General features: G+C 63.9%; 102 protein-coding genes (2 of these 102 cut by a window edge). 47 read left to right on the forward strand and 55 right to left on the reverse strand.

Annotated features, from left to right (window positions below; all coding sequences use genetic code 11):
- A protein-coding gene (locus tag T5B8_RS00565; protein WP_353175299.1) for a DsbA family protein crosses the window boundary here: on the forward strand, window positions 1-269 show its final stretch. It extends 445 nt beyond the left edge of the window; only the last 269 of its 714 coding nucleotides appear in the window; its start codon lies beyond the left edge, outside the window; its stop codon occupies window positions 267-269.
- Here T5B8_RS00565 and T5B8_RS00570 read toward each other — a convergent pair.
- From T5B8_RS00570 to T5B8_RS00585, 4 genes are all read right to left on the reverse strand, one after another.
- Window positions 266-1747, reverse strand: coding sequence for a DUF3482 domain-containing protein (locus T5B8_RS00570; RefSeq protein ID WP_353175301.1), 1482 nt, complete (start codon window positions 1745-1747; stop codon window positions 266-268). The two genes, T5B8_RS00565 and T5B8_RS00570, sit on opposite strands and share 4 nt — an antisense overlap.
- Before the next feature lies 1 nt (window position 1748).
- Complete coding sequence (locus T5B8_RS00575; protein WP_353175302.1) at window positions 1749-3176, reverse strand: DUF2868 domain-containing protein; 1428 nt, start codon at window positions 3174-3176, stop codon at window positions 1749-1751.
- A 188-nt stretch (window positions 3177-3364) separates the two neighbouring features.
- Entirely contained in the window at window positions 3365-4372 is a 1008-nt protein-coding gene (gene cydB / locus T5B8_RS00580) for a cytochrome d ubiquinol oxidase subunit II (RefSeq protein WP_353175304.1), read from the reverse strand.
- Window positions 4372-5763, reverse strand: a complete 1392-nt coding sequence (locus T5B8_RS00585) for a cytochrome ubiquinol oxidase subunit I (protein ID WP_353175306.1) — start codon at window positions 5761-5763, stop codon at window positions 4372-4374. Before T5B8_RS00585 ends, cydB begins: the two co-directional genes overlap by 1 nt.
- A 246-nt stretch (window positions 5764-6009) precedes the next feature.
- On the opposite strand from T5B8_RS00585, the gene moaA reads away from it, so the two are divergent.
- From moaA to T5B8_RS00620, 7 genes are all read left to right on the forward strand, one after another.
- On the forward strand, window positions 6010-7071 hold the full coding sequence (gene moaA / locus T5B8_RS00590) for a GTP 3',8-cyclase MoaA (protein ID WP_353175307.1): 1062 nt from the start codon (window positions 6010-6012) through the stop codon (window positions 7069-7071).
- Between the two features lie 134 nt (window positions 7072-7205).
- A complete protein-coding gene (locus tag T5B8_RS00595; RefSeq protein ID WP_006912670.1) occupies window positions 7206-7430 on the forward strand; it encodes an addiction module protein in 225 nt (74 codons plus the stop codon).
- The gene (locus T5B8_RS00600; protein ID WP_084623537.1) at window positions 7427-7729 is read left to right on the forward strand and encodes a type II toxin-antitoxin system RelE/ParE family toxin; all 303 of its coding nucleotides are present in this window, start codon (window positions 7427-7429) and stop codon (window positions 7727-7729) included. Before T5B8_RS00595 ends, T5B8_RS00600 begins: the two co-directional genes overlap by 4 nt.
- A 30-nt stretch (window positions 7730-7759) precedes the next feature.
- Window positions 7760-8233, forward strand: a complete 474-nt coding sequence (gene ybaK, locus T5B8_RS00605) for a Cys-tRNA(Pro) deacylase (protein ID WP_353175310.1) — start codon at window positions 7760-7762, stop codon at window positions 8231-8233.
- Between the two features lie 105 nt (window positions 8234-8338).
- Window positions 8339-10879, forward strand: a complete 2541-nt coding sequence (gene ligD, locus T5B8_RS00610; protein ID WP_353175312.1) for a DNA ligase D — start codon at window positions 8339-8341, stop codon at window positions 10877-10879.
- 301 nt (window positions 10880-11180) lie between these two features.
- Window positions 11181-11426 carry a type II toxin-antitoxin system Phd/YefM family antitoxin gene (locus T5B8_RS00615; protein ID WP_006912673.1) on the forward strand — a complete coding sequence of 82 codons (246 nt, stop codon included), beginning with the start codon at window positions 11181-11183 and terminating at the stop codon, window positions 11424-11426.
- The gene (locus T5B8_RS00620; protein WP_006912674.1) at window positions 11423-11809 is read left to right on the forward strand and encodes a type II toxin-antitoxin system VapC family toxin; all 387 of its coding nucleotides are present in this window, start codon (window positions 11423-11425) and stop codon (window positions 11807-11809) included. Before T5B8_RS00615 ends, T5B8_RS00620 begins: the two co-directional genes overlap by 4 nt.
- Window positions 11810-11884: 75 nt before the next feature.
- Here T5B8_RS00620 and T5B8_RS00625 read toward each other — a convergent pair whose 3' ends face one another.
- On the reverse strand, window positions 11885-12562 hold the full coding sequence (locus tag T5B8_RS00625) for a hypothetical protein (protein WP_152522776.1): 678 nt from the start codon (window positions 12560-12562) through the stop codon (window positions 11885-11887).
- A gap of 328 nt (window positions 12563-12890) precedes the next feature.
- On the opposite strand from T5B8_RS00625, the gene ku (T5B8_RS00630) reads away from it, so the two are divergent.
- The 4 genes from ku (T5B8_RS00630) to T5B8_RS00645 all read left to right on the forward strand — a co-directional run bounded on the left by ku (T5B8_RS00630) (window position 12891) and on the right by T5B8_RS00645 (window position 17490).
- Window positions 12891-13667 carry a non-homologous end joining protein Ku gene (ku, locus tag T5B8_RS00630; RefSeq protein ID WP_353175315.1) on the forward strand — a complete coding sequence of 259 codons (777 nt, stop codon included), beginning with the start codon at window positions 12891-12893 and terminating at the stop codon, window positions 13665-13667.
- On the forward strand, window positions 13660-14733 hold the full coding sequence (gene ku / locus T5B8_RS00635) for a non-homologous end joining protein Ku (RefSeq protein WP_353175316.1): 1074 nt from the start codon (window positions 13660-13662) through the stop codon (window positions 14731-14733). Before ku (T5B8_RS00630) ends, ku (T5B8_RS00635) begins: the two co-directional genes overlap by 8 nt.
- A gap of 240 nt (window positions 14734-14973) precedes the next feature.
- Entirely contained in the window at window positions 14974-16407 is a 1434-nt protein-coding gene (locus tag T5B8_RS00640; protein ID WP_353175317.1) for a sodium/glutamate symporter, read from the forward strand.
- Window positions 16408-16527: 120 nt separating this feature from the next.
- The gene (locus T5B8_RS00645; RefSeq protein ID WP_353175319.1) at window positions 16528-17490 is read left to right on the forward strand and encodes an alpha/beta hydrolase; all 963 of its coding nucleotides are present in this window, start codon (window positions 16528-16530) and stop codon (window positions 17488-17490) included.
- Between the two features lie 369 nt (window positions 17491-17859).
- Here the strand turns inward: T5B8_RS00645 and ligD (T5B8_RS00650) are convergent, their stop codons facing one another.
- Genes ligD (T5B8_RS00650) through T5B8_RS00660 form a run of 3 tightly spaced genes read right to left on the reverse strand, consistent with a single transcriptional unit; the run spans window position 17860 to window position 20352 of the window.
- Window positions 17860-18732 carry a non-homologous end-joining DNA ligase gene (gene ligD / locus T5B8_RS00650; protein WP_353175321.1) on the reverse strand — a complete coding sequence of 291 codons (873 nt, stop codon included), beginning with the start codon at window positions 18730-18732 and terminating at the stop codon, window positions 17860-17862.
- Entirely contained in the window at window positions 18729-19742 is a 1014-nt protein-coding gene (gene ligD, locus T5B8_RS00655; protein ID WP_353175323.1) for a non-homologous end-joining DNA ligase, read from the reverse strand. Before ligD (T5B8_RS00655) ends, ligD (T5B8_RS00650) begins: the two co-directional genes overlap by 4 nt.
- Window positions 19735-20352: a DNA polymerase ligase N-terminal domain-containing protein gene (locus tag T5B8_RS00660; protein ID WP_353175325.1), complete on the reverse strand. Its 618-nt coding sequence runs from the start codon at window positions 20350-20352 to the stop codon at window positions 19735-19737. Before T5B8_RS00660 ends, ligD (T5B8_RS00655) begins: the two co-directional genes overlap by 8 nt.
- A 190-nt stretch (window positions 20353-20542) precedes the next feature.
- Here T5B8_RS00660 and T5B8_RS00665 point away from each other — a divergent pair, with 190 nt between their 5' ends.
- Complete coding sequence (locus tag T5B8_RS00665; RefSeq protein WP_353175326.1) at window positions 20543-20986, forward strand: nucleoside deaminase; 444 nt, start codon at window positions 20543-20545, stop codon at window positions 20984-20986.
- Window positions 20987-21001: 15 nt separating this feature from the next.
- Here the strand turns inward: T5B8_RS00665 and T5B8_RS00670 are convergent, their stop codons facing one another.
- Window positions 21002-23074 (reverse strand): ATP-dependent helicase, encoded by a 2073-nt coding sequence (locus tag T5B8_RS00670; RefSeq protein ID WP_353175328.1) that lies wholly within the window; start codon window positions 23072-23074, stop codon window positions 21002-21004.
- Window positions 23075-23243: 169 nt separating this feature from the next.
- Between T5B8_RS00670 and T5B8_RS00675 the strand changes: the two genes are divergently transcribed.
- Both T5B8_RS00675 and T5B8_RS00680 read left to right on the forward strand, forming a co-directional pair.
- The gene (locus tag T5B8_RS00675) at window positions 23244-24434 is read left to right on the forward strand and encodes an amino acid aminotransferase (RefSeq protein WP_353175330.1); all 1191 of its coding nucleotides are present in this window, start codon (window positions 23244-23246) and stop codon (window positions 24432-24434) included.
- Window positions 24435-24539: 105 nt separating this feature from the next.
- Window positions 24540-25439 (forward strand): DMT family transporter, encoded by a 900-nt coding sequence (locus T5B8_RS00680; RefSeq protein ID WP_353175332.1) that lies wholly within the window; start codon window positions 24540-24542, stop codon window positions 25437-25439.
- A 108-nt stretch (window positions 25440-25547) separates the two neighbouring features.
- Here the strand turns inward: T5B8_RS00680 and T5B8_RS00685 are convergent, their stop codons facing one another.
- The 4 genes from T5B8_RS00685 to T5B8_RS00700 form a co-directional block, all read right to left on the reverse strand.
- On the reverse strand, window positions 25548-27038 hold the full coding sequence (locus tag T5B8_RS00685) for a flavin-containing monooxygenase (protein WP_353175334.1): 1491 nt from the start codon (window positions 27036-27038) through the stop codon (window positions 25548-25550).
- 61 nt (window positions 27039-27099) lie between these two features.
- Window positions 27100-28365: a uracil-xanthine permease family protein gene (locus T5B8_RS00690; RefSeq protein ID WP_353175335.1), complete on the reverse strand. Its 1266-nt coding sequence runs from the start codon at window positions 28363-28365 to the stop codon at window positions 27100-27102.
- A 61-nt stretch (window positions 28366-28426) separates the two neighbouring features.
- Window positions 28427-29059, reverse strand: a complete 633-nt coding sequence (gene upp, locus T5B8_RS00695; protein ID WP_353175337.1) for a uracil phosphoribosyltransferase — start codon at window positions 29057-29059, stop codon at window positions 28427-28429.
- A gap of 138 nt (window positions 29060-29197) precedes the next feature.
- Complete coding sequence (locus tag T5B8_RS00700) at window positions 29198-30133, reverse strand: LysR substrate-binding domain-containing protein (RefSeq protein ID WP_353175339.1); 936 nt, start codon at window positions 30131-30133, stop codon at window positions 29198-29200.
- 99 nt (window positions 30134-30232) lie between these two features.
- On the opposite strand from T5B8_RS00700, the gene T5B8_RS00705 reads away from it, so the two are divergent.
- Window positions 30233-31177: a DMT family transporter gene (locus T5B8_RS00705; RefSeq protein WP_353175341.1), complete on the forward strand. Its 945-nt coding sequence runs from the start codon at window positions 30233-30235 to the stop codon at window positions 31175-31177.
- 32 nt (window positions 31178-31209) lie between these two features.
- Here the strand turns inward: T5B8_RS00705 and T5B8_RS00710 are convergent, their stop codons facing one another.
- The 6 genes from T5B8_RS00710 to fdhD all read right to left on the reverse strand — a co-directional run bounded on the left by T5B8_RS00710 (window position 31210) and on the right by fdhD (window position 37404).
- Window positions 31210-32103 carry a metal-dependent hydrolase gene (locus tag T5B8_RS00710; RefSeq protein WP_353175342.1) on the reverse strand — a complete coding sequence of 298 codons (894 nt, stop codon included), beginning with the start codon at window positions 32101-32103 and terminating at the stop codon, window positions 31210-31212.
- 204 nt (window positions 32104-32307) lie between these two features.
- Window positions 32308-32508: a hypothetical protein gene (locus T5B8_RS00715; protein WP_293626642.1), complete on the reverse strand. Its 201-nt coding sequence runs from the start codon at window positions 32506-32508 to the stop codon at window positions 32308-32310.
- 93 nt (window positions 32509-32601) lie between these two features.
- Complete coding sequence (locus T5B8_RS00720; protein WP_353175344.1) at window positions 32602-34782, reverse strand: TRAP transporter permease; 2181 nt, start codon at window positions 34780-34782, stop codon at window positions 32602-32604.
- Window positions 34779-35300 (reverse strand): DUF1850 domain-containing protein, encoded by a 522-nt coding sequence (locus tag T5B8_RS00725; RefSeq protein ID WP_353175346.1) that lies wholly within the window; start codon window positions 35298-35300, stop codon window positions 34779-34781. Before T5B8_RS00725 ends, T5B8_RS00720 begins: the two co-directional genes overlap by 4 nt.
- Window positions 35301-35314: 14 nt before the next feature.
- The gene (locus T5B8_RS00730; protein ID WP_353175348.1) at window positions 35315-36415 is read right to left on the reverse strand and encodes a TAXI family TRAP transporter solute-binding subunit; all 1101 of its coding nucleotides are present in this window, start codon (window positions 36413-36415) and stop codon (window positions 35315-35317) included.
- A gap of 140 nt (window positions 36416-36555) precedes the next feature.
- Window positions 36556-37404, reverse strand: coding sequence for a formate dehydrogenase accessory sulfurtransferase FdhD (gene fdhD / locus T5B8_RS00735; RefSeq protein WP_353175350.1), 849 nt, complete (start codon window positions 37402-37404; stop codon window positions 36556-36558).
- Between the two features lie 161 nt (window positions 37405-37565).
- On the opposite strand from fdhD, the gene T5B8_RS00740 reads away from it, so the two are divergent.
- On the forward strand, window positions 37566-38522 hold the full coding sequence (locus T5B8_RS00740) for an AEC family transporter (RefSeq protein ID WP_353175679.1): 957 nt from the start codon (window positions 37566-37568) through the stop codon (window positions 38520-38522).
- Between the two features lie 9 nt (window positions 38523-38531).
- On the opposite strand, the gene T5B8_RS00745 is transcribed toward T5B8_RS00740, so the two are convergent.
- The 6 genes from T5B8_RS00745 to mobA form a co-directional block, all read right to left on the reverse strand.
- A complete protein-coding gene (locus tag T5B8_RS00745; RefSeq protein WP_353175352.1) occupies window positions 38532-39038 on the reverse strand; it encodes a helical membrane plugin domain-containing protein in 507 nt (168 codons plus the stop codon).
- Window positions 39039-39084: 46 nt separating this feature from the next.
- Window positions 39085-42081 carry a formate dehydrogenase subunit alpha gene (fdhF, locus tag T5B8_RS00750; protein ID WP_353175354.1) on the reverse strand — a complete coding sequence of 999 codons (2997 nt, stop codon included), beginning with the start codon at window positions 42079-42081 and terminating at the stop codon, window positions 39085-39087.
- 140 nt (window positions 42082-42221) lie between these two features.
- Entirely contained in the window at window positions 42222-42356 is a 135-nt protein-coding gene (locus tag T5B8_RS00755; protein ID WP_353175356.1) for an MFS transporter small subunit, read from the reverse strand.
- 55 nt (window positions 42357-42411) lie between these two features.
- The gene (locus T5B8_RS00760; RefSeq protein WP_353175357.1) at window positions 42412-43764 is read right to left on the reverse strand and encodes an L-lactate MFS transporter; all 1353 of its coding nucleotides are present in this window, start codon (window positions 43762-43764) and stop codon (window positions 42412-42414) included.
- A 143-nt stretch (window positions 43765-43907) separates the two neighbouring features.
- On the reverse strand, window positions 43908-45197 hold the full coding sequence (moeA, locus tag T5B8_RS00765; protein ID WP_353175359.1) for a molybdopterin molybdotransferase MoeA: 1290 nt from the start codon (window positions 45195-45197) through the stop codon (window positions 43908-43910).
- On the reverse strand, window positions 45184-45840 hold the full coding sequence (gene mobA, locus T5B8_RS00770) for a molybdenum cofactor guanylyltransferase MobA (RefSeq protein ID WP_353175361.1): 657 nt from the start codon (window positions 45838-45840) through the stop codon (window positions 45184-45186). The genes moeA and mobA overlap by 14 nt, the downstream gene beginning before the upstream one ends.
- Window positions 45841-45894: 54 nt before the next feature.
- Between mobA and T5B8_RS00775 the strand changes: the two genes are divergently transcribed.
- Entirely contained in the window at window positions 45895-46653 is a 759-nt protein-coding gene (locus T5B8_RS00775) for a DUF4197 domain-containing protein (RefSeq protein WP_353175362.1), read from the forward strand.
- Here T5B8_RS00775 and T5B8_RS00780 read toward each other — a convergent pair.
- Window positions 46650-47225, reverse strand: a complete 576-nt coding sequence (locus tag T5B8_RS00780; protein WP_353175363.1) for an HNH endonuclease — start codon at window positions 47223-47225, stop codon at window positions 46650-46652. The genes T5B8_RS00775 and T5B8_RS00780 overlap by 4 nt on opposite strands.
- A gap of 210 nt (window positions 47226-47435) precedes the next feature.
- Between T5B8_RS00780 and T5B8_RS00785 the strand changes: the two genes are divergently transcribed.
- The 4 genes from T5B8_RS00785 (at window position 47436) to T5B8_RS00800 (ending at window position 55118) form a co-directional block, all read left to right on the forward strand.
- Window positions 47436-48614 (forward strand): efflux RND transporter periplasmic adaptor subunit, encoded by a 1179-nt coding sequence (locus T5B8_RS00785; protein ID WP_353175364.1) that lies wholly within the window; start codon window positions 47436-47438, stop codon window positions 48612-48614.
- Window positions 48611-51703, forward strand: a complete 3093-nt coding sequence (locus tag T5B8_RS00790) for an efflux RND transporter permease subunit (protein ID WP_353175366.1) — start codon at window positions 48611-48613, stop codon at window positions 51701-51703. Before T5B8_RS00785 ends, T5B8_RS00790 begins: the two co-directional genes overlap by 4 nt.
- The gene (locus T5B8_RS00795) at window positions 51700-53313 is read left to right on the forward strand and encodes a TolC family protein (protein WP_353175367.1); all 1614 of its coding nucleotides are present in this window, start codon (window positions 51700-51702) and stop codon (window positions 53311-53313) included. The genes T5B8_RS00790 and T5B8_RS00795 overlap by 4 nt, the downstream gene beginning before the upstream one ends.
- Before the next feature lie 128 nt (window positions 53314-53441).
- Window positions 53442-55118 carry a methyl-accepting chemotaxis protein gene (locus tag T5B8_RS00800; RefSeq protein WP_353175369.1) on the forward strand — a complete coding sequence of 559 codons (1677 nt, stop codon included), beginning with the start codon at window positions 53442-53444 and terminating at the stop codon, window positions 55116-55118.
- 476 nt (window positions 55119-55594) lie between these two features.
- Here T5B8_RS00800 and T5B8_RS00805 read toward each other — a convergent pair whose 3' ends face one another.
- Window positions 55595-56776 (reverse strand): acetyl-CoA C-acetyltransferase, encoded by a 1182-nt coding sequence (locus tag T5B8_RS00805; protein WP_353175370.1) that lies wholly within the window; start codon window positions 56774-56776, stop codon window positions 55595-55597.
- Window positions 56777-57528: 752 nt separating this feature from the next.
- Window positions 57529-59484, reverse strand: a complete 1956-nt coding sequence (gene acs, locus T5B8_RS00810; protein ID WP_353175372.1) for an acetate--CoA ligase — start codon at window positions 59482-59484, stop codon at window positions 57529-57531.
- Between the two features lie 219 nt (window positions 59485-59703).
- Between acs and T5B8_RS00815 the strand changes: the two genes are divergently transcribed.
- The 4 genes from T5B8_RS00815 to T5B8_RS00830 are packed head-to-tail and all read left to right on the forward strand — an operon-like array spanning window position 59704 to window position 62115.
- On the forward strand, window positions 59704-60426 hold the full coding sequence (locus tag T5B8_RS00815) for a MotA/TolQ/ExbB proton channel family protein (RefSeq protein ID WP_353175373.1): 723 nt from the start codon (window positions 59704-59706) through the stop codon (window positions 60424-60426).
- A gap of 5 nt (window positions 60427-60431) precedes the next feature.
- The gene (locus T5B8_RS00820) at window positions 60432-60851 is read left to right on the forward strand and encodes an ExbD/TolR family protein (protein ID WP_353175375.1); all 420 of its coding nucleotides are present in this window, start codon (window positions 60432-60434) and stop codon (window positions 60849-60851) included.
- Window positions 60848-61249, forward strand: coding sequence for an ExbD/TolR family protein (locus T5B8_RS00825; protein WP_353175377.1), 402 nt, complete (start codon window positions 60848-60850; stop codon window positions 61247-61249). The genes T5B8_RS00820 and T5B8_RS00825 overlap by 4 nt, the downstream gene beginning before the upstream one ends.
- Window positions 61246-62115, forward strand: coding sequence for an energy transducer TonB (locus T5B8_RS00830; protein ID WP_353175378.1), 870 nt, complete (start codon window positions 61246-61248; stop codon window positions 62113-62115). The genes T5B8_RS00825 and T5B8_RS00830 overlap by 4 nt, the downstream gene beginning before the upstream one ends.
- A gap of 117 nt (window positions 62116-62232) precedes the next feature.
- Here T5B8_RS00830 and T5B8_RS00835 read toward each other — a convergent pair whose 3' ends face one another.
- The gene (locus T5B8_RS00835) at window positions 62233-62736 is read right to left on the reverse strand and encodes a CC0125/CC1285 family lipoprotein (RefSeq protein ID WP_353175380.1); all 504 of its coding nucleotides are present in this window, start codon (window positions 62734-62736) and stop codon (window positions 62233-62235) included.
- Between the two features lie 192 nt (window positions 62737-62928).
- On the opposite strand from T5B8_RS00835, the gene T5B8_RS00840 reads away from it, so the two are divergent.
- The 3 genes from T5B8_RS00840 (at window position 62929) to T5B8_RS00850 (ending at window position 67872) form a co-directional block, all read left to right on the forward strand.
- Complete coding sequence (locus tag T5B8_RS00840) at window positions 62929-65694, forward strand: penicillin acylase family protein (RefSeq protein ID WP_353175381.1); 2766 nt, start codon at window positions 62929-62931, stop codon at window positions 65692-65694.
- A gap of 191 nt (window positions 65695-65885) precedes the next feature.
- Window positions 65886-66458, forward strand: a complete 573-nt coding sequence (locus tag T5B8_RS00845) for a TRAP transporter small permease subunit (protein WP_353175382.1) — start codon at window positions 65886-65888, stop codon at window positions 66456-66458.
- Between the two features lie 37 nt (window positions 66459-66495).
- A complete protein-coding gene (locus tag T5B8_RS00850) occupies window positions 66496-67872 on the forward strand; it encodes a TRAP transporter large permease (protein WP_353175681.1) in 1377 nt (458 codons plus the stop codon).
- A 565-nt stretch (window positions 67873-68437) separates the two neighbouring features.
- Here T5B8_RS00850 and T5B8_RS00855 read toward each other — a convergent pair.
- The 5 genes from T5B8_RS00855 to wrbA all read right to left on the reverse strand — a co-directional run bounded on the left by T5B8_RS00855 (window position 68438) and on the right by wrbA (window position 73906).
- Window positions 68438-69529 (reverse strand): TRAP transporter substrate-binding protein, encoded by a 1092-nt coding sequence (locus T5B8_RS00855; RefSeq protein ID WP_353175384.1) that lies wholly within the window; start codon window positions 69527-69529, stop codon window positions 68438-68440.
- Window positions 69530-69731: 202 nt separating this feature from the next.
- Window positions 69732-70385 carry a rhomboid family intramembrane serine protease gene (locus T5B8_RS00860; RefSeq protein WP_353175386.1) on the reverse strand — a complete coding sequence of 218 codons (654 nt, stop codon included), beginning with the start codon at window positions 70383-70385 and terminating at the stop codon, window positions 69732-69734.
- Window positions 70386-70547: 162 nt separating this feature from the next.
- Entirely contained in the window at window positions 70548-72548 is a 2001-nt protein-coding gene (locus T5B8_RS00865) for a BCCT family transporter (protein WP_353175388.1), read from the reverse strand.
- Window positions 72549-72662: 114 nt separating this feature from the next.
- A complete protein-coding gene (locus T5B8_RS00870; protein WP_353175390.1) occupies window positions 72663-73259 on the reverse strand; it encodes a nitroreductase family protein in 597 nt (198 codons plus the stop codon).
- Between the two features lie 44 nt (window positions 73260-73303).
- Entirely contained in the window at window positions 73304-73906 is a 603-nt protein-coding gene (wrbA, locus tag T5B8_RS00875) for an NAD(P)H:quinone oxidoreductase (RefSeq protein WP_353175392.1), read from the reverse strand.
- 150 nt (window positions 73907-74056) lie between these two features.
- On the opposite strand from wrbA, the gene T5B8_RS00880 reads away from it, so the two are divergent.
- The gene (locus T5B8_RS00880; RefSeq protein WP_353175394.1) at window positions 74057-74962 is read left to right on the forward strand and encodes a LysR substrate-binding domain-containing protein; all 906 of its coding nucleotides are present in this window, start codon (window positions 74057-74059) and stop codon (window positions 74960-74962) included.
- Window positions 74963-75010: 48 nt separating this feature from the next.
- Here T5B8_RS00880 and djlA read toward each other — a convergent pair whose 3' ends face one another.
- Window positions 75011-75808 carry a co-chaperone DjlA gene (gene djlA / locus T5B8_RS00885; RefSeq protein WP_353175395.1) on the reverse strand — a complete coding sequence of 266 codons (798 nt, stop codon included), beginning with the start codon at window positions 75806-75808 and terminating at the stop codon, window positions 75011-75013.
- Between the two features lie 174 nt (window positions 75809-75982).
- On the opposite strand from djlA, the gene T5B8_RS00890 reads away from it, so the two are divergent.
- Window positions 75983-76669, forward strand: a complete 687-nt coding sequence (locus T5B8_RS00890) for a DUF2057 family protein (protein ID WP_353175397.1) — start codon at window positions 75983-75985, stop codon at window positions 76667-76669.
- 28 nt (window positions 76670-76697) lie between these two features.
- Here the strand turns inward: T5B8_RS00890 and pdeM are convergent, their stop codons facing one another.
- The 4 genes from pdeM to T5B8_RS00910 all read right to left on the reverse strand — a co-directional run bounded on the left by pdeM (window position 76698) and on the right by T5B8_RS00910 (window position 82829).
- The gene (gene pdeM / locus T5B8_RS00895) at window positions 76698-77381 is read right to left on the reverse strand and encodes a ligase-associated DNA damage response endonuclease PdeM (protein ID WP_353175399.1); all 684 of its coding nucleotides are present in this window, start codon (window positions 77379-77381) and stop codon (window positions 76698-76700) included.
- Between the two features lie 998 nt (window positions 77382-78379).
- Window positions 78380-80854, reverse strand: coding sequence for a ligase-associated DNA damage response DEXH box helicase (locus T5B8_RS00900; RefSeq protein ID WP_353175401.1), 2475 nt, complete (start codon window positions 80852-80854; stop codon window positions 78380-78382).
- Window positions 80855-81160 carry a YbaN family protein gene (locus tag T5B8_RS00905; RefSeq protein WP_353175402.1) on the reverse strand — a complete coding sequence of 102 codons (306 nt, stop codon included), beginning with the start codon at window positions 81158-81160 and terminating at the stop codon, window positions 80855-80857.
- Between the two features lie 37 nt (window positions 81161-81197).
- Complete coding sequence (locus T5B8_RS00910) at window positions 81198-82829, reverse strand: ATP-dependent DNA ligase (protein WP_353175403.1); 1632 nt, start codon at window positions 82827-82829, stop codon at window positions 81198-81200.
- A 234-nt stretch (window positions 82830-83063) separates the two neighbouring features.
- Between T5B8_RS00910 and T5B8_RS00915 the strand changes: the two genes are divergently transcribed.
- The 4 genes from T5B8_RS00915 to T5B8_RS00930 all read left to right on the forward strand — a co-directional run bounded on the left by T5B8_RS00915 (window position 83064) and on the right by T5B8_RS00930 (window position 87159).
- Window positions 83064-83906, forward strand: coding sequence for a glycine/sarcosine N-methyltransferase (locus T5B8_RS00915; protein ID WP_353175405.1), 843 nt, complete (start codon window positions 83064-83066; stop codon window positions 83904-83906).
- Between the two features lie 9 nt (window positions 83907-83915).
- On the forward strand, window positions 83916-84752 hold the full coding sequence (locus T5B8_RS00920) for a methyltransferase domain-containing protein (protein WP_353175406.1): 837 nt from the start codon (window positions 83916-83918) through the stop codon (window positions 84750-84752).
- A gap of 281 nt (window positions 84753-85033) precedes the next feature.
- Window positions 85034-85798, forward strand: coding sequence for a meso-2,3-butanediol dehydrogenase (gene budC, locus T5B8_RS00925; protein WP_353175408.1), 765 nt, complete (start codon window positions 85034-85036; stop codon window positions 85796-85798).
- Between the two features lie 221 nt (window positions 85799-86019).
- On the forward strand, window positions 86020-87159 hold the full coding sequence (locus T5B8_RS00930; protein WP_353175410.1) for an AI-2E family transporter: 1140 nt from the start codon (window positions 86020-86022) through the stop codon (window positions 87157-87159).
- Between the two features lie 48 nt (window positions 87160-87207).
- Here T5B8_RS00930 and lipA read toward each other — a convergent pair whose 3' ends face one another.
- Window positions 87208-88203, reverse strand: coding sequence for a lipoyl synthase (gene lipA / locus T5B8_RS00935; protein ID WP_353175412.1), 996 nt, complete (start codon window positions 88201-88203; stop codon window positions 87208-87210).
- Window positions 88204-88456: 253 nt separating this feature from the next.
- Here lipA and T5B8_RS00940 point away from each other — a divergent pair, with 253 nt between their 5' ends.
- A complete protein-coding gene (locus tag T5B8_RS00940) occupies window positions 88457-89521 on the forward strand; it encodes a DUF5924 family protein (protein ID WP_353175414.1) in 1065 nt (354 codons plus the stop codon).
- Window positions 89522-90112: 591 nt separating this feature from the next.
- Here T5B8_RS00940 and T5B8_RS00945 read toward each other — a convergent pair.
- From T5B8_RS00945 to T5B8_RS00960, 4 genes are all read right to left on the reverse strand, one after another.
- Window positions 90113-91252, reverse strand: coding sequence for a vWA domain-containing protein (locus T5B8_RS00945; RefSeq protein WP_353175416.1), 1140 nt, complete (start codon window positions 91250-91252; stop codon window positions 90113-90115).
- Complete coding sequence (locus T5B8_RS00950; RefSeq protein WP_353175418.1) at window positions 91249-92133, reverse strand: AAA family ATPase; 885 nt, start codon at window positions 92131-92133, stop codon at window positions 91249-91251. Before T5B8_RS00950 ends, T5B8_RS00945 begins: the two co-directional genes overlap by 4 nt.
- The gene (locus T5B8_RS00955; protein WP_353175420.1) at window positions 92130-94331 is read right to left on the reverse strand and encodes an acetyl-CoA hydrolase/transferase C-terminal domain-containing protein; all 2202 of its coding nucleotides are present in this window, start codon (window positions 94329-94331) and stop codon (window positions 92130-92132) included. The genes T5B8_RS00950 and T5B8_RS00955 overlap by 4 nt, the downstream gene beginning before the upstream one ends.
- A gap of 79 nt (window positions 94332-94410) precedes the next feature.
- The gene (locus tag T5B8_RS00960; protein WP_353175421.1) at window positions 94411-95322 is read right to left on the reverse strand and encodes a lipid kinase; all 912 of its coding nucleotides are present in this window, start codon (window positions 95320-95322) and stop codon (window positions 94411-94413) included.
- A 128-nt stretch (window positions 95323-95450) separates the two neighbouring features.
- Between T5B8_RS00960 and T5B8_RS00965 the strand changes: the two genes are divergently transcribed.
- Entirely contained in the window at window positions 95451-95990 is a 540-nt protein-coding gene (locus T5B8_RS00965; RefSeq protein WP_353175422.1) for a YIP1 family protein, read from the forward strand.
- Between the two features lie 14 nt (window positions 95991-96004).
- Here the strand turns inward: T5B8_RS00965 and dusB are convergent, their stop codons facing one another.
- The gene (dusB, locus tag T5B8_RS00970; protein ID WP_353175423.1) at window positions 96005-97039 is read right to left on the reverse strand and encodes a tRNA dihydrouridine synthase DusB; all 1035 of its coding nucleotides are present in this window, start codon (window positions 97037-97039) and stop codon (window positions 96005-96007) included.
- Window positions 97040-97400: 361 nt separating this feature from the next.
- Between dusB and T5B8_RS00975 the strand changes: the two genes are divergently transcribed.
- Together T5B8_RS00975 and T5B8_RS00980 are read left to right on the forward strand one after the other, a co-directional pair.
- Window positions 97401-98228, forward strand: coding sequence for a BON domain-containing protein (locus tag T5B8_RS00975; protein ID WP_353175424.1), 828 nt, complete (start codon window positions 97401-97403; stop codon window positions 98226-98228).
- A gap of 3 nt (window positions 98229-98231) precedes the next feature.
- Complete coding sequence (locus T5B8_RS00980; protein WP_353175425.1) at window positions 98232-98558, forward strand: hypothetical protein; 327 nt, start codon at window positions 98232-98234, stop codon at window positions 98556-98558.
- A gap of 4 nt (window positions 98559-98562) precedes the next feature.
- Here the strand turns inward: T5B8_RS00980 and T5B8_RS00985 are convergent, their stop codons facing one another.
- Window positions 98563-99894 carry an NADH:flavin oxidoreductase/NADH oxidase family protein gene (locus T5B8_RS00985; protein ID WP_353175426.1) on the reverse strand — a complete coding sequence of 444 codons (1332 nt, stop codon included), beginning with the start codon at window positions 99892-99894 and terminating at the stop codon, window positions 98563-98565.
- 376 nt (window positions 99895-100270) lie between these two features.
- Window positions 100271-101542, reverse strand: a complete 1272-nt coding sequence (locus T5B8_RS00990) for an AAA-type ATPase lid domain-containing protein (RefSeq protein WP_353175427.1) — start codon at window positions 101540-101542, stop codon at window positions 100271-100273.
- 108 nt (window positions 101543-101650) lie between these two features.
- Here T5B8_RS00990 and T5B8_RS00995 point away from each other — a divergent pair, with 108 nt between their 5' ends.
- On the forward strand, window positions 101651-102685 hold the full coding sequence (locus T5B8_RS00995) for a DUF3080 family protein (protein WP_353175428.1): 1035 nt from the start codon (window positions 101651-101653) through the stop codon (window positions 102683-102685).
- A gap of 98 nt (window positions 102686-102783) precedes the next feature.
- On the opposite strand, the gene T5B8_RS01000 is transcribed toward T5B8_RS00995, so the two are convergent.
- Window positions 102784-103275 (reverse strand): hypothetical protein, encoded by a 492-nt coding sequence (locus tag T5B8_RS01000; protein ID WP_353175429.1) that lies wholly within the window; start codon window positions 103273-103275, stop codon window positions 102784-102786.
- Between the two features lie 179 nt (window positions 103276-103454).
- Between T5B8_RS01000 and T5B8_RS01005 the strand changes: the two genes are divergently transcribed.
- The 6 genes from T5B8_RS01005 (at window position 103455) to sppA (ending at window position 107932) form a co-directional block, all read left to right on the forward strand.
- Window positions 103455-103871, forward strand: coding sequence for a glycine zipper 2TM domain-containing protein (locus T5B8_RS01005; protein WP_353175431.1), 417 nt, complete (start codon window positions 103455-103457; stop codon window positions 103869-103871).
- A 27-nt stretch (window positions 103872-103898) separates the two neighbouring features.
- Window positions 103899-104255 carry a PepSY domain-containing protein gene (locus tag T5B8_RS01010; protein ID WP_353175433.1) on the forward strand — a complete coding sequence of 119 codons (357 nt, stop codon included), beginning with the start codon at window positions 103899-103901 and terminating at the stop codon, window positions 104253-104255.
- Window positions 104256-104279: 24 nt separating this feature from the next.
- Complete coding sequence (locus T5B8_RS01015; RefSeq protein WP_353175435.1) at window positions 104280-104987, forward strand: response regulator transcription factor; 708 nt, start codon at window positions 104280-104282, stop codon at window positions 104985-104987.
- Window positions 104987-106330: an ATP-binding protein gene (locus tag T5B8_RS01020; protein ID WP_353175437.1), complete on the forward strand. Its 1344-nt coding sequence runs from the start codon at window positions 104987-104989 to the stop codon at window positions 106328-106330. The genes T5B8_RS01015 and T5B8_RS01020 overlap by 1 nt, the downstream gene beginning before the upstream one ends.
- Before the next feature lie 94 nt (window positions 106331-106424).
- Window positions 106425-106937, forward strand: coding sequence for a hypothetical protein (locus tag T5B8_RS01025; RefSeq protein WP_353175439.1), 513 nt, complete (start codon window positions 106425-106427; stop codon window positions 106935-106937).
- Between the two features lie 2 nt (window positions 106938-106939).
- Window positions 106940-107932, forward strand: coding sequence for a signal peptide peptidase SppA (gene sppA, locus T5B8_RS01030; protein ID WP_353175441.1), 993 nt, complete (start codon window positions 106940-106942; stop codon window positions 107930-107932).
- A 20-nt stretch (window positions 107933-107952) separates the two neighbouring features.
- Here sppA and plsB read toward each other — a convergent pair whose 3' ends face one another.
- The 5 genes from plsB to T5B8_RS01055 are packed head-to-tail and all read right to left on the reverse strand — an operon-like array spanning window position 107953 to window position 113871.
- A complete protein-coding gene (gene plsB, locus T5B8_RS01035) occupies window positions 107953-110466 on the reverse strand; it encodes a glycerol-3-phosphate 1-O-acyltransferase PlsB (RefSeq protein ID WP_353175442.1) in 2514 nt (837 codons plus the stop codon).
- Window positions 110467-111135 (reverse strand): protein kinase family protein, encoded by a 669-nt coding sequence (locus tag T5B8_RS01040; protein ID WP_353175444.1) that lies wholly within the window; start codon window positions 111133-111135, stop codon window positions 110467-110469. It abuts the gene before it with no gap.
- A gap of 39 nt (window positions 111136-111174) precedes the next feature.
- On the reverse strand, window positions 111175-111927 hold the full coding sequence (locus T5B8_RS01045; protein WP_353175446.1) for an MlaA family lipoprotein: 753 nt from the start codon (window positions 111925-111927) through the stop codon (window positions 111175-111177).
- A gap of 31 nt (window positions 111928-111958) precedes the next feature.
- Window positions 111959-113053, reverse strand: coding sequence for an NAD-dependent epimerase/dehydratase family protein (locus tag T5B8_RS01050; protein WP_353175448.1), 1095 nt, complete (start codon window positions 113051-113053; stop codon window positions 111959-111961).
- Window positions 113053-113871, reverse strand: coding sequence for a lysophospholipid acyltransferase family protein (locus T5B8_RS01055; RefSeq protein WP_353175449.1), 819 nt, complete (start codon window positions 113869-113871; stop codon window positions 113053-113055). Before T5B8_RS01055 ends, T5B8_RS01050 begins: the two co-directional genes overlap by 1 nt.
- 120 nt (window positions 113872-113991) lie before the next feature.
- Here T5B8_RS01055 and T5B8_RS01060 point away from each other — a divergent pair, with 120 nt between their 5' ends.
- Window positions 113992-114822, forward strand: a complete 831-nt coding sequence (locus T5B8_RS01060; RefSeq protein WP_353175451.1) for a ParB/RepB/Spo0J family partition protein — start codon at window positions 113992-113994, stop codon at window positions 114820-114822.
- 74 nt (window positions 114823-114896) lie between these two features.
- Here the strand turns inward: T5B8_RS01060 and T5B8_RS01065 are convergent, their stop codons facing one another.
- Together T5B8_RS01065 and T5B8_RS01070 are read right to left on the reverse strand one after the other, a co-directional pair.
- Window positions 114897-115079 carry a hypothetical protein gene (locus T5B8_RS01065; protein ID WP_353175453.1) on the reverse strand — a complete coding sequence of 61 codons (183 nt, stop codon included), beginning with the start codon at window positions 115077-115079 and terminating at the stop codon, window positions 114897-114899.
- Between the two features lie 45 nt (window positions 115080-115124).
- Window positions 115125-115343, reverse strand: partial view of a c-type cytochrome gene (locus T5B8_RS01070; protein ID WP_353175455.1) — the 3' portion only. The gene runs 144 nt beyond the window's last position; the window shows 219 of its 363 coding nt (coding positions 145-363); the start codon falls outside the window, past its right edge; its stop codon occupies window positions 115125-115127.

Below are 115343 nucleotides of genomic sequence, written 5' to 3' on the forward strand. Positions count from 1 at the left end.
TGTTCGAAACCCAGCGCGACTGGTCGCAGCGCGACGACCCGAGCTCGATGTTTCTCGACATCGCGGTCGAAACCGGCATCAATGCCCAGCGTCTGGAAGCCTGCATGACCCAGGGCGGTCCGGACGACGTGATTGCACGCAGCCAGGAAGCCGGCAAGGCGATCGGCCTACGCGCCACGCCCACGGTACTCGTGGGCGACCAGATGTTTTCCGGCGTGGTCAGCTACGACCGTATCCAGCAGGCGATTGCCGAGCAGACAGACAACTAGAGCGAGCGCTCGATCGATTCCAGCACCGCGACCAGCGCGTCGTAAGCCGCGCTGTCCTGCTCGCGCGCATCGCGCTGGCGTGTGACCGAGCGAAACCAGCGCGCGAGCGTTTTCTGCTGGGAAGCATCCAACGCGCGGGCAATGCTGCCGTCTGCGGCCTGGCCTTCGAGCATCGCGTCGCCGCGTCTTGCATGGGCCCGCGACAGAATCTGGCGGTAGCGGATCAGAATCGAATCCAGCAGCACCCAGGCGAAGTTCGGGTTACGCGGCGGGCCGACGGTGATGCGCTGCCCGCCGAGCGGGCCAACACGGGCCAGATCCAGGCGCAGCGTGGGCAGCGCATCGCCCTTGAAAAAGGCAAGCGCCCCGCCGCCCAGCCCACCGATGAGCGCACCCAGACCGAATGAATGGCCGAAGGTCGCCGCATCGACGCCAATACCGGCACTCGCGCCCACGGCCGCGCCCACAACCGTGAGTTGCTGTCGAGTGAGCCCGAGCCGGCGCCATGTTTCATCGCTGGCCAGATCCAGATCGTCGCTGAAACCCTGCATCGCCTCGGCCTGAACGGCGGTATGCCGATACACACGCAGCAGGTCGTTGGCGGTTTCACGCTCGAGGGCGGCGATGCGCTCGAAATAGCGCAGACTGGCCTGTTTCACGGCTTCGCGTTTCGCGGTTTCGGCCGCCGGCACATCGTCGGCATAGTGACCGTGCTCGCGTAGCTCGAGCGCGCTGCGTAGAAAGGCCTGAATGCGTTCGGCGGCCTCTTCGCGGCGCTGTTGCCATTCGGCATCGAGCAAAGCCGTGGTGGTTTGCAGATGCTCGCGATCGCGTTCGTCGATCTGGTTGAGCGCGGCGAGCAGATCGCGCCGGCTGGCAAAGCGCGCGCGATGCGCATCGAACACGCGCACCAGATTGAATGCCTTGCCCAGATGTTCCCGCCATTCGGCTTCGTACGTGCCGGCCTGTTCGCCGCGCTGGTTGAGCAGCGCCAGTCGCGCGCGCCCGGAAAAACGCAGGATTTCGATCTCGGCCAGAAAGCTGTCGTAGACCGCCACGCCCGGGTCGACTACATACAGAATGCCCGCCCCCTGCAACAAGGGCTCGAGCAGACGGCATTCGTCCTCGAACTCGCCGCGATCGCGATATTGGTCCACGAACGCCTGTAACGCGGCCCGCCCGGGCGTGCCATTGCCCTCGCCGTGCACCGCCCGGATCGCGCGCAGTGCCTCGATGGGCTGCTGAAAACCGGGCGTATCGATAAAGCGCAGCCGCTCCGCCCCATCGAGTACCAGCGACAGGCGCTGGCAGCGCGTGGTTTCCCCCGGTTCGGGCGAAATCCGGATGATGCGATCGTCGTCTTCTTCCAGCAGCGTTGCCAGCACCGCCGACTTGCCCATATTGACCTTGCCGACCACGGCAAAACAGGGAACATCGGCGCTGACCCACTCGGCTGGCGTTTGCGTACGTATCGTCATCTCATAGCCCGGGGTCGTAGGCCACGATTTCGGTGGCCGGATCGCGCAGGCCGTCGATGAATCGTGTCCAGCGCTGCAAGTGCGCCGCATCCGGCGCGCCCGGCCCGCGCTCGTCACGAGCGAAGATCAGCCAGGTCACCGGCGTCTGCGCGCCCACGCCCCGGCGTACCCGGGCATGCAGTGCTGCGGCCTGACGCGGCGACAGGCCCCAGTCTTCGGCGACAAGCACGACATGGTCCGGCCCCACCGCAAGCGCTTCATCGGCCGCGGCTTCGTCCGCCTCGTCGAGCACACCGATTCGCGCATGGGCGTGCGGATTCACACGCAGGGCGCGCAACAGAAAGCCCCGGATCGAAGCGACCGACAACCCACTACCGCCGACATCGAGCACCAGCGCGCTATCGGCCGCGGGCGCGGCAACCGCGCCGCGTTCGATACGGGTAAGCGCCCGCCACAGACTGCGATGGCGCGGCGACTGAAAATCCAGACGAGACAACGCACGCCGCTCGATCGCGGCGTAGGCCAGCACGAGCAGCAGGCGTGGCAACAGGCCCCACACCAGTAACGCCATGAGCAGAAAACGCCACCACGCCGCCGTGCTCGCGGGCACATCGGGCACCCGCCGGCGACCGTCGACAAAGCGCGCCCGGCTGTTTTCGATCTGCGTGGTACTCGGCACCGCCGCCGGCCACACGCCGCGCCAGGGTGCGGCCACGATCTGTGTTGCCGAGGCGACCAGGCCGCTCGTCTGCGGGGTGGCTTCCCAATAGAAGCGCACATCGAAGACCAGCAATGACCCCGCGAACGCCAGCACCAGGCCGGTATTGAAACCGACCGCGCCGATTTGCAGCGTACGCGCAAGGGCCGCGCGCAGCGCCCGCCGGGGCGCGGCCGTATCGGTGAGCCGCTCGCGCAGGGCACGAAGACGCTGGCGCTGATCTGCGCTATGCGAACGCGTGGCGATTGCCAGCACGCGGCCCGCCCAGCCGGCCAGCAGCACCGAGGAACGCCCGCCGAGCAGCCCGGCGATCAGTACGAGCATGAACATCAGCCAGGGCAACCCCAGCGTCACGCCAAGAAACAGAATCACGTGAACGCCCGGATTCGCGCTCGCACAGAGCCCGATCATCAGCGCAAAACCGGCGACGCCCATGCCGATCAACAGCGCAAGCCGGATCAGGCCCAGACCGTGACGCCAGAGCCGGCCAGTTTCCAGCGTATCGGTCTCGCGGCGATACGCCAGCCACGCACGCAAACCAGCACGCCGGCGCCCGCGCTCATCGCCCGCAGGCAATGCAGGACGAATATCGCGATTGAATATCAGCCGGTCGTGTTCGAGCGTTGCCTCGTCCACGCCGGTCAGCACGGTTTCGAAATCGATGAGATCGGCCAGCGTCCAACGCCGGCCCGCGGCATGGGCAGCATTCATGCCGGTATTAGAACATCGCACACGCGTACCGCGCGCGCTCGGCACGCACGGCTAATGTTCGAGCACGAAGAAGATGACTTCGCGAAACACGAACGCCACCGCGCCCCAGGCCAGCAGACTGGCCAGGCCCAGACCGACGAACCACAGAAGACGACGCGATGTTTCACCCATGACGGCTCCTCGCGGGCCTAGTGATAGCCCATATCGCGACCGACCTTGCCGCGAAAGATCCAGTACGACCAGCCGGTATAGAACAGGATGAACGGCAACAGAATCGCCAGACCCACGATTAAAAAGGCCTGGGTTTCGGGCGGCGACGCGGCATTCCAGATGGTCAGATGCGGCGGAATGATATGCGGCCAGAAGCTGGCCGCCAGCCCGCCATAGCCCACCGCGAACATGCCCAGCGACAGCAGAAACGGCCAGTACTCACGGCGCTCGGCCACGCTGCGGTATAGGAAATACGAAACCACGACACCCAACAGCGGAAACGGCACAAGCAACAGCGCGTGCGGGAAACCGAACCAGCGTTCGGCATAGTCGCCGTCGAGAAATGGCACGTACACGCTGACCAGCGCCATGAACACGATCACCGCCGTCAGCAACGCCCGCGACCAGCCATAGGCTCGATCCTGCAAAAGACCGGTGGTTTTCATCACCACCCAGGTCGCGCCCAGCAGTGCATAGCCGGCGATCAATGCAACGCCGGTCAGCATGGTGAAACCGGAGAACCAGTCGAACGCCCCGCCGACATACTGTGCGCCATTGGCGTCGATACCTTGCACGATCGCGCCGAGCGTCACGCCCTGGAAAAACGTCGCAATCACCGAACCGAGATTGAAGGCCAGATTCCAGCCGAGCTTGCGCCGCGCCTTGAACCGGAACTCGAAGGCCACGCCGCGAAAGATCAACGCGATGAGCATGCCGGTCAGCGGCAGATACAGCGCCGGCAGCAATACCGTATAGGCCGGCGGAAATGCGGCCAGCAGCGCTACGCCACCCAGCACCAGCCAGGTTTCATTGCCGTCCCAGATAGGCGCGACCGAGTTCATCATGATGTCGCGCTCGGCTTCGCCATAGGCCACGCCGCACAGAATGCCGATGCCCAGCACGAAACCGTCCAGCAGCACGTACATGAATACGCCGAAGGCGATGACGGCAAACCAGATCAGCGGCAGAATTTCGATGCTCTCCATCATTCTTCTCCGACCGGTTCATTCGGGTACGACAGCGGCCGTGCCGGCGTGGCGTACGGATCGGGCACGGGCTGTGTCGGGGCCTTCTCGGGCCCGGTACGAATCACGCGCATGATGTAGTACAGCCCGGACCCGAAGACGATGCCGTAGACAATCACGAAGGTGATCAGCGTGGCCGCCACGCTGGGTGCAGCAACCGGCGACAGCGAGTCGGCGGTCCGTAACAGACCGTAAACCGTATAGGGCTGGCGCCCGATTTCCGTAGTGAACCAACCGGCCAGCACCGCCAGAAAGCCCGACGGCGCCATGGCGACCAGATAGCGATGATAGCCGCGCGCATCGAACAAGCGGCCTCTGAATGCCAGCCACAAACCGGCAAGGCCCGCGATGAGCATGAGAATGCCCAAGCCGACCATGAGCCGGAACGAAAAGAAGATGGGCGCCACCGGCGGGCGTTCGTCCCTGGCGAAATCCTTCAGCCCGACCAGCTCGCCATTCCATTCGTGCATGAGAATGAGGCTGGCCATATTCGGCACGGATATCTCGTAATGGTTGGTCTCGGCCGCTTCGTCCGGCCAGGCGAACAACGCCAGCGCCGCGCCCTGTTCGGTTTCCCAGTGCGCCTCGAGCGCGGCGATCTTGGCCGGCTGATGCTCGAGCGTATTCAGGCCATGAAAATCGCCGGCGACGATCTGCAGCGGCGTGACGATCGAAACAAACGCCACACCCATCACCAGCATCACACGGGCCGCTTCGTGGGCCGTGCCTTTCAGGCGATACCACGCGCCCACGCCGAGAATCACGAACGCGGTGGTCAGGTAGGCTGCGAGCACCATGTGTACCAGTCGATACGGAAACGACGGGTTGAACACGATCGCCCACCAGTCGGTCGGATAGAACACGCCGTCGCGCAGCTCGTAGCCCGCCGGCGTATGCATCCAAGAGTTGGCCGACAGAATCCAGAACGCCGACAGCATGGTGCCGATGGCGACCATGAGCGTGGCGAAGAAATGCAGCTTCGGCCCGACCTTGTTCCAGCCGAACAGCATAATGCCGAGGAAGGTCGCCTCCAGGAAGAAGGCGGTTAGCACCTCGTAGGACAACAGCGGGCCGAGCACGGGTGCCGTGGCTTCGGCGAATACCGACCAGTTCGTGCCGAACTGGAAGCTCATTACGATGCCGGACACCACACCCATGCCGAACGACACGGCAAATATCTTCACCCAGAACTGATACAGGCGACGAAATACGTCGCGCCCGGTCAGCAAGTGCATCCCTTCGCACATGGCCAGCCAGCTCGCCAGGCCGATGGTGAAAGCCGGGAACAGGATGTGGAACGAAACCACGAACGCGAACTGAATCCGCGACAGGATTTCTGCATCGAGCGCCATGGAAAACTCCTGCAGGGGCACGTCGGGCGCGATCGCCGAGCATCGCACGCACACCATACTACGAAAGGATGAGGCCGGCGGTTGCACGCTCTAACGGTCCGGGCCGCTGGCCTTGATTACCGAATGATATTCGCATTCCCATCCCCGGCACGCGAATACACAAGTTGCACGATCAACCGGCCAGACCCGAACACTTCGTTATGGCCCGCGCTTGAGACTGGCGCGCGTAACCCTGATTATGACGTCATGGCCAGCCAGAACCACCCAACCGATCAAACCACGCCCGGCGTCACCGACCGGTATGCGCGGCCGCTGCAGGATCTGCGCATCTCGCTGACCGACCGCTGCAACTTTCGCTGCACCTACTGCATGCCGCGCGAGCTGTTCGGCAGCGAGCATCTGTTCTTGCCGCGCCGCGAGCTGCTGGATTTCGAAGAAATCGAACGCCTGGCGCGTATTGCAGCCGGCCTGGGCGTCACCAAACTGCGCCTGACCGGCGGCGAACCGCTGCTGCGCCGCGATATCGACGTGCTGATTGCACGGCTGGCGGCAATCGACGGCATCGACGATATCTGCCTGACCACCAACGGCTCGCTGCTCACCGAAAAGCGCGCGCACGAACTCGCCGCCGCCGGTGTGAACCGCGTCACCCTCAGCCTCGACGCGATCGACGACGATGTGTTCAAGGCCATCAACGATGTCGGCTACCCGGCCTCGAAAGTGCTCACCGCCGTCGACAACGCCAAGGCCGCCGGCCTGACGCCGGTGAAGGTCAACTGCGTGATCCAGCGCGGCGTCAACGAAGACCAGCTCCTGCCGATGGCCGAATACTTCCGACACTCGGACGTGGTGCTGCGCTTCATCGAATTCATGGACGTGGGCACCTCCAACGGCTGGCGCATGGAAGAAGTCGTCCCCGCCCGCGAAATCGTGGAAACGATCCGTACGCGTCACGCCATCAGCCGCCTGCCCGCGAGCGTACCCGGCGAAACCGCCAACCGCTGGCTCTACGACGACGGCGCCGGCGAGATCGGCATTATTGCCTCGGTATCGCAGCCGTTCTGCGGTGGCTGCACCCGCGCACGCCTGTCCGCCATCGGCGAACTCTATACCTGCCTGTTCGGCGTGCACGGGCGCGACCTGCGTACCCCACTGCGCTCGGGCGCAAGTGATGACGAACTGCGCGCGCTACTCTCCGGCATCTGGGCCGCCCGCGACGACCGCTATTCGGAGCAGCGCGGCGAAGAAACCGCCAACCGGCGTGGCGATGCCGATGGCAAGGTGGAGATGTCGTATATCGGGGGGTGAGCTTCGGCGCGTATGCGCGGTTTATACGACATGCTTTATCCTTGAACAGGTCGCGCGTTTGCCTCAGCGACGATCGCAAACGGCACGCAGACGAGTAGCTCACGACTCGAAACTATCGTCCCCAGGAGGCCACGATGAATTCGCTCGATGATCTCGAACGTCAGGCCAGGGCCTTAAGCACGGCCGAGCGTGCTCGCCTGGCCGAATTACTGCTGGAGTCGATCCAGCCTCCCGTTTCGACCGTGGAAGCCGATTGGAATCGGGAGATCGAAGCGCGGGTTGCGGCGTTCGACCGCGGCGAAGTATCAAGCCAGCCTGCCGCCGATGTGTTTGCCGAAGCGCGCCGCCTCGTGCGGTGAAACCCACACGGTTTATAGCTGCAGCGCGGGACGAGTTCCTCGCGGCGTTGGCCTACTATCGAGACATTGACCCGGAGCTGGCACGGCGCTTTAGCCGGGAGGTCGAAGAGGTACTGCAGCGAGCGGTCGCCTTCCCCGAGTCGGGAAGCCCGAGCGCTGCAAATACGCGTCGCATGTATTTACGAGATTTCCCCTTTGCCCTGGTGTATCGGGCGACAGACAGCGCAATCGTTGTTTTCGCTCTGGCCCATCATTCCCGACGCCCCGGCTATTGGCGCGACCGCGGAACACCACCGTAAACATCCGATGAAACCTAATTCACGGTACGCATGACACCCGCGACTCAACTTCTGGACGAACAGAACGTCCCCTACCAGCTGCATCAGTACGAGCACACCACCGCCCACAGCGATTACGGCATCGATGCCTCGCAGCAGCTCGGCGTCGCCCCCGAGCAGGTATTCAAGACGCTCGTGGCCGAGCTCGACACCCACGCGCTCGTGGTTGCGATCGTGCCCGTCTCCGGGCGGCTGCACATGAAAAGCCTCGCTGCCGCGGCACATGCCAAGAAAGCCTTCATGGCCGACCGCGCGAAGGTCGAAAAGACCACGGGTTACGTGCTCGGCGGCGTCAGCCCGCTGGGCCAGAAGAAGGCGCTGCTCAGCTTCATCGACGAATCCGCGATCGCATTCGATACGATCTTCATCAGCGGCGGCCGGCGCGGGCTGGAAATCGAGATCGAGCCGTTCGCCCTGGCCGAGACCATCGACGCGGGCTTTGTCGCCATCGCCGATACTGCGTAGTCCGCCGCATGGCAGCCGGCTGCCGGCCTGCTATGGTCGACCCCAGAATTTTCGACTGCTACGCCTGCCCATGCGTTGTCGTTTGACCTGTCCTGAGGGCCTGGCGTGAGCCGGCTAGACGACTATCGCAACAAACGCGATTTCACCCGCAGCCGCGAACCCGCGGGCGACGATCACAGTGCCGCCAGCGAGTGGCCCCGCTTTGTCGTGCACAAACACGCCGCCTCGCATCTGCATTTCGACCTGCGCCTGGAAGAAGACGGCGTGCTGCGCAGCTGGGCACTGCCCAAGGGCCCGAGCCTGAAACCGGGCGAAAAACGCCTCGCTGTGGCGGTCGAGGATCACCCGCTCGACTACGGCGATTTCGAAGGCACGATCCCGAAAAAACAGTACGGCGGCGGCACGGTCATGATCTGGGACGCCGGCCTCTGGCGCGAAACCAGTACACGCAAGAAAGACCGCATCGATTTCGAACTCGCCGGCGAAAAGCTGGCCGGGCGCTGGACGCTTGCCCAGATGGGCGGCAAGGCCGGCGACGGCGGCAAGAACTGGCTGCTCATCAAGCGCCGCGACAAGCACCAACCCATCGACGAACCCGACGCGGCCGATACGAGTGTGGCCACCGGCCGCACCATGGCCGAAATCGCCGACGGCGCGGCCGCCAAACACGAACCGCAAGCGCCTGCCCCCACGCTCGACCTCGACCCCGGCGCGCTCCACGGCGCCCGTAAACGCGCGCTCGCGCGCACGCCCAAACCGCGGCTGGCCACCTTGTCGGACAAAGCGCCCGCCGGCGACGACTGGCTGCACGAAATCAAGTTCGACGGCTATCGCATCCTCGCGCGCCTGGAAAACGGGCGGGCAACGCTGCTCACCCGCAACGGCAAGGACTGGACCGACCGCTTCGCCGCCACGCGCCGCGCCGTCGAAGCCCTGCCCATCGACAGCGCCCTGCTCGACGGCGAAATCGTCGCCCTCGATCGCGACGGCATCAGCCGTTTTGGCCCACTCCAGGATGCCATCGCCAACCGTCGTACCGACCGGCTCGTCTACCAGGTGTTCGACCTGCTCCACGCCGGCGAGCACGATCTTAAAAAGGTCGCGCTGGCCGAACGCAAACGCCTGCTCCAAAAACTCTGCGACGCGGCCGACGCCAACCGGGCACTGCGCTATACCGACCATATCCAGGGCCAGGGCCCGGCGTTTTTCGAACAGGCCAGCGCGAGCGGGCTGGAAGGCATCATCAGCAAACGCGCCGACAGCGCCTACAGCGGCGGGCGCAGCAAACAGTGGCGCAAGATCAAGACCAGCCATGATGACAGCTTCGTGGTCGGCGGCTATACCGAACCTTCGGGCTCGCGTGCCGGCTTCGGCTCGCTGCTGCTCGGCACGCACGACGAGCAGGGCCGCTTCGTCTATGCCGGGCGCGTTGGCACCGGCTTTTCGGACCGCCAGATTGAAGATCTTTCCGCACGGCTCGACCAACTCGGCGTATCCAAACGCCCCTTCGCCGAGCCCGTGCCGGATGCGGACACGGCCCACTGGGTCCGCCCCGAACTGGTGGTCGACGTCATGTTTACCGAACGCACCGCCGCCGGCGTACTCCGCCACCCCAGCTTTCGCGGCCTGCGCGAAGATCGCGATGCCGATTCAATCGGCGCCGATCAGAACGACTCGCCCGACCACAACGGCGAATCGACCGGCCCAAAGAAACTGCCCCGCAGCGAGAACGCCAACCGAAAACGCCGCACCGTCAAACTCGAAGGCATCCGCCTGACCCACCCGGATCGCGTGGTCTACCCGGAAACCGGGCTCACCAAAATCGAACTCGCCCGCTACTTCGTCGCCATCGCCGACTGGATTCTGCCGCATATCGCCGAGCGCCCGCTGTCGCTGCTTCGCTGCCCGGACGGCCAGAACGGCGAATGCTTTTTCCAGAAGCACCCGCGCACCGCCTTCCCCGACAGCCTGCCGACCGTCGCCATTGCAGATAAAAAGGCGCCCGATGACACGCAGGATTATGTTTATGTACGCGACGCGGCCGACCTGGTCGCGCTGGTGCAGGCCGGCGTGCTGGAAATCCACCCCTGGGGCGCGCGTATCGACAACGTCGAACGCCCCGACCAGCTCGTGTTCGACCTCGATCCGCATACCGACGTCGAATGGGCCGAAACCTGCCGAATCGCTCGTGAGCTGCGTGCCTATCTCGAAGAACTAGAGCTGACCGCTTTCCTGCGCACCACCGGCGGCAAGGGCCTGCACCTGGTCGTGCCCATCGAACGCCGCACGAACTGGGACGACGCCAAGGCCTTCGCCCGCGCCGTCTGCCAAACCTTCGCCGCCCGCGAACCCAAACGCCTGACCACGAACATGGCCAAACACAAACGCCGCCGCAAGATATTCCTCGACTATCTGCGCAACGGCCGCGGCGCCACCGCCATCGCCAGCTACTCGCCCCGCGCCCATCCCACACCGACCATTGCCGTACCGATTCGATGGGACGAGCTGACCGACCTAAACAGCCCGGATCACTACGATATTCAGCGCGTACTGCAGCGGCTGCAGAACCTGGAGAAAGATCCCTGGCTTCACCTCGGCGAGGCTAGCAAGCGGATCACCAAAGCGATGCAGGATGCGGTCAGTTAAAGAGGCTAACGACGGCTTCGGCGGCCAGTCCTTGCTGGAAATTATCCGCAAATGAACGCGAATTAACGCGAATTAACGCGAATTGGTTCCAGCGTTCGGAAGGGCTCCGTAGCAAGGTTCGAACTCTGAGGCTGTATCTGTATCGCGACGATCGGACGGTGCCAAACGCACCGTCGACGTCGAGACAGATAAATCGAGCCACCGAACACGGATGACCAGACCGTTACCGGACTTCCCAGCGCCTTGTCTACCGCACCACCCGGGATTAAACTAACTTAACTTAGTTCAACCGGAGCACGGCATGAACACCTTCAATATCCACGAAGCCAAAACCCATCTCTCACGCCTTATCGAAGACGCTGCAAACGGTGAGCCCTTCATTATTGCCAAGGCCGGCAAGCCGCTGGTGAAAGTCAGCGCCCTAACAGCCTTCGACGATAAAACGCCTTCGCGCATCGGCTTCATGGCCGGCGAGTTCGACGTGCCCGATGACTTCAACGAGCTGGGTAAGGAAGCTATCGAAGACACGTTCTACGACCAATCGTGATCTTCCTGCTGGATACACACCTGCTGCTCTGGGCCGCCGCCGGTTCTAACCGGCTACCGCCAAGAGCGGCCGACCTCATTCAGGATGAAGCAAACCAGCTGCTATTCAGCGCTGCCAGCATATGGGAAGTAGCGATCAAGGCCGGACTCAATCGGCCCGACTTCAAGGTTTCCGCTGGACGGCTCCGCCGCGCCCTGTTCGAGAACGGCTACGACGAACTGCCAATCAGCGGCCGCCATGCCGCCGCCATCGCTAATCTGCCCGATATTCACAAAGATCCGTTCGATCGAATCCTGGTGGCACAGGCGCAGGTCGAAGACCTGACGCTGTGTACCAGTGATAGTGTCTTGACGAGCTATCCGGGCAGTATCGAGCTGTTTTAGCCATACCTATTAGAGAATTGCTCAATTGCTCGAGGGAAGGGAGAAGTGTCTGTCCCCTTTAGGTCCCAAGAAAAGTCACAGGCTTGACGCTAAATCGCTAACGAGTTGACTAGCAAGCAAGATAAGACCTAGAGAACCGGGTATCACTGCGGCTATCCAAAAGCCGAATCGTGTGTTGGCGATCGCACGTGAATTGGTGAATCTTTCAAACCACCCGCTCTTCCGGGAGTCGACGAACTCTTCTACTGTCGAAAAACTCATTTTCGCATGCTTTCTCAATGCGAACGACAATGCAGTTGCACGCGCAGACTCCCATGTGATGAACGCCACCGCTGAGATAAGCATAGATAGTGCAGCAAGCGTGGCTAGTACATGATGAGCCGAGGTCGTCAAGTTCCAAAGACCAAAGAATGCGGCGTAGCCCGCAAGCTGAACACCGCGGAAATAGTGGTCTGCATTCTTGAACGTCTGTTCAACAAATTTCTTGTGTGCATCTAGGTTGCGCTGTTCTGTTTCGCGCTCCTTCGCTTGGTCGGCACGTTCACGCTCTATTGCTTTTATACGAGATTGCTCTTGAGCTGCGGCGACGAACAAGTTCGGTTTTGCTAGCGCGCCAGCGATGAAGTTGTAACTATCCTCGAGAATGTTCGAGAGTCGGCGTTTCTCGCTCGAGGTTAACTCGGCTCCATCGTTGAGGGCCTGGAGAAAAGGATAGATCGCGCGTTGTAGTTCTTCGCCGGAAAGCTCGCTCATGAACTGGCCCCAAAAAAGTTTGCCACCTATCGTAGGTGCAATCGACTCTCCAAGAGTCCGCAATATGGAGAAAATCCAAGTCTCGCATAGCATGCGACGCCATAGCTGACCCCGGTTACAAATAATACTAACGTGCAGATACAGCCCAACAAACGCGAGTTCCGCATCTCATGGGCGCCACCGCCCCCTCCCCCACAACGTCCCTTCAGCACCCCAACCTAGTCTCAAATAAATTCGCGTCCATCTGCGTTCATTTGCGGACTGTGTCTTCCCCGGTTTTCCGTCATAGTCAGTTGAAAGCCTTCCCGGCCAACAGCGAGACGAGCCCATGACCGCCCGAGCGATGTGGAAAGGTGCGATTCATTTCGGCGGCATGCGCGTGCCGGTGAAGTTCTATGCGGCGGTGGCCGACAAGAGCGTTCATTTTCGGCTGCTGCACGAAAAGGACCAGGTGCCGGTGAAGCAGGCGATGGTCAACCCGGAGACGGATGACGTGGTCGCCCAGTCCGAGGCGAAGTATGCGTACGTGACCGAGGATCACGACTGGGTGGTGCTCGACGAAGAGGACTTCGACGCGATCGAGCCGGAGGCCTCTCGCGAGATCGATATCCTGCATTTTCTGCCGGCGGGGGTGATCGACCATCGCTGGTATCTGCGCCCCTACTATCTCGGCCCGGACGGAGACGAGGCGAGCTACGGCGCGCTGATCAAGGCCCTCGAACAGACCGGCCGTGAAGGCGTGGCCCGCTGGGTGATGCGCAAGAAGACCTACGTAGGCGCACTGCGGCTGTACCACGGCTATCCGGTAATGGTGTCGTTGCGCCATGACGGCGAGGTCGTATCCATCGACGAGTTGAAGGCGCCGAGCGGGCGCAAGCTCGACGACAAGGAACAGGACATGGCGGCACAGCTCATCGACATGCTGGCCGAGGATTTCGACCCGGCGGACTACGAGAACAGCCACCGCGAACGCATTCTCGACCTCATCGAGACCAAACGCCGCGGCGAGAGCGTGAAGCTCACGCCGATCAAGCAGCGCGAGCCGTCGGACAACGTGGCCGAAGCCCTGGAAGCCAGCCTGAAGCGCGAGCGCAAGAGTGCCTAAAAACAAGGAAGACAAGGACGACGACAAGGACTACCACGAGGCCGAGCACCACGGCCCGCGGCCGTTCTGGTCCGGCACGATCACCTTCGGGCTGGTGAGCCTGCCGGTGAGTCTGTACGTGGCCACGCGGTCCAAGCGCGTGAAGCTGCGCATGGTCGATCACGATGGCGAGCCGCTGGCCAAGCGCTATTTCTGCCCGGCCGAAGAAGTCGCACTCGAATCCGACGAGATCGTGCGCGGCTACGAGGTCGAGAAAGACCAGTTCGTGGTGGTGGAAAACGACGAGCTCGACGCCATTGCCCCGGAGAAATCGCAGGAGATCGACCTGCGCCGTTTCGTGCCGGTGGACCAGATCGATCCGATGTTCTTTCAGCGCGCCTACTTTCTGGCGCCGAACCAGGGCGCGATCAAGCCCTATCGGCTGCTGGCCCAGAGCATGGAAGACAGCGAGCGTGCGGGCATTGCCACCTGCGTGATCCGCGGCAAGGAATATCTGCTCGCGATTTTGTCGCACCAGGGCATTCTGCGGGCAGAGATCCTGCGCTTTGCCGACGAGCTGCGCACCCCGGCCGATATCGGCCTGCCGGAATCGATCGATGCCGATAACGACCTCACAAAGAAGATGGTCAAATCGATCGAGGCGAACGGGCGCAAGACCCTGGATCGCGACGCGCTCACCGATGTGCGCTCGGAACGTATTCGCGAGCGCGTGGACGACAAGCTGGAAGCCGACGAAGACGTGATCCACGAGGCCGAAGACGACGATATCGAGGATGGCGACAGCGACGAAGAGCCGGTCGATCTCATGGCCGTGCTCAAGCGCAGCCTGGAACAGAAAAACGATGCGTCATCCGCTGGCAAGTCACCGAAAAAAAGCAGTCGCGCGGCGGGGCACAACAAGCGCTCGAAAGACAGCCCTGCCCAGGACGAACAGGCCAGCCGTGTCGATAAAAGCACCGATATGACGCGCGCCGAGCTCTACGATCGCGCGCAGGCCTTGGATATCAAGGGCCGCAGCCGCATGAGCAAGGACGAACTGGCCGCCGCGATCGAGGCTGGCTCGTAAATAGCGCCGACGCTTGCTTTTATAATCATAAACTTGCGCTTGATCTATCGGCACAGCACAAGCGTTTGTGCAGAGTCATGCCGTGACGGCACGAAAACTGCGTTTCCCTGCCCGAGGGAATCCGACTAGTGTAGGAACCGGGGGTATGGCGACGACAGGTCGCCATGGCAACGGCAAGCGATGTGCCGTCGGGAACCGCGCACTTCGCAAGAATCAGAATACAACCGCCAGGGGGCTGTCATGTCTGCCGACCAGATTGGCTTTTCGCTACTTATACTCGCCGTGCTGCTCTATGCCGGCAAATGGGTTCGCATGCACTGGGCGCCGGCCCAGAAACTGTTTTTGCCTGCCTCGATTCTGGCCGGCGGTATCGGGCTGTTGCTCGGCCCCGGCGTGCTCGGCGCGATCGTGCGCGCGGTCGGCGGCGAAGAAGCGCCGCTCGCCCAGGGCGCGATTCCCGAATCGATGCTGTCCATCTGGAGCGATCTGCCCGGCTTGTTGATCAACGTGGTCTTCGCCACTCTGCTGCTAGGCGTGCCGTTGCCCAACTTCAAGCGCGTGTGGGGTCTGGCTGGCCCACAGCTGGCGTTCGGGGTGACGCTCGGCGCCGGTCAGTATGTGATCGGCATCCTCATCGCCGTGCTCATTCTGGCGCCGTTTTTTGGCGTACCGGTGATGGCCGGCGCGCTGATCGAAATCGGCTTCGAGGGCGGCCACGGCACGGCCGCCGGCCTGCAGGGCACCTTCGGCGAACTCGGCTTTGCCGATGGCGCGGACCTGGCCGTGGGCATGGCCACCGTGGGCGTGATCTCGGGCATCGTGTTCGGCATCATCCTGATCAACTGGGGCGTGCGTAGCGGCAAGAGCGCGGTACTGGATAAGAGCGTCGACAACATCCCGCATCATCAGCGCCGCGGCCTGGTAGCCCACGACGAACGCCCCGTGCCGGCCGGCAACATGACCGTGCGCTCGGAGTCGATCGAACCGCTGACCCTGCATTTCAGCTTCATCGCCATGGCCATTCTGGTGGGCCTGGGTATTCTCGAGGCCATGAGCTGGGTCGAACGCATGACCTGGGGCAGCGGCGAAAACGGCATCGAACTGCTTAGCGCGGTGCCGTTGTTTCCGCTGGCAATGATCGGCGGGCTGGTCGTGCAACAGGTGCTCTCCCGTTTCGACAAGCACAACCTGCTCGATCGCGACTTGATGGTCCGTATCCAGGGCTTTGCGCTGGATCTGCTCATCGCTGCGGCGATCGCCAGCCTGTCGCTGACCGTGATCGCCGATCACTGGGCCGCTTTCGTGCTGCTTGGCCTGGCCGGCATCGCTTGGAACGTCGGCATGTTCCTGTGGCTGGCGCCGCGCATCATTCCCAAATACTGGTTCGAACGCGGCATCGGCGATATCGGCCAGTCCATGGGCGTGACCGCCACCGGCCTGATCCTCATGAAGATCGCCGACCCGGATAACCGCACCCCGGCCTATGAAGCCTTCGGCTACAAGCAGATGGTATTCGAGCCGTTCTTTGGGGGCGGCCTGGTCACCGGCCTGGCCCTGCCCATCATCTACAACTTCGGCCCCTGGCCGCTGTTCGGCGTCATGCTCGCCCTGGTGGTGCTCGGTATCGGCTCCGGCCTGCTCTACTTCGGGCGCTTGAAGCAGGAACAAACCTAGCGCCCCACCCCACCTGCCAAGACCACGCCACTGCGCTGCGACGCGTAGTGGCGTAGTCGCCTGTGCTCGGCTAATCCGGACTGGACGTCCGACGCATTTTTGGAAAATAATGATTTTCCATTGGCGCAGGTCGCGCCGATGTCGAGACAAAAGGCGACGAGGGAGGCCGGCATGGTTTCGCAAGGCAGGCAGAACGTGTCGTTCGAAAGCCAAGGCACCACCTGTGCCGCCACGCTGCACTTGCCCGAAGAAAGCGATCACCAACCCGCCCCCACGATCGTGATGGTGCACGGCTGGGGCGGCACCCAGCTGCTTCTCGTCACGCATTTCATCGAGGCATTCAACGCGGCCGGGTTCGCGGTGCTGACCTTCGACTACCCCGGCTGGGGCGACAGCGAAGGCACGCCCCGCCACACCATCAATCCCTGGAAACGCGAGCAGGTGGTCGAGCACGCGATCGCGCACGCCCGCACCCTCGACCAGGTCGATGAAAACCGAATCGTGCTCTGGGGCACCTCATTCGGCGGCGGGCATGTGGTCAAGATCGCGTCGAAGCATCCGGAGCTCTGCGGCGCCATCGCACAGGTGCCCATGCTAGATGGCATACGCGCCGTGACCGCCGTGCCGTTCACACGCATGCTGCGCTTCGGATGGGATATGGCCCGCGACCTGGCCAGGCCTGGACGCACCCATTACATCCCGGCGATCGCCCCGAAGGGCGAGTATGCCTCGATGGATCGCGATGGGGCCTGGCGGATCGATGCATGGGTCGCCTCACATCTCGACGAGGAATACGACAATCGCGTTTCCGCCGCCTCGCTGGCGACAATGGGCTTCTACCGCCCGTTCAAGTACCTGAAATCCATCCGTATCCCCACGCTGATCATCGGCGCGACAAGAGACACGGTCGCCCCCTTCGACCGCCGCAAGGTCGAATCCCAGGCATCCGATCAGGTGAGCGTGAAAACGATCGACGCCAACCACTTCGATCCCTACCTTCAGCCGTGGTACGACACCAATATCGGCCTGCAACTCGAGTTCCTGCGGGCGCTGGTTTCGACAAACGACACCGCAACCACATGAGAACTATCGCGTTGCGCGGGTGGATTAGCGAAGCGTAATCCAACAAAGAACCCAGCATGCAGGGCTGATCCGGCCGACGCACCAAGCCGTCAGGAGAGGTCGTTCCATGTTGGCTTACGGCCTTCGGCCTAAGCCAACCTACGCGGCTGTCTTTCGCCTTATGCGCGTGTCTTCGCGTTTATTTGCAGACAACCTGCCTGCTTGAGCGCGGCCAACTGAGTTTCATGCGTACTCACGTACAACGTGGGCCTACGGCTTACGCCCGGCATGCACCTGCACGAATGCGAGCGCGTCGAGGTGTAACCCATGTCCTGGCACGGCCCTCTTTCTCATTTCTGCGACCCGGGGCCGAGCCGTTCGCTGTTGGCCTCAATCGTCGAGCTGGTCAATCGCCTTGGTCAGGCTTTGGGCGTGGCGGTCGATATCGGCCCAGGGGCAGTCCCGCTGCGCGAGCCGGCGAAAGATATTGCCCAGATGAAAGCGCTGCGGGCCGATCTTGGCGTCGCCGAGCTCGCTCCAGTCCAGCGGCGTGGCGATCGGCGCGCCGGGTTTCGCGCGCAGGGAGTACGGGGCGATACCGGTCTGGGCATAGGCATTGCGCCGAATATCCAGATACAGCCGCCCCTGGCGTTTGTCCTTGCGGTGGGCGGTGGTGAAATCATCCGGGTGCTCGTCGGCAAGCCGTTCGGCCACGCGTTCGGCGAAATCGCGGACCGTGTCGAAGTCCGCGCTGCGATCCAGCGGCACGACCACATGCAGCCCCGAAGACCCCGTCGTCATCACGAATGAGGCCAGGCCGAGCGCGTCCAGACGCTCGCGCACACAGCGCGCGGCCTTGATCACCTGGTCAAAATCGTCGCCCGGCGGGTCGAGATCGAAGATCAGCCGGTCGGGATGATGGGGTTTGTCGGCCTGCGATAGCCAGACATGAAAAGCGATCGTGCCCTGGTCGACCGGCCAGGCCAGCGTATCGGCATCAGGGGCCAGGGCATGGGTAATCTGGCCGTCTTCCTTGTCGACGGTGACACGCTCGATCCAGTCCGGGTAATGATCCTGGACGTTTTTCTGAATGAAGTTCACACCGTCGATACCGTCGGGGAAACGATGCAGCGTCAACGGCCGGTTTTCGATAAGCGGCAGCATCTGGGCGGCGATGCGCTGGTAGTAGTCGACGAGATCGGCCTTCGTATAGCCGGCATCCGGGTAGAACACTTTGTCGGCGTTGTCGATTTCGATACTCATGGCGCGCTTTCGGGTTGCTCGCGGACGACTTCGCTTGCGTCCTTGTCGTCCCGTTCGCCGAGATAGCTCGGGTGGCGCAGGCGGCCGTCGTCGGTCCATTCCGTGAAGGCGAATTCGGCCACGCGTTCGGGCGTGACCCAGTGCACGCCGCCCGTATCGGCGGGCGGATCGACAAACGGCGCGGTCTTGCGCTCGATGGCATCGAGCGCGCCGCGCAGGCGCTCGAGCTCGCGCTCGTCGAAGCCGGTACCGACTCGCCCGGCATAGTGCAGTTCGTCGTTATCGTAATAACCGACCAGCAGCGCGCCGAGACCGCTGCGGCTGCCCTGCGGATCGGTAAAACCGCCGATGACCAGTTCCTGGCCGTGGCTGCACTTGAGCTTGAGCCAACGCCTGGAGCGCCCGCAGCGGTAGGGGCTGTCGGCCTGCTTGGCGAGAATGCCCTCCCAACCCTTGGCCCGTGCTTCGGCGAGATAATCCTCGCCGCAGGCATTACGGTGCGCGGTGTAGCGCAGCGCCTTGCCGAAATCGAACTGGCTGCGCAGCAGCTGCTTGCGATCGCGCAGGGCCACGCGGCGCAAATCCAGCCCGTCCAGCCACGGACAGTCGAAGGCATAGAAATACACGGACACGCCGCTCGCTTTAGCCTCTTCCGGATCGCTGATGCCGGAGCGCTGCTGAAGACGCGAAAAACTGGTGACCTTGCCGTCGAAGGCGACCACTTCGCCGTCGAGCACGAAGCGCCGATGCGGCTGCTCGGCGAAACACGCCACCAGTTCGGGAAAGTGCTCGGTGCGCGACTGGCCGTTGCGCGTCAGCAGCTCCACATGATCGCCGTCGCGAAACACGAGCAGGCGAATACCGTCGAGCTTGCGTTCGAATATCCACTCATCGTCCGAAAACGGTGTATCGGAGAGCGTGGCCAGCATCGGTTCGAAATGGCGCGGCATGGTCACGTTTCGGGTGTCGTCGAGCACGCGCTCGGGCAACTCGTCGCGCCAGTCAGTCATGGTCTTGCTCCTGGGCGGCGATGTCGGCAAGGCCGCGATCGCTCAATACCGAGTCGGGTTCGGTGTTCACCGGGTTACGCCGGGCATCGGCCTGGGCGTCGTCCATCTTCACCAACAGCCACTGGCGCTTGCCGCTCTCGCTGCGGAAATGGGTGAGCGAATAGCCGCCGCTGATCTTCTCGCCGTGCAGCACCACGGTGAGATGGCCGTCGGCAAAACACTCGGCCAGGCTCTTTTCGATATCGCCGTTATGGTCGCGCTTGGCGTTTTCGAAGGCGCCCGTATCCCAGACCAGCACCGTGCCACCGCCGTACTGGTCGTCGGGGATTACGCCTTCGAAGTCGGCATAGTCGAGCGGGTGATCTTCGGTTTCCACGGCCAGGCGCTTTTCGCGCGGGTCGGTCGACGGGCCCTTGGGCACCGCCCAGGACTTGAGCACGCCGTCGATCTCGAGCCGGAAGTCGTAGTGCAGCGTGGAGGCATCGTGCTTCTGGATCACGAAGATCGGCGCGTCGCCGCGTTGGCGCGCAGCCGCCTGGCCCGAAGGCTCCGGGCTGCGCTCGACGTCACGGCGATCACGATAGCGGGCAAGCTTGTCTTGTGTGGACATGTCGACTCCCGTGCCTGGGGCGTGTCGTCACGAGATATGACGGCACGCCCTGGTACATGATTGTTAGCGCGCGGCGTTAGTCCTGCCTATTCGCAGTTCTACCCATACGCCCCGTGCCGGCGGCCGTGCCCGGCCCGCTCGCCTGTCAGCGCATGAGCGCCTAAACTCGCGCTTTTGCGGATGTTTTGTGATGAACCATAGCGATTACATGGCCCAGGCCCTGGCACAGGCCCAGCTCGGCCGGGATGAAGGCGGCGTGCCCATCGGCTGCGTGCTGGTACGCGACGGCGAGGTGGTCGGCGCCGGCCACAACCGTCGCGTACAGCAGGACAGCGCCATCCTGCATGCCGAAATGGACGCGTTCGAAGCCACCGGCCGCCGCCCCGGTTCGTTCTACAAGGACGTCACCCTCTACACCACGCTCTCGCCCTGTGCGATGTGTACCGGTGCCATCCTGCTCTACGGCATTCCGCGCGTGGTTATCGGCGAAAACGAAAGCTTCATGGGCGAAGAAGCCCTGCTCGCCGAACGTGGTGTGGACGTAGAAGTGCTGGGCGATGCCGGCTGTCGGGCACTCATGGTCGACTTCATGCGCGAGCGTCCGGATCTGTGGAACGAGGATATCGGCGTCTAGGAAAGCTCTGCCCACTTACTGCCACAGCGCCCTTGCGCCCGCTGCGATATCGATCTGCGGCGGGCGCGGCGTTTGTGGCGCCGATGTGCGCGCCGGTTCGACCGCGCCGTCGGTGACGGCTTCGAAATGGCGCATGACGCGCGGGGTGAGAAAACGACTGGTCGCGCCATAGACATGGCGATCGCCGTGACGATGCTGTTCGGTGACGTAATAGCGCAGCGGCGAGACGATCTCCAGCGTGTTCTCCGCCCGCGTGAAAGCCACATACATCAGCCGGCGCTCTTCATCGAGCGCGGCATCGCTGGACGTCGAATACTCGTTCGGAAAGGTGCCATCGGCCACGTGCAGCAGATACACGCTGTCGAACTCCCGACCCTTGGCGCTGTGCACGGTCGATAGCACCAGATAATCCTCGTCGAGATGGGCATCGTCGTTGTGATCGCCGGTCGCCGAGGGCGGGTCGAGGGTGAGATCGGTCAGAAAGGCGGCTCGATCGGCGTGCTGGGCGGCCATGCGCACCAGGTCGTCGATATCGCCGGCACGGGCCGTGGTGGGCGGCTCGAAGCGTTCGTCGAGCATGTTCTTGTACCAGGCCGCCAGCGGTTCGACGCCGGCCGGCCAGTCGGCATGCACCGCCTCGGCAAGCTGGACCGCCAGGGCCTGCCATACGTCGCGATCGCCGCGCGGCAGGCGAAAGCCGGCCACGGCCGACAGCGAATCGTTATGCGATTGCAGGTGCTCGTAGGCCTGGCGTGCGGTGCCCGGCCCCACGCCGGGCACGAGCTGGAAGGCGCGATAGGCAGCAATCTCGTCGCGCGGGTTTTCCGCCAGGCGCAGCAGTGCGAGCAGATCCTTCACATGGGCGGCTTCCAAAAACTTCAGCCCGCCGTACTTGCGGAACGGAATATCGCGCCGGATCAGTTCCACCTCCACGTCGTTGGCGTGGTGGGCGTTGCGAAACAGTACCGCCTGCTGCTTGAGCTCGACCCCGGTTTCGCGGCGTTCGAGCACGCGATCGACCACATAGCGGGCTTCGTCCACGCTGTCACGCACAGTGACATGGCGCGGCTTCATGCCCGCCCCGCGATGGCTGTAAAGCGTCTTGTGGTAGCCCATGCTCGCCTCGCCGATGAGCGCGTTGGCGGCATCGAGAATCGCCCCGGTGGAGCGATAGTTGCGCTCCAGACGTACCGTCATGCAGCCGGGGTAGTCGTTAGCAAAGCCGAGAATATTGGCGACCTCGGCAGCCCGAAAGCCATAGATCGCCTGGGCATCGTCACCGACCACGCACAGCCCGCGCCCGTCCGGGCACAGGCGCTTGAGAATGGCGGCCTGGAGGATGTTCGTATCCTGATACTCGTCGACTAGGACGTGGTCGAAGCGACCGGCTACGGCCTCGGCCAGGGCATCGTGGCCCATCATCATCGCCCAGTAGAGCAGCAGGTCGTCGTAGTCGAGCGTGGCCCGGGCGAGCTTGCGTTCGGTGTAGGCCGCGAACAGGGCCTTGAGCCCCTCGTGATGCTCCGTGCACCAGGGATAGCGCGTGGCCAGCACGTCCGCCAGGGTGGTCTGGCGATTGACCACCTGCGAATAGATGCCCAGGCAAGTGTCCTTGCGTGGAAACCGGGTCTTGCCGGCGCCCAGGTCGAGGTTCTGGCGGCACACGTCGAGCAGATCGGCCGCATCGCCGCGATCGAGAATCGAAAACTGCTCATCGAGCCCCAGCGCCGCCGCTTCTTCGCGCAGCAGCCGTGCGCCGATGGCATGAAACGTCCCCGCCCAGGGCAGCTTCAGGCCCGCCGTACGCCGCCCGCGGGCAGCAAACGCTGCATCGACCACCGCATGCGCGCGGCGCGTCATCTCGTCGGCCGCGCGGCGTGAAAACGTCAGCAACAAGATACGCCGCGGATCCACGCCCGACAGCACCAGATGCGCGGCGCGATGCGACAGCGCCTGGGTCTTGCCGCTGCCCGCGCCGGCAATCACCAGCAAAGGGTCGCAATCGAAACGCCCATCGATATGCAGGCCATGGGTCACGGCCTCGCGCTGGGCGTCGTTGAGATCGTCGAGATAAGCCGTATCGGACATGCACCCAGCCTGACCCAGGCGGTGGGTCATATCGTGACCCACCGCCGTCCCGGCGCCTGCCGTGGGCCCCGCACCGCGCGGCTATTCGGCAGCATGCACGCCGAGACGTTAAACTACGGGGCGAAACCCGCGCGCGTACGGCGCGGTGCAGCGACACACGAGGAAAACGATGTTCGAATCGATTGAGCGAGTCCCCGGCGATGCCATTCTCGGGCTGATCGAAGCCTTCAAGAACGACAGCAACCCGAACAAGGTCGACCTCGGCGTCGGCGTTTACCGCGACGAGCAGGGCAATACGCCGATCATGCGCGCGGTCAAGGAAGCCGAAAAGCTGCTCATCGATAATGAGAAAACGAAGGCCTATATCGGCTCGCACGGCGATCCGGAATACGGCGCGGACATTCTCAAGACCGTGTTCGGCGCCGAAAGCGACGTGCTCGCCGCCAATCGCGCGAGCGCGACCCAGTCGCCCGGCGGCACCGGCGCGCTGCGTCTGGCCGCGGATTTCATCAAGAGCAACCTGCCCGGCAAGTCGATCTGGCTGTCGAACCCGACCTGGCCGAACCATCTGGGCGTATTCGGCGCGGCCGGGCTGAATATCGAGAAGTATCCCTATGTCGACGCCGACAACCGGCTCGACTTCGACGGCATGCTCGCCGCGCTCAAGCAGATCCCGCAGGGCGACGTGGTGCTGCTGCATGCCTGCTGCCACAACCCGACCGGCTTCGACCTGTCGCAGGACCAGTGGCAACAGGTGCTGGCCGTACTGCAGGAGCGCGAGCTGCTGCCGCTGGTCGACTTCGCCTACCAGGGCTTCGGCGACGGCATGGATGAAGACGCCTACGGCGTGCGCCTGCTGGCCAACACGCTCGACGAGATGCTCATCACCCAGTCCTGCTCGAAGAACTTCGGCATCTATCGCGAGCGCACCGGCTGCTTCATTGCCGTGGCCAAGGACGCCGACGACATGGCCGATGTGCGTTCGCAGCTGGCGATCACCGCGCGCGAGAACTATTCCAACCCGCCCGGGCATGGCAGCGCCATCGTGGCCACCATCTTCAATTCGGACGAATTGACCACGATGTGGCGCGAGGAACTCGACGAAATGCGCGGGCGTATCAACGGCCTGCGTAGCGATTTCGTGAAAGCGCTCGCCCCGCACGGTCTGGATGAGCGCTTTGCCCATGTGGCCGAACAGCGCGGCATGTTCTCGTTCACCGGGCTCAAGCCCGAGCATGTCGAAAAACTGCGCGACGAACACAGCATCTACATGGTCAAGTCGGGCCGGGCCAACGTGGCCGGGCTCAACAGCGCCAATCTCGACTATGTCTGCAACGCGATTGCCGACGTCGTGAAATAGACGCGGCGTAGCCACGGCGCGATCGCCCAGTGCGATCGCCATAAGAAGCCCGCCATTCGGCGGGCTTCGTCGTTTGCGTACCGCCACGCCCGACGCGTGAAACCGATGTCCGAACCCGTCCGCTGGAAAATCCCGTTCGCACTGGTCGTCGCCGTACTGGGCGTGTCGTCCTCGGCGCCGCTGGTCAAGCTCGCCGACGCGCCCGCACCGGCCGTAGCTGCCTACCGCATGCTGTTTTCAGCGCTCATGCTGTTGCCGGTGGTGGCCTGGCGGCATCGCGGCGAGCTGGCCGCCATGCGGCGCAGCGATCTGTTGCGCTGTATCGCGGCCGGCGTTTTGCTCGGTTTTCATTTTCTGAGCTGGTTTTCGTCCCTGGACTACACTACGGTCGCCAGCGCGGTCACCCTGACCACACTGCAACCGCTGTTCGCCTTCGTGCTGGCCTATGCCATGTTCGGCGAGCGTCTGCGCCTGAAAGCCTTCGCCGGTGCCGCACTTTCGATCGCGGGCGCGATGATCATCGGCTGGGGCGATATCGCCGTCTCCGGCCTGGCGCTGTTCGGCGATGCCCTGGCGCTGCTGGGCGCGGCCCTGGCGACCGGCTATTTCTTTGTCGGTTTTCAGGCACGCCAGCATCTGTCGCTCAATGCCTATACCTTCGTGGTCTACGCCGCGGCGGCCGTGGTGCTGTTCGGCTACTGCGCAACGCTCGATGTCGCCTTGGCCGGCTATGCCGATACCGACTGGGCCGTTTTCCTGGGCCTGGCGATCTTTCCTACCCTGCTCGGCCATTCGGTATTCAACTGGAGCATGCGCTGGGTGAGCGCGACGGTGATTTCGGTCGTCGTGCTCTGCGAGCCGATCGGTGCCTCGGCGCTGGCCTGGCTGATCTTCGGCACCTTGCCGCAAACCAGCCACTATATCGGCGGCGCGGCGGTGCTCGTCGGCGTGCTGGTGTTCATGCGCTATCGCCATCCGCCGCCTGCGGCGAGCGGCGCCGGCTAGCGGCCGCTGCATGCCGCCTCACCCCCAGTCGACTGCAATCGGGCAGGCATAGGGTCCGCAAATGAACGCTAAGAAACGCGAATAAGATAGACAGATCGGTCGCAGGCTCTAGCGCACGACCTCGTATTCGCCGAGCTTGAAACGACGCATCGACAGCGCGTATTCCGTGGCCAGCCCCGGAAACAGCGTATGGTTTTCGCCGTGCTCGTCCAGATACCAGCTCTGGCAGCCCGAGGTCCACGAGGTATAGCGCATCCGGTTCTGCAGCTTTTCGTGATAGCGCTGCATGATGTCGGGTTTGACCGCGATCGCGGTCAGTTCGTCGTCGAGCAGCTTTGCGATCGCCTGGGTGATGTAGCGCGCCTGGGCCTCGGTATAGATGAGCACCGAGGTATGCCCCGGCCCGGTATTCGGCCCGAGCATGAAAAACCAGTTCGGCACGCCGGCCGTGGCTACGCCCTTGTAGGCCTTGCCGCCGGGCCCGTCCCAGATATCGGCCAACGGCACGCCGTTTTCGCCAATCACGGGAAACGGCGGGCTGGCGATATTGATCTTGAAACCGGTGGCGGTGACGATTACATCGGCCTCGATCTCGCGACCGTCGCTCAGGCGCAGGCCGTTTTCGGTAAAACGCTCGATACCGGCGGTTTCGACCGTCACGTTGTCGCGCGTGAGCGCCGGATAATAGTTGCTGGCAAACAGCACGCGCTTGCAGCCGATTTCATAGTCCGGCGTGAGTTTTTCGCGCAACGCCGCATCCTTGACCGTCGAGCGCATATTCCACAGTGCGAGCTTTTTCATACCCGTGGCCAGCGGCGAATTCAGAATCACCGCCGGGCCGACCAGCCCTTCCGTGATCGCCAGAATCGCCCGCCGAAACGCGGTCTGTGCGAATGGCACGCGCCGGAAGGTGGCTTTCATCAACGCCGGCAGCGCCTTGTCGAGCTTGGGCAGCACATAGGGCGCGCTACGCTGAATCACGCTCAGCTGTGCCACCTCGGGTGCAATCGCCGGAATCACCTGAATCGCGCTGGCGCCGGTGCCGATGACCGCGACCTTCTTGCCGGCCAGCGAAATATCGTGATTCCAGCGGGCGGTATGCATGATTTCGCCTTTGAAATCATCCATACCGGCGAAATTCGGCGTCGCAGGCTCGACCAGACCGCCGACCGCACAGACCACCGCGCGCGCGGTGTAGCACGCGCCGTCCTCCGCCGTCAGATGCCAGATGCCCCGCGCATCGTCGAACTCGGCCGCCGCGATGCCCACACCGAATTGCAGGTGATCATGCAGGCCGTATTTCTCAGCACAGCGCTGGATATAGGCCTGGATCTCGGCCGAGCCGGAATAGGTCGTTGACCAGTCCGGGTTCTGTTCGAAGGAATAGGAATACAGATGCGAGGGCACATCGCAGGCACAGCCCGGATAGGTGTTGTCGCGCCAGGTGCCGCCCACGTCGTCCGCGCGCTCGAGAATCGCGAAATCCGTAATGCCCTGCTGTTTGAGCCGAATACCGGCGTTGATGCCGGAAAAGCCGGCACCGATGACGATCACATCGTGGTGGATCGCGGGACGGGCGTGTTTTTCAACCTGCGGCATGAGCGGTATCCGTGCCAAATCGACACCGCAGTAGATAACGTGACATCCATCGATGTCAATATCAGCGCCGCGTCGGTCCCCAGGGCAAAAGCAGATTGAGCAGCACACCCAGCACGCCTGCCAGGGCGATGCCTTCGAGCGAGAACTCGCCAGCCGAAAAACGCAGCCCGCCTACGCCGGTCACCAGAATGATGCCTATGATGGCCAGATTGCGCGGCTCGGCGAGATCTTCTTCGGTCTTGGCCAGGCTGTTCATGCCCACGACAATAATCGCGCCGAACAGCAGCACGATAATGCCGCCCATCACCGGCGTGGGAATGCTCGCCAGCAACGCGCCGAGCTTGCCGACGAAGGCGAACACGATCGCAAACCCTGCCGCCCAGGTCATCAGCGCCGGATTGTAGGCACGGGTCAGGGTGACCGCGCCGGTGACTTCCGAATAGGTGGTATTGGGCGGACCACCGAGGACGGCCGCCAGCGAGGTGGCCAGACCGTCGCCGAGCATGGTGCGATCAATGCCCGGATCTTTCAGGTAGTCGCGCCCGGTGACCGAGCGAATGGCCACGATATCGCCAAAGTGTTCGATCGCCGGCGCGATGGCGACCGGCACCATGAACAGGACCGCCTGCCAGTTCCATTCCGGGGCCACGAAATTCGGCACCGCAAACCAGGGGGCAGCCGCGATCGGGGCGAAATCCACCATGCCGAACGTCATGCTCAGCACATAGCCAGCCGCCACACCACACAGAATCGGCACCAGCGACAGAAAGCCACGGGCGAACAGCGATACGGCCACGGTGACCGCCAGTGCCACGAAAGAAACGGTCATCGCCGCGGCGGGCTCGACCAGCTGGGTGTTGCCGTTGCCATCCAGGCCCATGGCCAGATTGACCGCCACCGGCGCGAGCACGAGCCCGATGACCATGATCACCGGCCCGGTGACAATGGTTGGCAGCAGTCGGGTGATCACGCCGACGCCGCGCAGCCGAATGAACAGCGACAACAGCATATAGACGCCGCCGGCGGCCATCAGCCCGCAGAGCGTGCCGGGTATACCCCAGGTTTCGACGCCGTAGATGATCGGCGCGATGAAGGCGAAGGACGAGGCCAGAAACACCGGCACGCGTCCGCGGGTGACGATCTGGAACACCAGCGTGCCGAGCCCGGCCGTAAATAGCGCCACATTCGGGTCCAGCCCGGTGAGCAGCGGCACCAGCACGAGCGAGCCAAAGGCCACGAACAGCATCTGTGCGCCCAGCAGACCATCGCGGGCACGCAGCCGATAAACGCTGTCCGCCGTGGCGTGCTGTTGTGGCTCGTTCGCCATCCTCTGCCCTCTTACGCATTGACGCGAGCGCCGTCGGGCGCCCGCGCACGGGGTCGACGTGTTATTTGGTGCCGTACATCCGATCGCCGGCATCGCCCAGACCGGGGCGGATATAGCCGTGATCGTCGAGCCGCTCATCGATGGCGGCCGTGAAGATCGGCACATCGGGATGGGCTTCACGCAGCGCGGCCACGCCTTCGGGTGCCGCCAGCAGACACAGGAACTTCATGTTCTTCGCGCCCTGCTTTTTCAGATGCGTGATCGAGGCGATCGCCGAATTGCCGGTCGCCAGCATCGGGTCGACCACGATCACGCGGCGCTCGCCGATATCCTGGGGCACCTTGCAGTAGTACTCGACCGCTTCGAGCGAGTCCGGGTCGCGAAACATGCCGATATGGCCGACGCGCGCCGAGGGCATGAGCTCGACCATGCCTTCCAGCAGGCCGTTGCCGGCACGCAGAATCGACACGAAGCACAGCTTCTTGCCGGCCAGGGTCGGCGCATCCATCTCCTGCATGGGCGTTTCGATGCGCTCGGTGGTCATTTCCAGATCGCGGGTGATCTCGTAGGTCAGCAGATGCGCGACCTCGCGCAACAGGCTGCGAAATTTCTGCGTGGACGAGTTCTTGCGTCGCATCAGCGTGAGCTTGTGTGCGATGAGCGGATGATCGATGACGGTCACGTTCTCGTCCATGAGCAACTTCCTTTATCGGCGATTCGCGGGCGAACGCGCGCATTAGACCTGATCCGGTGCCTGATCGGAAACCCCGACGCCCCTCGGTGCAACCGATTACCGTACATACGGCGTCCATTCGACGCTGCAAGATTCGTGCTATGGCGTACTGCTGCGAAAACGCGCGGCCTGATCGGTCAGCCAGTCGGCAAAGGCGCGTGCGGCGGCCGGCACTTCGCCCGCGCCCGGCAATAGCAGCTCATAGGTAAACGGCGATGCCATCACATAGCGGCTGCCAAAGGGCGCCACGAGTACGCCGCTGGCCAGCCGGTCGGCTGCCAGTACGCTGGTCGCCAGCGCCACGCCATGCCCGGCGATGGCCTGATCCAGCGCCAGCCCGAACAGCGAATAACGCCGATGCATATCGAGTTCGATGCCGGGCGCACCCGCAGCCTCCAGCCATTCGCGCCAGCCCGGAAACAGTTCCGCCTGGTTCGACAGCCATTTCACATGCAACAGGGTATGGCCGGCCAGATCCGCAGGCGTTTCGAGCTGCGGGCCGTTTTCCAGCAGCGACGGCGCACACACCGGGAACAGGGTTTCATTCATCAAGCGCGTACTACGCACCCCCGACCACGGCCCCTGCCCGTAACGAATGGCCAACTGCGCCCGGTCCTCGTGCCAGCCGGGCTCGACCAGCTGGGCGCTGGCCTCCAGCGCCAGGCCGACGTCGGGATAGCGGGATTCGAAATCGGCCAGGCGCGGCAGTAGCCAGTGCTGGATGAGCGAGGGTGATGCGCTCACGGTTAATTGCGTACTGCCGACATTCGCACGTGACGCGGCCTGAACGCTGCGTGACAGCTGCGCGAACGCTGCGCCGCATTCTTCGGCCAGGCGCGCGCCGCCCTGGGTCAGGCGTACGCCCTGGGCATGACGCTCGAACAGCTCGGTGCCAAGCCTGGCCTCGAGCTGCTTGACGTGGCGGCTGATCGCGCCGGGCGTGACATGCAGATCCAAAGCGGCCGCCTTGAAGCTTTCATGGCGTGCAGCACACACGAACGCGCGCAACGAATTCAGCGGCAGGCGGTCGATCATGGCGATTGAGTTTTCCTGAGCCTGGGCCTGCAGTTTAATGGTTTGCGCGCACCACCGGCCGGTGCTTTCCTATGCGCGCCATTTACCCGCGATCACGGCATGAATACACATGCAGAAAAAATGACCCAGGCGTTCGCTCCGGCCAGCCGCCGCGCGCTGGATATGCAGGGCAGTCTGCTCATGCTCGTGTTCTGTCTGGCGCTGGGGCTGCAGCAGGTAGCCATCAAATGGGTCGCCGCGGATATCGCCCCCATCGCGCAGATCGCGATCCGCTCGATGCTGGCCGCGATCCTCGTCATTGGCGTGGCCTATGCGCGCGGCGTACGGCTGGCCGATGCCCGGGCGGTGTTCTGGCCGGGCGTGGCCGTGGGCATCGGCTTTACCGCCGAATTCTGCTTCGTGGCACTCGGGCTGGAATACACCACCGCTTCGCATATGTCGGTGTTTCTCTATACCGCACCGGTATTCGCGGCCCTCGGCCTGCATTTTCTCGTACCCGGCGAGCAGCTGGGCCTGCGCCACTGGATCGGCATCGCGATCGCCTTTGCCGGTATCGTGCTGGCCATGGCGCCGAGCGGCACGGCGGGCGGCGGCCCGGCCGTGGGCTCGCTGATCGTGGGCGATATCCTGGGCACCATGGCCGGCATGGGCTGGGCCGCGACGACGGTGGTCATTCGTACCACGGCCCTGTCCGAACAACGCCCGACGCTGACCTTGTCCTACCAGCTCACGATCGCCGGGGTGTCGCTGCTGATCCTGGCCGCCGCACTCGGCCATATCGGCGACATCCGGGTCACCGCGCCGGTGCTTTTGAGCATGAGCTTTCAGACGTTCGGGATCGCCTTCGGCGTGCTGTTGCTGTGGTTCGCGCTGCTGCGCCGATATCTGGCGTCCCGGCTGGGCGTGTTTTCGTTCTTGTCGCCCGTATTCGGCGTGATCTTCGGGGCCCTGCTGCTGGGCGAGGCGCTGACCTGGAACTTCGTGCTCGGCGGTATCGCCATCATTAGCGGCGTGATCATCGTCAGCGCGCCCGGGCGGGGATAAGGCCTATGCCTTGTCCGCCGCCCGGCTCGATCCTAGTGCTTGGTGGCGTAGGCCGCGTCCGTCTTTTCCACCAGCTCGTCGATGAGCTGGAGATGATGGCTGTTGTTCTGCTGCCAGGGATGGAAGCCGTAGCGGAAGTACGCCGCCCATTCCGGCAGCTGGCGGCGTAGTACACCGGGCGCGGTACCGAACAGCGTATTGAGCACCTTCAGATGCCCACGCCAGCCTACCTTGCGGCATTCGGCGCTGGCCTGACTCATGCGGTAATAGAAATACGCCACCAGGGGCCAGAAGATGGCGGTGGCCACGAGCATGCCGGTGGCGCGTTCGGCATAGGCGATCGGCCCACGGCCGATACAGCGATCGTAGACATCGAAGGCGACCGATTTGTGCTCGATTTCTTCCAGCGCATGCCATTGCCACATGCGTTTGTAGTCTTCTTGCGAGCCTTCCATCGTCTCCGGAAAATCCAGAATCGAGTTACCCATGAGCGCGGTGAAGTGCTCGAGTGCGATCGTGGCCGATAGCGGAAACGAGCGCGGCGTACGTTTCTTGATGAAATCCAGAAACGACCAGACGAAGGCATCCAGCTGCGCGGCCGGCAGGCCGTGGCGCGTCATGAGCTCGTTGTATTCCTTGTGCTCGCGGCTATGGATGGCTTCCTGGCCGATGAAGGCGGTCGCCGCCTTCTTGAGATCGGGATCGGGGATCTCGTCGCGATAGTCACGAACCGCATCGATGAACATGCGCTCGCCGGCCGGAAAGAACAGGCTCAACGCATTCATGAACTGGGTCACATGGGGCCCGAGTTTGTGCCAGTCGTTGATACGGTCTTCCGGCGGCAGAAAATGCAGATCCCGACGCTCGGGGATGACGTCCGACTTGCCGTCGTCGGTGTGCTTGATGTGTTCTGCGGGTGTGGCCATATCGCCTCCGTTAGGGGTCAGCTGCCTTGGGCAGCGGCTTTTAAGAAAATCCTCCGTTTCGCATATCAAGTCAAATCCGCAATATCACGTAGATGCGATAACCAGCAGCCAACGCATACGACCGCCATTGATTGCGCCCACAAAAAAGCCCGCGCTCGGGCGTGTTTTACACGCTCGAGCGCGGGCCATTCGGGCTGCCCCTGACTAGCCCATCTTGGCCAGTTCGCGCCCGGTTTCGATCGCTTCCTCGCGGGTCTTGGGCGTGCGGTCGGTGGTCCGGGATTCGGTCTCGTCGTCGAAGCGCACTTCGATTTCCCAGCCGCCTTCCTTTTCGATGCCGATGGTTTCGAAACCGCGGGTTTCGTCGCGTTCCAGGGTTTCCCAGTCGGTCAGGTTCTTGGTCATAGTCTGCTTACTGTCATTCAAGTGTCTCGGCGCGAGCGTAACAGGCTATCGCGGTTACCGAATCAGGTTGTTTGCGGATTCGTACCCGCAGGTTCAACGCGCCGGCTGTCGCTCGGCCTGGCCCGTCGCACCCAACATGAATAACGCCACGGCAATCAGCGCGCCGATCGCGTCGCTGATCCAGCCCGGATAGATCAACGCCAGCGCGCCGAACAGCGCGAGCAGCCGCCAGGGCGCGCCCAGCGGCCGACGCAGGTAGCCTTCCACCGCAACGGCGAGCAGGCCCACGCCGACCACCCCGGTGATCGCGACCGTGGCCACATTCAGCCAGGTGGCGTCGATCATGAGCATGCTGTGGGCGAACACGAACATATAGGGCACCACGAAGCCCGCAATCGCCAGCTTCATGGCCTGAACCCCGGTGGCGTTGGGCGAGCCGCCGGAAATACCGGCGCCGGCATAGGCCGCGAGCGCGACCGGCGGGGTGAGATTGGCGAATATGCCGAAATAGAACACGAACATATGGGCCACGAACACGGCCGTGTCGTTCGACCCCGCCAGCTCCCGAAACAGGGGCAGGTTGAGCAGGATCGGCGCGGCCATGGTCGAGGTGATGATGTAGCAGGGAATACTGGGTAGGCCCATGCCGAGCACGATCGATGCGCCCATCGTCAGCGCCAGCGTGACCAGCAAACGCAACATCTCCGAGGGAATGGCCTGGCCGAGGTTGACCACTGCATCCGCGGCATCCAGCGCGATGCCGGTAAGCGTCGCCACGCCCACGACGATGCCCACCGCCGCACAGGCGATCGCCACCGGAATCGAGTTGCGTACGCCCTCCGTCATAGCATCGCGACAATCGGCCAGGTCCATGACCTCCGATTCCAGCCCCAGCCGGCTGCGAATGGCATTGATGGCCATCGGTACCGCGATGATCGCGAACAGCCATAACCGGGAGGCCGGCAGGCCGGGCAATGGCCGGGATTCGATCAGCGCCCAGATCTGCGGTTCGAATACGAGGGCGACCAGCACCGCCGCCAGACCCAGCACCAGATTGCGCGTGCCGCAGATCAGCACCGTGGCCGCGATCGACCAGAACGCCGCAAAGAACGGCGCACGCCCGTCGAAGATCAGCCACAGCAGCACGACCATGGGCAGCAGCAGATGGCCGCGCTCGAGTAGCACGCTTTTCAGCGGCGTGAGCTCGGAACGCGGAATACCTTCCAGGCCGTTGCGCAGCGCCCGCAGGTGCACCTGAAACAGAATGCCCAGATAGAACAGCAGCGCCGGGATGATGCCGGCCAGCATGACCTGGGTGTAGGGCACTGACAGCACCTCGGCCATGATGAAGGCCGCCGCACCCATGATCGGCGGCAGAATCTGGCCGCCCACGCTGGCCGCGGCTTCCACCGCCCCGGCGAAGTTGGCGCGATAGCCGGTGCGCTTCATTAAGGGAATGGTGAACGCCCCGGTGGTCACCACATTGGCGATGGCCGAACCGTTGATCGAGCCGAGAAAACCGCTGGCGATCACCGCCACCTTGGCCGGCCCGCCGCGACTGGGCCCGGCCAGGGCCAGGGCTAGATCGTTGAACAGCCGCCCCAGCCCGGACTTGACCAGAAACGCGCCAAAGAGAATGAACAGAATGATATAGCTGGCCGACACCGCGATTGCGGTGCCCAGCAAGCCTTCGGTGATATAGACCAGATGCGACACGATCTGGCGCGTACTCGCCAGCACGATGGATTCGGTCAGCTGCGGATAGAACGACAGCTTGGCGTAGAAGCCGTAGGCAAGAAACACGATCGCCAGCCCCGGCAGGCCCCAGCCAGTCACCCGTCGCGCAGCGTCGATGACCAGAGCCAGCGCGGCCAGGCCCACGATCATGTCCAGCGTATTGATCCGCCCGGCCGAGGCGATCACCCGGTCGGCCGAGACCACCATGTAAACGCCAATCGCGAAGGCGGCCACGGCCAGAATCACATCCCCAAAGGCCACGCGATCGCGCGCACCGCGCATCGCCCAGGGGTAGAGCACGAAGGTCAGCCCGAGCAGCACATACAGATGAATACTGCGTTGGACCACGTCGACCAGCGGCCCGGAAAACGAGGTATACAGATGAAACAGCGCCAGCAGCACGCTCAGCGCGATCACGAACTGCATCACCCGTTTGGGCAAGGCATGCCGTACGCGGCTTTCGCGGTCGTATTTTTCCAGTGTTTCCGGATCGGCCACGGCCGGCTCTGCGGCGGGCGCTTGCTGGGCTTGATTCATGGTCTTCCTGTCTTCGTGGCGCGCCAGGCACCGACGATGCCATCCCACATACCGATGACCGTCGCCCGGCGTACCGCGAACGTCAGAATCGGCGCGTCGTGGGCCCGTGAAAGGGCGAACCAGCGGTCACCGTAGCGCATCCGATAATGCTCGGCCGCGGCTGCCTGCACGGCCAGCGGGTCGACCACCCGATCGATTGCTTCGATGACCACCCAACCGTTGGCCAGACGCGTGGTTTGGCCGGCCTGATCGGGCACGCCGGCACCAAAGGTCTTGAACCGGGTCGAAACCAGCACGATCGATTGATTGACGATACGAAAGGTCTCGACCCAGTTCTCTTTTTCGACCGAGTGCATCCAGGCTAGCGAGAAGCGGTTGTCCTGTGCGACGACAAACGCATAACGCAGCCCGTCGGCATCACGGACGGTAAGCCAAGTCCTTGGCCAGCAGGCCAGACCGACAAGCACAAGAACAAATACCGCGCAGACGCCGTAGGCGCCGGCGCGCAGATGCCGCATCGCCTGGTTTCAGGCTAGCTGTCGCTCGCCTGGGTTTGGTCCTGGCTCGAATCCGAAGCCGAACCCTCGCCCGTTTGTTCGCTGTCGCTGGCGTCGCTCGCGGCGTCATCGCCCAGACTGTCGTAGAACGACTGTGCGCCGGCGGCCAGGGGCACGACGACATCGCGGCCCATACGCGAACGATCGAACTGCTTGAGCGCGCCCACCGACACCTTGTCGGTGCCCAGATAGTCGTAGAAGCGCTTGGCCAGGTCGCGGCTGACCTCGTCCGACATCGACGCCGGCACGATCAGCAGATTGCGGATGGCGACCGTATTGACCGCATTGTCGAGATCGTAGCGTTCCGGTGCGCCGGCCGGGATTTCGTATTTTTCGTAGTAGGGGTATTTGTCGAGCAGATTGGCCGCGGTTTCGCCGTCAACATTGACGAAATTCACGTCCGTGTTCTGCATCAGCCCGGTGATGCTGGAATTGGGCACGCCGGAGGTGAAGAAGGCGGCATCCAGATTACCGTTGCTCATTTCGGTCACGCTGTCGGCATAGCCGGTATGGCTCACGCGCGCGAGGTCGTCATAGCTCATGCCGGCAGCTTCCAGCACCTTCTGCGCGCTCTGCTCAACGCCGGAGCCGACCTTGCCCACGCCGATACGCTTGCCTTTCATATCGGCCACGCTTTCGATGCCGCTATTGGCCGTAGCCACCACCTGCACCACGTTCGGATACAGCCCGGCGATCGTCTTGATATCGGCTTCGCGGCCCTCGAACTGGCCCTGGCCATTGATGGCGTCATAGGCCACGTCGCTCATCACGATCGCGAGCTGGTTGGTGCCGTCCTCGATATTGTTGATGTTCTGTACCGACGCGCCGGTGGATACCACCTGCACCTGGTCGACCAGATCGCTGTCCTCGAACACGCGCTTGAGCGCGCCGCCGATCGGATAATAGCTGCCCGACGTGCCGCCGGTACCGAAGATCAGGCTCACCGACTCGGTCGACTGCGTATCCGCCGAGCTGTTGGCATCGGTCTGGCCGGTTTCGTCGCCGTTACCGCAGGCGGCCAGCAACAGACTCACGCAGGCCAGGCCCGCTACCCATAGACCGCTTTTCGTGGCCATGTTCATTCCCCTTTTTTCGAAATCGTCGTGCCGGGGCCGACGCACGGGCGCCGCCCCAAAACGCCAGAAATAGCAGACCCGCCGCGGCCCGACAATTAGGCCATGGTGGCATCGCCCGATCCGGTCCGCTGTACGAGCGGCTAGTCGGCGCCCGCGATCCGCTCGGCGCGCGTGTAGACATTGAACCGATCACCGCGCAGAAACCCCACCAGGGTGACGCCGAACTGCTCGGCCAGCGCCACCGCATAGCTGCTCGGTGCGGAGACTGCGCAGACCACGGCCACGCCGGCCATGATGCTTTTCTGCAACAACTCATAGCTGGCGCGCCCCGAGAGCATGACGATGCCATTCGATAACGGCAGCCGATCGGCCAGCAGCGCGGCCCCGATGAGCTTGTCGAGCGCGTTATGGCGGCCGACATCCTCTCGGATCGACAGGAGTTCGCCCCAGGCATCGAACAAACCCGCCGCGTGGATACCGCCGGTGGATTCGAATACGCCCTGTGCGGCACGCAGCCGATCCGGCAGCGCCAATAACAGCTCGGGCGCGATCCGGGCCGGCGCGGATGCATCGGCCCGTGTCTCGGACGGTGTGGGCGGCGAAAAACTGGGTTTGCCACACACGCCACAGGCGCTGGTGGCCAGCGTATTGCGTTCGACGCGATCGAGGCGCGCCCGGGCTTCGGGCTTGAGCATGAGCCGGATGACATCGGCCTCGCCGGGGGCCGCGCGTAGGTAGACGATGTCCTCGCGCGAGCGGATCACGCCTTCGCCGTGCATGAGTCCGGCGGTGAGCTCGATGTCCGCGCCGGGCGTACGCATGGTGATCAACGGCTCGGCACCGGCGACATGAATCTCCAGCGCGCGTTCGACCGCCAGGGTGTCGTCGCGCACGATGAATCCGTCACGCGAATACGCCTGGATACGCACAGCCTGGCGCGCGGGCCCGGCTTCGTTGGGCAGGTCGGAATCGACCGGTTCGACACTCATCGGCCCACGGTAACCGATCGTTCGCGCCTTGGGCAGACGCGATGCCGCGAACCGCGGCGAATCTGTGTATTCTGCACGCGCGCAGCCCGTCGTGTCCCGATCCCGAGGGCCCGGCACAGCGCATGCAACCGTTTCCCTCTTTCGCCGTGCGCACGCTGGTCATGGATCTTTTCGCTGTATTCGTTCAGACGCTCAATGTCACCCTGCCGGTGTTCTCGATGGTGTTTCTGGGCATCGGGCTCAAACGCGCGGGCTGGATCGACGATGCCTTCATCAACACGGCGTCGACGCTGGTGTTCAAGGGCAGCATGCCCACGCTGGTATTCATCAGCATCGTCAAAGCGGATCTGTCGCAGGCATTGCTGCCCGGGCTGATGCTGTATTTCACTGCCGCGACGCTGGCCTGTTTCGCGCTGACCTGGCTATGGGCGATCTGGCGGGTCGAGAAAATCGAGCGCGGCGTCTACGTTCAGGGGGCATTTCGCGGCAATTGCGGCATCGTGGGCCTGGCGCTGGCCGCAAGCATGTACGGCGACTTCGGCCTGTCGGCGGGCGGTTTGCTGGTCGGCCTGGTGATCCTGCTCTACAACGTGCTGTCGGTGGTCATTCTGGCCTGGTATCAGCCAGATCAGAAAGCCGACTGGCGCAGCATCAGCCGCGGCATCATCACCAATCCGTTGATCATCGGTACGCTGGTGGCCATTCCCGTGGCCGCCGTCGGCCTGCCGATTCCCGAATGGATAATGACCTCGGGCGAGTATTTCGCTGGCCTGACCCTGCCGCTGGCGCTGATCTGTATCGGCGGCACGCTGTCACTGGGTGCCCTCTACCAAGCCCGCGGCATCGCGTTTTCGGCGGCCGCAGTCAAGATGACGGTATTTCCGGGGCTGGCCACATTCGTGGGCTGGCTGTGCGGTTTCGACGGGCGCCAGCTCGGACTGCTGTTTCTCTATTTCAGCGCACCGACCGCGGCGGCCAGCTTCATCATGGTGCAGGCCATGGGCGGCAATGCCCGCCTGGCGGCCAATATCGTGGCCGTCACCACGCTGGCAGCCAGCGCCACGATCACGGTCGGGGTGTTCGTGCTCAGCGCCCTGGGCGTGATCGCGACCGCCTAGCGCACCCCGCTACTCGGCGTCGTCACGCTTGTCGGGTTGTTCGTCGCCAGCCTGGCGACGCGCCTGACCATAGGCCTTGGCGCCGGCGATCAACGGCGACAGCGTCGCCCAGAGTTCCTTGTCGTGCAGCAACTTGAACACGCCGGTCACGCCCGGCGGGTTGTAGGGCGTGTCGTCGCGGGCCGGCTTGGCGGCCTCGGTCATGCCAGCGTTGATGGAGGCGAAAGTCCGCTCGAGCTGATCCGGGTCGATCTTGCCCAGCTGTTGGGCAACCACCAGCAGATTGCGCATGCCGGCATGGCCCTGGGGCGTATTCATGCTTTCCACGGCGATATGTGAGATCTGCGGAAACGCGCCGGCGAAATCCTTGAGCCAGCGAATCAGCCCGGAATCGTAGAGCTCGTCGAGCAGGCCGTTGATCTCGGCCAGCCGACCTTCCAGGCGTTCGAATTCGGCCAACGTGTCCTGGCGGTACTGCTTGGCCTCGGCGGGTCGGTAATGAATCTGTTCTGCCATGGCGAAATCCTGAAAAATCGTTATCCGAAAACGAAAACCTGCGTGACTACAGCCCGCTGTCGGCCGGGCGCGCCTTCGGCGGGCGCTTGTAGTCGTCGCGTTTCCACTTGGCATTGACCTGCACGCCCGACACCGGGTTGGGCGTGGCATTACGCTGGTTGTTCGCCTTGAGCGGCGGATGGCCATCGACGCTGAGTATTTCCATCTTCACCGCCAGCTCCTTGTAGGCCGGCGTGTCGGTGTCCTTGTCCGACTCGAAGCTGGTGAGCACGTTGATGGCCTCGATGTTTTTCTTGCCGTGCATGGGCATGTACATCTGCTTGCCGGACACGCGGTCGGTGACTTCCACGCTCACCTTGATCGCACCGCGCCGCGAGACCAGCCGTACGATGCTGCCGGGCTTGATACCGCGCTCGGCCGCCAGTTCCGGCGAGACCTCGACAAAACTGCGCTCGATCTTGAACACGATGCCGGCGGTTTCGTCGGTGAGATTGCCTTCGTGGAAGTGTTCGAGCAGACGACCGTTGTTCAGGTGCAGATCGTACTCGTCGTCGGGCTGGTCGGTCGGCTCGTTCCAGTGCACGGGGTGAAAACGCGCCAGGCCGTTGTCGAAATGGAACTGCCCGTTCGAGTACAGATTGGCCTCGCTGGTGCCGTCGGCGGCAACCGGCCACTGCTGCGAATTGAAGCCTTCCAGCCGATCGTAATGCACGCCGGCGAACATGTCGGCGATGGAGGCCGCCTCGTGCATGATCTCGCTGGGATGCGAATAGTTCCAGTCCGCGCCGAGCGCCCGGGCCAGTTCGGTATGGATCAGCCAGTCCGGTTTGGAATCGCCCAGCGGTTCGAACACCTGATACAGGCGCTGGATACGGCGTTCGGTATTGACGAAGGTGCCCTCTTTCTCGACCGATGGGCTGGCGGGCAGCACCACGTCGGCGAACTCGCAGGTACGCGAGAAGAACATATCTTGTACGACCATGAACTCGAGCTTTTCGAAGGCAGACTGCACGTGCAGGGCATCAGAATCCACGATGCCCATATCCTCGCCGACCACATACAGCGATTTCAGATCACCGTCGTGCATGTGGGTGACCATTTCATGGTTGTTCAGGCCTTTGCGGGTGGTCAGCTCCACGCCCCAGGCCTGTTCATAGCGGGCACGCACGGTATCGTCGGTGACGAAGTCGTAGCCGGGAAAACGCCCGGGCATGCAACCGAAATCGCTCGCGCCCTGCACGTTGTTATGCCCGCGCATCGGGTAGCCGCCAGTGGCGAACTTGCCGAAGTTGCCGGTCAGCAGCAGCAGGTTGCATAGCGCGGTGGCGGTATCCGCGCCCATGGTGTGCTGGGTCACGCCCATGGCCCAGATGCCGCAGATGGTCTTGGCTTCGAGCACCATGTCGAGAATCCGATCGAGCTCGTCCTGGCTCAGGCCGCAGCGCTCGCGGGCGAACTCCATGGTGAACGGCTCGAGGCTTTTAACGTAGTCCTCGTATTCCTCGACATGATTTTCGATGAAGTCGGTATCGGCCCGGCCCATTTCCACGATGCGCTTGGCGATCGCGTTCAGCCAGATCATGTCCGTGCCCGGCTCGGGCTTGACGAACAGATCGGCGCGCTGCGCCATTTCGTTCTTACGCAGATCGGCGACGATATGCTTCTGGCCTTGCAGCTTCTTGGCCCGCTTGAGCCGGGTGGCGATCACGGGATGGCTTTCCGCCGTGTTCGAGCCGACGATGATCAACAGCTCGGAAGCCGCCAGATCGGCGATCGAACCGGTATCCGCGCCGTAGCCGACGGTCCGCCACAGGCTTTCCGTGGCCGGCGCCTGACAATAGCGCGAGCAGTTGTCGATATTGTTCGTGCCCATCACCGCACGGGCGAACTTCTGCATCAGATAGCCTTCCTCGTTGGTGCATTTCGAGGAGGCGATATAGGCCAGCGCGTCCGGCCCGTTGGCTTCGCGGATTTCGTTGAAGCGACGCGCGATCAGCGCGTACGCCTCTTCCCATTCGGCTTCACGAAAGGCACCGTTTTCGCGAATGAGCGGCTTGGTCAGGCGGTGTTCGCTGTTGATATGGCCCCAGCCGAACTTGCCCTTGATACAGGTGGAAATACCGTTGGCCGGCGCTTCGGGCTGCGGCTGCACCTTCAGCAGTTCGCGCCCGCGGGTCCACATCTCGAACGAGCAGCCCACGCCGCAGTAGGTGCAGACGGTCTTGGTGCGCTTGAGCTCGGTTTCGCGCATCGCCGCATCGACTTCCGACACGGCAAAGATCGGCCCGAAGCCGGTGGTGTGCTCGGCGGCCTTGACCAGATCGATCGCCGAGCGACCAAGCTTCTGATAACGCCCACGCGCCTGGGGCGAAAGCGCGGTCATGGGCCCGACGTTGCCAAGCATGGTCTTTTCCATCAGCGCATTGCAGGGGCAAACCGTCACGCAGTGGCCACAGGAGACACAGGAGGAATCCTCGATCGGGATATCATCGTCCCAGATCACGCGCGGACGTTCGCGACTCCAGTCGATCGACAGCGTTTCGTTGACCTGCAGGTTCTGGCAGGCCTCGACACAACGCCCGCACAGGATGCACTGATCCGGATCGTAGATATAAAAGGGGTTGGAATAGTCCTTTTCGTAGGGCTTGCCGCGAAATTCGTAGTGCTGGCCGGGCACTTCCATATCGCGCACAGTGTTGTGCACTTCACAGTTGCCGTTGTTGTTGTCGCACACCGAGCAGTACAGATCGTGATTCGAGGCGATCCGGTCGATGCCCTCGTGGCGGGCAGCGTGGGCGGTATCGCTTTCGATCGTCACGTCCAGGCCGGGCTTGACCGCTACGCTGCAGCCGCGCACCAGATTGCCGTCGATCTCCACGAAACAGGTATCGCAGGTCTGCAGCGGCCCCAGGCTCGGGTGATAGCAGACATGCGGCAGATAGATGCCGGTGCCTTCCAGCGCTTCGGGCAGCAGCTGGCCAGGGCGCGCCCAGACCGTACGCCCGTCTACGGTGATCTCGATCTGTTCGGCAACGTCATCCATGCATAATCTCCTGGGTCGACCCTCGTGCATTACAGTTACGCACGATCATGTTGCGCGCAAGCTAACTTAATAAAAAAACCCGCCGTGCAGGACGCGACGGGTTGACGACAACGGCCGGAATGCCGCGCGCGGACGCGTGCTTAGCTGGTAAACAGCCTTAGCGCCTTCACCAGGGTTTCGCAAAAGCCCCAGAGGGCGGGAATCGTAACCAGGGCCCAAAGGGCGGCAATCTGCCATGTCGGCGTCGTCGCAACAGGCGTGGCTTTGCTGTCCATCATTGTCTCCTGCATTATGCAGCGAATCAAATCCGTCGATTCACGTAGCTGCGCGTTATTCGGGCGCGCCGTCGTGGTGATGCTTGGGGTCGACCGGGCGCACGAGCAGATTGCAGACCAGGCCCAGTGCCAGCAGCGCGACCATGATGTAGAGCGTGGTGGTATACGCATCCGCCGGGGCCACGCCCGCCTCGATGCGCCCTTCACGCAGCTGATTGAGCAGCACCGGCCCCACCACGCCGGCCGCCGCCCACGCCGTGAGCAGCCGTCCGTGAATGGCGCCGACATGCATGGTGCCGAAGATATCGCGCAAATAGGCAGGTACGGTCGCAAAACCACCGCCATACATTGACACGATCACACAGCAAGCCAGTACGAACAGCACGATATTGCCGCCGGCGGCGACACTGGGCACCGCTGCGTAGAGCAGCATGCCCAGCACGAAAAAGATCACGTACGTCATCTTGCGGCCGATGTAATCCGAGGTGGAGGCCCAGAAGAAACGCCCGGCCATGTTGAAGATCGACAGCACACCCACGAAACCGGCCGCGGCCGCCGCACTCGTGCCCACCATTTCCTGGGCCATCGGCGAGGCCTGCTCAAGCAGGGCGATGCCGGCAGTCACGTTGAGAAACAGCACCATCCAGATGAAATAGAACTGCGGCGTCTTCATCGCCTGGTTCACGTGCACATGGTTGCGCGTGATCATCTTGTCCTGCTTGCCATCCTCATCGGGATCAAAGCCGGCCGGCTGCCAGTCGCTGGCCGGAATCCGCACGATCAGCGCGCCGATCATCATGAACAGAAAATAGATGACGCCCATCGCCACGAAGGTCGAGCCCACACCGACCGTATCCGGCCCGGAGAAGAACGCCATCAATGAAGTCGCCAGCGGCGAGCCGATCATCGCGCCGCCACCAAAGCCCATGATCGCCATGCCGGTGGCCAGCCCCGGGCGATCCGGAAACCATTTGATCAGCGTGGAGACCGGCGAGATATAGCCGATGCCCAGGCCGATACCGCCGATCACGCCATAGCCCAGATAGACCAGCCAGATCTGGTGCCACCACACACCGAAGGCCGAGACGATGAAACCGCCGCCGAAACAGGCCGCTGCCAGCGTCATCGCCTTGCGCGGACCCACGCGTTCCAGCCACTGGCCACCAAACGCTGCCGCCAGGCCAAGAGCGGCAATGGCCAGCGAGAATATCCAGGCCAGCGTCGACTGCGACCAGTCGGCCGGCGCCGATTCCGTAACCCCGACCACCCGCGTCAACGGAATCTTGAATACCGAAAACGCATACACCTGGCCGATACACAGGTGAATACACAACGCCGCGGGCGGCACCATCCAGCGGTTGAACCCCGGCTTGGCCACGGTACGGGACTTATCGAAAAAACCGGCCATATCTCCCCCCTCGACAAACACGGCAAGCGCGCCGCACGAGATACTGGCTCGAACCCTAACAGCTGTATGGCGTATGCAAACCGGTCTGCGACCAAAGTCGGGGCATGCCGTGGCGGGCCAGCACGACCGCCCGTCGGTGCGTTTTATTCGGGATGGCCCCAGATAGTCTGGGCGAACGGCTCGACGGTAACCATCTCGCCGGCCGGCACATCGTGCTGCGCGGCCGGCAGGACGATGAAACAATCGGCCGCGCTCATCGAGCGCATCACGCCCGAGCCCTGGTGGTCGATCGGGTCGACGGCCAACCGACCATCGTCGGTGGTGACCAGACGCGCGCGCAGGAAATTCTCGCGTCCCGGACTTTTGCGCAAATCGGCCAGGGTCGGCAGATCCAGACGAATGGGCACAGCCGGATGCCCGCCGGCCATACGCACCAGCGCGGGGCGTACCAGTTGCACGAAGGTCACGGCCGTGGATACCGGATTACCCGGCAAGCCGAAAAAGCGGGCATCGCCCAGCGTACCGAAAGCCAGCGGCTTGCCCGGCTTGATCGCCACCCGCCAGAAATCGACCGTGCCCTGTTCGCCGAGCACGTCCACCACGAAATCCGCCGCACCGACCGATACGCCGCCGCTGGTCACCACGGCATCACAGCCGCGCGCCTTGTCGAAGGCGGCCCGCAGGGCCTCCGGCGAATCGCCCACCACGCCCAGGTCCACGCCGTCCATCCCCAGTTCGGCCAACAGCGCGGCGAGGCCGTGGCGGTTGCTGTCGTAGATCTCGCCCGGCTGGATCGGCCCGTCGATCGGGCGCAATTCATCGCCGGTGGAGAAAAACGCCACCCGCGGGCGGCGCACCACATCGATTTCGTGTACGCCCACCGAGGCCAGCACGGCAATATCGGCCGCGCGCAGATAACAACCGGCCGCCAGCACCGTGGCGCCGGTGGCGATGTCCTCGCCCGCCGCGCGGATATTGCTGCCCGGCTTCGGGCGTTGTTCGACCACCAGGCGATCGCCCTCGACGCGGGTGTTTTCCTGCATGACCACGGTGTCCACGCCATCCGGCACCACCGCCCCGGTCATGATGCGTACACACTGGCCCGCAGCGAGTTCGCCGCCATACGGATGGCCGGCCAGGCTTTCGCCGACGATTTCGAGCGTATCGCCATCGGCGCCCAGATCGCCCGCCGCATAGCCGTAGCCATCCATCGACGAATTATCGGCGCCCGGCACGTTGATGTCGGATACCACCGCTGTCCCGAGCACCCGCTGCAAGCCGGCATGCAACGGCACGCGCTCGAGCTCGTCGATCGGCGTGATCGCCTCGACGATGCGTGCCCGCGCCACATCGAGCGGTATCGGCTTGTTGTCCGGGCTCGGGCGAAAATCCGACTGTTGAAAGGATTGCGGCATCGACTCACTCGCGCTCATGAAACATTCCGTCGCGCCACGTCTGCAGATCGCGCGGGGCATTGATATTGGCAAAGGCCGAGGCCTGCGGCCAATCCTCGTCGCACACAGCCAGCCGCGCCTGCCAGTCGATCACCCGTGCGATGTCTTCGGCCAGCGCGGTATCGAGGCTGGCCCGCACACGCCGATGCATCAAGGCATGCAACGGCTGGCTGCGCCCACCCGCCCGGGCACGGGCGAGATCGATGGCCGGCGTCATCGCCGCGGCCAGTCGCGCGCCAAGGTCGCGGGGCAGCGCGGGCGTATCCACGGGCACGACCAGCAGATAGGGCGTACGCACGGCGCGCAGCAGACTCGCCAGGCCCATCAACGGCCCGGCATGGCCGGGGATGGCGTCCGTGATTACGGCAAAACCCAATGCGCGATAGCGATCGAGCGACCGATTGGCGCTGATCAGCACATGCGCGGCCTGATCCTGAACACGTGCCAGCGTGTGCGCGATCAACGGCCGGCCGTCGAGTTCATACCAGCCCTTGTCCTGACCGCCGAGCCGGCGCCCCGCTCCGCCGGCCAGAATGGCCACGGTAATCTGACTGCGATCGATATCCATCGTGGCGATTCTGGGCGGCGCGAGCACGCCTGACAACGCGGCGTTCAGTTGCACCGACAAACGGGCGGGTATGATCGTTGCGGCATTCGATCAAGGACCTATTCGCCCATGCGACGCAGACTCATCAGCTTCATTGCCAGCGGCGCGCTGGCCGCGGCCGCCACGACCGCCAGCGCCCAGAGCCTAGGCGATCGCTTCAAGCAGTTCGTGGGCGGCCTCGACGGCACCAGCCCGAACGCCAGCGCTCGCCAGCTGCCCGAAAGCGAGGTGGTCACCGGTCTGCGCGCCGCACTGGCCGATGGTGCTTCGGCCGCGGTCACCCAGCTTGGCCAGACCGACGGTTTCTGGGGCAATGCCGCCCGGCGTATCCCGCTGCCCGGCTGGATGGGCCAGGCCTCCTCGGCCCTGCGCGGCGCCGGTTTTGGCGATCAGCTGGACAGTTTTCAGCTGGCCATGAACCGGGCCGCCGAACAGGCCACCGCCGAGGCCGGGCCGATCGTGCGCGAAACCATCAACAACATGAGCGTGCGCGATGCCTACGACATCCTGCAGGGCCCGGACACCGCGGCCACCGACTATCTGCGTGCCCAGGCGGGCGACGACCTGGCGGCGAAGTTCGAACCCATCATCGCGAATACCACCGCACAGTCGCAGGCGGTATCGCGCTACGAGGCGCTGACCTCGAAAGCCAAACCCATGCTGGCGTTCGTGCCGGGCATGAACCTCGACGTCAACGACTACGTCACCCAACAGGCCCTGGACGGGCTGTTCGCGGTGATCGGCCAACAGGAGCAAAAGATTCGCGCCAATCCGGCCGCTGCCGGCAGCGCGATCGCCCGGAAAGTCTTCTCGAGCGCTTCGAACTAGCCGTCGAAACGGGCGCTGCGCTTGGGAGCAAGACGTTCGAGAAACGCCTGCTGATCGGCGAGAATGCGGCGATTGGCCAGAATCAGCCATTCGGCGAGATTGGGTTCATAGGGCAACGCCAGCAGGGTCATGCCCGCCTGCTCCGGGGTGCGATCGTCCTTGAACCGATTACAGCCCTCGCAGGTGGACACGACATTGGTCCAGGCATGTTCGCCACCCTTGGAACGGGGCACGACGTGCTCGATCTGCATCTGCGAAAAGCTCAAGCGGGTACCGCAGTACAGACACAGGCCACCATCGCGGTGGAACAATTCGCGCCGCGTCAATGCCGGCACCAGATTACGGGCAAAACGATGGGAACGATCGCGCACCGCGATGATGGAATCGATCTCGATCTGGCTGCGCAGGCCGGTCGAGCGCGAACGACCGCCGCGCAGGCGAATCTTTTCGCTGCCCGCCTCCCAGGCGATCTTGTCGGTAAAGTACAGGCTGACCGCTTCGCGCCAGTCGACCCATTCCACGGGCAGACCGCCGGCATCCAGTTTCAGTATGCGTGGGATCGTTATTGCCACGACGCCTCATCCTCCGTTGCGACCGCGCCGTTTCGCGGCACCGGCCGGTCGGTTTGCCGGTAGCCTCACACGGCGATATGACCGTATGTTGACGCGCATGGGCCTTGTTTTACCGGAAATTTGTGATAGTGCGCAACGCTTTGCTGTGGCCGGCATACGCGCGACCGCCCTGCCCGGCAAAACCGCCGTGCGAGCGCCGGGGCAGCGCCAATGAACCGGCGTAACGGGCTCGTACTCGTAGCGATCTTGCTCGTGGTCGCGGTGGGCGTGATCGCCTATCGCACCGGCGCCGAGCAAAGCGGGGCCGAACCGGCCGCGGCCGGGCGTGTCGCCGTGGAAACCCGGGCCGCCGAACGGCGTGCCATCGCCGATATACGCGAATTCTCCGGCACGCTCGAAGCCAGCGCGGTGCGCACGGTCGCCCCCAAGATCGGCGGCCAGATCGCCTCGATCGCCGTGGATATCGGCGATCATGTGGACAACGGTGCGACGCTGGTCCGCCTGGACGACGAGGAATACCGCCAGGCCCTGGCCGAGGCCGAGGCCCGGCTGCAGGTCGCGCGCGCACAGTACGAACAGGCGCGTAGCGATGCCGGCACCGCTTCCCGCACGCTCGCGCGGGTACGCTCGCTCAACGACAAGGGCATTGCCGCCACGGCCGAACTCGATAGCGCCGAGGCCGAGGCGTCGAATGCGCAGGCCGCCGCCACGGTCGCGCGTGCCAACATCGCCCAGGCCAAGGCCCAGGTAGAAACTGCGCGCATCCGGCTGGGCTATACCGACATCCGGGCCCACTGGCCGGACGACACACAGCCGCGCCAGATCGGCGAGCGCATGGTCGAACCGGGCGATACCGTGGCGGCGAATACGCCGCTACTGCGAATCGTGGCTATTCGTCCACTGACGGCCGTGATCCAGGTCCCGGAAACGCTGTATCCCGATCTTGCCGTCGGCCAGAGCGCGCGGCTGCGTATCGCCGGCGCCGACGATGCCGAATTCGAAGCCGAAATCGCACGCATCGCGCCGGTATTCGACCCCGAAACACGGCGTGCACGGGTCGAACTGACCGTGCCCAACGACGACGGTCGGCTCGCCCCCGGCATGTTCGTGCAGGTCGGGCTGGTGGCACAGCAGCTGGATTCGGCCCTGGTAGTGCCACGCGCGGCACTGGTACGCCGCGATGGCCACCAAGGGGTGTTCGTCGTCGATCAGGATTCGAACGTCGCCGATTTCGTAGCCGTTGAGGTCGCCTTCACGCAAGGCGACCAGGCAGCCCTGCGCGCGCCCGACACGCTCGACGGGCCTCTGGTCGTGCTCGGCCAGGCCCAGCTCGAAGACGGTATCGGCGTGGCCGTGGACGATGACACGCGCCCGGGCGCCGACCCATGACCGGCCTGCCGGCGTTCGCGGTCGCCCGGCCGGTCGCGACGTGCATGATCATGGCAATCGCGCTGTTGCTCGGCGCGGTCGGCCTGAGCCGGTTGCCGGTCGACCTGTTGCCGAGCGTGGAAACGCCGTCGCTGACCATATCGGTCGACTACGAAAACGCCGCGCCCGAAACCATGGAAGAACTGGTCACCCGCCGCGTGGAGCAGGCAGTGGCGGCCACGCCGGGCCTGGAGGAAATGGAGTCGACCTCGGTGGAGGGTACCGCCGATGTCACCCTGCGTTTCGGCTGGGGCGTGGATATCGACGCCGCGGCCAACGACGTACGCGACCGCCTGTTCTCCGAGCTCGACGAACTGCCGGACAACGCCAGCCGCCCGCGCCTGCGCAAGTTCGATACCGCCGACCTGCCGGTCATGGGCCTGGGCCTGGCCAGCGGCATCGACCCGATCGAGCTGCGCCGGCTCATCGACAATCAGCTGTCCTATCGCCTGCAACAGATTCCGGGCGTGGCCGCGGTAGAAATCTGGGGCGAGCCGGAGCGCGAAATTCAGGTCAATCTGGATATCGACCGCGTGCGCGCGCTCGATCTGTCGCTCACCGATATCCGCGACACGCTGGCTGCGGCCAATCGCAACCTGCCGGCCGGCTCGATCGAAATCGGCAATCAGGAACTGGTGTTGCGCACACCGGGGCGCTTTTCCGATCTCGACGATCTGCGCCGGGCGGTCGTGCTGGTACGCGACGGTACGCCGATTACGCTTGGCGAACTGGCCACGGTACGCGATACCCAGCAGCGCGCCGAACGGCTGGTACGGATCGGCGGCGAACGCGGCGTGCGCATGGGCGTACGCAAGCAGTCCGGCGCGAATACGGTCGAGGTGGCCGAGCGGGTGACCCGCGAAGTGGCCGAGCTCAATCGCGAGTTTCCGCAGGTACGCATCACCCCATTTTTCAATACCGCGGACTATATCAACCGCTCGATCGCCAACGTCTCGCGGGCGCTGTTCTATGGCAGCGTGCTGGCGTTCGTGGTGCTGCTGGTGTTTCTGGGCCATTTGCGCGCGGCGCTGGCGGTATCGGTGGCCATTCCGGTATCGCTGATCGCCACCTTCGCGCTCATGTACGGCTTTGGTTACACCATCAATCTGATGACGCTGGGCGGATTGGCCCTGGGCGTGGGCCTGATGGTGGATTCCGCCATCGTGGTGCTGGAAAACATCCAGCGCCGGCGCCTGGAGCTGGGCGAGTCCGATCACGTCTCGGCGGTGGCCGGCAGTAACGAAATCGCCGGGCCGATCGTGGCCAGTACGCTCACCACGCTGGCGATTTTCATCCCCATGCTGTTTGCGCGCGAGCTCACCGGCCAGCTGTTTCGTGAACTGGCGATCGTGGTCGCCCTGGCGCTGGCCTGTTCGCTGGTGGTCGCGCTCACGATCATGCCCATGCTCACGGCGCGTTTCGTCGGCCAACGCAAAGCACCGCGCAGTACGGGTATGCGCGGTCTGGCCACGACCGGCGCACGCGTATACCAACGTCTGGATACCGGTTATCGGCGCCTGCTTGAGCGCGCGCTCGCCGCACCCCGACGCGTAGTGAGCGTGGCCGCGCTCGCCAGCCTGCTGGCGCTGATCGGTTTTACCCAACTAGGCACCGAATTCATGCCGGCCACCGACGAGGGCGAAGTCCGTGTGGGCCTGGAAATGCCGCCCGGCACCCGTTTGTCGCTCATGGACAGCCAGGCACGCAAGGCCGAGGCCGTGGTGCGGCGCATCGTACCGGAAGCGGTATCGGTGGTGACCACCGTGGGCAGCGGCGGCTATCGCGCCGATGCTGGCGCGGAAGCCGATATTCGTATCGAACTGCCACCCGCGAGCAAGCGCGCCCGCAGTAGTGCCGAAGTGGCTGCGGATCTGCGCACGGCGATCGGCGATCTGGCCGAAACCGAGGTGCGGGTACGCGTACGCCAGCCGTTTTTCTTTCGCATGCTCGATGTGGGCAGCGAAGACGAAAGCCTGGAAATCGAGATCCGAGGCTACGATTTCGCGGTGCTGCAACGCCTGTCCAAACGGATCCAGCAACGCATTGCCGGTATCGACGGAATCACTGACCTGCGTGCCTCGCGCGAAGGCGCGGCCCCGCAGCGCGATGTCATTATCGACCGCGCGGCCGCGGCCGATCGCGGCGTGACCGTGCAGGCGATCGGCGAAACGGTGGAAACCGCCATCGCCGGCACCAATGCCGGCTATTTTCTCGACGACGGCGACGAGGTGCGCGTACGCGTACAACTGGCCAACCCCATGCAAGTCAGTCCGGCCCAGATTCTCGATCTGCCGGTACCCGCGGCCGATGGGGCGCGTGTTCGCCTGGGCGATGTCGCGCGGATCGTGGAAGCCTCGGGGCCGATCGAAATCGATCGCCGCAACCAGCAACGCCTGGTGAGCGTGAATGCCAATATCGCCGGGCGCGATCTGGGCTCGGTGGTCGCCGACGTTCAGGCCACGCTCGGCGATATCGCCATTCCGGCCAATTACGATGTCCAGCTGGTGGGCGAATACGAAGCCCAGCAGGCCGCCTTTCGTGAAATCGGCGTGAATGTCGCGCTGGCGCTGTTGCTGGTCTACATGGTCATGGCCTGTCTGTACGAATCGCTCATCGACCCGTTGATCGTGATGGTGACCGTGCCGCTGGCGCTGATCGGCGTAGCGGTCACGCTCATGCTGACCCAGACGACACTCAACTCGCAGTCGTTGCTGGGTTGCCTGATGCTCATCGGTATTGTGGTCAACAATGCGATTCTCATCGTCGATCAAGCCAATCTGCTTCAGCGCGAAGGCCTGGATGCCGGTGCGGCCGTACGCGAGGCGGGCCGGCGCCGGCTACGCCCGATTCTGATGACCGCCGCGACCACCATCTTCGCACTTTTGCCGCTGGCGATCGGCCTTGGCGAGGGATCGGAGTCGCAGGCGCCGCTGGCGCGGGCGGTGGTCGGCGGCATGACCAGCGCCACTTTGATCACCTTGCTGGTCATTCCGGTGGTCTATACCGGCGTGCACCACGCCTGGCCCAAACGTCACGGCGCCACGCCATGAGCCGGCCGCGCTACCGATACATCCTGGCCATCACGCTGCTGATTGGTAGCGCACCGGCCAGCGCATGGCTCGATGCACAGACACTGGTCTGGCCGGAACAGCCTCTGCCCGGCGCGCCGGCCACGACGTCGGCGCCGGTGGCCACCAACGACGATCTGGCCGCCCTGGGCACACGCAACCGTCTCGAACTGAGCGTGGAAACGGCCGTGGGCATGGCCCTCGAAAACAACCCATCGCTGGCCGCCCAGCGTCTGCAACCATTGATTGCCGGCACCTTCGCCGCTGTCGAGCGGGCGGTGTTCGATCCGAGCGTGTTCGCGCGTATCGAAACCTCGCGCGAGGTCGCCGAGCGCGTATCCGAGGATATCCAGCAGAACTTCGCGGTGCGTAACGATACCGAACGCGCCCGCGCCGGCATTCGCCAGACCCTGCCCACCGGTACCGAGCTTGAACTCAGCCTCACCCAGGATCTGAGCGAATCCAGCCGTTCGCCGCGCCAGGCCAGTACGCGGGTGGGCCTGACCCTGACCCAGGCATTGCTCAACGGCTTCGGCATTGCCAGCAATCTGGTCGCCCTGCGCCAAGCCCGGGCGGACACGCTGGCCTCGGCCTACGAACTGCGCGCGTTCGTGACCGCGCTGGTAGCCGATGTCGAAGCCACCTACTGGGATTATCTGGGCGCGCGCCGGCGTATCGATATCCTCGAAAACGCGCTCGACGTGGCCGAACAGCAATCGCGCGAAGCACGGTTGCGTATCGAAGCGGGGACCGTCGCCCGGGTGGAACAGGCCGCCTTCGCCGCCGAGGCCGCGCGCCGGCGCCAGGATCTCATCGACGGACGCGCCGAGGCGGATCGGCTGCGTATTCGGTTGCTGCAACTGATCAGCGCCCCCGACGGCCTGCGCTACGAACGCGCGGTAGAGCCATCGACCGATGTCATCACCGACGCCGCGCCTCTCGATACACCGGCGGATTACGTAGCCCTGGCCGAACGCCGCCGCCCGGAACTCAACCAGGCGCGGCTGGATATCTCCCGCAACGAGCTGGACGTGGTGGCCACCCGTAACGGCCTGCTACCGCGCCTGGATCTGTTCGTCACCCTGGGCCAGACCGGCTTTGCCCGCCATTATGGCGGCGCCTACGAAAATCTCGACGGCGGCGATACCTACGATCTGTCCGGCGCGCTCGAATTCGAATATCCACTGGGTAACCGCGCCGGCCACGCCCTCGACCGGCGCGCCAAGGCGAGCCTGCGTCAGGCCCGGGCCAGCCTCGACAATCTGCAACGGGTGATCGAGGCCGAGGTCCGCTATGCCCTGATCGAGGCCGAACGCGCCGCCGCCCAGATCGAGGCCACGGCCGCGACCGTACGCCTGCAACACGACACGCTCGCGGCTGAACAGGCGCGTTTTGATGTCGGACGCTCCACCGGGCTGCTGGTGGCCCAGGCCCAGCGCGACCTGCTGGCTGCCGAGCTCGACCGTATCGATGCCTTCATCGCCTATCGCCAGGCCCTGATCGATCTGCATGTCGCCGATGGCAGCCTGCTGACCCGCCGGCTGGTGGACACCCCGGGCGAGCTGCCGCCCGCCTTGCCCTGGCGCGACTGAGGTACGCGATCGCTTTTTTGGCTGTAACGCCGTAACGGGCAAAAGAAAATCCGCGCGCGACCGATAATACCAAGGCCGCCTGAGACAGCCTCGGACGGCGCCGATGGTTCAAGCTTCGCGAGCGTGAAATGAAGATACTGGACAACATGAGCGTCAAGACCAGCTGGACACTGGTACTGGCGAGCTTTACCGCGTTGTTGCTGGTGGTCGGTGCCATCGGCGGTTACACCATCTGGTACAGCCAGGACGCGCTGGCCAAGGTGCGCGATGTCCAGGTCGAACAGAAGTCGCAACTCAACAAGGCCAACAGCGCACTGCTTTTACTGCGCCTGCATGTCCAGGACGACTATCAGTCGCTGACCGGCACGGCTGCGATCGATAACAGCGCCGACGCGCTTGCCCGCGAGGCCGAGGCGGTGGACGGCCTGTTCGAAGCATTCTTTGCACTGCCCTTCTCGGCGCGCTATCAGGCGCCGGTCGACGCGGTTCGACAGGCCTATCAACAGCTGCGCGATACCGCGATCATGCCGCGTATCCAGGCGATCGCCGCCGGCGACAGCGCGGCCTATCTGAGCCTCGACGAAGAGGCCGAACGCCTGACCCAGGCCTTCACGGCGCAGGCGGTGGAGTATTTCACCCTCGTCGAAGCCCAGGGCAGCGCCTTCTACGATACGTTCCGCGATACCGCCGTCGATCTTGAGATCGGCCTGGGCGGGGTCTTTCTCGCCGTTGTGTTGCTGATCGCAGTCGTCGTCTGGGGCATTACCGTCAACGTCACCCGACCGATGAGCCGGCTGGTGGATCATGTCGAGCGCATCGCCCAGGGCAATCTGCATGGCGAGATCGAGCGGCGCGGCGATAACGAGATCGGCCGGCTGTTCGCGGGTCTGACGCATATGCAGCAAGCGTTGGCCGACACCGTGGGCCAGGTCCGCCAAAGCAGCGACGCCATTCACGGCGACTCGCAGACTATTGCCCGCGGCAACAGCGATCTATCCGCGCGTACCGAACAGCAGGCTGCCTCGCTGGTACAGACCGCCTCCAGCATGGAAGAACTGACCTCGACCGTCGACCAGAACACCGAAAACGCCCGCGAGGCACGCCAGCTCACCCACGAGGCCTCGGCCACCGCCGAACGCGGCGGCCGGATCGTGGGTGAAGTCGTCGACACGATGCACGGCATCAGTCGCAGTTCGCACGAGGTCAGCCAGATCATCGACATGATCGAATCGATTGCTTTCCAGACCAATCTGCTGGCGCTCAATGCTGCGGTGGAAGCCGCCCGGGCCGGCGAGCAGGGCCGCGGCTTTGCCGTGGTGGCCGGCGAAGTGCGCAGCCTGGCCACCCGATCGGCCAAGGCCGCCGAGGAGATTCGCGGGCTGATCGACGCGTCGGTCACGCGCGTGGATGCGGGCTCGAAGCTGGTCGACGAAGCCGGCACCGCCATCAACGACGTGGTCGCCGTGGTCAAGCGGGTCGACCAGATCATGACCGAAATCGCCACCGCCTCGGAGGAACAGGGCCGCGGCATCGGCCAGGTCAATCAGGCGGTTACCGAGCTCGACCAGGTCACCCAGCACAATGTACGGCTGGTACCCGAGGCGGCCAATGCCGCGACCGCGCTCGAAGCCGAGGCGCGTACACTGCGCTCGGCCGTGGCGGTGTTCGAGCTCGAACAACGCCCGGCGGCTGTACCCTATTCGCAACCGCCACACGAAAAAGCGCCTTCAGCTGGCGCGCAGGCAAAAGCCACCAGCCAGCCGGCAACCCAGAAACAACGCGATCTGGAATGGCGTACGACCTAGGTCCTGTCGTCGCGAGATAAGCCGTCGCATCGGCGACCAGGCCGCGGCAAGACAAGGCATCGCGCGTGCTGCGTGGTTATGCCACGTCAGCGAGCCAGACAATGAACCATCACGCCGGATTGCCGTGGCTTGGCCGCCGACCGATCGTTATTGGCTGGGGGGTTGCGATGGCATATCCCGTGACGGCAGGCCCTGAAGCCTGCCGTTACAAGATAGGCCCTGGATAGAAAACCGGCCGGCGCCTGAGGCGCCGGCCGGAAGCCGCGATCGTACAACGATTCAGTAGAAAACTTGGGCGCAGGCGCATTGGAGGAGAACAACACGGCGCGAAATCGTCGTACGCCATAGCTGTTGCAAATGCGATGCCAAAAGCAGGCATAAATCCGCGCCGCGCTACCCAATCTCCCGCCGACGCAATCGTTAATCATCGCAAAACAGTGTATTACGAAGGCATCAGCTGCCGATTTTCTTGACAGCTAGCGCTCGATTGCGAGCGCGACGCCCTGTCCGCCACCGATACACAGCGTGGCCAGACCTTTTTGTACGTCGCGGCGCATCATTTCGTGGATCAGCGTGACCAGTACGCGACAACCGGATGCACCAATTGGGTGCCCCAACGCGATGGCACCGCCATTGACGTTGACCTTGTCGATATCCCATTCCAGCTGACGACCGACCGCAACCGACTGGGCGGCGAACGCCTCGTTGGCCTCGATGAGATCGAGATCGGCCACCTGCCAGCCGACCCGCTTGAGGCAACGCTCGGTCGCGGCCACCGGCGCGATCCCCATCAGTGCCGGGTCGACACCAGCATTGGCATAGCCGGCGATACGACATAGCGGCGTCAGCCCCAACGCTTCGCATTTTTCGCGGGTGGTCACGACCACGGCAGCCGCGCCGTCGTTGAGCCCCGAGGCATTGCCGGCGGTAACCGTACCGTCGCGGGTGAACGCCGGCTTGAGCCCGGCCAGGCCTTCCGCAGTCACCCCGGCACGCGGGCCCTCATCCCGGGCGAAGGCGATCGCGTCACCTTTCTTCTGCGGCACTTCAATCGGCAGCACCTCATCTTCAAAGCGGCCGTGCTTGAGCGCTTCCTCCGCCCGCTGTTGCGAGCGCGCGGCGAATTCGTCCTGCTCCTGACGCGAGATGCGGTATTTTTCGGCCACGTTCTCGGCGGTCTGGCCCATGTGATAACCGTTGAAAGCATCCCACAAACCATCGCGAATCATGGTGTCGACCAGCTCCCAGTCCCCCATGCGCTTGCCGTTACGCGAGTTGGGCAAGACATGCGGGGCCGAACTCATGTTCTCCTGGCCACCGGCCACGATCAGCTCGGCATCGCCGAGGGCGACCGCCTGCGCGGCGAGCATCACGGCCTTCAGCCCGCTGCCACAGACCTTGTTGATGGTCATCGCCGGTGTGGCGTCGCCCAGCCCGGCCCGAATCGAGGCCTGGCGTGCCGGATTCTGACCCGCCCCGGCGGCAAGCACCTGGCCCATGATGACCTCGTCGACCGCATCCACGGGAATATCGTGGCGGGCGAGCAAGGCGCGAATGGTGTGGGCGCCCAGTTCGGTTGCGCCGATGCCGGCCAGGGTGCCGCCGAAGCGGCCGATCGCGGTGCGCCCGGCAGCGGCGATAACGATGTTGTCTTTCACGTGGCGATACTCCAGAACGGGAATGGATTGCCGCACAGCGGCACGATGGCCGCCATGTTACGAAAAATCCGCGGGTTGGCGCACGCGGACCACGCTCGGGGAGTCTTGCGTATGCGTGGGACTCAGGCCGCTGCGGTCATTCAAGCAGGTTGTCCGCAAATGAACGCAAATACACGCGAATAAGGCCAAAGCCAAGGCGCTGGAAGGCCGGCCGCCGGGCGATTCACGCCACGTACAGGACGATTTACGCAATCAGGCGCTGCCCATGCATTCGCCTTTATTAGCGTTCATTCGCGGACAGTTTTCCTTGTTGGAGACAGAACCGCAGAGCTCGCAGTTTGTGTGACCGAAGGCTTAGCCGACGAAACGACGAGCGTGGACTCATCGTGGGGTCGAGCCAGCGGCTGTCCGCAAATAAACGCGAAGACACGCGAATAAGATGTAACACCGCGCGCTCGAAGGCCGGTTGCTGGGCTGTTCATGCCGCATGCACACCGGTTTGCCTGATCAAGCGCTGCCACATTCGCGTTTATTGGCGTGCATTCGCGGACCGTTTTCGCCGACACGGCGATTGGGCGCGGATGCGTGGTGCGCCTCCTGTCCGCAAATGAACGCGCACGTTGCAAGCGGCTTACGACGGACATAAAAAAGGCCGGCGCCGGCGTGCGCAACGCGCAACACCGGGCCAGCCACCCCCTGCGATCGTCAGCGACGGTGGGCATTCGCCCCCGCCGCCTTAACCACCCTCGACGCTAACTGCCCTTGGCCTGCAGCTGGTCGATGATCTGCGGATTTTCCAGCGTGGATACGTCCGAGGTGATTTCCTCGTCGCGTGCCACGGTACGCAGCAAACGCCGCATGATCTTGCCGGAACGGGTCTTGGGCAGCCCGTCCGCGAAGCGGATTTCCTCGGGCTTGGCGATGGCGCCGAGCTGTTCGGTCACCCACTCGCGCAACTCGGCGGCCAGCTGATCGCTGCCATCGTCGTTCTTGAGAATGACGAAGGCGACAATGCACTCGCCCTTGACCTCGTGCGGACGACTAACGACGGCGGCTTCGGCCACGGCCTTGTGCGCCACGAGCGCCGATTCGACCTCCATGGTGCCCATGCGGTGGCCGGAGATGTTCACCACGTCGTCGATACGACCGAGGATACGGAAATTACCCTGCTCGTCGCGCTGGGCGGAGTCGCCGGCGACATAGGTATGTTCGTCGAACATACCGAAATAGGTTTCCTTGTAGCGCTCGGGATCACCCCAGATCGTGCGCAGCATGTAGGGCCACGGCTTCTTGACCACCAGAATGCCGCCGGCATTGGCATCGCTGACCCGTTCGCCGGACTCGTCGATGATGTCGGCGGCGATGCCGGGCAGTGCCTTGGCCACGGAACCCGGTTTGGTGGGCGTGGTCGCCGGAATCGGCGTAATCATGTGGCCGCCGGTTTCGGTCTGCCACCAGGTATCCACGATCGGGCAACGTTCCTTGCCGATGACTTCGCGATACCACATCCAGGCTTCGGGGTTGATCGGCTCGCCGACCGTACCCAGCAGGCGCAGGCTATCCAACGCATGACGCTGCGGGTATTCGTCGCCCTGTTTCATGAGCGCGCGAATGGCCGTGGGCGCGGTATAGAAGATGGTGACCTGATGGGTATCGACCATCTTCCAGAAGCGATCGGCCTCCGGATAGGTCGGCACGCCCTCGAACATGACCTGGGTCGCGCCACAGGCGGTGGGCCCGTAGGTGATGTAGGTATGCCCGGTCACCCAGCCGACGTCGGCGGTGCACCAGAACACGTCGCTGTCGTTGAGATCGAACACCCAGCGGCAGGTACAGATCGCGCCCAGCAGGTAACCGCCGGAGGAATGCTGAATGCCCTTGGGCTTACCGGTGGAGCCGGAGGTATAGAGAATGAACAGCGGATGCTCGGCATCCACCCATTCCGGCTCGCATTCGTCGGCCTGACCGTCGACGGCATCGTGCCACCACAGATCGCGGCCCTCGGCCATGGTGACGTCGGCGCCGGAACGCTTGTAGACGATGACCTTTTCGATGCTCTGGCAGCCTTCCGAGAGCGCCTTGTCGGCGGTCTGCTTGAGCGGAATGAGCTTGCCGCCACGGTAGTTGCCGTCGGCAGTGATCAGCATCTTGGCTTCGGCGTCGTCGATACGATCGCGTAGCGACACGGCCGAAAAGCCACCGAACACGACCGAATGGATGGCGCCGATACGTGCACAGGCCAGCATGGCCACCGCGGCCTGCGGAATATTGGGCAGATAGATGACCGCGCGGTCGCCCTTGCTCAGGCCGTTGGCCTTGAGTGCGTTGGCAAAGCGGCACACACGTGCATGCAGCTCGCGATAGCTGATGTGCTCGACCTCGCCATCATCGCCTTCGAAAATGATGGCGGTCTTGTCGCCCTTGCTGTCCAGATGCCGGTCGAGACAGTTATAGGAGACATTGAGCTCGCCATCGGCGAACCATTTGAAGAACGGGGCGTCAGACTCATCCAGAACCTGATTGAAGGGCTTGTGCCAATCGATCTTGTCGCGCGCCTGATCGGCCCAGAATCCCTGGTGATCCTTTTCGGCGGCTTGGTATAGCGCGTCTACGTCGGCTGGCTTGAGCGTTGCATGGTCAAGAAACGCCTGCGGCGGATCGAACTGTCGATCCTCTTTCAGAACCGATTCGATCTTGTTGTCAGCCATAGATTCTCCCGATGCGTCGATTGCAAACATCAATCAGCATACGCATTTGCACCCGCCGTCTGCATAAGACGAAAGGCGCATGAACCCTGGTTTTTCGATGGGCGAGGCGACCCGCCCTATGCTGGTAATAATAATCGTTCGCATTTACTGCCTGTTTGATTCATACTCCTGCGCCTTGTCGCATCCAGTTTTTCATCTTCCACAGTCGAGAAAACGGTCATGACATCCGATAGTTCCGCGGTATTCGACCTGGCCGGTCTGGTCGATTTGTTACGCCTGGGTGGCCCTGTGGTGGCCGTGCTGGTGGCCATGTCGGTCATCGCCCTGGCGATCGTGCTGCTCAAATGCTGGCAGTTCGCGAGCGCGCGCGTGGGCAAACGCCGCTTCATCGCACCCGCACTCGATCAGTGGCAAAACGGTGACCGTCAGGGCGCGATCGCCGCCCTGGCCGACGAACGCAACCCCATCGCCGATACATTGGCCGTCGCGATGCGCGGCGTGAATGCCGGCGCAGATGTGGCCGTGGTCCGAGAAGAGGCCGCCCGCGTGGGCGCCCGCCATCTCAGCCAGATGCGCAGCTATTTTCGCCCGCTCGAAGTCATTGGCTCGCTCGCGCCGTTGCTCGGTCTGCTGGGCACGGTCATGGGCATGATTACGGCATTCCAGCAGCTGGCCAACGCCGGCAGCCAGGTCGACCCCTCGGTACTGTCCAACGGCATCTGGGAAGCGCTGCTGACCACCGCGGTCGGCCTGGTGGTCGCCATTCCCGCGGTGGTTGCACTCAACTGGTGCGAGCGCGTGGTCGAGCGCCTGCATGAAGACATGCAGGATGCATTGACGCGCTTTTTCACCCGCCATGAGGCCGCCGCGCTGAGCCGACCGGCGCAGGCAAACGCCGCGCCCGCCGCAGGCCCCGCACAAACCTCCACCGCCCACGCCTGAGCGCCATGCATATCGAGACGTTCGAGCGGCGCAAGCACTCGATCAGCCTCACCCCGCTGATCGATGTGGTGTTCATCCTGCTCGTATTCTTCATGCTGGCGACCAGCTTTACCGACTGGCGCCCGATCACGCTGGCGACCGGCACCAGCGAAGCCGCGCCCGGCGACACCCCGCCGGCCGTGGTACGGGTGGATGCTGACGGCAGCCTGCACTACGACGGCAGCACCAGCCGCGACCCCCGCACGCTGGCACAGCGCCTGAATGCCGCCATCGCGGCCGGGGATATCTCGGCGGTGATCGTTCAGCCGGCCCCCGAAGCCACGCTGGACGTCACCGTGGGCGCGCTCGATGCGCTCTCGGGCGCGGGCGTCGCGCCCATGTCGCTGGCCACCGGGACCACCAGCGCCAAGGAGGATCGCCCATGATCCTTGCGCCCCCCAAGCGGCCGCGCTCCACCGAAGAGAACATCCTGCCGCTGATCAATATCGTCTTTTTGCTGTTGATCTTTTTCATGCTCGCCGGGGTGCTCGCCCAGAAGCCGCCGTTTGAACTCACGCCGCCGGCCACGACCGACGCCGAGCAATCCACGCAGCTGGAAAACAAGGTGCTGGCGGTTGCCGGCGATGGGCGCCTCGCTTTCGGCGGCGAACCGATCACGCGCGAGGCCCTGCCCCAGGCGCTGGCCGACTGGCCGAACGACAAGCCCCTGCAGATTCGGGCCGACGGCGGACTCAAGGCCGATGCCCTGGGCAGCCTGTTCACCACGCTACGCGGTGCCGGCATCGCTGAAGTCAATCTGCTGACCCAGCACACGGACCCATGAAACGCATCGGCCTGCACCACTGGGTGATCGTGCTCACGATCGCCATCGCCGCCCATGCCGCGTTGCTTGTGCGCTTTACGCTGAACGACACGATCCGCACGGCCGACACTGGCGCGGCCGGCGTGCGCATCGCGCTTGCGCCCACCCAGGGCGAGCCACAGCCCGAACAGGTGGCCGCCGACGCGGCCGAGCAACAAGACGAACCGGCCGAGCAAGAACCCGAGCCCAAGCCGGAGCCTACGCCGGAGCCGGAGCCGGAACCCACACCCGCGCCCGAACCGGAGCCGACGCCCGAACCAGAGCCCGAACCCACGCCGGTTCCCGAACCCAAACCCAAGCCACAACCGAAACCCGAGCCCAAGCCACAGCCCAAGCCGGAACCGAAACCGCAGCCCGAACCCAAGCCGCGCCCGAAGCCGGAACGCCGCGAACAGCCGCAAACCGCCACGGCCAGCAGCAGTGCGCGCCGCGACAGCAATGCGCGCCCGGCGGGCGGTCAGGATCGCAACAACGCGCCGGCCAAGGCACCGCAGACGGCCGCCACCACCCAGCAGGGTACGACCGGCAGCGTGTCCGATACGCCGCCCGACTACCGTGCCGAGCTCGGCGCCTGGCTACAGCGCTACAAGGACTACCCGCGCCGCGCACGGCGACTGCGCCAGGAAGGCACGGTTCTGCTGTATTTCGTCATGGACCGCAACGGCCACGTGCTCGACTGGGAAATCCGCCAGAGCTCGGGTCATGAACTGCTCGACGAGGCGGTACGCGACATGATCCGCAAGGCCGACCCGCTGCCCGCCCTGCCAGCGAGCGTATCCATGCAGCGACTGGCCCTGACCGTACCGGTGCGCTTCCAGCTGCGTTAAGGCCTAGCCGACGCCCGGGCCTGTCGTCACGGGATATACGATCGCATTGCCCGTGCCGGGCATGTCAGGCAAGGCGCGGGCCGCCGAGCGCGGCGGGCCCACGGTCAAGGACAGGCCCTAGCGCTGTTCGCCCGCGGCCACGGCCGCTGCCAGATTGTGCTTGAGCTGATTCGCGTCGTAGACGTCGGGGCCCTGGGCCGGTACTTCGTCGCCGATCTGGATTTCGAGCACCGTTTCGTAGCGCGTACGGCTCGACGCGCCGGTCGAATAGCCGATACTCGTGCCCCAGAACGGATAGCCCCAGCCGTAGCCCACACTCGTGCTCGGGCCACCGCCATAGGTGCTGGTCACCGGCGACGTCTCGCGTGAGTTGATCCGAAAACGCTCGCCCCCGTGCGCAAGCGCCACATCCGCGGCCCGGAACAGCGCGAAGTTCTCGACCGTTTCCCGTGCCATGTCGTAATCGCCGGAAAAACTCACCCGATAGCGATCGGCCGTGAGCTGGGTGTCACGATACCCATAGCCATCCGCCGTCGGCGCGGCACGATAGGCCGGCCCGCTGGCACAGGCGGCCAGCAGCAGGGCACTGCACAATACGACAAGCGATGATCGGATGTTCATACCCCTAATATAGCGCGCCATCGGCTCGGCGGATGCAAACACACGCATATTTCACCGACGCACGGGCCACAGCACGCGCCAGAGCAACAAAAACCATATATTGCCGGGCGCTTGCGCGTGCAAACAATAATTCACGGGGCTATGATCGCCGGGTGCGACTTGGGCACGAGAGATTATTCCCAGGGGGAGACCATGAAACTATTCAAATTCAAGCGGCCGCTACTCGCGGCCGGCGTATCGTTATGTTTGGGTGTCGGCCTGATCGGCTGTTCATCCGGCGGAGGTGACGACAATGTCGACAGCGGCAATAACACCGGCACCGGCCCCGCCGCGCTGACTGCCAGCCAGATCAGTGCGCCGGACGGCAAACTGTCCGCGCGTATTCAGACCACCACTGGTGGCGTGCCGCATATCACCGCCGACAACCTGCAATCCGTGGCCTTCGGCTCGGGTTATGTCCAGGCACGCGACAATATCTGCATCATCGCGGATTCGATCGTGCGTGCGCGCGGCGAACGGGCGAAATACTACGGGCCGGGCACGCCCATCAACCCCGACGACCCTGAAAACCAACAGCTGCCTGTAAATATCGTCACCGATTTCAGCTACAAGGCCCTTGGCCTGTACGAAAAAGCCCAGGCCGAGTTCGATGAACTCTCGGCGCCCTCGCAGGCCATGCTGCGAGGCTTCGCCGCTGGCTACAACAAGTACCTCGCTGAAACCGGCAACGACAATCTGCCGGCCAAGTGCAATGGCGGGGATTGGGTTTTCCCGATCACGGCCACCGATGTCTATGCCTACTACCAGCTGGTGGCCCTCTATGCGAGTGGCGATCAGTTCACCGGCGGCCCCATTTTCCTGGCCGTGCCGCCAGGAACGAGCCCGAGGCCTCGGCTGGCCGTGCAAACAAGCGCGACCTCGCCCGCGCCTACTTCGTACGCCGACGCCGATCCGGCATCGACTGACGTTTTCAACGCCAAGGCACTCGCCGAGTTCGCGCGTTCGGCCACGCCCAAATCGATTGGCGCTAAGACCGATTTCAACGACCGTGGCATGGCCAGCAACGGCTGGGGCATCGGCTCTGAAATGACTGAGAATGGCAAGGGCGCACTGCTGGCCAACCCGCATTTCCCCTATACCGGCAATCGCCGCCTGTATCAGATGCAGCTTACGGTGCCGGGCGTTTATAACGTCAACGGCGCTGGCCTGATCGGTATCGTGATCCCGCTGATCGGATTCAACGAAAACATCGCCTGGACCCACACCGTGTCCACCGCGCAGCATTTCACGCTCTATGATCTGACGCTCGACGAGAGCGACTCCAGCTACATGACGTATATCAAGGACGGTGAGCCGAAGCGCATCGAAGAGCGCACGCTCACAATCGAGGTGCTGACAGACCAGGCCCCCGTCCCGCTGCCGTTCCAACGTGAGTTCTATTTCTCGGAATACGGCCCGATGCTCGCCGGCAACGTGATCAACGCAAACCTTCCGGCCTGGGGCGGCGAGTTCGCCGGACGTGAATCAGCGCTGACCTATCGCGACGCCAATACCGAAACCGCCCGCCAGGTGGTCGACCAGTGGCTGAACATGGGCCGGGCATCCAACCTTGCCCAGTTCAAGAAGCCGTTCGAGGCCTGCGGCAGCGTGCTGTGGGTCAACACCATGTATGCCGACGACTCCGGTCAGGCGTTCTATATCGACGGCACCTCGGTACCGCAACTCTCGCCCGGCGCGCTGCAGGCGTTTCAGGCGCGGGTGAACTTCAACCCCGTGGTGGCCGGGCTGTTCGACAATGGCGTGACCCTGCTCGACGGCAGCCGTTCGCTCAACGACTGGATCGAGGGTGACTGCGATGGCCGGGTGCCCTATGCCGGCGCGCCCAAGCTCGAGCGCCGCGATTATGTCCAGAACTCCAACGACAGCTACTGGGCGACCAATCCGAAGTCGTTCCTGACCGGCTATTCGCCGCTCTACGGCAAGACCAACAGCATCCTCTCGCCGCGTACCCGCATGGGCCTGAAGATGCTGGAAAACCCGACCGACCCCGGCCTGTCGACCGTGGCTCCGGCGGGCAGCGATGGCAAATTCACCGGCGAGGAAATCATCAACGCCCTGTATTCCAACCGGGCCTACTACGCCGAAACCCTGCTCGACGAGTTGCGCAGCCGTTGCGACAACGCCGGCGATACCGCCATCAACACGGGCTCGGGCAGCCGCTCGGTGGCCCAGGGGTGTGCCGCGCTGGCCAACTGGGACGGCGTATACGATGTGAACAGTACCGGTGCGCATGTGTTCCGGATGTTCATGGCGGACTACGATCCGACCTATCCGGCCCAGTTCTCGGTGGATTTCGATCCGCAAAACCCGGAAACCACGCCGAGCACGCCCAACGCCGCGCCCAGCAATCCGGCCCAGGATCCGATGCTGGCATCACTGGCCCGTGGCCTGGACCGACTCGATCAGGTGAATATTGCGTATAACGCGCGCCTGGGCGATGTTCAGCGTGAACAGCAGTCGGCGGGTACCCGTCCTAATGGCACGCCGGCGAAGTCTGGCAGCCCGATCGAATGGCACGGCAACCAGAACCTGGAAGGTGGCTTCAATATCGTGCGCCCGGATACCGACCCGGTCGAGGACGGTACCCGCTATCCGCGTTATGCGCCCGCCGATACCATCGAGAACTCGGGCGATCTGTCGAGCACGCCCGGCGAGGGCTGGTTGATTGGCTACGGCACCAGCTGGCACTTCGGCCTGAGCTTTACCGACAACGGCCCGGCAGGCTATGGGCTGATCAGCTACAGCCAGTCCGACGATGCCGGCTCCGACCACTTCGAGGACCAGGATCAGCGGTATTCGAACAAGAACTACCGCAAGTTGCTCTATCGCCAAGCCGATATTGCCGCCAACCTCGAAAGGAAACAGGAGAACATCGAGGCAACGGTCGAGACCGAGTAGCACGCTACTCACGGTTAAAGCCCGGCCCGCATACGCGCGCCGGGCTTTTTATTGTCGGCTGGCGGTATGCCAGCGCGTCAGGCCCGACATTACGGCCCCCGACTTGGGCTATTGCCACGCGGTCGGCTAGAATCGCCGCCCTGTATGCGCGCGTGAGTCGTCGCAGTTAGAACGACGGCCGAGGAGACAACATGAACATTCTGCTGGGCGTGGCACGCGCGATCGACGGCTTTTCGACCCTGGTCGGCCGACTGATGTGGTGGCTGACGATCGCCATGGTGCTGATCGGCGCCTATAACGTGATCACCCGTTATCTCGGCCAGTATCTGGGCGTGCAGCTGTCGGCCAATGTCTACCTCGAGCTGCAGACCTATGCCTTCGATCTGATCTTTCTGCTGGGCGCGGCCTATCTGCTGCGCGTGGACGGGCACGTACGTGTAGATATCGTCTACAGCCGCTTGGGCCCGCGCGCGCGGGCGTGGATCGATATCTTCGGCACGCTGTTCTTCCTCGTTCCCTTTTGTATCTTCGGCCTGTATTTTTGCCTGGGCTATGTAGAGCGCTCCTGGGCAGTGATGGAGCAAAGCCCCAACCCCGGCGGGCTGGCTCGCTACCCGATCAAGACCGTCATGCTCGTGGCGTTCGCGATGCTCATCCTTCAAGGCGTGAGCGAAATCATCAAGAACATCGCCTATCTGGCCCGCGAACCCGGCTTTAGCGACAACGACGCCCATCGCGCCACCCAGGAAACCGAGGGCCTCTAGGCTTGCCCGGCATGCGCGCACCCCTCGACAACAGGCCCTGACCGTGGATTATCTCGCCCTCTGGATGTTTGCGACCGCGATCGGTTTGCTGCTGATCGGTTATCCCGTGGCCTTCACGCTGGGTGGCACGGCCGTGCTGTTCACGCTCATCGGCAGCGACATGCTGCCGGATATGGGCCTGACGCTGCCCTGGGAGCCGGCGTTTCGCATGGCCCGGCTCAATATCCTGCCGGGCCGCATCTTCGGCAACATCATGGACAACTACGAACTGGTCGCCGTGCCGTTCTTCGTGTTCATGGGCGTGATGCTGGAAAAATCGCGGCTGGCCTCCGATCTGCTACAGACCATGGGCCTGCTTTTCGGACGCATACGCGGCGGCCTGGCGATCTCGGTGGTGGTGGTCGGCACCCTGCTGGCGGCTTCGACCGGCGTGGTCGGCGCCTCGGTGGTCACCATGGGCGTGCTCGCCCTGCCGGTGATGCTCAAGTACAACTACGACAAGGGCCTGGCCTCCGGCACCGTCGCGGCCTCCGGCACCCTCGGCCAGATCGTACCGCCGAGCATCGTGCTGATCATCCTCGGCGATCAGATGCGGGTGTCCATCGGCGATCTGTTTCTGGGCGCGCTCATTCCCGGCATTCTGCTGTCGGTGCTGTTCGTGCTGTGGATAATCTTCGTAGCGCTGCGCTACCCCGAGCGGGCCCCGGCCCTGCCGGCCAGCGAACGCGATATCAGCCCGCGCCGGCTGCTGCTGCGGGTACTGGGCATGATGACGCCGCCGTTGGCGCTGATTCTCATCGTGTTGGGCACCATCTTTGCCGGCATCGCCACGCCGACGGAAGCCGGCGCCATGGGCGCGCTGGGTGCGAGCCTGCTGGCGCTGATCAATCGCCGCCTGAACTGGGAAAGCCTGAGCGCGGTCATGGATCAGACCGTCAAGCTCACCGCCATGGTGTTCATCATCCTGCTGGGCGCAACCGCCTTCACCATGGTCTTCGCCTCACTCGGCGGCCCGCAGCTGGTGGAAGAGATCCTGCTCGATCTGCCCGGCGGCGCGCTGGCATTCCTGTTCTTCACGATGCTCACCATCTTCGTGCTGGGCTTTTTCGTGGACTTCATCGAAATCAGCTTCATCGTGGTGCCGGTGATCACCCCGATCGCCATCCAGCTGGGTATCGATCCGCTCTGGTTCGCCGTGCTGATTGCGGTCAATCTGCAAGCCTCCTTCCTCACCCCGCCGTTCGGCTTCGCGCTGTTCTATCTCAAGGGCGTAGCGCCGCCCGGCATCCGCACCATCGATATCTATCGCGGCGTGGTGCCCTTCATCGGCCTGCAGCTGTTCGCGCTGATCCTGCTGTGGCTGTTCCCGCAGCTCGTGCTCTGGCTGCCCCAGCTCAGCAACGCGGTGCAATAGGCGACGACGCGAGCCCGGCGAAAAACAGTCCGCAAATGAACGCCAATTAACGCAAATAGAAAAGCGCTTGGCAGGCGATTGCCTTGACTGCCCACGCGGTTAGCGTATCGCTCGAGGCGAAAACCTTTGCCTTATTCGCGTGCATCCGCGTTTATTTGCAGACTCATCTTTGCCTTAGGCCACGCCAAGGCTTTGTTCTTTGAAGCAATTCGCAGATTAAGCAGATTCGATGGGAAAGCTGACGGACGCACTGCGTTGCTCCACGCCTCGAACCGCACTTCCAAGGCACGAACAACCGATCAAACAATCGGCGGATTAAAACAATCCGCGAATGAACGCCAATTAACGCAAATGGAAAACCGGTTGTCAGGCGCTTGTCTGAACTGCCCACGCGGTTGGCGTATCGCTCGGGGCGGAAACCTTTGTCTTATTCGCGTGCATTCGCGTTCATTTGCGGACGGTCTTTCTTCGAACGCGCCTCAGTAAACCAAACAGTACCCTGGGGCATTAAAAAGCCGCGCGGCCCGATGGGGCGGCGCGGCTTGCCGGCCTCACAGCGTGACAGCTAGGCGAGATCGCCGTTGATATAGCGCAGGAAGTTGTACTGGCTGACATCGGTCCAGGCCCGAACCTCGTCGCGAAAGCCCTGCCACTGATCGTAGACCTTGGCATAGAGCTTGTTCTTGTCGGCATGCTCCTGCTGGATCTCGTCGGTATAGCCCTTGAGCACGTCCAACACCTCAGCCGGGAAGGTGCGCACCTGCGCGCCGCCGGCGATCAGGCGCTTCAGAGCCGGGCCGTTGCGGGCGGTGTACTGGGCAAACATACGCTCGTTGGCGGCCTTGGCGGCGACCGGGATCGTCTCGCGGATATCCTTGGGCAGATCCTTGAAGATATCGTTGTTGACGTACAACCCGAGCGTCGCGCCCGGCTCGGCCCAGCTGGGCATGTAGTAGTACTTGGCGGCCTTGTGCAGTTGCAGGATTTCGTCGTCGTAGGGGCTGACCCAGTCAGCCGCATCGATCACGCCGCGTTCGAGCGCGAAATAGACCTGCCCACCGGGTAGATTCTGGATATTCACGCCGGCACGCGCCATCACCTGACCGCCCACGCCGGGAAAACGCATCTTCAGCCCCTTGAGATCCTCGGGCGAATTGATTTCCTTGTTGAACCAACCACCGGTCTGGCCGCCGGTATTGCCGGCCAGAAACGCCACCATGTTGCTGCGGGCGTTGAGCTCGTTCCAGAGGTCGCCACCGCCGCCTTCCTCGATCCAGGCATTCTGCTGCTGGCCGGTTAGGCCGAACGGCATGGCCGTAAAGAAAGCATGGGTCGGATCCTGGCCGATGTAGTAGTAGGACGCGGTATGCCCCATGGCAAAGGCGCCGCTCGACACGCTGTCATAGACCTCGAGACCGCCGACCTGCTCGCCAGCCGCGAACACTTCGACTTCGACATCGCCATCGGTGGCATATTCGATCGATCGGCCGATGTATTCGGCGGTCCCGAACAGGGTATCGATGGACGAAGGCCACGAGGTGACCATGCCCAGGCGATATTTCTTGTTCCGCGCGATGGTCATCGGCGAAAACACGGTACTCGCGGCCGCGACCGCACCGGCCGCTCCGGTCAGAAACTGACGACGTTTAATGCTCATGGCTCCCCTTCGCTCGGCCGCCGCCCGCAACACGAGCCGACCGCTTCGCCTTTTTTTAGATGATTCATGTTCGGCCCAGGCCCGCACCGCGATAGAGCACGGGCCGCCGATGCGCCAGATTGCCGCAAAACGGTCAGCGGGGAAAGTCGACCAACGATTGAGTCCGCGCGCGTTAGCGGCCCGCACGCAGGGCCGCGTTCAATCAGACGCGCGGCCCGCCGCGCTGCTGACGCCAGTACATGATCAGCCCGAAGCCGAAGGCCATGCCACCGAGGTGGGCGAAATGCGCCACGCCCGCCTGGGTGCCGGTCACGCCGAAGAACAGTTCCATCGCCCCGTAACCGATCACCAGCCATTTCGCGGTCATTGGAATCGGCGGGATGAGCAGCATCACCCGGGCATTGGGAAACATCATGCCGAAGGCCAGCAGCACGCCGAACAACCCGCCCGAAGCGCCGACCGTGGGTACGGGCTGGCCCGGCGACATGAGCAGGAGCGTGAGCACCTGGGTGATACCGGCACCGACCACGCAAACCAGATAGTAGAGCAGAAAACGCTGACCACCCCAGACCTGTTCGACCACGCGCCCGAACATCCACAGGCCAAACATGTTGAAGAACAGATGGCCGAAACTGCCATGCAGAAAGCCATAGCTGAGCAACTGCCAGACTTCGAAACCGACACTGCCGACGCCCGCGGACGTGCGCACCGGATATTCGCCCAGCGGCCACAGGGCGAAATACTGCATGACCGGTTCCTGGGCATACATCAGGAACAGAAATCCCAGCCCGTTCGCGATCAGTAACCACTTGATCATGGGCGGAACGCTGGAAACGGCAAACGGATCCTGTCGCATGGGCAGGCAGACTCGGCTCGAAAATGGAACCCGCCAAGCATACCGCATCGTCTTTTCAGGCCGCAGCACACGCGTCGCACCCGCGCCGGATCAGGCATAAAAAAAACCCGGCGCCGCACGAGGCGACGCCGGGCTGCCGGGCGCTATAAAAGCGCCTGACGCTTAGCGCACCAGATACAAAAAGTGCAGATGCTTTTCGTACTGGTCGAGGATATCGCCGATGAGCTGTTCCTTGGTGTAGCCCACGACGTTGTACTGCTGCCCGCCTTCACGCAGGAAGACCTCGGCACGGAAGTGCTCGCGCTCCTGAGCCTTCTGTTGCTCTTCGCGACGGGTCAGCGCGCCCATGTAGAACGTGGGCGCGGTGAAGCGACGCGCGCGCACGCCATAGACGAAGTCGATTTCGGCGCCATGGTCCACATCCAGATAGCAACGATCATCCTCGGTGCTGATCTTGGTGGTCATGCCGCTTTCTTCGAACTGCTTGGCGACCGCCTCCATGGCCGGCTTGACCACGTTGGTCAGGAACTCGTCGACCTGCTTGCGGCGCGGCGACGTAACCAGCGTCTTGAGACGGTTCTGCCAGCTGCCACCGCCGAAACCGGCGACGTTCGAAGGCGTATTCATCGCATAGCGCAGGCTGTCCTGTTTGACCAGCTCGATACTCAACGAGCGATACAAGCAATAGGCCATGATCAGAAGGATCACGGTAATCGGCAGAGCCGAGGCCAGCGATGCAGCCTGCAGCGCCCCGATACCGCCGGCGGCCAACAGCACGATGGCAACCACACCTTCCAGTACCGCCCAGAAGATACGCTGCCAGACCGGCGGTTCGTTGCCGTCTTTCGCGGTGAGGATATCGATGACCAGCGAACCGGAGTCCGACGAGGTCACGAAGAAGGTGATCACCAGCATCGTGCCGAGAATCGATGTCAGCCAGGTGAACGGGAACTGTTCGAGAAAGACGAACAGCGCGGTCGAGGTGTTTTCGTCCACGGCGTCCATGAGGGTGGTCATGCCGTCCACCATGATCATGTGCAGCGCACCGTCACCAAAGGCGGTCAGCCACAGGAAGGTGGCCCCCACCGGTACCAGCAGCACGCCGAGCACGAATTCGCGGATCGTACGGCCACGCGACACGCGCGCAACGAACATGCCCACGAACGGCGACCAGGAAATCCACCAGGCCCAGTAGAACAGCGTCCAACTGCTCATGAAGCTGTCGGTATCTTCAGTTCCTGTATACACCCAGGAATTGAAGGTCATGTCCACCATCGAAGACATGTAGTTGCCGATGTTCTGCATCAGCGACTGGAAGATGAACAGCGTCGGGCCCATCACGATCACGAACAGCAGCAGCGCCGCAGCCAGCCACAGGTTGAGTTCGGATACGCGACGGATGCCGCCGTCGAGGCCGAGTACGACCGAGGTCGTGGCCATCGCGGTGATGATGCAGATGAGCACGATCTGGGTGCTCAGACCTTCGGGCACGCTGAACAGGAAGTTCAGCCCCGAGTTGACCTGCTGGGCACCAAAGCCAAGCGACGTGGCCACACCGAACAGGGTGCCGAACACGGCCAGGATATCGACCGCATTACCGATGGGGCCGTAGATGCGCTTGCCGATGAGCGGGTACAAAGCCGAACTCATGCGCAGCGGCAGATCGCGCCGGAAACTGAAATAGGCCAGGCACAGGCCCACCACGGCGTAGATCGCCCAGGCGTGCATACCCCAATGGAAGAAGGTGATCCGCATCGCCGCACGCGCGGCTTCGCCCGTTTCGCTGGTGCCCTGCGGCGGGTTCATATAGTGCAGAACCGGTTCGGCCACACCATAGAACATCAGACCGATGCCCATGCCCGCCGAGAACAACATGGCGAACCAGGAGATATAGCTGAAATCCGGTTCGCTGTGATCCGGCCCCAACCGGAACTGTCCGTAGCGGGACAGCGCGAGCACGATACAGAAAACCAGATAGGCGCCGACAGCACCCAGATACAACCAGCCGAAGGTCGCGATCAGCCAGCTCTGCATCCCGCTGAAGAAGTCATTGGCTCGATCCGGGAAAACCGCCCCGAAGATGACAAGCACGCCAATGACGGCGACTGATGGAAAAAATACAGGCGGATTGATACCCGCCTCTTCAGGTTCGCTATCGCTCATGCACTTTCTATTATCGTGGATTCCCTCTCCTATCTATAACACGACTGTCGTTTATTAACGACAGCTGAAGTGCAACGCGAAACGGTGCCGATGCGGCGCCAAGGCCGCTCCAGCCTAGAGTCCAGCCGGATTGCCGAACCGGTCCACGAACACGAATTCGTCAAGCGCACGCCGCTCTCGGGGCTTGGTATCGCGCTCCAGCAGCGCTTGATTCATGTTATCGGAGGTTTCGCGATAGCCGATCGCCATGGCGGTGAATGCCTCGGCGTTTTCCGGGATCGCAAAGGCGCTGCGCGCGGCATCCGGATCGAGACCGATCATCTGATGCACGAACAGCCGGCGGGTGGTCGCTTCGGTGACCAGATTCGCCGACGCCAAGCCCAGATCGTGTTCCGCGGCCTTGTTGAGCTCGCCGTTGCGGGTGAACGTGCGAACCACCACGCCCAGTGCAAGCACCGGCGCATTCTGTGCCCAGGCGCGGTTGGCTTCGACCAGGCATTCGAGAATACGCGCATGGGTATCGCCTTGGCCCTTGATCCCCACGATATAGCGCCAGGGTTGCTCGTTGTAGGAGGACGGCGCCCAGCGCGCCGCCTCGAACACACTGGCCAGATCCTGGGCCGGCACCGGTTTATCGCTGAAGGCATAGGGGCTCCAGCGCACAGCGAGGGTGTTGTGAATACGGTGATCGGTCGCTGCGTTTTTGCTCATGCCCCTGTCCTTGCGGTTGCGTATCGGCGTATGGGCGAACTGTGTCAGAGGCTTAGCGCCGTGGCTAGTCGCGCTAGCTTTTCGCCCTGATAGCGTGCGATCGATAGCTCCTTTTCGCTCGGCTGGCGCGAACCGTCGCCGCCGGCATAGGTCGACGCGCCATAGGGCGAGCCGCCGCGCAGTTCGGAAATATCGAACAGCTCCTGAGCGCCAGCATAATCGACCGGCACGATCAGCATGCCGTGATGGGCCAGCGTGTTCCAGAACGAGGTGATGGTGGTTTCGTTGCCCGCACCCGTGGCGCTGGACGTGAACACGCTACCGAACTTGTTCACCAGCTTGCCGTTGGCCCACAGCCCGCCGGTCTGATCCAGGAAGGTACGCATCTGCCCGGACATGTTGCCGAAACGCGTAGGCGTGCCGAACACAATGGCATCGTAATCGGCGATTTCACCCGGCTCGGCCACCGGCGCCGACTGATCCATCTTCGCGCCTGCGGCTTGCAACGCCTCGTCGCTCATCGTTTCCGGCACGCGCTTGAGGGTCACCTCGACGCCATCGACGCTTTTTGCGCCTTCGACCACGGCATTGGCCAGCGTCTCGATATGCCCGTACATCGAATAATAAAGCACCAGCATCTTCTTCATGATCAACTCCTTGTTCATGCAAATAATCGTCAGCACCGCGGTGGCTTGTATGCCGCCTCGATCGTATGGGCTCAACATAGAACGCATACGAAAACGATGAAAGCGAAGCCTTTTGGCATACTCGTTCAAATTATTTGATTAAGGCATCGCATGTCGGCTCAAACGCCCCCCGTTCGCCTGGAAGCACTGGAAGCGCTCGATGCGATCGACCGCTACGGCAGCTTCGCTGCCGCGGCTGCGTCGCTCTACCGTGTGCCATCGGCGATCTCCTACACGATCGGCCAGCTCGAAGCAGAGCTGGGCATCAACGTTTTCGACCGAAGCGGCCATCGCGCCGTACTCACGCCGGCGGGCCGCCTGTTGCTGGAAGAGGGCCGGCGTATTCTCACTGCCAGCCGCGAACTGGGCGCGGCCGCACGCCGGCTGGCCGACAACTGGGAGCCGGAACTGCGGCTTGCGCTCAACGGCTTGCTCGCGCCGTGCGAACTCTGGCCGGCACTGGCCGATTTCCATCGCGCGCATCCCGCGATCGACGTCCGCCTGAGTGAAGAAATCCTAGGTGGTAGCTGGGAAGCCCTGATCGAAGACCGTGTGGATCTCGCGATCGGTGTCACCGATCCGCCAACCCAGACCGGCATCCGCCGCGCAGCATTTGCCACCGTGGAATTCGTGTTCTGCTGTGCGCCCGACCACCCACTGGCCGAACACACCACACCACTGGACGAAGACTTGCTGCGCCACTACCGCGCCGTTGTCGTAGCCGATACGGCCCGCGCACTCGCGCCGCGCAGTGCCGGGCTGCTGGATGGGCAGCCACGGCTGACCGTGGGCAGCATGTACAGCAAGATCGAAGCTATCGAACAAGGCCTGGGCGTGGGCCATTGCCCGGCCGGGTGGGTGCGTACGCCTCTGGCCCAGGGCCGGCTCGTGACCCGCGAACTGGCCAGCCCGCGCGCGCCGCAGCCCTGCTATCTACTCTGGAAAAGCGCCACCACCGGGCGCGCGCTGCAATGGTTCATCCAGCGCCTGTCGGCACAGACGCCCACGCAGGGCTGAAAAGCCACGCCGGCGATCCCGGGTTGGGCGCAAAAACGCGCGCCGAACTCAGCTCAGCCCACGCGCCTCACGAATACGTTCGTAGGCGGCACCGATCTCGCGCGTTTTCTGTTCGGCCATATCGCGCATGCTCTCGGGCATGCCCTTGGCGGCGAGCTTGTCCGGATGGTTCTGGCTCATCTGGCGGCGATAGGCTTTCTTGACCTCGCCATCAGTGGCCGACGAATCCACCCCGAGTACCGTATACGCCTGTTCGAGTTGCTCTTTGGGGTCGATACCGGCTTTCGAGCCCATACCGTCGCCGGAGGCACGCCCGGGCCCACCGCCGGAGAGCATGGCCTCGAGCTGGCGGATTTCCATTTCCGACAGGCCCAGGGCGCGCGCCACGCGCATGAGCATGTCGTGCTCGGCATTGCTGACCTTGCCGTCGGCCGCGATCGCGGCGATCTGGACCTGCAGAAACATCTGGTGCAGCGCCCGCTGGCCGCGCGCGACCTTACGAAACGCAGCCACCTCGCCGTCCAGATCGAAATCGTCGGCCTTGCCCCGATTGAACGACGCCCGCGCCTGCGCTTTCTGTTCGTCGTTGAGCCGAAGCTTGGCAAACAGATCTTCGGCCACGCGTATCTCGTCGCGCGTGACCTGGCCGTCGGCCTTGCACAACGCACCCATGACGGCGAACGTGGAATCGAGAAACTGCGCCCGAATCGTGCCCAGCGCGCCCTTGAGCAGCGTCATCGCCAGCATCTGTGCGCCGGCGAAACCGAGAACGCCACCCAGCAACACGCCGGGCAGCCCCATGATGGCGCCGCCGATCACGGCGCCGATAATCATTGCAATAAGCATGGGGGCGATTCTACCTGTTCGCGCGGACTGCGTGCGTGTACGAGCGCTCGCGTACCGACAGGCCTTGTCGTCACGTGTTTGTCATGCGCCTGTCATATTCGCGGCACAAGGTGTGCGTCGGTCGCATGCCGCGGCCTCGAACACCCATGCAGTCATCAGCGCCGGGGGCCTTTCATGTCGCGTATCGCTCTTCGTTTTCTTGTTCGCGCGAGTCTGATCGCGGGCCTGACCGCCCTCGCCGGCTGTGCGGGCGTGCGTCAACTCGATACCGGCGCCCCCAGCGGCGCGGCCAGTGCCGAATTGTTCGTGCCCTACCAGTTTCAGGTGCAGGCCATCGACGGCACCGTACTGCGCGACAACTTCTACACCTTCGACGGCCGCGATCAGACCCTGCGGGTCGCACCGGGCGAACACGAACTCGTACTGCGCTATTTCGATCTGATCGCAGACAACGATGACCGCACCGACGACTACGCCCGCGTGCTATCCGAACCCATCACCGTCAGCTTTAGCGCCCGCGCGAACAGCCAGTACGCGGTCACCGGCGAGCGCCCGACCACCCCGGACGCTGGCGAAGCCTTTGCCGCCAACCCGAGCCTGTCGATCGAAAACCGGGCCAACGGCAATACGGTCAGCGGCGAAATCGCCGTGGCCGAACCCGAAATCGAAACCATCCGCCGCGGCAATACCGTGTTCGCCCCCGTGGGCAAGACCCCGGCCGCCAGTACCGACGCACCGCAGCCGGCGCCGGAGAACGCCCCGCCGCAGTCGCTGCAGATGCTCAAGTACTGGTGGAACAACGCCAGCCAGACCGAACGCGATCGCTTCGAGGCCTGGCGCAAGCAGAACGGCGCCCAATAATGGGGTCGAAGCAGCCGATTGGCGGCGATTACCCGATCGCCGCCTCGACCACCTCGCCGTCGCCCACGACGAATACGCGATCACCCGCGGCCGGCGAAATACGCTGGCCGCCGGCAAAGCTGCAGAACGCCGGCAGCATCAAGCCGTCGGCATGGCGCCAGAACACGGGCACGCGCAGCCGTTCGCGGCCCGCGCCCAGATGAACCACCGGGTGCACATGGCCGGCGAGCACCGGCCCGCGCGCGTCCGCCTCGGGTTCGTGGCGTAGCACGAAAGGCGTATCGAACAGGCTGCCGGCATGCCAACGCAGGTCACAGTCGATAGGCAGCCGCTCGCCGCGATCGTGGTTGCCGCGGGTCACGATCATTTCGACCTGCGCATGTTGCGCGCGCCAGGCGGCAAAACGCGCCAGCCACGGGGTATCCGCCGCCGGCGGCGCATGCACGAAATCCCCGAGCACGATCAGCCGCTGCGCCTGCGTTTCGGCCAGCGCCGTGCCCAGGCGGGCGAGATCGGCATCGGTCGTGCCGCTGGGCACGCCCAGCCCCTGTTTGCGGAACACGCCGGCCTTACCGAAATGGGTATCGGCCACGAACAAGGTCGAACGGGCCGGCCAGAACAGGCTGTGATCGCCGCGCAGACACAGCCGCTCGCCGGCCAGTTCCAGCTCGACCTGACTGTGTGCGCGCGGGCTTTCAGCGCTTAGCGACATGGCGTTTCAACAGTCCGCAATACAGGCGAAAGACGCCATGATATCGGCTGCACTCAAGCGAGCGCCTTGCCCGCGAATCGCGCCAGCAAAAGCTGGGGCCGCGAAGATCTTCTTGTCCGCAGATCGACGCAGATTCACGCAGATAAAAACGCTTCGGTTGAGGAATATTGGCTGCGCTCAGGCACGGAAGTGTCCGCAAATGAACGCGAAGATACGCAAATAAGCGGCAGATAGATCGACGGGAAGGTGCGTAAACCGCGCCCCAGACCTCGTACTCAACTTTACATCCAGTCAAACGCTGTCACGTCGCAAGCAGCTGAATTGCATATCGAACCACAGACTGATCAATATCTTCGTTTGTCTTGATCTGCGTCGATCTGCGTCGATCTGCGGAAAAATGTCTTCCCGCTTTTCGCTTGTCTTGCATATGCAGACCCTGCGCTCATTTGCGCACACCTCCTTAGACTGCTGGCGACTCGCGCCGCCCGTCTTTCCTATTCGCGGGCTTCGCGTTCATTCGCGCCCAGCCCTGGTTGTCCGCAGATCGACAAAGATTTACGCGGAAAAAACGCTTTCGATGAAGCGCATTCGGCTGCGCTCCAGCAAAACTTAAGAGTCCGCGAATGAACGCGAAGACGCGCAAATAAGGCGAAAGACCCATCGCGCGCGAAGGCCGGCTGGACTGCTGCTTGCCCCTTTCGATGATCGACGGTGTGATGGCTTCGTTCTTCACCAACCGCAGATTTCGCAGATTACACAGATGAACAAGCGCGGCACATGCGCCTCACGACAGTGAACGACCGCGGTTTATTGTCTTGGACCTGTGTGATCTGCGTCGATCTGCGGACCTTTACTTACCGCTAGCGCCACCAAAGCCGCGGCGCCAGTGAGGCCGACCACCCGCCACCGCCAAATCAATCAATCTGCGTAATCGGCGTAATCTGCGGATAACCCGGTCTTCCCGCCTTCCATGTGCCGTACATTGGCGCGGCTCGCGTTCATTTGCGGGCCGCTTTCTTCAGCTTATCCGCGGCGTTTTCCAGTTGTACGGTCATGCGCTCGACGCGATCGCGCCAGGATTCGTTCGACACCTGGCTGGCCACCCGCTCGACCCAGAGCGGAAAACCCAGCGGCGTGAGCCGCGGCGGGTTGGCGATGCACAGCGACTGGCCGGCGATGGCCTCGAGTGCGGCGGACACCCGGTTGAACTCCAGTTCGCGTTCCAGCACTTCGCGCCGGGCCTGGTCGAGCAACAGGTTATTCGCGTCATAGCGGGTAAGCACATCGAACACCAGCCCGCTGGAGGCCTGAACCTGACGCGCGCTCTTATGCGCACCCGGATAGCCGGAAAACACCAGCCCGGCGATCCGGGCGATATCGCGAAATGCCCGCTTGGACAGCTCGGCGGCATTCAGACAGGCCAGCAGGTCGTCCACCAGATTATCCGGCGAGAGTGCGGCGCGCAGCTCGGCGTCGCTGAAATCGACCTTGTTGCGGGTAACGAGTTCGAAGCCGTAATCGTTGACCGAAAACCGGAACGAGGCCTTGTGCATCTGCGCCAGCCGCCAGGCCACCAGCGCCGACAGGCCTTCATGGGCAAGCCGGCCGGCAAAGGGGTAGAAGAACCAGTGCCTCCCTTCACGGCTGGTGACATGCTCGATGAGCAGTTCGTCGGCGGCCGGCAATGCCGACCAGCGGCGCTGAATTTCGAGCAGGTCCCGAATCGCGGCCAGTTCGGGCTCGCGGTAGTCGTTGTCGCGGGCGGCTTCCAGCAGGCCACGGATCGCATCGGCCAGGGTGCCGGAAATCGCCATGCGCCCGCCGGCCCAGCGCGGCACCTGGCGGTTCTTGCGCGTCGCCGCTTTCACATAGGCGGTGAGTTCGCGTACCCGCACCAGCTCGAGCAGGCGCCCGGAGAACAGAAAAACGTCGCCCGGCTTGAGCTGGGCGATGAAGCGCTCTTCCACCGTGCCCAGACGCCCGCCTTTCATGAAGCGCACGCTCATGGCCGCATCCGAGGTGATCGTGCCCATGGTCATGCGATGACGACGGGCGATACGCCGATCGGTCACCCGCAGCCGACCGTCGATACGTTCGACGCGCTGAAACTCCGGATAGGCCGACAGCGCCGCGCCGCCGCGGGTGACGAAGTCCAGCGTCCACTGCCACTGCGCCTCGGACAGGTCGCGATAAGCCCGGCTGCTGCGCACCTCGGCGAGCAGGGCGTTTTCGTCCACCCCGCCTTCGCGGGTGCTGCCCAGCGCGCGGGTGACGATATGCTGGGAAAGCACGTCGAGCGCGCCGGTTAGCGGTGTACGTGCTTCGATATCGCCGGCCAGTGCCTTGCGCCGGGCGGCCGCGATCTCGACAAGTTCGAAGGCATGGGTGGGCACACACAGAATACGGCTGGCCGCGCCCGGACGATGGCCGGAACGCCCGGCCCGCTGAAGCAGGCGGGCCACGCCCTTGGGGCTACCAATCTGGATGACCTGATCGACCGGCGAGAAATCCACCCCCAGATCGAGGCTCGACGTGGCCACCACGCAGGCCAGGCGCCCGTCGGCGATCATGGCCTCGACCTGCTCGCGCAGGCCGCGATCCAGCGAGCCGTGATGCAGGGCGATACGCTCCAGCCAGTCCGGCCGGGCACGCAGCAGCGCCTGGTGCCAGAGTTCGGCCTGCGAGCGGGTGTTGGTGAACAGCAGCGTGGTTTCGGCGGCCTCAAGGGCCTCGATGACCGGTTCGACCAGGCGCGTACCCAGATGCCCGGCCCAGGGAAAACGTTCGATCGTGTCGGGGATGAGCGCTTCGATACGGGTTTCGGCCGGTACCAGGCCGCGAATTTCACGCGCGGCGCCCCCGCCGGTGAGCGCATCCGCGGCTTCGTCGATATTGGCCAGCGTGGCCGACAATCCCCAGGTCCGCAGGTTCGGGCGCAGACTGCGCAGCCGGGCCAGGGCCAGCTCGAGCTGTACGCCGCGCTTGCTGGACAACAGCTCGTGCCACTCGTCGACGACCACCCCGTCGAGCTGGCCGAACAGCGTTTCGTGGTCGGCATAGGACAACAGCAGCGCCAGGCTTTCGGGCGTGGTCACGAGCGCGCTGGGCAGCTTCTTGCGCTGGCGGGCCTTGATATGGCTCTTGGTATCGCCGGTGCGCTGTTCCACGCGCCAGTTCAGCCCCAGTTCGCCCGCGCTCGCAGCCAGGTGCGCAGTGGTATCGGCTGCCAGCGCGCGCAGCGGCGTAATCCACAGCAGGGTCAGGCCGGGATTGGCGTTGGGGTCGTCGGCGCGGGCCAGCCAGTCGCCAAGTGCTGCGAACCAGGCCGCCAGCGTCTTGCCGGTACCGGTGGGCGCATGGATCAGGCCCGACTCGCCGGCGGCATAGGCCGCCCAGGCCTCGCGCTGGAAATCAAATATCTGCCAGTCGCGGGCGGCGAACCAGCCCTCGATACGCGCCTCGGCCGACTCCATTCAGTCGCGCTTGCCGGGGTTCCAGCGTGCGGCCACCGCCCGCGCCTGTTCGGCCACCCAGGGAAAACGGCGCTCGAAACGGCGCAGCTGTTTCTGTACCCAGATCGAATAGGGCGCCAGCAGAATCGCCGAAATGATCAGAAACAGCACGCCCTGCAGGATCGGCAGCACCAGCCCGGCGATACCCAGCAGAAAGAAGAACACGCCAAGACCGATACGCACATAGTCGCGCCAGGTCATGTCGGCAAAACGAATCCGCGTGGGCTCGGGCGCCTGCGATTCGGACTCGGAATGGCGGGTGGTCATGGCGCGGCCCGCGCAGGGGCCATCTGGCTTGAACAGCTCATTCGATACGTTCCTCGATCGGTAACAGCGCCTTGACGCCGTCGAGCGTGTCAGCGTCTTCAATCCGCTTGTCGTGTCGCCAGCGCGCGATACGCGGAAAGCGTACGGCAATGCCGGACTTGTGGCGGTTGGACGCCTGGATCCCTTCAAAGTGCAATTCGAACACATGCGTCGGCTCGACCGAGCGCACCGGGCCGAAGCGCTCGCGCGTATTGCGACGAATCCAGTGGTCGACCTGGCCGATCTCTTCGTCGGTCAGTCCCGAATAGGCCTTGGCAAATGGCACCAGATTGTCGCCGTCCCAGACCGCGAAGGTGTAGTCGGTGAGCAGGTTCGAACGCCGGCCGCTGCCCGGCTGGGCATAGAGCAACACGGCATCGATCGAATAGGGGTCGACCTTCCATTTCCACCAGTCGCCGCGGGTACGCCCGACCCGATACGGCGAGCGCGCGCGCTTGAGCACGAAGCCTTCGGTGGCGAATTCGCGGCTGCGCTCGCGCAGGGCGGCCAGTTCGTCCCAGCCGGTGGATTCCACGTTCACCGATACCGCGATGCGCGTATCCGACTCGAGCCCGCCGACCAACGCTTCCAGCTTCGCGCGGCGATCCTCGATGGGCGACTCGCGAACATCGCTGCCATCGTATTCCATCAGGTCGTAGGCCAGAAAACGTACCGGGTGCTTGGCCTGCATGTTCGCCGACGGCTTGAGCCGGCCGATACGCCGCTGCAGGCGCGCGAACGGCAGCGGCCGCGGCTCGCCCTCGGCCCAGGCCAGAATCTCGCCGTCGAGCACGCAGCCGTCGGGCAGATCGGCCGCCGCGGCCTCCAGCTCGGGGAAACGCCCTTCCATCAGGTCTTCGCCGCGCGACCAGACATGACACTGGCCCTGGCGGCGAATGAGCTGGGCCCGAATGCCGTCCCATTTCCATTCCGCATGCCAGTCGCTACGGGCGCCCAGATCCGCCATCGCCGCGATCGGCGCCTGCTCGATCGGCGAGGCGAGAAAGAACGGATAGGGCTGGGCGGCGTCCTCGCCGCGATCTTCCGGGTCGATAAGGCGTTCGAAGAACTGCGGCGTGGGCCGCCAACGGCCCATCAGCCGATGGGCGATCCGGGCAGGTTCGATATCGGCTGTCTCGGCCAGCGCCCGGGTAACCAGCCGGCGCGATACGCCCACGCGAAACGCGCCGGTGAGCAGCTTGTTGAGAGTAAAGCGGGCATCGGTGGGCAGTTCCCGCCAGAAGCCGACGATGCGCGCCTTGCGGGCCTCGTCGTCCATATCCCGCAGCGGCAGGATGCGCTGCTCCACCCAGTCGTGCAGGGCGATCTCCAGGCCGGTATCGCCGGTTTCGATTTCATCGAGCAACAGGGTGACGGTTTCGGCCAGATCGCCGACCGCCGAATAGCTTTCCTCGACCAGCCACAGGGGCATGTCGATCGCCTCGGCGGTCCATTCGCGCAGTCGTGCCGAGGGGATGAGCCGCTTGATGCGGCGCCCACACAGAAACGATACCGCCCAGGCCGCATCCGCGGGCGGCGCGGCTGCGAAATAGTCGCGCATGGCCGCGACCTTGTCGTTGGTGGCCGTGCTGGCGTCCAGACGCGTGTAGAGCGCGGTAAAACGACGCACGGCTAGCGCCCATCCATGGCAAGTGACGGCACGACGATGGTGCGATTTCGACGTTGCGTACAACCTGTCATCGGCGGGTCATCGTTGCGGGAACAGCGTCTTTGCTGTCGCATCAAGGACCTGGCGAACAGCGGTTGTAGCCTGGCGTGCGGGTTGCATAACGTAGTCATTCCATTTGAAAAGCTTGCGGCGAGACGTCGGATACCGGCGACACCGTGACGGGGACTTTCGTGTATGAAAGAAGCAACCCAGCACAATCCGATATTCCAGCGTACCCAGGACTTCGGCGCTGCGCCGACCGATGTGCGCGAAACCGACCACTATCAATACGAATACGTCCACGACTTCGTGGAACGCTGGGACGATCTCATCGACTGGGACGGGCGCGCCGCCAGCGAAGGCAATTTCTTCATCGACGTACTCAAGCGTTACGGCTGCCAGTCTGTCATCGATGCGGCCACCGGCACCGGTTTTCATTCCGTACAACTACTCAAGGCCGGTTTCGAGGTCGCCAGTATCGACGGGAGCCCGCAGATGCTGGCCAAGGCCTTCGAGAACGCCCGCCAACGCGGCATGATCCTGTCCACCGTGCACAGCGACTGGCGCTGGCTGTCGCGGGACGTGGTGGGCCGTTACGACGCCATCATCTGCCTGGGTAACTCCTTCACCCATATCTTTTCCGAGCACGACCGCCGGCGCACGCTCGCCGAGTTCTACGCCATGCTCAAGCATGACGGCATTCTCATCCTCGATCAGCGCAATTACGACGCCCTGCTCGACGGCAAGGCCGTACCCGGCCACAAGTACTACTACTGCGGCGCCAATGTCTCGGCCGCGCCCGAGCATGTCGACGACGGCCTCGCCCGGTTTCGCTATACCTTCCCGGGCGACGAGATCTATCACCTCAACATGTTCCCGTTGCGCAAGGCCTATGTGCACGAACTGATGCACCAGGTGGGCTTTCAGTCGGTGACCACCTACGGCGATTTTCAGAGCAGCTACCGGGAAAGCGACCCGGACTTCTTCATCCACGTCGCCGAAAAATCCTATCGCGAAGCCGAAGCGGACCAATCGTAAGGAGCGAACATGACACAGTATTCCCAGGCCGTACGCACGGCCCAGGCCTACTACAACAGCGACGACGCCGAGAACTTCTACTCGCGCCTGTGGGGCGGCGAGGATATCCATATCGGCCTGTATGAATCCGCCACCGAGGCGGTGGTCGATGCCAGCCATCGTACCGTCGAGCGCATGTGCGCCGCACTCGGGCCCGCTCTTGACGGCGCGAGCGTGCTGGATATCGGTGGCGGTTACGGTGGCTCCGCACGCCATGTCGCCGCACGCCACAACGCCACCGTGGTGTCGCTGAATCTGTCGGAAGTGCAGAACGAGCGCGCACGTCGCAAGAACGCCGAACGCGGGCTGGACGACCGCGTGCGCGTCGTCGACGGCGACTTCGAAAACATCCCCTTCGACGACGGCTATTTCGATATCGTCTGGTCGCAGGATGCCATGCTGCATTCCGGCAATCGCGAACGCGTGCTCGACGAAGTCGCCCGTGTGCTCGCACCCGGCGGCACGTTCATCTTCACCGATCCCATGCAGGCCGATGACTGTCCCGACGGGGTGCTGCAGCCGGTGCTCGATCGCATCCAGCTCGATACCATGGGCTCGCCCGGTTTCTATACCCGCGCACTTGAACGCCGCGGCTTCACCCGCCGCGCATTCGAAGACCATACCCGCCAGATACCGCGACACTACGGCGGGATTCACGACACCCTTGTCGAGCGCGAAGACGAGCTGCGCGATTCGGCGATCTCGACTGCCTATATCGACAACATGAAAAAAGGCCTGCAGCACTGGGTGGATGCCGGCAATGCCGGCCATCTGGCCTGGGGCATCATGATTTTCGACAAGCGCTGAATCGGCCCCAGGGTGATTGTTGGTGTGTGAAACGCAGTTGGCAGAACTCAAGCAAGCAAGGTTTCCGCGAATGAACGCGAAGACACGCGAATAAGGCGAAAGACCGATCGCTCGAAGCCCAGATGGTCTGGGCACGCCGCACGGTGAATTCTGTAAATAATCGCGTACGGGCTTGATTCAGGCGCGTTCATCGTCAGCTTTGGTTGCATGAGACAACGGCCGGGCAGGCTGGCCCGGCCGGGGTCGCTCGGTTTTAACGCCCAATAACAGGAACCGCAGGCATGCAACGCTTCAAGGACAAGATCGCTCTGATCACCGGCGCCGGCTCCGGCATGGGGGCGGCCACCGCTAAACGCCTCGTCGACGAAGGCGCGACCGTCGTGCTCGTCGGCCGCACAAAAGACAAGCTCGACAAGGTCGCCAAGGATCTGCCCGCCGATCGAGTTCACGTACGCCCGGCCGACGTGGCCGACGCCGACGCGGTGAACGCGCTCGTCGACGACGTCATCGCGACCTGCGGGCGGCTCGATATTCTGGTCAACAATGCTGGCGTGGCCACCCAGAGCCGGATTACCGATACCGACGACGACACCTGGCGCAAGATCATGTCGATCAACGTCGACGGCGTCTTCCACTGCTGCCGCGCCGCCATGCCGCATCTGATCGAAAGCCGCGGCAATATCGTCAACACCTCGTCGGTGTCCGGCCTCGGCGGCGACTGGGCGATGAGCGTCTACAACGCCAGCAAGGGCGCGGTGAGCAACTTCACCCGGGCGCTGGCATTGGATCATGGCGGCGACGGGGTACGCGTGAACGCGGTCTGCCCGAGCCTGACCCGTACCGACATGGCCAGCGGCGTGTTCGAAAAGGACGACCTGCTCGACAAGTTCGCCGAGCGCATGCCGCTGGGGGCGGGCGCTGCGCCCGAAGACATCGCCGCGGCCATCGCCTTTCTGGCCAGCGACGACGCCCGCTTCATCAGCGGCGTGAACCTGCCGGTCGACGGCGGGCTGATGGCCTCCAACGGTCAGCCGCCCCAGGTCTGATACGCGCCGTGCAAACCGATCCGCCCGTGGCCACACGCGTCATCGGCGGTTACGCAGGCGATCGCGCCGCTACGGCCGATCGCCTGTTTTTTTGCACAAATCATACGAAAACATCGATTTTCGTGGTTAGCTAGCAAAAAGACGCTGCCCCTCGGGGTTGCCCGCTACTATTCGCTGGCCGCTCGCGGCGGGCGCTGCGCTCCATCTCCACCGAGTCCTGAATGGCTGAACCTGACACCCAATCCAGCGACAGCCAGCATTCGGTCGCGCTGGGCGCGAGTCCGCTGGTTAAGTGGATGCTCGTCGCATTGTTTCTCTATGCGTCCGTCTTCGTGCTGAGCCAGGCCCGCAGCTTTTTCGTACCCATCGTGCTGGCCTTTCTGCTGTCCATGGTATTCGCGCCGATTCGGCGCGTATTCGACCGGCGACGGGTGCCCGCAGCGCTGTCGTCGCTGGTGATCGTGAGCGTATTGCTGGTGAGTTTTCTGTTCGCGGTGGCCGCACTGGCCGTGCCGGCGACTGGCTGGATCGAGAACGCCCCGCGTATCGAACAACGCATCGAACAACAGCTGGCCGATATCGCCGGCCCCTTCAGCGCCATCTTCGAGGCCAACGAAAAGCTGCAGTCCATGACCCGCAGCGACACGCCGGACGTTCAAACGGTGGAAATCGAAGGTGAAAGCGCAGCAACCCAGGCCGCGCTGCTCGCCCCCAACGTAATCGCCCAGTTCGTGTTCACGATGGTGCTGCTGCTGTTTCTGCTCGCCTCGGGCGACATGTTCTACGAAAAGCTCGTACACGTGATGCCGAGCTTTCGCGACAAACGCCGGGCCGCCCAGATCGCCCACGATATCGAGCGCAAGCTCTCGCGCTATCTGTTGACCATCACCACGATCAACGCCGGTCTGGGCGTCGCGGTCGCGCTGACGATGTGGGCATTCGGCATGCCCTATCCGGCCGTGTTCGGGGTGATCGCCTTCCTGTTCAACTTCATCCCGTATCTCGGCGCGCTTGGCGGGATTGCGATCGCGGCGATGATTGCGCTCATCACCTTCGACTGGGTGGGCTGGGCACTGATCGTTCCGGGCGTCTATTTCGCGCTCACCACGCTCGAGGGCCAGATTGTCACGCCCTATTTCGTGGGCCGCAGCCTGCGTCTGAATACGGTCATCGTATTCATCACGGTCACGTTCTGGGCCTGGCTGTGGTCGGCGGTGGGCATGATCGTGGCACTACCGCTGCTGGTTACTATCAAGACCCTGTGCGAGCACATCGAAGCGTTGCACAATCTCGGTGATTTCCTGTCCGAACGCCATGCGGAACTCGACGACGTTCGACAGGCGCCGCCACCAGAGCACTGACGCGCCGGCCGACCCGGCCCGCACTGGCTGACGGCGCCCCGGCTATCGCTACGCCGTCTGGTCGAGCCCGGCGTTGTTCTTGTCGAACACCCGATCGGCGCGATAGGAGCTGCGTACCAGCGGCCCGGAGACGACTTCCAGGAAACCGCGCGCCAGGCCCCACTGCCGATACTTGGCGAAATCCGCCGGCGGCACATAGCGCTCGACCGGCAGATGGTTCACGGTCGGGCGCAGATACTGGCCGAAGGTGACGATATCGACACCAATCGCGGCCAGATCGTCCAGGGTCTGTGCAATTTCGTCTTCGGTCTCACCCAGGCCCAGCATGACGCTGGTCTTGGTCAGCACATTCGGGTTGTGCTTCTTGGCGTGTTCGAGCACATCCAGCGTCTGGCGATAACCGGCCCGCGCATCGCGTACGACATGGGTGAGGCGTTCGACCGTTTCCACGTTCTGGGCGAACACTTCAAGCCCGGAATCCACCACCTTGTCGACATGTTCGGCCACGCCGCGGAAATCCGGCGCCAGCGCTTCCACGCGTACGTTGGGCGTGCGTGCCTTGATCGCCTTCACGCAGTCGGCATAGTGCTGGGCGCCGCCGTCGGGCAGATCGTCGCGATCCACCGAGGTGAGCACGATATAGTTCAGGCCCATGATCTCGACCGAATCCGCGCAGTGCTCGGGTTCCTGCGCATCCAGCCAGCCGCGCGGGTTGCCGGTATCCACCGCGCAGAAGCGACAGGCGCGGGTACAGGTATCGCCCATGATCATGATGGTCGCGGTGCCGTGGCTCCAGCACTCGCCGATGTTCGGGCACATCGATTCTTCACAGACCGTGGCCAGCTTGTGCTCGCGCACGTTCTTCTTGACCGCCTGATAGGTGTCGCCCGTGGGCAGACGCGCGCGCAGCCAGTCCGGCTTGCGCCCGATCGGCACGGCCGCGGCGTTCTTGTTCGCCTTCATGCCGTTCTTGATCGCCCGCGTGCCATTGGGCTTTTGCACCTTGGTGCCTGTTACTACGGGAATGCCTTTGAAATCGCTCATGCCGTCGTCGACCGTCGTTCGTACTGTGTCGTTGACCGGCCCCGATGATAACACCGCGCCCGGGCGCGCCGCGGTTGCGGCACTCAACCTCACACGGCGGGCGCCGATAACCGTTGCAAGAGCGCCGCACGATACGAGCGGCTGCATTCGCATATCGGTCAGCCGACGTACAGCCACCACGCTGCTATGATCGCGCCGCCGCACGCCTGGATACCGGGCGCGGCGATCTTCTACGTGTCTGCAAGCGAGTCCCGTGGCCAGCCAAACCGTTGCCAGCGACAGTCCCGACGCCAGTCCGGTCGAACAGTATTTCACCCGGCTGCTCAACAGCCGCGCGGGCCGTATCGCCTATCGCTACCGTCGGCTGTTGCCGGTGGCCTCCTTCGCCATGGGCGCGGGCAGTTTCTTTCTGGTCGAACGCCAGGCCGCGCTGGCGCAATGGGTCACCGCGCTCATGCTGCTCGGCTGGCTGGCGCTGTTGTTCGAAGGGCTGCTGTGTCGCCTGCTCGCCCGTTATTTCGGCGAACGTATTCCGCAGGCGGCCGTGCGTTTTGCGGCCCAGTGCCTGCACCAGGAAACCCTGTTCTTCGTCCTGCCGTTCTTTCTGGCCACGACTACCTGGCTGAGCGGCCAGGCGCTGTTCACCGGCCTGTTGATCGTCGCCGCCGCCGCGTCGACGATCGATCCGATCTACTTACACGGCATCGCCGAGCGCCGCTGGCTGTTTCTGGGTTTCCACGGTTTCACCCTGTTCGTCGCCCTGCTGACTGCCGGCCCCATCATGCTGTCGCTGACCACTGGCGAAAGCGTGGCCATCGCTTCGGTGGCCATGGGCGTATGCGCTTTGCCCAGCTTCAATGACGCCTTGCAGGCACGCCAGTGGTGGCGCTGGCTGCTGCTGGCCGCGCTCTCCGTGGCCCTCGGCGGCCTCGCCTGGTTCGGGCGTTTCTGGATTCCGCCAGCCACCCTGCGCGCCACCGATATGGCCATCACCCTGCAAGTGGATGTCGATAACCGCCAGCCCGGCCACGATCGCGCGAACTTCTCGGCAGACGAACTCGCCGCGGACGGGCTGTATGCCTTTACCGCCATCGCCGCGCCACGCGGACTGCAACAACAGGTGCTGCATGTCTGGTCGCACGACGGCAAGGTCGTCGACCGAATCCCGCTCGAGATTACCGGTGGCGGCCCGGAAAACGGTTATCGCGCGTGGAGCCATAAGCTCGCCCTCGGCGACGACCCGAGCGGCCACTGGCGGGTGACGGTCATCACCGACGATGGTCAGATGATTGGTGCACGGCGGTTTACGGTGAAGTGACGCATAGATCGCGTGCCTGCCAGACCCACGTGAAACACCGCGGTGCGCGTCGCGCTGTTGCAAAAACAGTCCGCAAATGAACGCCAAACGCGCAAATGATAGGTGGCGATTCAACCATCACCGAACGAAGGGCGTAGGTGGATCGGCCAGCGCGATCCACCAAAGAACCCAGCCCGCCGGGCCGATTGGAACGGGATAGTTCAACCCAGTCAAGAAACCCATTCCCTGTTGGTTTACGGCGTGCCGCGCCAAGCCAAACGACGTAGCCGGCGCTCGCTAAAGGCCACATTTTTTGTAGGTCGAATTAGCCGAAGGCGTAATCCGACAAGAACATAGCCAACCACACTGATGCCGGCATGCAGGCGTCGCGACTCACCACGACGGGTTACGTGCCGTATTCGAGCCCCGTTTGCGCGAACGAGACGCGCAGTGCCCACCCATAACCCGGGCGTCTTTTCTTTTGGCTGCTTTTCGTTGGGACGCGCAACCAAAAAGTGCCTCGCGCTGCGGCGTGCAACGCTGGGTTAGCCGAACTCTAGCTTGGCGAAAGACGCGTGGCATGAACCCGCCAAGCACGCCCACACGCAATGATTAAACAATCCGCGCCCGCGACAACCGCTCCACCAACGCCTCGAGCCCGGCCAGATTGCGCGCTGGCGCACATATGTCGACATGCGGTGATTCATGCTGCGCCCCCAGCGCGGTACTGAAAAAGCGCGGATGCCCCATCAGCGGATCGAGCCAGATGATGGCCCGGCAACGCCCGCGCAGGCGTTTGAGCACGGCCTGCAGCCGTTCCGGCTTGTCGCTGTCCCAGCCGTCGGAGACGATCATCACCACCGTATTGCGATCGAGCTGCTGGTCGGCAAACCGATGCATGAAAGTTTCGAGCGCGCTGGCAATACGCGTTCCGCCGGCCCAGTCCTCGACGCACTCGGGCAGACGCGCCAGCCCGGCTTCGACCGAGGCCGAGCGCGCGAGCGTCTCGGTCACCCGCGACAATTGCGTGCTGAACACATAGCTTTCCACCGCCCGAAACACGCGCGCAAACGCATGGATGAAACACAGAAAGAAGCGACTGTAGGCATCCATGGAATAACTGACATCGGCAAATACCACCAGCCGCGGGCGCTCGCGCGGACGATAACGCCGGCGCAGCTTAAACACTTCGCCGCCGTGGGCGATGGCCGCACGCAGGCTTCGCCGCAGATCGATCACGCCCTGCGAGCGCGCGCGCCAGCGCCGGGCCGCGCGTCGCGCTAGTTGGTGGCCGAGCGTGCGGATGAGCCGTTCCATGGCCTCGCGCTCATCGGCGCCGATCGCCGCCAGATCGGTCTGCATGGCCTGCCGCGCAGCACTGGCGCCGGTGTTGGCGTTTTCGCTTGGGTCACTGTCCGAGGTGGTCGTTTTTGCGGGGGCGGGCTCGGCGTCGCCGACGCCATGGGCCTTCTGGTTGCCTGTCTGGTCGTCGTCAGCGTCCGCTTGCTCGGCGACTTCCGTGGGCCGGGCGTCGAAAAATTCGGCGAAAACCGTATCGAACCGGGCACGGTCTTCAGGGGTCTTGGCCAGACAGGCCCGTAGCAGGCGGGCGAAATCCGCGCGCGGCTGCATCGGGGTGCGCGCGAGTGCGGCCAATGCATCGGCGCTTTCGGCCGGGCTGACGGTGACGCCCGCATGGCGTAGTTGTTGAACGAACGCGGTCACGACACGCGCGAGCGACCAGTCGTTCATTGGCTGCGGCGATAGTCTTCCAGGCGTGCGCGCATGGCATCGATATCGGCCGGGTCCTTGAACAGGGCGCCGAGCGTGGCGGTGATACGCGCATCATCCAGGTCGGTGGCACCGATTTCGATGAGCGCGGCCGCCCAGTCGAGTGTTTCGGCCAGACCCGGCGTCTTGGCCAGATCCTGTGTTCGAGCCCAGGCGAGGAAATCGGCGATGGCCTCGGCCAGACGCGTATCGATGCCGGGCAACCGGCTTTGCAGCACGGCCAGCTCCTTGGCCCGATCCGGATAGTCGATCCACAGATACAGACAGCGCCTTCGCGTGGCCTCGGCCAGCGCCCGGGTGCGGTTGCCGGTGATCACCACCAGCGGCGGGGTGTCGGCGCGTACCGTGCCGTATTCGGGAATACTGATCTGCCAGTCCGACAGGATTTCGAGCAGAAAACTCTCGAAGGCTTCGTCGGCGCGATCGAGCTCGTCGATGAGCAATACCGGCGGCGGACTGTGGCGAAGCGCCGCCAGCAGCGGGCGTTCGAGCAGAAAACTGTCGGAATAAAGATTATCGCGCAGGCTGTCGGTGGAGACACCCGCGGCTTCCTGGACCCGGATTTCCAGCAGCTGGCGCGGATAATCCCATTCATACAGCGCCTGGGCGGCATCCAGGCCTTCGTAGCACTGCAGCCGGATCAGGCGGGTATCGACCGCGGCCGCCAGGGCCTTGGCGATTTCGGTCTTGCCGACGCCGGCCGGGCCTTCCACGAGCAACGGCTTGTTCAGCGCGAGCGCGAGATACAGCGTCATGCGCAGTTCGCCGTCGCTGACATAGCCCTGGCCCGCGAGCGCGGCGTCGAGTGCCTCGGGGCTGGCAAAGCGCGTGGGCGCGCTCATAGATCGGTGTGGGCTTGCTCGTCGTGGTCGTCGATCACGCCGTCGTTGATCAGCGCGAGTGCTACCACTCGGGCATACAGCGATTCGCGCAGCGTGCGCGGGCGTTGCAGATCCATGCGTTCGAGATAGGGCTCGGCGCTGGCCGGCAAGGTGGCCAGACGCGAGGCATGCCGGGCAAAGCTCGACAAGGTCTTGCCGTGCGAGCCGCCCTGCAGTTTCTTGAGCGCGCCGATGAGCGCACGCTCGACCTCTGTGAAATCGCTGCCATAGGGATAGGCCGCAAAACGCCCCTTGTGTTTTTCCGGGGCGAACAGCCGGCGCAGATGATCCGGCGTGTTGTTACGTGCATGCGCGGGAATCTGATAGTCGCGGCGCAGCTTGCCGGCAGAAACCGCAGCACTGCGCAGCTCATCCTGGAACCGGGCATCGGCGATTTCGATCATGGCGATAGCGACTTCCTCGTCGGTCTTGCCGCGCAGATCGGCCGCGCCGTATTCAGTGACCACGATATCGCGCAGATGGCGCGGAATGGTGGTGTGCGCATAGTGGGCCACGATATTGGACTCGGGCCCGTCCGAGGACTGGCGTACCGCGCGTACGCAGATGATCGAGCGTCCGTCTTCGAGCGCGTGCGCCTGGGATACGAAGTTGTACTGTCCGCCCACGCCGGAGATGACCTGGCCGTTTTCCAGCCCGTCGGAGGCGATGGCACCGGCCAGCGTGGCCTTGATGGCGGTATTGACGAAACGCGAGTCGCGCCGCTGCACGCGCCGCAGGGCTTCATTGCCGTAGAGCTCGTTGATCTGGCCGACGCTGGTCATGTGAAACAGCTCGCGCTCGTCGTCGTCGAGGTCGTGCAGCGCCTGATAGAAGCTGTTCGGCCCGAGAAAGAAACCGCCATGCACAAGCGTCGCGCCCTTGAGCCGATCGCCCAGACAACGCGATGCCATCGCCTCGCGCGCGGTTGGGTCGTCGAGATCGGCCGCGATCGGCTCGCCGCCATCGCCGGCGTCCAGCTTGCGCTCGGCATAGCGCACATCGGCATGAAACACGCCGATGTGCTTGAGCCGGGCCACATCGTCGGCGTCGAGCTGGGCCCGAATCGCGCCACTGTCGTGCAGCGCGTTGAGCGTATTCGCGTCCACCGTTTCGCCAATGCGCCCGGCATCCAGCAGACGCTGGATATCGATATCGTCATACACGGCACGCGAAATCACGCCGGCGCGATACATCTGGATATAGGCATCGACGAGCATTTCGGTGCAGCCGTAGAGCCCGCGCTCGAATACGTCTTCGCCGCCGATCGCCTCGGCCAGCTCGCGTTCATGCGCACTGCGGGCGAGCCGGTCGATCAGCACACGGTAGTCGTCGTTGTGGTTATGGCGCAGATCGCAGCAATAGGCGATGGCGTCGGAGAGCGAACCGATGCCGATCTGCAGCGTGCCGCCATCGGCAAGCAGACTCGATACGCGCAGACCGATCGCATAATCGGCATCGGCAACGGGCATGGCCGGTGCGCCAAAGGGTTTGAAGGTGGCGGCCTCGCCTTCGAACACCGCATCCGCCAGCGCAGCGTCCACCAGCGCGCTACGCGTCATCATCGGCATGCGCTTGTTGAGCTGGCCGACCACCCAGATCGGCTCGCCGCGTTCACGCATGGCCTCGACCACGGGCATGAGATCGAGGGTGACATCGGTATTGCTGGATAACGAGAACTGACTGTCATCGGGGCCGGGCGCGCCCATCTGCATGAGCACGTTCACCCCGGCGTTGATCAGATCGCGCGCCACGTGCGTGTAGTTGACCGAGCGATAGTGGCGCTGGGCGTTGTCGTTACCCAGCATCGCCCCCGGCTGAAAGAAGAATTCGGAGATCGTGATGTTGTCGGGCACGCTGCCCGCGTTGAGATCACGTACATAATCCAGGCCCGGATAATCCTCGAACACGCGCTCGACGATCGGATCCATGATGCGGCGTTCGAGTTCGCTGCCGGCCTGGGGCACATCCAGTGACAAGGCAGTAAGAATCTGCAGATTGATCGATGGATCGGCCTTGGCGCGCGCGTAGAGCGCATTGAGCAGCGTCGCCGGCTTGCCCAGGCCCAGCGGCGCACCGACATGAATATCGTGGCCGACGGTTTCGATCAGCCAGTCGATGGTGGCTTCGGCATCGGTGAATCGCTGCGGTCGGTCGCTCATCGCATGCTCCTCGGCATTGGAATCGCACAGCGGCCTTCGCCATGCTCGATTCGTTATGACTTGTAATTATCGCCTGTACTTATGACGTGTTACGGCGCCCATATCGATCAACATATTCCTGCGGCACCTTCACCTGCAGCGCTGCCGGGTGGATCCGAAATGTCGCCGGTGTTTCGGTGAGAATCTCGCCGTCGGTATTGATGGGCATGGGCTTGTCGGTATCGACTTCGAATTCGGTGCCTTCGAGCAACTGCACGCCCTGAATCGACTTGTCCGGCCCGCGTACCAGCGCCGGCAGCATGCCCACGAGCTTGGCCAGCGGCTGCGGCTCGAGGCTGTAGAGATCGAGTCGGCCATCGTCGAGCGCGGCATCGCTGGCCACCGCCAGCCCGCCGCCGAAATAGCGGCCATTGCCGACGGCCAACTGGATCGAATGCAGACGATGGGTTTCGTCGCCGCAACGCACCACCGCATCGAAGGGCTCGGTATCGCGATAGGCCTGGAACACGTTGGAGGCATAGCCGAACGAGCCGAACCATTTCTTGGCCGCATCCGAACGATATTCGCAGGCCCGCACGGCCAGGCCCACGCTGGCGACGTTGACGAAATACACGTCGTTGCACTGCCCTAGATCCACGCCGTGGCTCACGCCTTCCACCACATTGCGACAGGCCGCTTCGAGCTCGGTGGGGATCAGCAGCGTACGGGCAAAATCGTTGGCCGTGCCCAGCGGCAGGACACCCATCGGACGTTCGGCGCGCATGACCGCAGCTGCCGCGAGATTGAGCGTACCGTCGCCGCCGCCAATGACGATGATATCCACGTTCGGCGCATGCCGATCGATCTCGGCGGCTACGTCGTCAGGTTCCTGAAATTTGCCGAGGGTAATCTCGACATCGAGCGCTTCGAGTGCGTCGCGGGCCGCCTGGGCGTTGGCTTCACCCTGGCGGGATTTGCGATTGATCAGCAGTAGGGCGCGCAGAATCTTCACCGATTGCGAATTGTCGAGCCGACAGCGTAAGTGCGCCCCGGGGCAAGCGCAATCCGCAAAAACCGCAGGCTGGCGTGGAACACTTATCTAAGCCAAGATCGGATGCAAATTCAACAACCCATTCCGTCATGCAAAGTCTTAGCGAACGAATGATTGGCGCCGCCAAGCTGCACGCGCCAACCTACGAGGAAGTCGAACACGATCGCGGTGCCACCGGCCAGGCCGCGCTGATTGTCGTACTCGCCTCCCTGGCTGCGGGCATCGGTGCGATCGGCGGCGGCGGGATCGGCTATCTGCTGCTCAATGCTGTCGCGGCCCTGCTCGGCTGGCTGATCTGGGCGGCGCTGATCTGGGCGATCGGCACCAAACTGCTACCGGAAGCCCAGACCGAGGCCGATGTAGGCCAGCTGCTGCGTACGCTCGGTTTTGCGGCCACCCCTGGACTGCTGCGTATTTTCGGCATCATCCCGGTGATCGGCACGCTGGTGGTGTTCGTGGTGTCGATCTGGATGCTGGCCACGACGGTCATCGCCGTACGTCAGGCACTGGATTATCAAAGCACCCTGCGCGCCGTGGGCGTGTGTATCGTCGGCTGGTTGATCCAGTTGCTGATTCTGGGCCTGTTCGTGGGCTCGGCGGGGCTTAGCGGCACCGCACCGGGCATGTAAGCCGGCCCTTGGCTTCAGGCGGCCGTGGCGACACCTCGCCCGGCCGCTTTTTTGTCTGGTGACACCCCGCCCCGCTGTTCGGCGGTGGCGGCGGCATCGAAATAACAGTCGAGCAGGCGCAGTTGGCGGGCGGCCGTGTCCGCCTGGACCAGATCCATATACAGCACAGCCGATGCCCGACGGCGTTCGTGCAACCAGCCGATATGCTTGCGCGCTACGCGCACGCCCTGCTGCTCGCCGTAGAAATCGTGCAGCTGTTCGATCAGCCCGAGCAATAATTCCCGCTCGTCGGCCAGACTCGGCGGCGCCGGCGTGATGCCGGTGGCCCGTTCGAGCGCGATTTCGCGAAACAGCCAGGGCCGACGACAGGCCGCACGGCCGATCATCAGCCCGTCCGCGCCGGTGGCTGCGAGCACCGTACGGGCCTTGGCCGGCGAGTCGATATCGCCGTTCGCCCACACCGGAATCGATACCGCGCGCTTGACCGCGGCGATGGTGTCGTACTCGGCCGTGCCGGTGTAGTGCTGATCGCGGGTGCGCCCGTGCACCGCCAGTGCTGCGATACCCGCCTGCTCGGCACGCCGGGCGATGGCCACGGCATTACGCCGGTCCGCGCTTACGCCGGTTCGCATTTTCAGGGTCACCGGCACATCGACGGCATTCGCCACGCCATCGAGAATTGCGGCCACGCGGTCTTCATCGGCCATCAATGCCGAGCCCGCGGCCTTGCGGCAGACCTTCTTGGCCGGGCAGCCCATATTGATATCGATGATATGCGCGCCTTCGTCGGCGTTGACCTTCGCCGCATGCACCAGATCGGCGACATCGCCGCCGGCGATCTGCACGATACGCGGCGCCGGTTCGCCGTGCTGATCCAGACGCAGCCGCGACTTGCGCGTGCCCCGCAGTTCGGGGCGGGCCGAGACCATTTCCGCGGTCGTCACGCTGGCGCCGAGGCTGCGACACAGCGCCCGGAACACGCGATCGGTCACGCCGGCCATGGGCGCAGCCGCGAGCCCCTGCGCGAATGTATAACCAGCGATACGCATGCCCCATAGTCTAGGGAAGCTCTGCACAACCTGTCACGGTCGCGCCGGAGCGCTTTGCGCGTGGCGGGCCGACAGAGGCGCAACGTAGCGTGCTGGTTGCACGGTGCGCGTGCCTTGACGCCGACCAGGCGCGCGCAAAGCCGGCGGCCCCTGCGGGGTTCGGCCTCACAGACGCCGCGGCTTCGTTGCCAAGCTTGACCTGCCAATAAGGCAGGCGCTGCGCTTGGACGCCTTGCCGCACCGTCTGTGAGGACTCGAACGCGATCCGCGAGAGGTTATGCGACAGATTCCCTAGTCACCGAAGCAGGTTCGTAGAAACATGTTATTTTCGGTTATCGGCTCATTTGCATTCTCGCCTTCGATGAACAACGCCACGTTCCGTTTCGCCACCGTATTCACGGCCCTCGTGCTCTCGCTGAGCCTGCTCGCCGGCTGCTCCGAAACCCCGCAGGAGAAATACGACAACGCCGTCGAACAGCTCAAGGAAGCGCGCGAGTCGCGCAACGAAGCCCAGGAAGCGCTCAACGACAAGAAAGAAGAGCTTCAGGAACTCCAGGCCAACCTCAACGAAGCGGAAGCCGAACTCAAGAAGGCGCGCGACAAGGTCGCCGCGGCCTCGGAGGCCGTGAACAAGACGGTCAACGATCAGGTGCTCTTCCGCACTATCCAGCGCGACGTGCTCAACGAAAAATCGTTCGACAAATCCGCGATCTCGGTGGGCGTGAAAGATCGTGTCGTCACCCTGACGGGCGTGGTGCCGGACGAGGAGACGCGCGAGCTGGCCTTGAAAAAGGCCCGTTCGCAGGCCGGTGTGGAAGACGTGATCGACGAGCTCGAAATCCAGGACGAAGACGGCAAGCCCAAGGCCCCGTCGGCTGACGCCGCCTCGACGCCCAAACAGGCGCAGCAGCAGCCCGAGCAGGACAAGTCGAACCAGTCCAGCCCGGACCAGCCGAAGGCGAAAGCGAAAGCGAAAGCGCAGCAACAGGAACAGAATCCATCCGAATCCGATAATGCTGCTCAGGACAACAGCGGCGACGATCAGAACGAACCGAAGCAAAAGCCCAAGCAGCAGGCACAGCCGCAACCGGATGCCCAGGGCGATACGCCCAAGCCGCCCATGGCCCCGAACGACGGCGGCGGCTCGGCCGCAGCCGGCGCGCACAGCGCCCACGGCGCCGCGGTTTAAGCCATGCTCGCGGCCGCCTTCTGGTTATTGCTCGTCGCCGCACTGGGCGGGCTGACGATGGCGGCGCTCGACGGCGCCACACGCCCGCTTCGCATCGGTCACGGTGCGATATCGGGCGTGGGGCTGCTCTGCCTGCTCATCGGTGCATTCATGCACCCGGGCGTGCTCGTGTGGAGCGCCTTCGCGCTGGTAGCGATCGGCTTCGCCGCCGGGGCGGTGTTCTTCGGCCTGATTTACCAGCATCAGGCGCCGCCGCGATTTCTCATCATCGGCCACGGCGCGCTCAACGGCCTGGGCGTGCTATTGCTCGGCATTCAGGTGTTTGGCTAGCCGATCATTCGGCATCGAGCGTATCGGCCTGTTTCTGAAAGGGCCGGATACGGCGGGCAGCGCCGAGCTCCGAACGCACGTGCCCGAACAACCCCTTGCGCAATGACATCCGCCAGTCCGGCTCCAGGCCACGCCCGAGGCGCATGAGCTGCATGTAGTACCAGCCCATCTGGGAAAAGATATTCAAAAAGCGTAGTGCCGACACCGACGATCGCGGCCCGAACAGACCACGGCCATAGGCCAGTTCCGCGCCGGGATCTTCGGCCTGCCGGGTGGTGCCATCGAACAGGCGCGCGACGAAATTCGGATCCACACACAGGGGCCGGCCCAGGCCGATGAGGTCGGTATCGCCACTGTCCAGCGCCTCGACCATGGCATCGCGCGAACGAAACCCGCCGGTCACCATTAACGGCATACGCGCCACTTTGCGGATCAAGGCCGCATATTCGAGGAAATAGGCCTCGCGCGCACGCGTGCTTTCACGCGGGGCGTCGGCCTGGCGCTGATCGCCGCTATGCCCGAGCAGGCGCGGCTGTTCATAACTGCCGCCGGAGATTTCCAGCAGATCGATGCCACAGTCGTTGAGCCAGCGCACCACGTCGATGCACTCGGCGTTGGTGAACCCGCCTTTTTGGAAATCCGCCGAGTTGAGCTTGACCCCGATCGCGAATTCCCTGCCGACCGCGGCGCGTACCGCACGCACCACCGCCAGCAGCAGGCGCGCTCGATTTTCCAGACTGCCGCCGTATTCGTCCTTGCGGCGGTTGGTCACCGGCGAGAGAAATTCGCTGAGCAGATAGCCATGGGCGCTATGAATCTGGACACCATCGAAGCCGGCATCGCGGGCGATCGTCGCGGCGGCCACGAAACGCTCGATCACGCTATCGATGCCGCGCTGGGTGAGCGCGCGCGGCCGACGATAGGCTCCGAGTAGTTTCAGGCCCACCGGCGACGGCGCAACCGGTCGCGGCGTGCAATACAACGGCGCCTGGCGCCCGGCATGCGACAGCTGCATCCATACCCGGCTGCCGCCGTGCTGGGCGGCCGCAGCCCAACGTGCGAGCGCGTCGCGGTCGGCATCGCCGTCGATCACGACATTGCCGGGGCGCTCGAGATCCCAGCGGTCGATCTGCACATTGCCGGTAATCAACAGCCCCGCGCCGCCATGCGACCAGCGCCGATAGAGCGTTTCCAGCGCGGGCGTGGCATTCATGCGCGCATCGGCCAGGCCCTCGGTCATCGCCGCCTTGGCGATCCGATTGGCCAGGCGCTGGCCGCAGGGCAATATCAGCGGTTCGCGCAGACGGGCAACCGGATCGACAGCAGTTTCGGGCATCACAGCATCGCGTCAGAAATCGTTTTGCGAGCATAGCCCGCCTAGGAATCTGTCGCATAACCTCTCGCGGCTCGCGTTCGCCCTGAAAAGACTTTCAAGGTCAAAGGCGTTGCGACAAGGCGTCCGAGCGCAGCGCCTGCCCCAGGAAATCAACGATGGGCAGGTCAAGCTCGGCAACGCCGTCGCGGCACATTTGAGGCCGAACCCCTTCGGGGCCGCCGGCTTTGCGCGTGCTTGATCGGCGTCAGTGTTCACTACCGTGCGACTTGTTATCGGCTTGGGCACGCTACGCGCTCACTTGTCTGTCGATCGCACGCAAAGCACACCGGCGCGACCGCGACAGGTTATGCAGAGATTCCGTAGCAGCCAGCGCGACTTAAGTCGCAGGCGCGGCCGCGCTCTCCGGCTCCCAGAGCGCGAGCGCGCTGTCGATGGCATCGCGCTCGATCAGCGGCGTGCGCGCGGTCGCCGCGCTGATGAACGCCGTTTCCATGACGCGTTCGAGCGAGCGCGCATTGCCACGCCAGGGGCAATTGCAAAGCGCCTGCCAGGCGGCATGGCTTAGGCCGGCGGGCGCCTGCCAGGTCGTCGAGCGCGTGCGCATGGTGTCCAGGGTGGCAGCGACGATCGCGATCAGATCTTCGCCGCGCGCGCGTAGCGACGGCAGATAGACCGGTTGCGCGGCCAGGCGCGCCGGCAATTCCGCGGGCATGGCAGGCAGGGGGCGCGCTGCAGCAGGCGTCGCCGCGAACACCAGCGCACAGTCGAGCGGCTGTTTGGCGGCGGCCCCGTGCGGCAGATATTCGCCGCTATCCAAGGCCTCGTCGAGCACATCCGCCAACCCGTTCGCCCGGCCCTGGAATGCATCGATAAAACACACACCCGTGCGTGCCTGGGCCAACGCGCCGGTACGCGACTGGGCTGCGGTCACCTCGCCGCACAGCAGGGCTTTCAGCGCTGGCGTATCTCCGACTTCGGCGGCCAGATTGAGCTTGATGAACTCTCCGCGGCCCCGACACAGATAATAGAAATAGGCCATCGCACTCTTGCCCACGCCCGGCTCGCCCAACAGGCCGATACGCGCCACATGGTTTTCTGCCAGTTCCGCGACATAGCTCATCGCTGCCTGCCACGCCGGGCTCAGGCAGAAGAAATAGCGCTCGTGAGCGCCTTGTGCCTGCGCGGCGCCCGGCACGGCAATCACGCTGGGCTCATGCACAGCCTCGAGATAATCACCGAGCTGGGACACCAGCACGTTGGGATCGCGATCGACGATCAGACGCAGACCGTCGATCTCGCCACCGGCGGCCGCGCGCATGAGCCAGCCGCCAAACAGCGTGAGACGGTCCGGCGACAGGCCCACCACCAGCACCGGCCGGCCGTCGCCGCGCCGTGCGCGCGCATCGCGGACCTGCCGCGCCAGCGCTTCGAGCGCGTCCACCTCGGGATAGAGTGCAAAAACCGCGGCCACCTCCGGCAGCTCATCCAGCGCATCGGCCAGCATCAGGCCTTGCCGGGGGGCGATGGCTTGCTCGATACGCTCACGCAGCGCACGGTTATCCTTGATACGCGCATCTACATGCACGGCCACACGCGCCTGGCCCGTCGGCCCGGCGTGTACGCCCTCGTTCCTACGGGCTTCGAACATGAGCTGTTCTCCGGCAACTGCGCGATGGCCCCGATCGTATCGCGACTCATGAGTACAGGCGATTGTCGTTCCCGCGACAGGCGAAAACCTACCGCGCGAGCCGGCCTGGTGGCGATACTGCTGGTCGCGGCCCTGGCCGGCTGTCGCGCCGCGGACAGCCCCCAGGCGCGCTTTGACGACTATCTTACCCGGCTGGCGCGTACGCTCGAGCGCGATCTGCCAGCGGCAACGGCCACGCCGCGCAGCCTGTATCCGCCCCGGCGCGCACTCGCACAACCCGTACAGACCCCGCGTACCGGCTGGATCGGTTTTTTCCAGCTGCATCGTTGTGGCCTGGTGAACCTGATTTCCGAGCGCAACAGCATTCTCGGCCGGGTCGCCCCGCCCCAGGCGCGTCTGGCCTATGAATCCCGGCTACTGGCTGGCCTCATCCGCTGCCGTGCCGGCTTCGATGGCGATACCGAACACGACGCACGCGAATTCGTCGCCCGTCTGGATCGGCTGATCGCGCTCAAGCGCCAGGCACGCGGCGCCATCATCTGGAATCAGACGATGGCCAGCGCGCCCATGGCGCATCTGTTCAGTATCGCCGGCGACAATGCCGGGCTCGAACCGAGCCTGGCCGGGCGCAGCGCTCGCGCGGCACTCACCCGACTGACGGCAGCCATGGCCGACATGCAGGCCGAACGCGTGGTCAGCGAAGACACGCTCGTGGGCGTGTATGAAACCCTGGATGCCAGCGAATACGGCGGCGCCCTGCAGATCGCCGCACTGCAGGCCGCGGCGGCCCTCGAACGCGCCAGCCAGCTGATCGAAACCCGGCTGAACGAACGGCCGCTATGCTTCAACCATCGCCCGAACCGCCGAGCCCGGGTGCTGCATACGATCCTGGTGGAGATCTACGGTCCACGGGTTCAGGCTTATCTGGCCGATCTGGTGCGGGCCGGCCGCCTCTGGCGCGAGACGGTCAATGCGCTGATCGATCGGCAACGCGTGACCTTACCGCCCGAATTCACGCGCTATCGCGCGCGTACGCTGAGCACGCAGACCGGCATATGGGCGCGCCTGGATCAGGCCATCGAAAACCATACCGAGCACTGGCAACAGGCGATGCGCCAGTGCGATCTGATGCCCGCACGCTAGGGCCTGTGGTCGCGGGATATGTCATCCCATGCCCGTGCCGGGCGTGTCAGGCAAGGCGCGGGCCGCCGATGCGACGGCTTATCTCGCGGCGATAAGCCCTAGTCCAGCAGCCGCTGGGCCGGCTCGATCGTACGCTGAGCCGGCTCGACAGCTCGTCGTGCGGGTTGAACCGTACGTCCGTTGTCGCGCCGCGTATGTGCGTCGTAGCCGGGGCGCGGATCACGGTGCGGGTGATGGTCGCGATCACCACGCCCCGATCCCCAGCCGTAAACACCCGGGGCCGCCGGCGCGCCGTTATGCTCGAACACCCGGCCCCGTCCGCCATAGCCGGGCCCATAGCCATAGCCGCCATGACGCCCGTATCCATAGCGCGGATAGACCGGCTGTATCGGGGTTTCGTATTCCTCGTAGCGAAAACCGCTCGACGGGCCGTAAACTTCGGTGCGCCGCTGGCTGTTATAACTGCCGAACGGCGTCGAACGCTGCTGCTGATCGATAATGACGATTCCGGAATTATCGGCCGCGGCCGCCGTGCCGGCGATCGCCAGCATCAGCACACTGGCGGGCGTGATAAAGCGTGGCCAACCCATGTCGAACCTCCTGGCCGCAAAACACGGCACTTTGTTCATACGAGCATGCGCGCGCGGGCGTGAATCGGCCATGAATACCTGCCACCGGCAGCTATGCAGACCGGCCCGGCCAAGTCAGAATTAAGCATGCGTTCAGCGCCTGAAGCCTAAGTTCAGCACGACGCTAGGGGACATGCATCATGACACCGATTATCACGCCGCTCCGAACCCTTGTCGTCGCCGGCCTGGCGGCGGCTTGTCTGTTGGTCGCCGGTTGCGCGAGCAACCCGAAACCGCAGGTCGATCCTATTTTTCAGGCCGTACCCGGCGGCCAATACGACTGCTACTACCAGAACGACGACCGCAACGTCGCCGTCAAGGGCGCCACCAGTACGGCCGGTCAGGCCATCATCGGTGGCGCAGCCGGCGGCCTGCTGGGCAACCAGATCGGTAGCGGTTCGGGGCGTGATATCGCCACCGGCCTGGGCGCACTCGCCGGCGCAGGCGCGGGCGCCTGGAACGCGCGTCGGATGGAAAACAACCGCCTCAACGATTGCCTGCAACGCAGCGGTAACCCCGGAAACAATACGTCTTCGGGTTTCCGCAGCAGTTTCTAGCACGGGCTGATCCCGAGCTCTATCGCAATGCGCCACTACGCGATCGACCCCGATACGGCCTGGGCCGGCCTGCGTCTGGCCGTGGCACTGCTGGTGCTTCTGACCTGCCCGATTGCCCTGGCCCAGTTCGGTAGCGACGCCCTGCGCGCACCGCTGGCCGAAGGCGCTGGCCCGGGCCGCAATGCCGCGCGCGATGTCGCGGGCGATGAATCACGCCCGCCGCCCAATGTGGCGCCGGCGGAGGCCGCCCGACGTGCAGCGCGCGAATATGGCGGACGCGTACTCAACGTGGTGCTGGAAGACGGCCCCGGCGGGCCCTACTATCGGGTAAAACTCCTGGATGGCGGACGTGTACGCATCGTGCATGTCGAGGCCCGCCACTAGCCCACGAACAATACGATTGACCCTATGCGAGCACTGGTTATCGAGGACGATGTCGATCTGCGCGAACAGATCTGTGCGCAGTTGCGCGGCGACGGCTTTGCCGTCGATGCGACCGGCGAAGGCGAAGAAGGCCTGTTCTTTGCGCTGGAGTACCCGGTGGATATCGCCATCGTCGATCTCGGCCTGCCCGGGCCGACCGGGCTGGATATCATTCGCGAGGTTCGTGAAGCCGGCCTCGATTATCCGGTGCTCATTCTCACCGCGCGCAGCCGCTGGCAGGACAAGGTCGAAGGCCTGGAAACCGGCGCCGACGATTATGTGGTCAAGCCTTTCCAGCCGGAAGAACTGACCGCGCGTATCCAGGCGCTGGTACGGCGTTCGCGCGGCTGGGCCCAGCCCAAGCTGGAATCCGGCGATATCGTGCTGGATACGGCCCGCCAGGAAGTTTTCGTGGCCGGCGAGTCGGTCGAGCTGACCGCCTATGAATATCGCGTACTCGAACATCTGATGCTGCACGCGGGCGAAGTAGTGTCCAAGACCGCGCTGACCGAGCATATCTACGAGGAGAACGCCGAACGCGACTCCAACGTGATCGAGGTCTTCGTGCGACGCCTGCGCGCCAAACTCGACCCCGAGGGCTCGCGCAAGCCCATCGAGACCCTGCGCGGGCGCGGCTATCGCCTGGCACGGGATCCCCGTACGGCGACCAACGACAGCGCGTCGCAACCGTGATGAATTCACTGCGGGCGCGGCTGCTGGCCGCGACCGCGGTACTTCTGCTGGCCTTTATCGTGCTCACTGGCGTGGCGCTGGAAACCGCGGTGAGCGAGCGCGCCGACCAGGCCGAGCACGACCGACTGCAGGGCTTGAGCTATGCCCTGCTGGGCAGCGCCGAGATCACCGAGGACGGCGGCTTCAAACTCGCCCCGCGGGTGTTGCCGGAATCCGATCTCACCCGGCCCGATTCCGGCCTCTATGCCATGGTGCTGGATGAAAACGGCCAGTCCATCTGGCGCTCGCCCTCGCTGCTGGAGCCGCTGAGCCTGGACAGCCTGCCGGCCGTGGGTGAATGGCAGTTCATGCGCATCTACCCCGACGAACGCGGCACGCTGATCACCCTGTCCTTTGGTTTTCGCTGGGTCACCGATGCCGGCACCGATTATCGCTATACCCTCGTGGTTGCCGAGGATGCGCATACATTCGTCAAGCAGATGCAGCGTTTTCGCGGCGTGCTCTGGACGCTGCTGAGTGCTGCGGCGCTGATCCTGCTGATCGTGGAATTGCTGATCCTGCGCTGGGGGCTGGCGCCGCTGCGTCGGCTGGCGCGCAACCTGGCCAACCTCCAGGCCCACGAAAAACGCCGTATCGAAGGCCGCTACCCGGACGAAATCCAGCCGCTGGTGAGCAACCTCAATACCATGCTCTCCAACGATCAGGCCCGCCTGACACGCTATCGCAACGCGCTGGGCGATCTGGCCCACAGCCTGAAAACGCCGATGGCGGTACTGCGCGGCCTGGCCGAGGACGAGCGCCTGGACGAAAGCCAGCGCCACGGCCTGCGCACCCAGCTGGCGCGCATGAACGACATTCTCGACTACCAGCTGCAAAAGGCGGCCGCGGCCGGCAAGCGCAGCCTGGCGGTGTCGATTGCCATCGCGCCGGTCGCCGAGAAGCTCGCGCGCGCACTCACCAAGGTCTATGCCGAACAGGGCACCCGTTTTCGGGTGCATATCCCGGCCTCGGTCAAGGCGCCCATCGACGAGGGCGATCTGACCGAACTGCTGGGCACGCTCATGGACAATGCGGCCAAGTACGGCGATGGCGAAGTCGACGTACGCGCCGAAACCCGGGGCAGCGATCTCTATCTGCAGATCGACGACAACGGCCGCGGCTTTGGCGACGGCTCGACCGAACGCCTGCTCGAACGCGGTGTACGTGCGGACACCAGTCGTGAAGGCCAGGGCCTGGGTCTGGCAGTGGCCGCCGAGATCGTGCGCTCCTATACCGGCGATATCACCCTCACCCACTGCGAAAAAGGCGGGGCGCGCGTGGAGATCGTACTACCGGCCGGGTGATACGATGACGGGCTGGCCGGTGCCCGGCCGCGACGCGCGATCGCGCCCACGCGCCGGGCTGGCCTCTTTTTGACGATCAACCGATATATGCCGCATGGATAAGCCCGATACCGCCCGCCGTCTCGACCCCGAGCAACTCGACCCCGATGCGCTCGACCCGCGCACCTATCACCGGGTGATCGGCCCGGCGCTCAAGATCGCGGCCAACGTCGCCGCCAAACGCGGCCATCCCACGCTGCACGACGACATGCCGGCGATGCTTGCCCTGGTGGAAATGGTCACCCGTCTGGCGGATCTGTTCGGCGAACACTATCCGGCGGCTGCAAAAGAAGAGCCGATGCTCGAACACGCCGCCACCGGGGCCTGTGTGATGGTCTTCCAGCAGGCAAAGCTGCCGGCCGACGCGATTGGCCAGTGCCTGGCCGCGCTGGAAACCGCCTATCGCCAGCTCTATGAACACGATGTGCTCGACGAAGCGCGCCCGTTCATCGCTATGGCCTGGGAGCATCTCGAGGACGAACAGCGCGACGAGGCCGAAAAATGTCTGCAACAGGCCACCGAGCGCACCATCGCCGCGATCGAAGCCTGGCAGACTCAGGTGCACTGATCATGCGTGGGCGCAGGGCGCTGAAGCTGGCCGCGGTGTCGGCGCTGGCCCTCGCGCTCGCCGGCTGCGTGGTGATCTCGCCGTTCGGTAGCCGCGGCAATGCCCTGCACGAAACCACCGTCCAGGGCCAGGGCGATACCAAGATTCTGTGGCTGCCCATTTCGGGTTTCATTTCCGATGCGCCCGCGCAACGCGCGCTCGGACTCGTGCAGCAGCCGTCGACGCTGGCTACGGTCAGCCGCGCGCTCGACAAGGCCGCCGAGGACGAGGATATCGGCGCGGTGGTATTGCGTATCAACAGCCCGGGCGGAACGGTGGCCGCCGCCGACGAGATTCATGCGCGCATTGCGCGCTACCGACGCGATAGCGGTGTCCCGGTCATCGCCAGCTTCGGCGGTGTAGCTGCTTCCGGCGGCTATTACGTGGCCACTGCGGCCGATACGATCATCGCCCAGCCAACCTCGATCACCGGCTCGATCGGCGTGATCATCCCCGGTGTGAATGCCAGCGAATTGCTCGACAAGCTGGGCGTGGACAACGCCAGTTACGTCAGCGGCAAGCACAAGGACATCATGTCGCCCCTGCGCAAGCCCACGCCTGAAGAACAGGCGATCGTCCAGAACGTCATCGATTCGCTATTCGCGCGTTTCGTGGCCGTAGTCGAAGCGGGCCGGCCCAACCTCGATCGCGCGCATTTCGACGAAATCACCGACGGGCGGATTCTGGCCGCCGACGACGCCCAGCGGCTCGGCCTGGTCGACGAAATCGGCCATATCGATGATGTGCTCGCGCTGGCCCGTGATCGTGCCGGTGTGGAGTCGGCCCGGGTGATCCGCTACTACCAGGGCCGCAGCGCGCCCAACTCGATTCTTTCGGAAGCCGCGACCGCCGGCGGGCTGAGCCTGCGGGCAGCCGGGCTGCCCGTGGATCTGTCGTTCGACAGCCAGGCCACGCTGCAGCCGCTCTATCTCTGGCAGCCGGCCACGGCGCGCTAGCCGCCTGTTCGGCCGGCCCGTTACGACGCGCCGGCCGACACCTTCGCCGTGCTGCTGTCGCTGCCGTCGTCGAGATGCGGCAACGAGGTCAGATGCGCAATCGACTGGCGCAGATCGGCACCCAGCAGTTGCAACGCATGCTCGGCGACATCGCGTAGCGCCGGGTCGATTTCGAGCGTACTGCCCTGCTGATGCAACAAACCGACCCGCACAAGCGTCTGCAGGTGGTTGCGAAACAGCCGCGAATCGAAGAACTCCGGGCTGTTGCGGCCGGTGAGAATCGCCATGCGCTCGGCCATGAGCTGACACTGACGCTCGAAACGGGCGCGCTCGACGCTGCCGTTTTCGAGGTTGTGGCTGAGCAACATGACGGTCATGGCATAGCGCTCGAGGGCTTCGCGCATGATTCGCGACAGGCTCATCAGCGCCGCGAAGGCGGCACTACCGGCCTGCGGGCGCTGTAGCCGGCCCGCTTCGTCAGCCAGCAGCAACCCGCAGTCGAGCAGGCCGTCGATCGCCTCGCCCAGGGCCGCGCGGGCCTGCGCGGGCGGCCAGCGCAGAAACAGTTCCGAGGCGAGCAGTGGATACAGCTCGACCGCACCGTCGACCACCTGTTCGCGCTCGCGCCATTCGGCATGGGCAAAGAAGTTGGCCACCAGCGACGGCAGTGCGAACAGGTGCATGACGTTGTTGCGCGTATAGGTCAGCAACACCGCCTGTCGCGATTCCACCGTCAACACATCACCCCAGGCATGGGGTACACGAATCAGGCGCATCATGGGCTCGGCTTCGGCGAGCAGCGCGTGGCCGTCCGTGTGTTCCGGCGCGGTCGCATCACGCGAATACGGACACACGCGCGCCAGTTCGGCCAGCAGCGCCAGGGTCTGGACCATTTCGTCTTCGGCGACGGCTTTTTGCGGGCTGCCGAGCAGGATCAACGAGGCCAGGCCGGTGGCATTGAGCGTGGCCGTGGCATTGATGCGCTCCATCACCCGCTCGGCCAGATTGGCGACGAAATCCTGCAGCCAGCGCGGGCGGGCGTCCATTTCCAGCCCGCGCATGCGCTCGCGCCAATCCGGCAGATGGGTGTCGGCATAGGCCTGCAGGTCGATCGGCTCGCCGAAGGATACGAACACGCGGCCGTACTTGCGCTTCAAGACCTTGGTCGAGCCGCGTACAAGATCGCCCATCGACTCGCCTTTCTTGGCGCGCGTACCGCGCAGCTCATCGAAGTATTTATTGACCTCCATGACCCGGTCGTAGCCGATATAGACCGGCACGATCGCTGCCGGCGCGCCCTTGCCGCCCAGTGCGCTGGTCACTGCCATCGACAGCATGCCGGTCTTGGGCGACAACAGCCGCCCGGTGCGGCTGCGCCCGCCTTCGGGGTAGAACTTCATCGGCTGGCCGCGCTGGATAAGCGCGTCCACATAGGCACGAAAGACTGCCGTGTAGAGCCGATCGCCCTTGAAACTGCGGCGCAGATAAAACGCGCCGCAGCGCCGCAGCAACGCGCCCACCGGCCAGAAGTTGAGGTTCACGCCCGCCGCGATCTGCGGCAGGGCCAGGCCTTCCTGATAGAGGATGTAGGACACCAGCAGGTAGTCCATATGACTACGGTGACTGGGCAGATAGATGACCTCGCGCCGATCGTGGGTGGTCGCGCGCAGGCGCGCCAGATGGCGCACGTCCACGCCGTCGTAGATCCGGTTCCACAGCCAGGTGAGCACCCGCAGCATGAAGCCGATGGCGATATTCGAGTAGTCGGCCGCGATCTCGTTCGCATAGTCGCGCGCCCGCGAGCGCGCGGCCGCCACGCTCACCTTGTCGCGGCGGGCGGAATCCTCGATCGCCTGCTGGACATCGGCATCGGCGAGCAGGGAGTTGATCAGCTGGCTGCGCCGCGAAAGCGCCGGGCCGAGCGTGGCCGTGCGCTGGCGCCGAAAATGAATACGCAGCACACGCACGAGCTTGCGCACCATGACATCCGGCGCGCCGACCTCGGCCTCGTCCAGAAAGCCGCGATAATCCAGCGGCTGACCGAAATGCACCAGCGTATTGCGTCCGTTCGCCAGCACGATCAGCAGTTTGCGCAGCCGCCCGCTGCGCTCGCTGTCGGCAAACAGAATTCGAAACAGCGAGGTTTCCTTGACCGGATTACGCCCCCAGAAGACCGACACCGGTACCAGCTGGACGTCGTAATTCTGGTCATGCAGGCCGCGCGCGACAATGCGATGCAGATCCGAGCGTTCGCCGCTACGCCCGACCGGCAAGGCCACGACCACCGACCGCTGCATGCTCGGCATGCTGTTACCTGCCAGGTAGGGGCGTGGCAGCCCCTGTTCGGCACACACCGCTTCCAGTGCCAGCCAGTCCATGACACTGGCGACCGGCAGTACGTAGCACACGGGTTTATCACCGGCCAGCGCGATCTCGGACAGATCCGACGGCGAGGCATGGGTATTGATCCAGGCCCGCAGCGGCCAGCGCAGCAACGGCACGAACAACGACAGAATGCGTAGCAGCCAGCCCATTCAGGAACCCACGAAATAACGCACGAGCGCCCGGGTACGCTCGCCGATGGCCCGAGCCACACGCTCGATTACGCCGCGCTCGTCGAGCAGGGCACGATCGTGGGCGCTGGCCAGACGCGGCGCAAAACGCACCCGCAGCTTGGCCAGTGCGCTTTCATCGGCGCCTACGAACTGGCGAAACAACCAGTTCCAGGGGACATTCCAGCGCTGGCCGCGACACACCCGGGCGACGAAATCCACGATATAGGGCTGACCCTCGTCGTCGACGAGCATATTGCTCGGCGCTCTGAGATCGCAGTGCGCCACGCCGCGGGCATGCATCTGCGCGACGAGTTCGTCGAGCCGATGGTAGGCGGCCTCGCCCGGTTTGGCCTGGGGCCAGGGCGTGGCCGGCAGGTACTCGATCAACACGCCGCGTGCATCCAGCTGACGATACAGCTGGGGCACCCCGACGATCCCGTCAAGGCGCTTGAGCGCGCTGGCCTCACGCCAGATGAGCACCGGCGCGACGATGCGGCCGAACCAGCCGGGCGTACGCGCATAGTCCTTGAACACCGCGCAGGCATCCCCGTAGACCACGAGCGCGACCTCCGGCTCGGTCCGCCCGCCGCTTTTGTAGTAGCGCGTGGCATGCGCATGCAGCTGGGCGCGCGTCAGGCTTGCGAGCACCGCCATATCCCTCGAGCCTGCCGACATCTACGGCCCGCGCTAGCCAGCGTCTTCGTCGTCCGCGCCGTCGTCCTGATACAGCCGATCGGCCGGCACGTCGCCATCGTAGACCGCCTTGAGACGGTTTTCGAGATAGTAGCCACGCATGAAGGCATAGGGGTCGAACTGCTGCTCGAGCGTTTCCTCGAAACCGAGCAGGCTCGCACGCAGGTTGATCAGATCAAGCGCACGCAGGCTCCAGACGACGTAGTCGTAGTCCTCATCCACATAGTTGAGCGGATAGACGAACTGGTCGCCCACCCGGCCGAACACATCGCGGCCGCTGCTCGGGCCCAGAAACGGCAGCACCAGATACGGCCCCTGGCCGAGGCCCCAGTAACCCAGCGTCTGGCCGAAATCCTCGTCGACCTTGTCGACGCCAACCGCACTGGCGACATCGAACAGCCCGCCGACGCCAGCCGTGGTATTGACCATGAAGCGGCCCAGCGAGGTATTGAACGACCCCCACTTGAGCTGCAAGGCGCTATTGGCCATGTTGACCGGCTCGTCGAGATTGGCGAAGAAGTTGCCAACGCTGGTCTGGACCCGATCGGGGGTGATCTTGTCGTAGCCACGCGCCACCGGCTGGAGCACGTAGCGATCGGCGGTATCGTTGAACTTGTAGACCGCGCGGTTAACCGGCTCGATCGGATCCCAGGGATCGGAGGGCGGACTGTGCACGCAGCCACCCAGCGCGAAAAGACCGAGCAGCCCGGACAGGAGAGTCAGCCGTTGCGGCAAGCGTGTCGTCATGTAATGCCTCGAAGCGAAGCCACCAGCGCGCTCATTTATGGGCGCGATAATGGCCCAGCAGATCGGCCAGTGAATGTTGCGGGGTGAAATCGAAGGTGCGTGCGAACAGCCCGCCGTCGATGATCACCGCGTATTTGAAGAAATCGATCAGATAATCCGGTGGCGCATAACGCCCCAGCGCCCGGACCGATCGGCGCGCCAGCGCCGGCGGCACGGAGGGCAGAAACAGCCGGCGACAGCCGGCCAGCTGCAGCGCATCCTGATAGGCCACATAGTCGTCTGGGGCGACATTATATACACCCGGATGGTTACGCTCGAACGAGCGTAGCACCGCGTGGGCCATGTCTTCGACATGGATGAACTGCATCAATGGCGAAAACCCGAGCAGGCACGGCACCACCGACTGCGCGAGCATACGGCTTATTTCGTTGTTGATGCCCGGCCCGGCGATATTACAGGGCCGCAGAATGGTGATATTGAGCTCGGGATTCTTGTACAGATGGATATTGAACAGGTTTTCCAGTTCGACCGCGTCCACGACTTCGGGCATGAGGTTGGCCGCGCGCATCGGGTATTCCTCGTCGATGAGCGACGGGTTGCGCGGGTCGGCACCGTAGACATGGAAGGTGGATAACGCCACCACCTTTTCGACGCCGTATTTCAGGGCCAGGCGCAACAGCCGGGCGGTGCCCACCACATTGGCCGAATAGCGCCGGTTCCGTGTGGACTGGGTAAAACGAATCCGCCCCAGATGGATGATGCCCATGAAGCCGTGCTCGCGAAACACATCCTCGAACGGCCACTTGTTGAAATCCACGACATAATCGACCGTATCCGGATAATCGGCCTGCAGGCCGCGAAACTCGACGCCGATCACATCGTAGTTTTCCTTGAGCAGCGCGATCACGTGCTGGGCCAGCGCGCCCGCCGCGCCGGTGACCAGCACCTTGCCGCGCTTGGCGCTGCCGATCCCCGAGGTGGCTTTTTGTGTCTTGGTCGCTGTCTTGCCCGACTGGCGCCGTGCCGGCGTCTTGCGCCGCGGCGTGGACTGGCCGCTGCTGGCGTTGTCGTTACCGTCTTTTTCTTCGCTGGCGCTGTCGCGCTGACTCTGGTTCGACTCGCTCATCAAAAAATACTCTTGCGCTGGGCGATACCGGCATCGATGAGATCACGGATGGCGTCCTTGACCTCTTCGACTCGCCATTCCACGTCGCGCTCGTTGCGCGCGTCGTTGGCAAAATGCATCGGTTTGCCGAAGTTCAGGAATACGCGGGCCGGCAGCGGCACCAGCGGCGCGAGCGGGAAATACGGCATACCGAGCATGCGCGCCAACGGCTTGATATTGACCAGCGACGGCATGGTCTCTTCGCAGCCGACCACGCCCACGGGCACGATCGGCGCGTTGTGCTCCATGGCCAGATGCATGAAGCCGTGGCCAAAACGCTGCAACTGATAGCGCAGGCGATACGGCTTGCCCGAGCCGCGAATGCCTTCCGGAAACACCACGATGGACTCTTCGCGTTCGAGCATCTTGCCGCAGTTCTTCGGATCGCCGATGACGCCGCCGACCGAGTTCATCCAGTTGCCCAGAAACGGCACCGACGGAAACCAGCGCTCGATCATGGAACGCGGCAGGCGTGCGTTCTCCGACTTGTTGGCCACCGCGAAGCTCACCATCACGCCGTCCATGGGCAACTGGCCGCTATGGTTGCCCACGATCAGCAGCCGCCCCTCGCCGGGGATATGCTCCAGCCCCTTGGCCTGCACCCGGAAATAGTTCTGGTACAACCAACGCACCGCCGTGAACGTGATCTTGGCAGTATCGGGGTTGAGCCCCCACGGATCGTAGCCCTGGGTGCCGATATTATGTTTCGGCAAGGCATCGACCAACTGGTCGACATCGCGGCCCACGGTCCGCGGTTTAAGAAATTGCCGGGTGCGCATGTTTACTCCTCGCACGAACAGACGCTTTATCAACGACGCGTCTTTGGTCTTACACTGGCGCCAACGCTTTGAGCTTAGCACGCAGATCAGCCGTGCCGAGCCTGTTTCAGGCCTGCTTCGATGACCGATTTTTCCCCCGCCACCGAAAGCCACGCCCGTCGCGTGGTATCAATCAGTATCGAGCTGATCCGGCCCGGCACGAGCCAGGCGCGTACGGCATTCGAATCCGAGCGTATCGACGAACTCGCCACCTCGATCGCCAGCGCCGGGGTGATCCAGCCGGTGGTGGTATGCGGCGATCATGCGTCGGGCTACCAGCTGCTGGCCGGGGAGCGCCGCTGGCGTGCGGCCCAACGCGCGGGCCTGACCGAACTGCCGGCGATCGTGCGCAACGATCTGGATGCCACCCAGGCTGCGGTGCTGGGGCTGATCGAGAATCTACAGCGTGAATCGCTGGGGGTGATGGATACGGCCCATGGCCTGGCACGCCTGTGCGACGAACACGGCCTTACCCACGACGCCGTCGCCCGCCAGATCGGAAAGTCGCGGGTCTACGTGACCAATTATCTACGCCTGCGCCAGCTCGCGGCTCCGGTCCAGCGTCAGATCGAAGCCGGCGAACTCAACCTGGGACACGCCAAGATCCTGGCCGGGCTGACCGAGGCGCAACAGATTGCGCTCGCGCGCGACGCGGTCAAAAAGCACATGAGCGTACGCCAGCTCGAACAGGCCGCACGCCGTGCGGCCACCCAGGCGGCGCCCACCCGCGACGCCACGGGTCCGGATAACACGATGCGAGAGCTGGAAACCCGGCTGGCCGAGCATGTCGGCAACGCGGTCGCCATCGACTACGACGCCGAGCGGCGGCGCGGCGAATTACGGATCGCTTTTCACGATCTCGACGAATTCGACGGCTTGCTGGCACGGCTGGGATTCAATACAGAGGCGTAATCCGGCCTGCGGCAGCCGTGATGGGGCGCTTCTTTAGCGCCCGGCCGGGCGACGCGCAGCCGCCGACGGATGTACTAGCGCCGCGGCCCGTTGGAAGGCCCGCGGGTTTTCTTGACTGCGCCCATGAGCCCGAAGCCCAGGATCACCGCCGCGCCCACACCGATCCAGACCGGGGACACGCTCAAGGCATAGGCACCGTAAGCCAGCGCACCGGCCACGATGACGATACCAATCATGTAGATCGCGAAATTCGACATCGACTATTCCCCCGCAAAGAGCGCCACGGCGCCCGATAGTGTCGTTCAGTCCGCCATGGGCGTATGCAGCGGGCTGTCCTGCTGGCTGTAATAACGCGCCAGCGCCTTGAGCTGGGCGTCGGTCATGCCCTGGACCTGGCCGCCCATGATCGCGTTCTGGCGGTCGCCATCGCGATAGGCTTTCAGGCTGTGCAGCAGATAGTCCTGATACTGCCCGGCGAGCACCGGGAAGTTCGCGGTCTGCGACACGCCATTCTTGCCATG

This window comes from Salinisphaera sp. T5B8, assembly GCF_040361255.1.
In the GTDB taxonomy this organism is placed as follows: Bacteria; Pseudomonadota; Gammaproteobacteria; order Nevskiales; family Salinisphaeraceae; genus Salinisphaera.

What these genes read in the sequence shown, in the direction of transcription:
- T5B8_RS00570 (WP_353175301.1), bottom strand. Translation starts at nt 1,747, where the DNA reads ATGACGATACGTACGCAAACGCCAGCCGAGTGGGTCAGCGCCGATGTT.
- T5B8_RS00575 (WP_353175302.1), bottom strand. Translation starts at nt 3,176, where the DNA reads ATGAATGCTGCCCATGCCGCGGGCCGGCGTTGGACGCTGGCCGATCTC.
- cydB (WP_353175304.1), bottom strand. Translation starts at nt 4,372, where the DNA reads ATGGAGAGCATCGAAATTCTGCCGCTGATCTGGTTTGCCGTCATCGCC.
- T5B8_RS00585 (WP_353175306.1), bottom strand. Translation starts at nt 5,763, where the DNA reads ATGGCGCTCGATGCAGAAATCCTGTCGCGGATTCAGTTCGCGTTCGTG.
- moaA (WP_353175307.1), top strand. Translation starts at nt 6,010, where the DNA reads ATGGCCAGCCAGAACCACCCAACCGATCAAACCACGCCCGGCGTCACC.
- T5B8_RS00595 (WP_006912670.1), top strand. Translation starts at nt 7,206, where the DNA reads ATGAATTCGCTCGATGATCTCGAACGTCAGGCCAGGGCCTTAAGCACG.
- ybaK (WP_353175310.1), top strand. Translation starts at nt 7,760, where the DNA reads ATGACACCCGCGACTCAACTTCTGGACGAACAGAACGTCCCCTACCAG.
- T5B8_RS00615 (WP_006912673.1), top strand. Translation starts at nt 11,181, where the DNA reads ATGAACACCTTCAATATCCACGAAGCCAAAACCCATCTCTCACGCCTT.
- T5B8_RS00625 (WP_152522776.1), bottom strand. Translation starts at nt 12,562, where the DNA reads ATGAGCGAGCTTTCCGGCGAAGAACTACAACGCGCGATCTATCCTTTT.
- ku (WP_353175315.1), top strand. Translation starts at nt 12,891, where the DNA reads ATGACCGCCCGAGCGATGTGGAAAGGTGCGATTCATTTCGGCGGCATG.
- T5B8_RS00640 (WP_353175317.1), top strand. Translation starts at nt 14,974, where the DNA reads ATGTCTGCCGACCAGATTGGCTTTTCGCTACTTATACTCGCCGTGCTG.
- ligD (WP_353175321.1), bottom strand. Translation starts at nt 18,732, where the DNA reads ATGAGTATCGAAATCGACAACGCCGACAAAGTGTTCTACCCGGATGCC.
- ligD (WP_353175323.1), bottom strand. Translation starts at nt 19,742, where the DNA reads ATGACTGACTGGCGCGACGAGTTGCCCGAGCGCGTGCTCGACGACACC.
- T5B8_RS00660 (WP_353175325.1), bottom strand. Translation starts at nt 20,352, where the DNA reads ATGTCCACACAAGACAAGCTTGCCCGCTATCGTGATCGCCGTGACGTC.
- T5B8_RS00665 (WP_353175326.1), top strand. Translation starts at nt 20,543, where the DNA reads ATGAACCATAGCGATTACATGGCCCAGGCCCTGGCACAGGCCCAGCTC.
- T5B8_RS00670 (WP_353175328.1), bottom strand. Translation starts at nt 23,074, where the DNA reads ATGTCCGATACGGCTTATCTCGACGATCTCAACGACGCCCAGCGCGAG.
- T5B8_RS00675 (WP_353175330.1), top strand. Translation starts at nt 23,244, where the DNA reads ATGTTCGAATCGATTGAGCGAGTCCCCGGCGATGCCATTCTCGGGCTG.
- T5B8_RS00680 (WP_353175332.1), top strand. Translation starts at nt 24,540, where the DNA reads ATGTCCGAACCCGTCCGCTGGAAAATCCCGTTCGCACTGGTCGTCGCC.
- T5B8_RS00685 (WP_353175334.1), bottom strand. Translation starts at nt 27,038, where the DNA reads ATGCCGCAGGTTGAAAAACACGCCCGTCCCGCGATCCACCACGATGTG.
- T5B8_RS00690 (WP_353175335.1), bottom strand. Translation starts at nt 28,365, where the DNA reads ATGGCGAACGAGCCACAACAGCACGCCACGGCGGACAGCGTTTATCGG.
- upp (WP_353175337.1), bottom strand. Translation starts at nt 29,059, where the DNA reads ATGGACGAGAACGTGACCGTCATCGATCATCCGCTCATCGCACACAAG.
- T5B8_RS00700 (WP_353175339.1), bottom strand. Translation starts at nt 30,133, where the DNA reads ATGATCGACCGCCTGCCGCTGAATTCGTTGCGCGCGTTCGTGTGTGCT.
- T5B8_RS00705 (WP_353175341.1), top strand. Translation starts at nt 30,233, where the DNA reads ATGAATACACATGCAGAAAAAATGACCCAGGCGTTCGCTCCGGCCAGC.
- T5B8_RS00710 (WP_353175342.1), bottom strand. Translation starts at nt 32,103, where the DNA reads ATGGCCACACCCGCAGAACACATCAAGCACACCGACGACGGCAAGTCG.
- T5B8_RS00715 (WP_293626642.1), bottom strand. Translation starts at nt 32,508, where the DNA reads ATGACCAAGAACCTGACCGACTGGGAAACCCTGGAACGCGACGAAACC.
- T5B8_RS00720 (WP_353175344.1), bottom strand. Translation starts at nt 34,782, where the DNA reads ATGAATCAAGCCCAGCAAGCGCCCGCCGCAGAGCCGGCCGTGGCCGAT.
- T5B8_RS00725 (WP_353175346.1), bottom strand. Translation starts at nt 35,300, where the DNA reads ATGCGGCATCTGCGCGCCGGCGCCTACGGCGTCTGCGCGGTATTTGTT.
- T5B8_RS00730 (WP_353175348.1), bottom strand. Translation starts at nt 36,415, where the DNA reads ATGGCCACGAAAAGCGGTCTATGGGTAGCGGGCCTGGCCTGCGTGAGT.
- fdhD (WP_353175350.1), bottom strand. Translation starts at nt 37,404, where the DNA reads ATGAGTGTCGAACCGGTCGATTCCGACCTGCCCAACGAAGCCGGGCCC.
- T5B8_RS00740 (WP_353175679.1), top strand. Translation starts at nt 37,566, where the DNA reads ATGGATCTTTTCGCTGTATTCGTTCAGACGCTCAATGTCACCCTGCCG.
- T5B8_RS00745 (WP_353175352.1), bottom strand. Translation starts at nt 39,038, where the DNA reads ATGGCAGAACAGATTCATTACCGACCCGCCGAGGCCAAGCAGTACCGC.
- fdhF (WP_353175354.1), bottom strand. Translation starts at nt 42,081, where the DNA reads ATGGATGACGTTGCCGAACAGATCGAGATCACCGTAGACGGGCGTACG.
- T5B8_RS00755 (WP_353175356.1), bottom strand. Translation starts at nt 42,356, where the DNA reads ATGGACAGCAAAGCCACGCCTGTTGCGACGACGCCGACATGGCAGATT.
- T5B8_RS00760 (WP_353175357.1), bottom strand. Translation starts at nt 43,764, where the DNA reads ATGGCCGGTTTTTTCGATAAGTCCCGTACCGTGGCCAAGCCGGGGTTC.
- moeA (WP_353175359.1), bottom strand. Translation starts at nt 45,197, where the DNA reads ATGAGCGCGAGTGAGTCGATGCCGCAATCCTTTCAACAGTCGGATTTT.
- T5B8_RS00775 (WP_353175362.1), top strand. Translation starts at nt 45,895, where the DNA reads ATGCGACGCAGACTCATCAGCTTCATTGCCAGCGGCGCGCTGGCCGCG.
- T5B8_RS00785 (WP_353175364.1), top strand. Translation starts at nt 47,436, where the DNA reads ATGAACCGGCGTAACGGGCTCGTACTCGTAGCGATCTTGCTCGTGGTC.
- T5B8_RS00790 (WP_353175366.1), top strand. Translation starts at nt 48,611, where the DNA reads ATGACCGGCCTGCCGGCGTTCGCGGTCGCCCGGCCGGTCGCGACGTGC.
- T5B8_RS00795 (WP_353175367.1), top strand. Translation starts at nt 51,700, where the DNA reads ATGAGCCGGCCGCGCTACCGATACATCCTGGCCATCACGCTGCTGATT.
- T5B8_RS00800 (WP_353175369.1), top strand. Translation starts at nt 53,442, where the DNA reads ATGAAGATACTGGACAACATGAGCGTCAAGACCAGCTGGACACTGGTA.
- acs (WP_353175372.1), bottom strand. Translation starts at nt 59,484, where the DNA reads ATGGCTGACAACAAGATCGAATCGGTTCTGAAAGAGGATCGACAGTTC.
- T5B8_RS00815 (WP_353175373.1), top strand. Translation starts at nt 59,704, where the DNA reads ATGACATCCGATAGTTCCGCGGTATTCGACCTGGCCGGTCTGGTCGAT.
- T5B8_RS00820 (WP_353175375.1), top strand. Translation starts at nt 60,432, where the DNA reads ATGCATATCGAGACGTTCGAGCGGCGCAAGCACTCGATCAGCCTCACC.
- T5B8_RS00825 (WP_353175377.1), top strand. Translation starts at nt 60,848, where the DNA reads ATGATCCTTGCGCCCCCCAAGCGGCCGCGCTCCACCGAAGAGAACATC.
- T5B8_RS00830 (WP_353175378.1), top strand. Translation starts at nt 61,246, where the DNA reads ATGAAACGCATCGGCCTGCACCACTGGGTGATCGTGCTCACGATCGCC.
- T5B8_RS00835 (WP_353175380.1), bottom strand. Translation starts at nt 62,736, where the DNA reads ATGAACATCCGATCATCGCTTGTCGTATTGTGCAGTGCCCTGCTGCTG.
- T5B8_RS00840 (WP_353175381.1), top strand. Translation starts at nt 62,929, where the DNA reads ATGAAACTATTCAAATTCAAGCGGCCGCTACTCGCGGCCGGCGTATCG.
- T5B8_RS00845 (WP_353175382.1), top strand. Translation starts at nt 65,886, where the DNA reads ATGAACATTCTGCTGGGCGTGGCACGCGCGATCGACGGCTTTTCGACC.
- T5B8_RS00855 (WP_353175384.1), bottom strand. Translation starts at nt 69,529, where the DNA reads ATGAGCATTAAACGTCGTCAGTTTCTGACCGGAGCGGCCGGTGCGGTC.
- T5B8_RS00860 (WP_353175386.1), bottom strand. Translation starts at nt 70,385, where the DNA reads ATGCGACAGGATCCGTTTGCCGTTTCCAGCGTTCCGCCCATGATCAAG.
- T5B8_RS00865 (WP_353175388.1), bottom strand. Translation starts at nt 72,548, where the DNA reads ATGAGCGATAGCGAACCTGAAGAGGCGGGTATCAATCCGCCTGTATTT.
- T5B8_RS00870 (WP_353175390.1), bottom strand. Translation starts at nt 73,259, where the DNA reads ATGAGCAAAAACGCAGCGACCGATCACCGTATTCACAACACCCTCGCT.
- wrbA (WP_353175392.1), bottom strand. Translation starts at nt 73,906, where the DNA reads ATGAAGAAGATGCTGGTGCTTTATTATTCGATGTACGGGCATATCGAG.
- T5B8_RS00880 (WP_353175394.1), top strand. Translation starts at nt 74,057, where the DNA reads ATGTCGGCTCAAACGCCCCCCGTTCGCCTGGAAGCACTGGAAGCGCTC.
- djlA (WP_353175395.1), bottom strand. Translation starts at nt 75,808, where the DNA reads ATGCTTATTGCAATGATTATCGGCGCCGTGATCGGCGGCGCCATCATG.
- T5B8_RS00890 (WP_353175397.1), top strand. Translation starts at nt 75,983, where the DNA reads ATGTCGCGTATCGCTCTTCGTTTTCTTGTTCGCGCGAGTCTGATCGCG.
- pdeM (WP_353175399.1), bottom strand. Translation starts at nt 77,381, where the DNA reads ATGTCGCTAAGCGCTGAAAGCCCGCGCGCACACAGTCAGGTCGAGCTG.
- T5B8_RS00900 (WP_353175401.1), bottom strand. Translation starts at nt 80,854, where the DNA reads ATGGAGTCGGCCGAGGCGCGTATCGAGGGCTGGTTCGCCGCCCGCGAC.
- T5B8_RS00905 (WP_353175402.1), bottom strand. Translation starts at nt 81,160, where the DNA reads ATGACCACCCGCCATTCCGAGTCCGAATCGCAGGCGCCCGAGCCCACG.
- T5B8_RS00915 (WP_353175405.1), top strand. Translation starts at nt 83,064, where the DNA reads ATGAAAGAAGCAACCCAGCACAATCCGATATTCCAGCGTACCCAGGAC.
- T5B8_RS00920 (WP_353175406.1), top strand. Translation starts at nt 83,916, where the DNA reads ATGACACAGTATTCCCAGGCCGTACGCACGGCCCAGGCCTACTACAAC.
- budC (WP_353175408.1), top strand. Translation starts at nt 85,034, where the DNA reads ATGCAACGCTTCAAGGACAAGATCGCTCTGATCACCGGCGCCGGCTCC.
- T5B8_RS00930 (WP_353175410.1), top strand. Translation starts at nt 86,020, where the DNA reads ATGGCTGAACCTGACACCCAATCCAGCGACAGCCAGCATTCGGTCGCG.
- lipA (WP_353175412.1), bottom strand. Translation starts at nt 88,203, where the DNA reads ATGAGCGATTTCAAAGGCATTCCCGTAGTAACAGGCACCAAGGTGCAA.
- T5B8_RS00945 (WP_353175416.1), bottom strand. Translation starts at nt 91,252, where the DNA reads ATGAACGACTGGTCGCTCGCGCGTGTCGTGACCGCGTTCGTTCAACAA.
- T5B8_RS00950 (WP_353175418.1), bottom strand. Translation starts at nt 92,133, where the DNA reads ATGAGCGCGCCCACGCGCTTTGCCAGCCCCGAGGCACTCGACGCCGCG.
- T5B8_RS00955 (WP_353175420.1), bottom strand. Translation starts at nt 94,331, where the DNA reads ATGAGCGACCGACCGCAGCGATTCACCGATGCCGAAGCCACCATCGAC.
- T5B8_RS00965 (WP_353175422.1), top strand. Translation starts at nt 95,451, where the DNA reads ATGCAAAGTCTTAGCGAACGAATGATTGGCGCCGCCAAGCTGCACGCG.
- dusB (WP_353175423.1), bottom strand. Translation starts at nt 97,039, where the DNA reads ATGCGTATCGCTGGTTATACATTCGCGCAGGGGCTCGCGGCTGCGCCC.
- T5B8_RS00975 (WP_353175424.1), top strand. Translation starts at nt 97,401, where the DNA reads ATGAACAACGCCACGTTCCGTTTCGCCACCGTATTCACGGCCCTCGTG.
- T5B8_RS00980 (WP_353175425.1), top strand. Translation starts at nt 98,232, where the DNA reads ATGCTCGCGGCCGCCTTCTGGTTATTGCTCGTCGCCGCACTGGGCGGG.
- T5B8_RS00985 (WP_353175426.1), bottom strand. Translation starts at nt 99,894, where the DNA reads ATGCCCGAAACTGCTGTCGATCCGGTTGCCCGTCTGCGCGAACCGCTG.
- T5B8_RS00990 (WP_353175427.1), bottom strand. Translation starts at nt 101,542, where the DNA reads ATGTTCGAAGCCCGTAGGAACGAGGGCGTACACGCCGGGCCGACGGGC.
- T5B8_RS01000 (WP_353175429.1), bottom strand. Translation starts at nt 103,275, where the DNA reads ATGGGTTGGCCACGCTTTATCACGCCCGCCAGTGTGCTGATGCTGGCG.
- T5B8_RS01005 (WP_353175431.1), top strand. Translation starts at nt 103,455, where the DNA reads ATGACACCGATTATCACGCCGCTCCGAACCCTTGTCGTCGCCGGCCTG.
- T5B8_RS01010 (WP_353175433.1), top strand. Translation starts at nt 103,899, where the DNA reads ATGCGCCACTACGCGATCGACCCCGATACGGCCTGGGCCGGCCTGCGT.
- T5B8_RS01015 (WP_353175435.1), top strand. Translation starts at nt 104,280, where the DNA reads ATGCGAGCACTGGTTATCGAGGACGATGTCGATCTGCGCGAACAGATC.
- T5B8_RS01020 (WP_353175437.1), top strand. Translation starts at nt 104,987, where the DNA reads ATGAATTCACTGCGGGCGCGGCTGCTGGCCGCGACCGCGGTACTTCTG.
- T5B8_RS01025 (WP_353175439.1), top strand. Translation starts at nt 106,425, where the DNA reads ATGGATAAGCCCGATACCGCCCGCCGTCTCGACCCCGAGCAACTCGAC.
- sppA (WP_353175441.1), top strand. Translation starts at nt 106,940, where the DNA reads ATGCGTGGGCGCAGGGCGCTGAAGCTGGCCGCGGTGTCGGCGCTGGCC.
- plsB (WP_353175442.1), bottom strand. Translation starts at nt 110,466, where the DNA reads ATGGGCTGGCTGCTACGCATTCTGTCGTTGTTCGTGCCGTTGCTGCGC.
- T5B8_RS01045 (WP_353175446.1), bottom strand. Translation starts at nt 111,927, where the DNA reads ATGACGACACGCTTGCCGCAACGGCTGACTCTCCTGTCCGGGCTGCTC.
- T5B8_RS01050 (WP_353175448.1), bottom strand. Translation starts at nt 113,053, where the DNA reads ATGAGCGAGTCGAACCAGAGTCAGCGCGACAGCGCCAGCGAAGAAAAA.
- T5B8_RS01055 (WP_353175449.1), bottom strand. Translation starts at nt 113,871, where the DNA reads ATGCGCACCCGGCAATTTCTTAAACCGCGGACCGTGGGCCGCGATGTC.
- T5B8_RS01060 (WP_353175451.1), top strand. Translation starts at nt 113,992, where the DNA reads ATGACCGATTTTTCCCCCGCCACCGAAAGCCACGCCCGTCGCGTGGTA.
- T5B8_RS01065 (WP_353175453.1), bottom strand. Translation starts at nt 115,079, where the DNA reads ATGTCGAATTTCGCGATCTACATGATTGGTATCGTCATCGTGGCCGGT.